This window comes from Bacillus sp. AF62 (assembly GCF_050312695.1).
Lineage (GTDB): Bacteria > Bacillota > Bacilli > Bacillales > Bacillaceae_G > Bacillus_A > Bacillus_A cereus.
Map to the genome: position 1 here is coordinate 230,686 of NZ_JBNPJZ010000047.1, position 85,831 is coordinate 316,516.

Genomic DNA, 85,831 nt, shown 5'->3' on the forward strand with positions numbered 1-85,831 from the left:
ATTCAATTATCGTTTATTATATGAAATTTCGATAGCTTTAATATAAAGAGGAGGACCAGTATGCAGCATGCGAAACAAATCGCAGAACATGCAACATTACAAAGCTTTTTAAACTGTTATTTAAGAGAAACGGGGAGTGGAGAATGGATTACAGAGGATGAAAGAATGAAGAGTATCTTCAGTAATACGTTGAATAGAGATACAGTCCCCACATATTTATGTTGTCGGCTATCGGCACAGAACGTTACTTTGTATGGAGAAGTTATATATAAATCATCAACAGATCGTCATTTGTTTGGAGAACAATTGTATTATCAAATTGGAGATAGTAATTCTGTTATTAAAGCAGATTACGTTACAGTTATTACATTTTTAATAAAAGAGATGTCTATCAACTACGGAGAAGGAACGAATCCTGCGGAACTTATGCTTCGAGTTATCTGTAGTTGTCAAAATATTGAGGAATTTACAAAAGAGAGAATAGAAGATACATCCGCATTATACGGTTTCCATACAACTTTTATAGAAGCGGAGCAGTCTTTATTATTTGGGCATTTAACTCATCCTACACCAAAGAGTAGACAGGGGATATTAGATTGGAAAAGTGAAATGTATTCTCCAGAATTAAAAGGAGAATGTCAGCTTCATTATTTTCGGGCCCATAAAAGTATAGTAAATGAAAAATCATTATTATCAGATTCTACAACAACGATTATAAAAGAAGAATTAAGTAATGATGAGATGGTTAGTAAGGAATTTATAGCGAAGTACTGTAAGGAAGATCAATATGCATTAATTCCAATTCATCCGCTTCAGGCAGAATGGCTCTTGCATCAAGCTTACGTACAAGATTGGATAGTTCAAGAATTGCTTGAGTATATTGGACCTGTAGGTAAGTATTATATGGCAACATCATCACTAAGGACACTGTATCATCCCGATTCGAAGTATATGCTTAAGTTTTCATTTCCGGTGAAAGTAACAAATTCAATGCGTATTAATAAACTGAAAGAACTTGAGAGTGGTCTTGAAGGGAAGGAAATGTTAAATACGGCTATTGGTGAAGTACGAGAAAGATTTCCAGGCTTTGATTTTATTTGTGATCCAGCCTATATTACATTAAATTATGGAACACAAGAATCTGGATTTGAAGTGATTATTCGCGAGAACCCTTTTTATAGTGAACATGCAAACGACGCAACATTAATTGCTGGGCTAGTTCAAGACGCTATACCTGGGGAGCGTACGCGGTTATCGAATATTATTCATCGCCTAGCAGATTTAGAAAGTAAAAGCTGTGAAGAAGTAAGCTTAGAGTGGTTTAGACGATATATGAATATTTCTTTAAAGCCAATGGTATGGATGTATTTACAGTATGGTGTTGCATTAGAAGCTCATCAGCAAAATAGCGTTGTTCAGCTAAAAGATGGTTATCCGGTCAAATATTATTTCCGTGATAATCAAGGATTTTATTTCTGTAATTCAATGAAAGAGATGCTTAATAATGAATTAGTTGGTATTGGAGAACGTACTGGAAATTTATATGACGACTATATTGTGGATGAGAGATTTCGTTACTACTTAATTTTCAATCATATGTTTGGCCTCATTAATGGTTTTGGCACAGCAGGATTAATTAAGGAGGAAATTCTTCTCTCGGAATTAAGGTCTGTACTTGAATCATTCCTTCCGTATAACCGGGAACCTTCAACATTTTTAAGAGAATTATTGGACGAAGATAAGTTAGCGTGTAAAGCAAATTTACTAACGAGATTTTTCGATGTCGATGAGTTAAGTAATCCATTAGAGCAAGCAATTTATGTGCAAGTACATAATCCGCTCGTTAGAGAAGTGGCTGTTCGTTCATAAATAGCGTTAAAATTTCACGTAATACAAATAATGGTATTTTGTCATAAGGTGGAGGGTTTTATGAGAGTGGACATGTATCATACGAAAGTATTGAAGGCGCTCGAATCAGAAGATTACATTTCAGTACGAAGAAGAGTGCTACGTCAATTAGTAGAATCGTTAATTTATGAGGGGATTATTACACCGGTTCGCAGAGAAAAAGAAGAACAAATTCTTTTTATAATACAAGGACTTGATGAAGAAGAAAAAAGTGTCACGTACAAATGCTATGGCAGGGAACGGATGACATTTGGACGTATTTCTTTAGACTCATTAATAGTAAGAGTCCAAGATGAACAGCAAGAAATACAATCTGTCTCGCAATTTCTAGAAGAAGTTTTTCGGGTTGCTAGTGTAGAACAAGCTAAATTAGATTCTTTTATGCACGAATTAGAACAAACAATATTTAAAGACACGATTGCACAATATGAAAGAAATAATAAGAAAGAATATACTCAAAAATCTTACGATGAGTTTGAAAGCCATTTAATAGACGGCCATCCATATCACCCTAGTTATAAAGCACGTGTTGGATTTCAATATCGTGACAATTTTCAATATGGATATGAATTTATGCAGCCAATAAAACTCATTTGGATTGCAGCGCATAAGAATTATGCGACTGTAGGTTATGAGAATGAAGTGATGTATAACGACCTTTTAAAAGAGGAGATTGGCGATCATAAATTAGAAGAGTTTATGGAACGAATTCGTAATAGGGGATGTTATCCAAAACAGTACGTGTTTATACCTGTTCACCCATGGCAGTGGGTGAATTTCATCATTTCAAATTATGGGGATCATATACAGGGTAATTTTATTATTTATTTAGGAACATCAGAGGACGATTATTGCGCGCAACAGTCAATGAGAACGTTAAGAAATATTACGAGTCCAAAGAAACCGTACGTTAAATTATCGATGAATTTACTCAACACTTCAACACTCCGTACACTGAAACCATACTCTGTTGTGAGTGCACCAGCAATATCAAATTGGTTAAATGATGTTGTAAGTAATGACGCCTATTTAATGGATGAAGCACGTTTAATCTTGTTAAGCGAGTTTTCAAGTGTAACGTATGACACGAATAAGAAAGCTATATATGGTTCATTAGGATGTATTTGGCGCGAAAGCATTCATAAGTATTTAGATGCACAAGAGGATGCAATTCCTTTTAATGGTTTATACGCTAAAGAGAAAGATGGTACACCAATTATTGATGCGTGGTTGAACAAATATGGAATGAAGGATTGGCTACAATTACTTATTCAAAAAGCGATAATACCAGTTATACATCTTGTTGTAGAGCATGGTATCGCACTGGAATCACATGGACAAAATATGATTCTAGTCCATAAAGAAGGGGTGCCTGTTCGTATTGCGTTAAAGGATTTTCATGAAGGGCTTGAGTTTTATCGTCCATATTTGAAAGAAGTTGACAAATGTCCCGACTTTACTAAAATGCATAAAACATATGCGAATGGAAAAATGAATGATTTCTTTGAAATGGATCGCATCGAATGTTTGCAAGAGATGGTGTTAGATGCACTTTTCCTGTTTAATTTAGGAGAATTAGCATTCGTACTTGCGGATGAATATGGATTGAAAGAAGAACATTTTTGGATGATGGTTGTTGAAGAAATTGAAGATCATTTAAGAATATATCCACATTTGAAAGGTAGATTTGAAAATATTCAATTATATGCACCTACATTCTATGCTGAACAATTAACGAAACGTCGATTATATATGGATGTGGAATCGCTTGTTCATGAAGTTCCAAATCCATTGTATAGAGTAAGACAACTTATGAAACAAAAATCAGTTGTTACAGGGGGAAATTATGCTAATCGTTAATAAACAAGAGTATAGCAAAAGTGATTTTAATTTGAGATTACAAGTTTATGAGGAAATGGAACAATTTCAAGAAGCAGAAGGAAATAGATTTGCACTTTGTCTGAAAGATCCATTCGATATTATTACGCTTGTGTTTTTCTTAAAAGAAAAGAAATCATCAGTATTACTTATACATGAAGATACGCCAAAAGAAACGGCTATTGAAATGGCAAAGCGTGCAAATTGTGTAGGAGTTTTATATGGAGAATATGGCGATTTTACAAAATTAGAAGTAGGGAACTTTTTACTAGAAGAGCCTTCTTTATTGCAATATAGTTCGGGAACTACGGGAGAACCGAAACTGATTCGTAGAGCATGGATGGAAGTTGATACAGAAATTACTGCCTATAATGAAGCTTTAAACTGTGAAGTAGATGAAGTGCCAATCGTTATGGCTCCTGTTTCACATTCATACGGACTAATATGTGGTACGTTATCAGCAATTACGAGGGGGAGCAAGCCTGTAATCATTACGAACAAAAATCCTAAATTCGCATTAAATGTAGTTCGCAATACAGAAAAACATATTATATATGCAGTACCACTTATGTTACACATTATGGGGAGTTTTCCATTAGGAACGTTTCAGTTTCATAAAATTATGACATCAGGATCGCCTTTGCCAGAAGCACTATTTTATAAACTAAAAGAAATGACAACATATATGATGCAGCAATACGGTTGTTCTGAAGCAGGTTGTATTAGTATATGTCATGATATGAAGAGCCATTTAGATTTAGGAAACCCTCTACCTCATGCGAGTATAAGCATAGGTTCAGATGAAAATGCACCGGAAGAAATCGTCGTGAAAATGAATGATAAGGAAATTTTCACGAAAGATTTAGGGTATAAATCTGAGCGTGGCATTCATTTTATGGGGCGTATGGACGATGTAATTAATGTTTCAGGATTAAAAGTCTTTCCTATAGAGGTAGAAGAAACGATGCTTCGATTGGAAGGTGTGCAAGAGGCAATTGTATATCGAGGGAAACATCCTGTCATGGGCGAAATAGTTAAAGCGAAAGTGATATCTCATGTTGATCCAGTACAAATAAGAGAATGGTGTATTCAGCACTTACCTTCTTATAAAGTTCCGCATGAAATTGAAAGTGTAAATGAAATTCCTAAAAATAAAACTGGAAAAGTAAGTAGAAAGTTACTAGAGATGGGAGAGGTTACAACATGAGACGGGAAGCGTTAAAGAATGCCGTGTTAAAAATTATGATAGAAAAAATGGAACTGAAAAATGTAACGCATTTAGAAGAAACGATGCGCTTAAATCAAGATTTATATATAGATTCGGTAATGATGTTACAGCTTATTGTATACATAGAAATGGATGTAAAGCTATGCGTTCCAGAGGATGAGGTAGATCCAAAGGCATTTCTTACTGTAGGATCTTTGCTTGATTTTATGGAGGAGTTACAGCCGTTACAGGAAGTAAATGTGAATAACTAACCTTTAGGAAAGTGGATGAGAGTATGACTTCAATTAAAGTGCACTGTTTAGTGAGTTGTTTTTGTGAAATTATAAAAAGGCGTAGCGACATTGATTTTCGTCCATTTTATTTTGGACTATGGGATGGAGATTTTGATATAACAGAAGGCGGAATTATTTCATATCACTCTGAAAACATTAACCATGATCATTATTTACTTTGGTTTGAAAAATTGTACGGTATTAAAGTAAACGAATGGTATGATCATGCAAAAGATAAAGATAGCAATGTAGAAACGTTTTTAGAATTAGTAGAAAACAAGCCGGAAAATCGTTATGTCATTGTAATGGTTGATATGTCTCTATTACCAGAGAGGGAAAATAAATTTCATCAAAAACCGTTTCCACATTATTTAATGATATCAAAAACAGAGAAAGAAGAAGAGTGGTTCATGCTAGATCCTGATTTTCGTTGGGAAGGAAATATGGAAAGAGAAAAAGTACTTCACTCTATTCAAGATAACCCATTTGGTGGAGGGTATTTCATTGATATAGAAGGAATTGGGGAGCCAACGCAAGAAACAGTAGCTAGTTATTTCACAGAAACATTCAAAAAGAACGACAATGAACTGACTATGGAACTGAAAAATTTAATTGTAAAAATGGCAAATGAGGAAGAAGGATATGCGCTTTCTGGACTTGTAGCAGCAGTAAAACAAATACCAGTACTTGCAATTCGTAAATATAGTTATGAGCATGCCTTTGCATACTTCCGTGAAACGTTGCAATATTCGGAGCAAGAATTTGATTATTGGTGTGATCGGGTAGAGGATATTGTACAAGGATTTACAAATGTACAGTATCGTGCAATTAAAATGGCGATGACGAATAATAAAGGTATGCTAGTATCGATTATTGAAAAACTGGATGAAATGAATGCAATTGAACTGCAAATTAAGAAGGAATTAGAGAGACAGTTTCTATCATGGAAAGGTATGAAAACAAATCAATCTGTCGCAACTCTTTAATAAGCTAACTGAATTTAAGATAGGGGAGTTTAATGCTATGAAATATTCGCTATGTACCATTTCATTTCGTCATCAATTAATTTCATTTACTGATATTGTTCAATTTGCATATGAAAACGGTTTTGAAGGAATTGAATTATGGGGGACGCATGCACAAAATTTGTACATGCAAGAACGAGAAACGACAGAACGAGAATTGAATTTTCTAAAGGATAAAAACTTAGAAATTACGATGATAAGTGATTACTTAGATATATCATTATCAGCAGATTTTGAAAAAACGATAGAGAAAAGTGAACAACTTGTAGTACTAGCTAATTGGTTTAATACGAATAAAATTCGCACGTTTGCTGGGCAAAAAGGGAGCAAGGACTTCTCGGAACAAGAGAGAAAAGAGTATGTAAAGCGAATACGTAAGATTTGTGATGTATTTGCTCAGCACAATATGTATGTGCTGTTAGAAACACATCCCAATACACTAACGGACACATTGCCTTCTACTATAGAACTATTAGAAGAAGTAAATCATCCGAATTTAAAAATAAATCTTGATTTTCTTCATATATGGGAGTCTGGCGCAAATCCAATAGACAGTTTCCATCGATTAAAGCCGTGGACACTACATTACCATTTTAAGAATATATCTTCAGCGGATTATTTGCATGTATTTGAACCTAACAATGTATATGCAGCAGCAGGAAGTCGTATTGGTATGGTTCCGTTATTTGAAGGTATTGTAAATTATGATGAGATTATTCAGGAAGTGAGAGGTACGGATCTTTTTGCTTCCTTAGAATGGTTTGGACATAATTCAAAAGAGATATTAAAAGAAGAAATGAAAGTATTAATAAATAGAAAATTAGAAGTAGTAACTTCGTAATGTGAAATGATGTGAGAGTCTCGTTTAGAGGCTCTTTTTTTTATGGTAAAAAATAACCAAAAATTTCCATGTATTTTAATTTGAATTTAACACAATTTATATATAAATAAGGAGGTGATTGGTAATGGCTAGAAATCGTAATTCTAATCAATTAGCATCACATGGAGCACAAGCAGCTTTAGATCAAATGAAGTATGAAATTGCACAAGAGTTCGGTGTACAACTTGGAGCTGATACTTCTTCACGTGCAAACGGTTCTGTAGGCGGTGAAATCACAAAACGCCTAGTAGCGATGGCAGAACAACAGCTTGGTGGCGGATATACTCGCTAAATGTAGAAGGTTATAGGAGAAAGGAAGGATTCTTCCTTTCTTTTTTTTTCAATTAATTGGTATGAATATATTGCGAACAGAATTCAAAGAATAAAAGTAATACTATATTTTACCCAATTTCTTTTGTTGTGAATGGGAAGTATTAAAGATGTAATAGCCCTGGTGGAATGAAAATTATGTTCCAGCAGGGCTATTATATGGTAAGAAATATATGATGAAAGGTTCCGAAATCAACATGTTAAAAAAAGAAAACTGTTGTTTAATTGCGCTTGCATCAGTTCCACTTGTCATGACATTAGGGAATTCAATGCTCATTCCAATCTTGCCGACAATTGAAAAGAAATTACATATTTCATCGTTTCAAGTATCCATGATTATTACAATTTACTCTATCGTAGCCATTTTACTTATACCGATTGCTGGTTATTTATCAGATAGATGGGGACGAAAGATGGTAATGGTTCCGAGTTTGCTGATTGCGGCTATAGGAGGAGCGATAACTGGTTGGGTATCTTGGAAAGTTGATAATCCCTACACTTGGATATTAATCGGTAGAGCGATTCAAGGTATTGGTGCTGCTGGGGCAATGCCGGTTGTTATACCGTGTGTTGGTGATTTATACAAAGACGAAAAACAAGTTAGTACAGGCTTGGGAATTATTGAGACATCCAATACATTTGGAAAAGTGCTGAGCCCTATTTTAGGATCTGCTCTTGCTGCCATTGTATGGTTCTTACCATTTTGGGCGATTCCAGTTTTATGTGTCATATCAATTGTTTTGTTACTTGTTCTAGTAAAGGCAAAGAAACAAGAAGGAGAAGTACCACCACTTAAAGAGTTTATAAAATCTATTCTGTCTACGTTTCGAGAAAAAGGAAGATGGTTAATTGCCATTTTTGCATTAGGTGCAATTATTATGCTTATTTTATTCGGAATTCTCTTTTATTTGTCGACTATACTGGAATCAAAGTATGACATTCATGGTATATGGAAAGGGTGTGTGCTTGCTATCCCGTTACTTGTACTGTCACTTAGTTCCTATATGGCCGGTAAAAAAATTGGAGATAATCAAAATGTTATGAAGAAGTGTATTTATATTGGTTTTTTAATGGCAGCTGCATCAGTCATCATTCCTTTATTTATAAAAGGGATTTATTTACTACTTCTTTGTCTCGTTATTATGGGGATAGGGATTGGTATGGCACTCCCATGTTTAGATGCCCTCATTACACAAGGAATTGAAAAGGAGCAAAGGGGAACGGTTACGTCATTTTATAGTTCAATGCGATTTATCGGTGTAGCAGCTGGACCACCTTTATATTCTTTTTTCATGAAAGGGGCGGACCATGAAGTGTTTTATTTGACAAGTATTTTCGCTGCCATTGGTGCTGTCATAGCAATCATTTGGATTAAACCAGCAAAGGATGCAAAGACGGTAAAACAGAAACCGGAACCTACTTCATAATTTGTAAGAGAATTGCATGATGTTTTGAGTAACATGCAATTCTCTTTCGTTCATTAAGAATAAATAACTTGTTTTAGCATATAAAGCGCGACACCCCATATGATGAGACCAGAAAATTTATTTAATAATAAAATTGTCTTTCCGGTTGAGTCTAGTCTTTTTAGAAATTTCCCCGCTAACGCTAAGCTTATAAACCAAATCCAAGAAACGATAATAGTTGCAAGTGTGAAAGCCCATTTTTCACTTCCTATGTATTGAATAGAATTTGTTCCAATTACACCGATTGTGTCTAAAATAGCATGTGGATTTAATAACGAAACGGATGCTGTGAAAAGGATTTGCTTTTTTAAGGGCATACTTTTTTCTTGTTTTACATCGTTGGAAGGGTTACTTCTCCAAATAACAAAGCCCATGTATAGAAGAAAGAAAAATCCAATTATATATAACGAGTTAGTTAGCCAAGAAAAAGTAAGGAGTACAAGGGAGACACCTTGCACTGCAATCAATATGAGTAACGTATCACATATAGAGGCAGTTAATATTACGGGGGCTACCCTCCAAATGTTTGGTTGGCTCGCACCTTGGTTAAAGACAAAAACATTTTGTACACCTAATGGAATGATAAGTCCAAATGCAAGAATGATACCATGAATAATTGCTTCACTCATCATATTACCTCCTATTTTAATTCATTATGATAGTGTATATTGTATAGAAGAAATGAAAATTTGTATCCATCCATATGGTTGGGGAGGTTACCAACCAAAAAGAATATAAGGTGATATAATGGAAAGATTCGTTTGGAAACCGAATATGTCTCTAGCGACTCCTCTGTATAAACAAATAGAAACGTATATAAAAGAAAGGATCGTTAATGGAGAATGGACCGTTGGAACGAAATTACCTTCACAAAGAGATTTGGCACATACATTTGGTGTGGATCGAAGCACAATTGTAATGGCTTTCGATGAACTAGTTGCGAAGGGATACATTGAAGGGAATGGCAGGAAAGGAACAATTGTTGTAAATAATAATGAGAATGCTTCAACTTACGCACCCCCGCCTAATTGGCAGTCTTATGTAGAAACAGGACTTCATTATCCGAATCTCCCAGCTATTCAGGAGATTAATCAAGCTGAATTTTATCCACATGTAATTCGATTAGGAACAGGTGAGCTCGCGCCGAGTCTCTTACCTGAGAAAAAGATGAAAGAAATTATGAATAAGCTTTTAAAGTCAAATGTGACGCTTGGGTATGAAGAGCCGAAAGGAAATTTTTATTTAAGGGAAAAGATTTCCGAATACTTAAAGGGGCATGGTGTATATGTATCTCCTGACTCTATATTAATTGTTTCAGGAGCAATTCAAGCGCTGCAACTTATCTCTATGGGGCTTCTTCCAAAAGGGGCATCCATCTTATTAGAAAAACCATCCTATTTATATTCGCTTAATGTTTTTCAATCCGCAGGAATGCGTTTCATTGGAATACCAATGGATGAGAACGGTTTAAATACATCATATATTACAAAATATAAGAAGCAATTTAATGCATCTATTTTATATACAATCCCGTCTTTTCATAATCCAACGAACTTTAGTATGAATGCGAAGAAACGAATAGAAGTGATGGAAATATGTAATGAAATTGGATTACCTATTATAGAGGACGCAGTGTATCAAGACTTATGGGTTGATGCACCTTGTTCGAAACCTTTAAAAGCCTATGATAAAAATGGAATCGTACTACATATTGGAAGCATGTCCAAAGTAATTAGTCCAGGGTTAAGAATTGGATGGATTGTTGGACCTGAGCCAGTAATTCAAAGATTGTCAGACATAAAAATGCAAACAGATTATGGTTCAAGCACTATATCCCAGCAAATTGCAGCGGAGTGGTTTACAAATGGTCTATATGATGAGCATTTGCGCTTTGTAAGAAGTGAATTGAAAAAACGAAGAGATTTTATGTTACTAATGTTAGATAAATATCTTCGTGAAATAGCAACTTGGCATGAACCAACAGGGGGATTTTATATATGGATACATATAAAAGTACCCATTTCATATCGCAGTTTATTTGATAAAGCTCTGCAAGAAAAGGTTTTATTAAACCCAGGTACTTTATATGATAGAAGTGCAAATCAATTTTTGCGCCTATCGTATTCATACGCAACGTTAGAAGAAATTGAAATAGGTATAAAAAAACTTGCACAACTAATGAAAAAGTAAGAGGAGAAAGTAATGAAACAATATGTAATTTGCCAAATGATCAATGGAGAAAAATATTTAGCTGCTTATGCGGAGACGAAGCAAGAAGCGATTGAAAAAGCAGAACTGTTAGGATTAAGAACGGGAAATCGTTACATAGTTATTACTGCAGAGGAAGCCGAAGGGTTAACGTATCCTTAAACAATGTACGAGATTATATAATAATAAATAAGCCTAGTAATATAAGAAATTACTAGGCTTATTTATTATTAAGTTGTTAAACGTTCTCGTATTTATATGCAAAGTAATAATATTATGAGTCAAGTTGACGAAAAAATCGATTTGTCTTTCGGTCTTGATTTCCTTTTCTATATTCATCAATATATTGCCTAAAGTTCCAAGCTTGTAAAAATTTATTAGCAGAGTTATAACCAGAATTGTAAAGCCATTCTTTTTCTTCCTTCGTCAGTTCAAAATTAGTACTTGTAATCGTTCCTGTTGGAATTGTAATCGTTCTTGCTTTTGATTCCTTATCTAAATGACGTAAATCATGAGCTTGCATCATTGTTTTAAATAGTCCTTTGAACATAGAAATAGGCTCGTTATAGTGAGCAGGGTCAGCTTGAATCTCATCTTTTACAAAATGAAATCCGAAAGTCGGCCAGCGAGGAGTGGTAGGTGAATCGAAGATCCAAATTGGATAATTACTTAGAATTCCTCCATCAACCATATAACAAGGCTGCTTCCATTTTGGAGTTCTCCATTTTACGGGTTCAAAGAAGAAGGGGATTGTACTACTCATTCTTACCGCTTTAGCGATAGAGAAGCGATAATTTAAAAATCCGTAGTTTGGTAAGTCGTCAGGAAAGACAACCATTTTACCATTACTAATATCAGAAGCGATGATTTTGAGTTTGTTTAGATCCGGTAAATCAGTAAATAAATGAACACCTTTTTTTCGAAGTAATTCTTCAATCCATTCTTCTATAAATACATTAGAGTATATACCTAGAGTAGTCCATGCACTTAGTCCTTTTCCGATAAAGGGGATTTTGTCAATAAAGGTTTTCTTCGTAAATTTGTTATAATCGATATCAGTTATAATGGTTTTTAGCTCTGAACAAGAATATCCTGCAGCTAAAAGTGCCGCGATAATTGCACCAGCTGATGTTCCAGCTACACGTTCCCATTCATAACCTTTTTCGGCTAATGCGCAAATCGCTCCAACATGTGCAATACCGCGTACACCGCCTCCTTCAAAAACACCATCGATCTTCATTAAACATACTTCCTTTCAAATAAAAGATTTGGAAATGGCAAAAAAGCACGTAGTGTACGTGCTTTTTTACAATGGTTTTTAAGTTTACTAGCAGCCTACAAAGCCGCCCCAACAGCTAGCTCCGATGATGATTAGAAGGATAAATAAAACGATTAATAAAGCGAAACCTCCGTAACCACAACCACCACAGCTACCGCCGTAACCGTAACCGCCGCAACTATATCCGTAACCCATGTGGAATTCCTCCTTATATTAAAAATAAAAATGAACGAGGGGAAAATGTACTGGAAGAACTAAAGAACTATCGTGTTTGTAGGAACAATGTATAGTATGCTTTTTTAAACTTGTTCGCGTACGAAGGATAAGCCCGTTTTTTGGAGGCTTGTTGATTTTGTAAAGAATGAAGTATAATCTTTGTACTATGATATAAATAAGTATGTAAATGTAAGGAGAATTTATGAATAAAAAAATTGAAGTATTAATTGATAAATATGAACTAACACACTTGAAAGATGAACTTATTAATACTGTATTTCCTTGTATAAAAGTTGTGCCAAAGCAGCAGGAAACTGTTGCGATAGGTAGTTCGAAAATGGGAGGAGTTCCTGATTTACCAGCTTTATTTGAATATCCAAAGCATAAAGGAAATCCACTACAATTTATCGCGCAATTTAACTTAAGTGATTTACAAAACGTTGGTATGGATCACAATCTTCCTAAGACGGGGATGCTGTATTTCTTTTGCATTGAAAATTATTTTGAAGAAAATGTGAAGCTAACAGAGGCTGGGCGTGTACTTTATTATGATGTTCCTGTAGAGCAATTACGAAGAGGAAATGAAGTACAAGCGAAATATAACCAGTGTACAATTACTTTTGAACTGACATACAAATTACCAGAACTTTTCATTGAAGATGAGGCTGATTCAGATCGTTTCTTGCAATTACTTGAAGAGCTAATTCCGGATAACTACGATAACCATCAAATTTTTGGTGAGCCATTCTCTGTACAAGAGGAAGTGTTATATGAGACAGGAGAATATATGGGAGTAGACCCGCAACAAATGACTCTTTTATTCCAAATTGATTCAGATCATAAAAATTGTAATATGGTTTGGGGAGAACTAGGGATGCTATATTTCTGTATTAGTAATGAAGATTTGAAAAATCAACGTTTTGAAAATACATGCTGTGTATTACAAACATGCTAATGAAAAAAGGTTGTTCTTTTAAAAAGAACAACCTTTTTATGTGAATTAGTTAATATGCATAATCTCATATGACCTATACGAAAAAGTATTGTATACTCTGAAACTATACGATACTTTTTCGTATAGTTATAGAATATAAGGAGTGACAAGATGGGAAAGACAAGTAAGTATGTGACAGCTGCCGCACTTTGTTCAACTATAGTAATGGGAGGCTTGCAAGCGTCATCTGTATCTTATGCAGCTACAAATCCGACTACAGTGACAGCACAATCAGATGTAAAGTTATTAGATGATTTCAGAAAAGAATTAAAAAAACAGATTGATAATCGAGAAGAAAATATTACAATCACATATAAAACAAAAGATAGAAATGCTAGAAATATTATGGATCAATTGTATGGTGAGTTTAATAAAATTGTAGATGCTGATGAGTATGTAAAATATAATGTAGCGTCTACTAGATATTCTATTAAAGGAATGCCAGGGGACTATACGTTTACACTGCAAGTAAAATACCGTGAATCAAAAGAACAAACTCAATATGTAAAAGCTCAGGCGAAATCAATTGTTGGATCAATTGTAAAACCAGGGATGGATGAGCATGAGAAAGTAAAAGCTATTCACGATTACGTTGTTAAGCATGTGTCTTATGATACGTCTTATCAAGCGTATACAGCATATGAAGCATTAGCGAATCGTTCTGCCGTTTGCCAAGGATATACATTATTAACGTATGAGTTGTTAAAAGAGGCAGGTATTCAAAACCATATTGTAACAGGCACAGGAAACGGACAAGCTCACGCGTGGAATTTAGTGAACATTGAAAGTATCACCTAGATACTACATTTGATGATCCAGTACCAGATAAAGCAGGGCGTGTAACTTACTCATATTTTAACATGTCTGACGAACAGTTAAGTAAAGATCACGACTGGGATCGTAGTAAATATCCAGCAGCAACTACAAGTTATTTTGGTGAATTAACAAACAAAATAAAAGCTGGTAGCTCAAAAACGGTCGTATATGAGCAGATGTTAAAAGAAACAAATTTACAATACTTATCTGCAGAATACGGAGCAGAAAATTATAATGAATTTAAGCAAAAGTTGCAGCAACAGTTTGCAGCCAAACCAGAAAAAGTAGAAGTGCGATATAAGCAGTCCATGGATGGGACGATGCAAGATATAAAGAAAGTATTAAATGAAATAAATTGGCCAAAAGGTGCAAAGCGTGTGTCTTATCAAGTAGCGCCTTATAGTGCATTGGCTGGTTATTCATTGGCGACAATTACATTTACGTATTAAGCAATGAGAAAGAGCATCTGTAAAAGATGCTCTTTTTATATTTGTTGATCACTTTAAAATATTGGGAATTATGTGATAAAATAAAAAGGAGAGGATGTGAATGCTGAATGAACTTGTTCGAAAGTAATATTTTCACATTGATATATACTTGTTTAGTAATCGGACTTATCGTTTTGTTTTTCATATCATTTACTTTGTTTATTAGAAGAGTATTACAAAGCAGCGTTGCAAAGAAACACCACGTGATTAATATGAACCAGAAGCTAGATCGAATTATTGAATTGCTTGAAAAAGATAAGAAATAGCGATAGAAGAAGTATGAAAAGGGGAAGAGAATGGCGAATTATATAAAAGAATTACGTGAAAAAGTAGGGCATGATTATGTTTTCTTAAACTTTGCCGGTGGTTGTGTATTTAATAAAGAAGGGGAAGTATTACTGCAAAAAAGAGGAGACTTTAACGCTTGGGGCTTTCCAGGTGGCGCAATGGAGATAGGAGAATCGGCTGCGGAAACTGCAATCCGAGAAATAAAAGAAGAAACCGGGTATGATGTAGAAATAAATGAGCTTATTGGAGTGTATACAAAATATTTTCAATCATATCCAAATGGAGACAAGGCACAGTCAATTACGATGTTCTTTTCATTCTCAATAGTTGGAGGCGAAAAAAAAGTAGATGGTGATGAAACGTTGGATTTGAAGTTTTTCCCGTTAGACGACATGCCACCGTTATTTTGTAAACAGCATGAAGATTGCCTGCAAGATTTATTGGAGAAAAGAGTAGGGGTATATCGTTAACATATAAAAAAGAAGCTAAATGAGATTAGCTTCTTTTTTATGTTTTATTTATTTCCACCAATCATCAAACATTGACGCTGGTACTTGTCTTTTATGCTCACTCACTGTGTAACGTTTTTCAATTTTCTCTGCAACGTCAGCTGGAACTGCTTTACCTTCTAAATAATCATCTAATTGATCATAAGTAATACCTAACTCTGTTTCGTCAGCTTGACCTGGTTTTTCATCTAATAAATCAGCTGTTGGCATTTTTAAGTAAAGTCGCTCGTCTGCACCTAACTCTTGTAATAATGCACGTCCTTGGCGCTTCGTTAATCCCGTTAATGGTAATAAATCTGCACCACCATCTCCGAATTTTGTAAAGAACCCTGTTACAGCTTCTGCAGCGTGATCTGTTCCGATAACAAGTAGCCCTTTTTGTCCACCAATTGCATATTGAGTAACCATACGGATACGTGCTTTCACGTTACCTTTATTGAAATCTGTTAATGATTCACCCAATAAGTTTTCATATTGATTTGAAAAAGCATCAACAGTCGAAGCAATATCAAATGCAACAGATTGATCTGCTTGAATGAATTGTAATGCTAATTGTGCATCATCTTCATCTTTTTGTACTTTATAAGGAAGACGCACGGCGATAAACGTTGCATTACCACCTTCATTACGAATTTCTTCAACTGCAAGTTGTGCTAAGCGTCCTGCTAATGTAGAGTCTTGTCCGCCGCTAATACCAAGTACAAATCCTTTTGCACCTGTTTTTTTTACATAATCCTTTAAGAAATCAACTCGTTTACGAATTTCAATTTTTGGATCAATTACAGGCTGAACATGTAATGCTTTCATAATCTGTTCTTGTAATGTCATTATGTTTCCTCCTATTCATATTAAAGCGGTAAATAAGTTTATATGTATAATGGTACATACTTCTATCCTTTATTATTTCGCAAAATTAACGAATATACAATAGGATGTGTGTATGAATATGAATGTAGTCATTATAAATAAAGTACTACGTATAAGCAATTTTTTTAAACCTTTCAAAACTGTAAGGTTTTTGTCATTTGAATCGATGGAAGGTATTTCCGTACTTTACTAATATAAAAACATAGTTAGTAGAAAGAAGGGCGGAGAAGTAATATGAACATTAGAGAACTCGCATATCGGAATGTAACGCGAAATAGACGGACATACTCAGCCTATTTTTTGAGTAGTGCATTTGCTATTATGGCCTTTTTTGTGTATTCATTTTTTGCGTTTCATCCGGCATTAAGTGCAGGAGAATTGGGTCAGTACGTATTCGTAAGTATGTCTTTTGCACAGTCTATTATTTACTTATTTACATTCTTCTTTATTTTATATTCGATGGGAATGTTTTTAAAAACGAGAAAGCGTGAGCTAGGAATTTTAATGATGCTAGGTATGACGAAATATCAATTAAAGCGTCTTATCTTTTTTGAAAATATTATGATTGGAATAGGGGCAATTATTTTTGGTATTCTTTCAGGTATGTTATTTTCAGGGGTATTACTATTTGTCGCCCCGATGATATTAAAACTAGATATCTCCTTATCCTATTACATACCGATGAAAGCAATTGTTGTAACAAGTATTATGTTTTTCATATTATTTATGATCATATCATTGTTTAGTGCAGGAATGATTCGTAAAAATAAAATTATGAAGTTGTTTAGAGGGTCAGCAGAGGCAAAACCGGAACCGAAAGCATCAATCATTTCTTCAATATTAGCAGTAGTATTGCTTAGCGCTGGCTATGTAGGAGCTCTTCTATCGCATGGCGCAATGGTATTTATTATGATGATTCCTGTTACAACGGTAGTTATTATTGGGACGTATTTGTTGTACAAGCAGCTGAGTGTCTTTATTATTCGATTATGTAAAAAAAGTAAACGTTTCTATTGGACACAGACTAATATTATTACGTTATCAGATTTAGCGTATCGCATGAGAGATAACGCAAGAATGTTCTTTATTGTAACCATTATTTCTACTGTAGCATTTTCCGCAATAGGGACATTAGTCGGCTTCGCATCCATGACGAAAGGGATAATGGAGAGACCAATTGCGTTTCATTACCATTCTAAGCAAGGGAATAGTAACGAATCACAACATATACAAATGATTGACAAAGGATTAAAGAAACATAATATAGCAGCTTCAAAAACTAATATTTCGACAAAGAAAACGGAGGAACAGTCGTTAAGAAGCGCCACTTTTATAAAAGAATCAGATTATAAGGAATATGCAAAGTTAACAGGAGAACCATTTAATACTGTAGCAAATAAAGAGGTTGTATTTTTGTCAGCTGATATACCAGGGCCAGCGATGAAAGAAAGAAAAGAAATTACTTTACCCAATATGAATGAAAGTTTAAAGGTGAAAAAAGTTACTTCATCTTCATTGGGGAAAATATTAAGAGGAAATGTTTATGTAATCTCTAATAATCAATATGATTCATTACAAGATGGATTTATAGAGACAAAAGATTATATGTATAAAACTGAAAGAACGAAAGATGAGATTGAAATTGGTAAAGAGCTTACTCATCAAATTAAACCGTATCAAGAACAGTCAACGTTTAGTGCGGAAGAGTACGAACAAAACCAAAGTTTACAAATTGCAGGACCGATTTTATTTGTAGGTTTCTTTATTGGTATAGTATTTTTCGTTTGCGCAGGAAGTTTCCTTTACTTCCGTTTATTCTCCGATTTGGAGGATGATGTTCGCTTGTTCGAAATGATTCGAAAAGTTGGATTGACGAGTGGGGAATTATCGAAGGTAGTTACAATTCGATTGGCGCTTTTATTCTTCGTTCCAATTGGTGTTGCAACATTACATGGGGCAGTAGCCTTAACTGCGTTAGGGCAAATGTTTGAGTACTCATTGTTTAAAGAAAATACAGTTGTATTAAGTATTTTCATAGGTATTCAAATTGTATACTTCTTACTTATAAGATCCCGTTATGTAAAACAATTGAAAGAGAGATTACGTATGCATTAAATGTGTTTTTTTAACTCGAGTACAAAATTTTCTAAAAAGAGGCAAGTATTGCCAAAAAGTGATAAAATGGAAAAAGCGAGGTGAAAAAATTAATATAGAGTAAGGGGGGGAGAAATATGAAAGCAACAGGAGTTATTCGAAAAGTAGACGAATTAGGACGAATTGTTATCCCTAAAGAATTACGCGATGTATTGGGAATACAAATCAAATCACCGCTTGAAATTTTTGTAGAAGCAGATAAAATCATTTTACAAAAATATCAACCTTACAATGCTTGCCAAATCACAGGTGATGTTTCAGAACAGAACATATCATTAGCAAATGGAAATATTACTGTTGGGATAGAGGGAGCGGAATATTTAGTAAAAGAAATAGAAAAGTTTTTAAACAAGAGTGAGGTTTAGTCTTAATTTATATTATTTTTCAAATTACATATCATTCTTTTAAAAGACTGTAAGAGGACCATTAATTGGTTCTCTTATTTTGGTTAGTAGTTGAACGACATGGGGTGTTACTTCCTACAAATCATAGGGAAAATAAAAAAGTAGTATAGAGTTAGTAAATGATGTTGAGAAATATTTGAAAAGAAGGAAAACAAAAAGAATAAAACGAATGTTACATTTACAAGTATTCAAAAGTGGTCTGAAATGAAAATAATACATTTTCAGGAGGGATTACGATGAGTAGTACAGTGAATAAACAAAAAGGTATACAATTGATTCCGTTTACCGTAAATAAGGTGGTAGAACAAGTAAATGAAATTCCACCAGGTGTACAAATGATTCACGCTCCGCAAGTATGGGAAAAGAGTGTGAAGGGGCAAGATGTAGTCGTTGCCGTATTAGATACAGGGTGTGATACTAATCATATAGATTTAAAAGATCGTATTATCGATGGAAGAAATTTCACAAAAGATTATGAAGCTGATCCAAATGTGTATCTTGATAATAACGGACATGGTACTCATGTAGCGGGGACGATTGCCGCGACTGAAAATGGTGTCGGTGTATTAGGAGTTGCACCACTTGCTAAAATGTTAGTATTAAAAGTTTTAGCGGGAGATGGTTCTGGAAGTTATGAGCAAATTATTGAGGCAATTCATTATGCTGTAAATTGGAGAGGGCCGAATCAAGAGAAAGTGAGAATTATTTCAATGTCACTTGGTGGTCCGCAAGATGTTCCAGAATTACATGAAGCAATTCAAAATGCGGTAAAGCAGGATGTTCTCGTTGTATGTGCTGCTGGAAATAATGGAGATTGCGATGATGAAACAGAAGAATTAGATTTCCCAGGTGCTTATTCTGAGGTAATTGAAGTTGGTGCTGTGAATTTAGAGCGGAAGATTGCATGTTTTAGTAATTCAAATCAAGAAATTGATCTAGTAGCGCCAGGTGATGAAATATTATCTACGTATCCAGATGGGAAATATGCTGTGTTAAGTGGAACTTCCATGGCGACGCCGCATGTTGCTGGGGCGCTCGCCTTGCTCATTAAACAGTGTGAGAAAGAATACGGTCGAAAGTTATCAGAGCCGGAAATATATGCACAACTCATTAAAAGAACTGTACCTTTAGGGTACGAACGTACATCTGAAGGGAATGGATTAATAGATTTATTAAAAGAATAGCCATATTAAAAAACATCTCATATGAATATGAGATGTTTTTAATATGGCTCTGTCGCATGTAATACAACTTGTAACAAACCTGGGAATCTAGCATTTAAATCTTCTTGACGAATTGAAATGAAACGTTGTGTTCCTTCAAGGCGTGTGTACATAACACCTGACTCACGTAAAACTTTGAAATGGTGAGATAAAGTTGATTTCGCAATAGGAATGTTTAAAGCACCACAAGATTGTTCATTTTTCTTTAGTAACATATTTACAATTTGTAAACGGATTTGATCGCTAAGTGCATATAAGACAGAAGAAAATTGAATTTCTTCTCGATTTGGATGATAGAGTGTACGCATATTTCACCTACTTGTATAAGTTAAGATATTTGCACTATAACATATAAAGTGATATATTTCTATTGTTCGAATATATTCGAACAATAGAAATATAGGGGGAGAAAAAATGAAGTATACAAAATTGCAAAAGGCAGGACTAAATATTTCAAAGTTGGGTTTAGGTACAAATGCAGTAGGGGGACATAATTTATATGCTGATGTGAATGAAGAAGAGGGAAAGCAATTAGTAGAAGAAGCTATTCAGCAAGGGATTACATTTTTTGATACAGCAGATTCATATGGTTTCGGTAGATCAGAGGAATTAGTAGGAGAAGTATTAAAGGGAACACGTCATGAGTTTATACTTGCTACAAAAGGTGGAATTCAACCGTTGTTAAATGGAGAAACTTATATTAACAATGAACCAAGTTATTTAAGAAATGCTGTGGAGAATAGCTTAAGAAGATTACAGACTGATTATATTGATTTATATTATTTACATTTTACAAATCCTGAAACAAGTTACATAGATTCAATCGGAGAGCTTACTCGTTTAAAAGAAGAAGGGAAAATTCGTTCAATTGGAATATCGAACGTAAACATAGAACAATTAAAAGAAGCGAACCAACATGGTCATATAGATGTTGTACAATCTCCGTACAATATGTTAGAACGTACGGCTGAGGAAGAACTGTTGCCGTATTGTATAGAAGCGGGTATTTCATTTATTCCATATGGGCCTCTTGCTTTTGGAATATTAGGTGAAAAATATACAGAAGATTTTAAATTGAACGAAGTCGATTGGCGCCAAAATGTAAATCAATTTGAAGAAAATACATATAAGAGTAATTTTAAGAAAGTGGAAAAGTTAAAAGGGCAAGCTAAAGAAAATGATATTGAAGTGTCTCATTTAGCGTTAGCATGGTTATTAAATAAAGAAGGAATTGATACAGTTATACCTGGTGGAAAGCGGGCAGAGCAAATAAGAGAAAGTGTGAAAGCGGTAGACGTTTCATTGAATGAAAGAGTCATGAAAGAAATCCAATCTATTTTAGAAGATTAGTGAAACAGAGGGATAGTACCCTCTGTTTATATAAGGAGAAGGTCTAAATGAATAGAGTACTAGCTGTATTTTTCACGATAATGTTTATGATCGGTACAGATACTTTCTTAATTTCACCACTGTTGCCGACATTACAACAGGTGTATCATGTTTCAACCGAGTTGTCAGGATGGATGGTGAGTTCGTATGCTTTAGGGTATGCTGGATTTGCGCTTATTGCTGGTCCTATATCAGATGGATTAAACAGAAAAAAAGTGATGGTACTAGGTATGAGTTTTTTTGCAATAAGTACGTTTTTGTGTGGAATTGCACCGAGTTTTTTATGGATGCTAACATTTAGATTTTTAGCAGGTGTAAGTGCAGCTTTTGTATCTCCACAAGTGTGGGCATCCATTCCGCTCCTTATAGAGAAAAAGCAAATTGTGAAAGCAATTGGGGTTGCAACAGCAGGGTTATCAATCTCTCAAATTTTAGGGCTGCCACTGGGAGCTTATTTAGCAACGATACATTATACAATCCCATTCTATTTCATTGGTATATTATCAGCACTACTTGTTATTCTTATTTATGTTGTATTACCAGAAATACAGTCGGTTCATATAGGTGGAAATAAAAAAGTGATTTTACAGCGTTATAAACAATTACTTACAGATTCAAAGGTTTCACTTTCTTATTTTGCATACTTTGTTTTTCAAACCGGAAATTTTGCTGCATTTTCATTTTTTGGTGTATGGCTTTCCATTCAATTTGGCTTACAAGTTCATGAAGTAGGTACAGCTATGCTCGTAGTAGGATTAGGAAATTTAACTGGTAATATTTTTGGTCCTAGAATCGTAAATAAAATTGGTTATAACCTTTCTTTCTACGGTGGAATTATATTTACAGCAGTGCTATATGTATTACTTCCACATGTAAAGAACATTGTATTGGTGGAGTTATTGTTCTTTGCTTTGTTTTTTGTGACAGGAATTTTGTTTGTATTAATGATGAGGCACTTACAAAACATGTCTAGTGTAGCAAGAGGAACAGGTGCTGCCCTTGCTAACGCCTCGATGTACATTGGCCAAATGATTGGTGCGGTAATAGCAGGAATGTTATTTGCAACATCTCACAATTTTATACTAGTAGGTAGCTTTACAGCGTTATTATATGTTGTAGCTTTATTTCTGTTTAGAAAAGGTGAAAACATTAGTAAAGATAATGAAAAAGGAATTGCATCATAAAGTTTTAGTAAATCAAAAAACAATTTTTTAGGATAAGTTAAAAAGGTGCTTTTTGATTGCATAGTTGCTGTATTTTTAATAATTCGTCGTTGAGCTGTATGATTGAAAAGGATTTGTAATAAAATTATGGGAAAATAAAAAACCCCTATATAGATAGGGGTTTATATATCGGCATATAGCTCCTCGGAAAAGGATATACTTAGTTTAACATATAGGAGTACTTATAATTGTGAAATAGATGTGAAAGTAATGTGAAAAATGTTGTAATAAAAAGCACTGTTTTAGCTAATGTAGCTAAAACAGTGCTTTTCTCTTTGATTGAACAGTTGCAGCATTTTCATCATGTATACCTGCATCTTTAATAATTCGTTGTTTTGCTTTATTTAATAGATGGTTTACTGCTTCACCAAAATAGTTAGCTTCGCTTTTTGTGCGGGCTTCTCGTAAACATTTATAGTTTTCTAGCAGTTCCTCTTTTTCGGAGTTTGTTAAGAAATCTTCTATTTTCTTTTTTGTCATACGAAACACCCTTTCTCCTGACAAACGACGCAATAGAAAATATTTATTTCTCATTATAACAATAATTTTAAAAGAAAGTATACACTAACGTCGCAATAATTTGTCAATTTCTTGAATCTTCTCATCAGCTTTCCCAATTTGCGTATTTTTAGCCTGTTCGCCACCAAGAGCTTGATGTAGTAAGAAAGTTTGACCGGAAATAGCAGTTACAATGGATACTTTTATAATTTCTTTTATTGCGGTGACATCGAATAAAACGAGTCCAAGAAGTGCAGCTAGGCTACCGGTAAAAACATCAGTTAAAAATCCAAAGTGAAAAAAAGTTTTCAAACGGCGTGGAAGCAATAACTTACCTTGGTTATTGATTAGATGGGAAACGAAGCCAGTAATGCCACCAACGAGAACAGCGGTTAGCCATTGATACATTTCCATCGAATCCACTCCTTTTAGTGAATAAGATTCGATTATTTTATATTGATTCCTTTTAATATTTCATATAAGCATATTGAGAAAGTTTGTTTGGGTATATTTTGTATTCAATTTAATTATAACAGAAAATTTCGATAGATTTCAGTCTATTATATGAATCATTTTTACAATAATATGAATGCAGAAAGGGGTGCGTCATATGAATATAGATTATCGAATAAGAAGTGTAGATGGTTATACAAAAAAAATAGGGGAATTAGTAAGCATGCTTGAGCATACGAGAGCTGTAACATTAGGCGAAGTAAAAAATTTATCAGTTGAGCAATTAGATTTAATTATGCAGAGCAGCGGAAATTCAATTGGCGCCTTATTAAAGCATATAGCAGCTATTGAAAAAGTTCATCAGCTTATTTCATTTCAAGATCGTGACTTTACAAAAGAAGAATTAGAAATATGGGAAGATGCATTGTATTTAGGGGAAGCAGGTAGAGCGATCTGTGGTCATGAAATACAGTATTATGTACAACTTCTACAAAGTGTTCGAGAAGAATCTCTGAAGTATTTAAGTGAACAAGGTAATGAGTGGCTCATGTCAGAAAGAAAGTGGCCTAACGTGTAGTATATAACCAGCACTATCTTTGGTTTCATGTGCTAGAAGATGAAATTAGTCACCGAGGACAAATTAGAATGCTCAAAAACAAGTTATTTGAAAATTACGTTAAATGATGTAGCTTTTTATAGGAGAATTCCATATAATGAGAGTAATTAAAATAAGAACGGGGTGATGTATTATGGCGAAAATAACTTATATGAATAATAAACCAAATACAAAGGTGGATGGAAAGGGCGAAACGATATAAGTGAGCGCACTATCCTTCCACTTAGCTTAAACTAGGGAGGATATCAATTTGAATCAAAATATTTTAGAATCGTATGGCTGGGATTCTTTTTTTGAGGAACAAGCTGTAGAGAACTTTGAAGTAGGGCGTATTTTACTTGAGCATAAGCATATATATCGAATTATTTGTAATGATGGTGAATATATGGCAGAACTGTCTGGAAAGTTTCGGCATGAAGCAGTAACGAAGGGAGATTATCCAACTGTTGGTGATTGGGTGTATATAAAGAAAATAGAGAATGAAAAGAAAGCTATTATTCATCGTGTTTTTCCGAGAAGAAGCTCTTTTTCTAGACAAGAAGCTGGTACTCGAACGGAAGAACAAGTAATAGCAGCAAATGTAGATTATTTATTTTTAGTGAATGCACTTAATCATGATTTTAATGTTAGAAGGATGGAACGTTATTTATTATTAGCGTATGAAAGTGGCGCTATGCCAGTTATTGTTTTAACAAAGAGTAGTATATGTAATGATGTAGAACAGAAAATTGTAGAAACGGAAGCTATAGCAATTGGTGTTCCTATTTTCGTTGTTGATAGTTTAGAGCATACAGGTATTGATTTGTTGAAACAATTCGTTTCTTCAGGGAAAACAATTGCTTTAGTTGGGTCATCAGGGGTAGGAAAGTCAACTTTGTTAAATGCGCTAATAGGAATTGAGGTAGCAAAAACGGGAGATATACGTGAAGAGGATAGTAGGGGGAGGCATACGACAACGCATCGAGAGTTATTTCAATTGCCAAGTGGCGCTCTCGTAATTGATACTCCCGGCATGAGAGAATTGCAACTTTGGGAAGGAAGCGAAGCGATTCAAACAACATTCTCTGATATTGAAAAACTTGCGACAACATGCCGTTTTCGTGATTGTAAGCATGAGGATGAACCAGGATGCGCGGTGCATAGTGCAATTGATAACGGACTTATTACGATAGATCGTTTGAAAAGCTATAAAAAATTACAAAGAGAACTGGCGTATTTTATGAGAAAACAAGATGTAATCCTTGCCAGAGCAGAGCGTGATAAGTGGAAAAAGCGTTCTAAACAACATAAAAAAATGTAAAAACCAAAGGGTGCCCCTTTGGTTTTTTCTATTTGTAAATTTTATAATAATATTATTCATATATATAGACAAAGGGAACTTAATTGTTTAAACTTTACAAAGTATTCATCATAATAGGTTATGAAAATCATAATTAGGGATTGGGAAATATTCATAATTAACTCAATTTAACTTTTAAATTTGAAAATTAGGAGGTTCATAATGGATAAACTATTAAATTTGTTTCGTGATATGAAAGTAGCAAAAAAGCTATTAATTTCATTCTTTGTAATTTTAATTGCGGCTGTGTCTATTATCGGAGGCATGTCTTATCAAACAGCCAAAAAGAATTTTGAATCGCAAATTAAGAGCAGTGCCAACGACAATATAAAAATACTGGATAATTTAATCAATCAAATGATTGATGCAAAATTTAATGATGTGAATAATTTTGCACGGGTGATTCAGGGGAATATGTATCAAGGAGATAATCAGGATGAATTAAGAAAAATGTTATCTCAATATATAAATTTAAATAAAGATGTTGAACAAGTATATGTTGCCGGAAATGATAAAAAATTTGTACAAGAACCAAATATACAAATGGCAGCAGACTATGATCCAACAGAGCGTTCTTGGTATAAAGATGCAGTTGCAAAACAAGGTGGTATTGTTGTTACTGAGCCATATAAGGCAAAAGGAAATGGACATATTGTCGTAACAATCGCAAAACAAACAGAAGATAAAAATGGGGTTGTTGCGCTAGATTTAAGTTTAGATAATTTATTAAAAACATCAAAGTTAATTAATATTGGTAAAAAAGGATATGCCTTCATTTTAGATGGAAAGCAAAAAATAATTGCTCATCCACAAGAAAAATCAGGGGAAAAAGCGGCTGATTCTTGGGCAAAGAAAATTTATGAAGATAATCACGGTGCTTTTTCATATTCTTATGGCGGTAGTGAAAAGAATATGGTATTTGCTACAAATGTAAAAACAGGTTGGAAAATTGGTGGGACTATGTACTCAAGTGAAGTAATTGAAGCTGCTCAACCTGTATTTTATAATATGTTAATTGTTATGCTTATCTCATTAGTAATAGGTGGAGCACTTATTTATTTTGTAACACTTTCAATTACGAAGCCTTTAAAGAGATTAGTTGTTACCTCTAAAGAAATAAGTGAAGGGGATTTAACGCAAACAATTGAAATTCATTCTAATGATGAAATCGGCCAACTTGCTAAAGGATTTAATGAGATGACGAATTCGTTACGGACGTTAATCGGAAGAATTAACGATTCAGCTGGGCATGTTGCAGCGGCATCAGAAGAGCTAACTGCAAGTGTAAGGCAAGCAAGTGAAGCGACTGAGCAAATCACAATCGCAATGGATGAAATATCAAGTGGGGCAACGACGCAAACAACAAGCGTAGAAAATGGCGCTATGTTACTGTTTGATGTAACGGAAGGAATTCAGCATGTAGCAAATAGTTCATCATCTATTAATACGGCTTCTGCACATACTCGTGAAAAAGCAGAAGATGGTGGGAAACTAGTAGGAAGAACAGTAAACCAGATGCAGTCTATTGCAGAATCTGTGTCACAATCAGATGCAGTTATACAATTACTAAATAATAAATCAAAACAAATTGGTGATATTTTAGAAGTAATTCAAAATATTGCAGATCAAACAAACCTTCTAGCTTTAAATGCGGCGATTGAAGCCGCAAGAGCCGGTGAGCATGGAAGAGGTTTCGCAATTGTTGCAGATGAAGTACGTAAATTGGCAGAGCAGTCTAGCGTATCTTCTAGTGAAATTAGTAAATTAATATGTGAAATACAAGATGATATGGGTAAGACAGTCAAATCTATGAATCATGTAAATGAGGAAGTTCAATCTGGACTTGTTATCGCAAATGAAACGAAGCAAAACTTTGCTGAAATTTTACAATCTACAAATGAAATAGCTAATCAAATTAAGACGATGGTTGAAACGGCTAATGGAATGTCAAAAGGGGCAAATGAAGTATCTATTTCGGTAGGACAAATTGCAATGACAGCGCAAAATAATGCGACAAGCACACAAAACGTTGCGGCTTCAGCTGAAGAACAGCTAGCTTCGATGGAGGAAATTGGATCCGCAGCGGGCACGTTATCTCAAATGGCTGAAGAGTTACAAGGACTAATTGACAGATTTAAAGTTTAATAGAGAACAGACTATCCCCTAGTAGCATTATGCCACTAGAGGGTAGTCTGTTTTATTGTGTAAAATCAAATAGGGATGTAGACTTCCTTTATGACGTTTAAAATGGCATTTTGCATAATGTTTGTCGAAAAATAGAGGTATTTGTTAGCTTTGTGTATAATTATTAACGTATAGAATACAAATAAAAGGAGAGTATTATGGGAGTGTATTGGGGGACAAAAAGACATTCTTGGCTTAGTTACGTCTCATTTTGGCTAAGTATTTCATTTTTTATTGTTTTTCTAATTGAAGTGTTTATATTAAAAACACTTTCGAATAGCTCGGTACAAATTGTTAAATATTTTTATTTTATACTTGTACCAGTAAATATTTTTCTTAGTTTAAAGTTACTATTTAAGAAGAATGAAAAGAAAGCGTTACCTATTTTTAGTTTCATTGTCTCATTATTATTTGCAATTTTAATAATCGTATTAGTTTTAGCAGCTATAGGGAAGTTCTTTTAAGGGGAGTGGTATAAGTCACTCTCCTTTTTTATTTGTGGTAGTCTTACTATATGTAAAAATGTGAATGTTGTGAGCTAATAAAAGCGGAGAGTAGACAATATTTGTATGGATTAAAGTCTTACGTTATTTGAACTTGTAAGAGTGTATGGAGTAATGAGGTAATATACATAATAATGGAGATAGAATTAGTTATTTTATAAGTATGTATAAAGCAAATGAATACGGTAAGAACGGTGATATATGGTACAATAGCTATGGATAGTGATAGAGATAAAGGGTATATAAAATACTCATCGTTTTTTAGTAAGAGAGGGGTTATCTTATGCTATACGAGGATTTGGAGACATTATTTCAAACAGCTCCGAAAGAAGATAGAGGCGGATGGAAATATATAATCCAAGAACAAAATAATACATTTAAAATTGTTGATGAAATACTGAAAAATCAAATGAGTGTCGAATTGTATTTTAATGAATACGATGAGGTGAAAATCACTTTATATAAAGATGGAATTCCCATTACGACTATGCAAAGAATTGCGATTTCAAAAGTTGAATTAGACGAAGATGAAGAAGGTATCCAATTTGTTTTAGAGCGCATGCCTAGTCGAATGATTCGGTTGCAGTTAAAGCCATATTTAGCATTAGAAATGGGGCCGTACTGGGAAGTATGTGATGATTGTGAATGAGCATAAAAAAGCATCCAATAACATGGATGCTTTTTTATGTTTTTTGAAGTTGTTTAAACGCAATGATTGGAAGTATAACAATACTTACCCATCCGATGATAGGATATAGAATGTGAAGTAAGTCACTGTAACCGATGTAACTAAAGCAATAACTAATTAGTAAAATGAAGAAAATAATATTGTGATTTTTCCACCCAGTAATAGATTGCATCTGTTTTGTCATACCGAACACATTACCAACTAAAGTTGTGAAAACTTCACCGAAAATAATGAGAACGAAGAAGAAGTGAAAAGTTGCATTAAATCTTCTTATGACTTCAGCCATTGGGATGTTATATTGATAAAATTGATCGACTGATAAGATTGCTAAATGGCTGCATAATAAAATTAAAGAAAGTCCAGCACCACCTAAAATCCCACCCCAAAAAATGGCTTTTCGATCCTTTACTTCACTGGCTAATGGGACGAGAACACTTTGGGCGAGAGAAAGATTTAAGGCGACATATGTAATAGGGCTAGTAATCCATTTCATATTCCAACTCTCTGCAGGAATAGTGTTATTAATGGAAGGTGTGCTGTGAAAAAAGGTTGTAATAGCAAGTCCGATAATAAAAATCATCATAATAGGTACGACAAGTGTATTTACTTCAAAAACACCTTGTAATCCGCGGCTACTTATAATGAGACAAGCGATAACTGTAATGAGAATACCGAGTTGTCTTGGTAAGCGAAGTTGCTCTTCAAATACTGCACCAGCTCCTGATAACATAACGCTCGTTACGCCGAATAAAACGAGTAATAATAATGTGTTTACAACATTCCCAAATACATCCCCAAATAAATATTTGTTAAATTCTTGCGCTGAAAATGCCCCAATTTGTGATGAAAGTAACATCATCTTTGTGCCGAGCCAAATAAAAAAAAATCCACTTACACATATGCCAATGGTCCCGTATAATCCATTCACTGTGAAAAATTCAACAATTTCTCGTCCAGTAGCAAATCCAGCTCCAACGACAGTTCCGATATAAGTAGCAGCTACTTTCTTTGCTACTTGCCATTGTTGATTGTCCATGTTATCCCTCTTTCTACTATGATGAGCTTGATGTACTATTATGCATATGTATGAGCTTGGACAATTAGACGTATGAAGTGTTTGAAAAAATACATGAATTAAATGATATTAGGGAAGTATTAAAGGTGTTAAAACTTTGTTACATATAAGCCGATTGTTCGAAAGGAAAGGGAATGTATGGTAAAATGTAATTAGGTTATTAAAAGATAAACATTACAAAATGATAAGAGGAGTGGATTGTATGGGTACGAAAACAAATGTTGTTGAAGTATTAAACAAGCAGGTAGCAAACTGGAATGTGTTATATGTGAAACTACATAATTATCATTGGTATGTGACAGGGCCACACTTCTTTACATTACATGAGAAATTTGAAGAGTTTTATAATGAAGCTGGAACGTATATTGATGAGTTAGCAGAACGTATTTTAGCTTTAGAAGGTAAACCATTAGCGACAATGAAAGAATATCTCGCAACATCTAGTGTCAGCGAAGGGACAAGCAAAGAATCTGCAGAAGAAATGGTGCAAACATTAGTGAATGATTATTCTGCACTTATTCAAGAATTAAAAGAAGGTATGGAAGTTGCGGGCGAAGCTGGCGATGAAACATCAGCTGACATGCTGTTAGCAATTCATACAACATTAGAACAACATGTATGGATGCTAAGTGCATTCTTAAAATAACGATAAAAAATATAAAGAAACCCATTGAAAAATTATTTCAATGGGTTTTTTTATGATTTTTCAGTTTTCTTTTATGCTATAATATAGTAAAAAGGAGGCGATGCGATGTTTCGCTTTTTCAGAACTGGAAAAGAAGAGCGGGAAATTACGAAAGATGAATTAGAACAAGCGATGGCTCAGTTTTTAGAAACGAATGCTAATATCGTTTATACAGTATTAGTAAATGAAGATTATACAGTAAATTATGATTTGTTAAAACCGTATTTACCTGCATTTCCAACAAATGATTTTCTCATAACGAAGGAAACGCTTGAGGTATTTGAACATACAGCAGAAAATTTAAACCTAGTGAAAGAAATTGATGTCGTACAAAAGGCAGTAGATCAATACGTAACAGAAAAAGAAATGTTCCCAATTGTTGAAGGTAGCGAAGATCGCCTCATATGCGGAATGAAACTAGGACCTTACTTAAATCGTAGCTTAAAAAGAGACTTATATATTTCAGAAAAACATTATTTAGTTTCAAGTAAACCAGATAGAAAAAAACAAAAGAGCGGGTAAACGTAATGAAAACAACAATACATATATTGTTGTCTTTTTTTGTTTGTTAAAATATTGACTTTTCAGTTTATTAATATTTATATTAAATGTATTGGACAGGGAAGGATAACTATTAAGTATCATTCGGAGAATAAGATATTGCTAGGGCGAGTTATATAAAATCTTCACAAAGTGGTATAAAGATTCGCAAAATAAATATTATAAAAAGTTTCGGGGGAATTGGTACATGAAAAATAGTATGACTTACATTCAATTATTAAATGAAACGTTACGTTGTTATGCAAATAAAGGAAGTTTTGAAGCGTACAATTATATAATGGAAAACGCTACAGGTGTAATAGGGAATGAGGCGCAAATATATAATTTTAAGTATGCGCTCGCAAGTGCATCAGGACTTGAAAAAGAAGCATTACATTTAATGAGGGAGGCCATTATAGAAAAGGGATTCTGGTATGGAAATGAATATTTAATTTCCGACGAAGATTTAAAATCACTACATAAATTTGAAGAATTTCATACAATGGTGCAATTATGTAAAGAAAGAGAAGAATTAGCACATAAAAAGGAAAGACCAGATGTGAAATATATATACAGCAAGAAAGAGGGGAATCTACTACTTACATTACATGGTGACCAAGAAAATATTCAAATAGTAGAGCCATATTGGAAATCAGTTTTGACACAAGATTACACGTTAGCTTTACCACAGTCTTCACAAATTCAGTTTTCAGATGGATTTGTTTGGGATGATATAGAGAGAGGGAAAGAAGAATTAAAAGAGCATTACAATAAGTTTATAGAAAATCATACAGTAGAAAATGTAATAATTGGTGGTTTTTCTGCAGGGGCAAGAGTAGCTTTATATACGATTTTGCAAAAAGATATAGATGTGGATGGTTTTGTTTTTATAGCACCGTGGCTTCCCGAGATTGAAGAATGGGATGAGTTGCTAAGAGTGCTGCAGGATAAACATATAAAAGGATATATAGTATGCGGGGATCAAGATGGAGATTGTTTCGAATCCACGCAGCAATTTGTACGATTATTAAGAGATAAGAATATAGAACATAAGTATAAAGTTGTGCCTAACTTAAATCATGATTATCCTATTAACTTTGATGAGCTATTAAAAGAAGCTATTGAATATATAGGAAATAAAAACAATAAGTAGTAAGAAAAAGAGATGCATCATATGTGATGCATCTCTTTTTAGAGTTATAAATTAAAAGCATTTGCTAGTAAGCGATAAGACTTTAATTTATGTTCAAATTGATGGGTAATCGTGACAATCATAAATTCGTCAGTATTGTATGCTTTGCTTAAGTTTATTATTTTTTCTTTTACAGAAGACGGATCACCAACAATCATACGTTGACGATTTTCTTTTATACGGAATAAATCATAAGCACTGTATGAATAATTTTGAGCAGTTTCAATAGAAGGTGTACCAGTAGTTCGTTTTCCTTGCTCTAATAATAAGATTGATAAATCTAAACTAGAAGCAATTTTTTCCGCTTCTTCATTTGTTTCTCCGCATATAACAAAGATGGCAACGATTGAATTAGGCTTATCTCCTAAAAATGAAGGCTGATATTGTTCTTGGTAAGCCCTCATAACTTCAGGGCCTCCGAAGCCATTAATAAATTGTGCAAATGCGAAAGAAGCTCCATTGTTTGCAGCAATTTTAGCGCTCTCTCCGCTAGAACCGAGCATCCACATTTCAGGAGATGTTGGGATAACTGGAGTGGCTTTTAAGTTTGCATAGTGATGGTTTTCTGGTATTTGATCATGTAAGTACATTGCAACGTCTGCAATTTGTTCTGGATATTGATCAAGTGAGACCATTTTCCCTTCTTGAAGTGCGCGAGTTGCTATTGGCATACCACCAGGAGCTCTACCAACACCGAGATCGATGCGGTTCGGATACAGTGCTTCTAGAACACGGAAATTCTCAGCAACTTTATATGGGCTATAATGTGGTAACATAACACCACCTGAACCGACTCTAATACGATCCGTTTTTGCGGCAATATGAGAAATAAGTATTTCTGGACTTGAACCAGCTAAGCTTACGGAATTATGATGTTCGGATACCCAAAAACGTGTGAATCCGAGTTTTTCAACTTCTTGTGCAAGCGTAACTGTATGTGAAAAAGCTTGGGCTGCTGTGCTACCATCTGAAATAGGTGATTGGTCTAATACACTTAACTTGATCATAGAATATACCTCTCAATCTTAATGTACATCCTATTATATATTTACTTATGAAAAATGCGTAGTGAAATGCTCAAAATGAAAAGTGGATAATCCTATTTCCGCTTTTAATGAGAAAATCCGCGTTCATAATGATTCATTTCAACCAGATTTAAAATATATTCATAGTTGTCAACTTCACATTTTAGCTGTTCACGTTCTTTTTCAGATAGTGTCATATTGCTAAGTTTTTTACATAAGTTTTGTTTCTTTAATTCTAAATGCTTTTTTGTAGCGTGGTAATCATAAGTATGTTTCATTTTTTAGTCACTCCTTCGTTGCGATTGCTATATTATACGAAGCATAAAGAAATATGAAATCTGTCTCTTATGTACTTTTAGTGAATATTCAAATTGCAATGGTGTTATGTTTATGGAGATTTATGAATAAAATGCACTAAACCACTAACGTCTATTTGATGAAGTAAGGGGTGGAATTGTGCAGAAAGATATAATGTATAACACTGAAATGGATGAAGCGTTAAAAGTTATAGATAAAGGATTGAAGAAGACGATAAATCCAAAACAAATTATTGTAGTGGGAGCTGGTATGGCTGGATTAGTTTCAGCATCTTTATTAAAGGCTGCAGGACATGATGTGAAAATTTTTGAAGCAAACAACCGGGTAGGTGGCCGTATAGAAACGGTTAGAATGGAAGATACCGGATTATATTTAGATGTCGGAGCAATGAGAATTCCGTATTCGCATACATTAACGATGGCGTATATAAGAAAATTTGGGCTACAGGTGGGTCCTTTTATTAATAGAAATGAGACGGATATTATATACGTAAATGGACGGAAAACGACGTTGAAACAATATGAAAAGGATCCAAATATTTTAAGGTATCCTGTGAAAATGAATGAAGTGGGAAAAACGTCTGAAGAACTATTGTTATTAGCAGTACAGCCGATAATAAATTTTATTAAAAGAAATCCAGAGAAAAATTGGGATGTTGTAGTGAAGGATTTTGGGAGATATTCCACAGGACAATTTTTGAAGTATCACCCTTATCAGTATAATACTTACTTTTCGCCAGTAACAATTGAGATGATTGGTGTTCTATTAGATTTAGAAGGTTTTTTGGAACGATCGTTTGTAGAGACTTTACGCTTTCTATACATTATGCAAGAGGAGAGCGGATTTTGTGAAATTGTGGGCGGGAACGATAGATTGCCAAAGTCATTTTTACCGCAATTAGAAGAGAATATTATATATAATCAAAAATTAATGAAGCTACATCAACACGATAATGGTGTGACAGCTTTCTATCGGAACGAGGAAACTTTTGAATATAGCAGTATTACAGGAGATTTAGTTATTGTTACCATTCCGTTTTCGACAATGCGTTTTGTAGAAGTAGATCCGTTTGATTCTATATCTCATGAAAAATGGAAAGCAATTCGTGAATTACATTATATGCCTGCGACGAAAATAGGAATTCAATTTAAAAGCCGATTTTGGGAAGAACAAGGACAATTAGGTGGCAGAATTATAACAGATTTGCCAATTCGTTATGCCTATTATCCAAGTTATGGAATTGGTGAGAAAGGACCGGCTATGATGTTAGGTAGCTATACATGGTCTTATGACGCATTGTTATGGGATGGTTTATCAAAAGGTGATCGTATTTATTACGCATTACACAACTTAGCAACAATATTAGGTGGTCAAGTGTATGATGAGTTCATATCTGGAATATCAAAAAGCTGGACATTGGATCCGTATGCGCTTGGAGGATTTGCACTTTTTCAAGCAGGTCAAGAATCTGAGCTGCAACCAGCGATTGTCAAACCAGAGGGGAGAATATTCTTCGCTGGAGATCATACAACGCTATATCACGGATGGATTCAAGGTGCGATTGAATCTGGAATTCGTGTAGCGGCGGAAGTGAATGAGTAAAAGGTTTTCAATTCAGAAAATTCTTTACTATATAACTTGAGATGGATATTATTATATATAAAAGAATTATGGGGAGTGTTTACAGTGAATCCGTTATTATTCGATTTTCCTTCTGAATTTTATACTGACAGGCTTTTTATTCGAATGCCGAAACCAGGAGATGGTAAAGTTGTATATGATGCAATTCAGGCTTCAATACAAGAACTAAAACCTTGGATGGTGTTTGCACAAAAAGAGCAAACAGAGCAAGAAATAGAAGAAAGTATTAGAAAATCACATATTCAATTTTTGCAACGTGAGGATTTAAGATTACTAGTATTTTCGAAAGAAACAGGTGAATTTATTGCTTCAGCCGGATTACATCGTATTAATTGGGATATACCTCAATTTGAAATCGGATATTGGATTGATACAAGGTTTAGCGGAAAAGGCTATATGGTAGAGGCTGCGAAAGGTATAACGGATTACGCTTTTTCTGAATTGAAAGCAAACCGTGTAGAAATTCGTTGTGATTCTTTAAATAAGAAGAGTAGAGCGATACCTGAGAAATTAGGCTTTAAGTTAGAAGGTACGTTAGAAAGTGCGAGTGTTGCGGTAGATGGAAACGGATTAAGGGATATGTGTGTATTTGCCATGACTAGAAATACATATGAAAAAGAAGAGCTGTAAGAAAACAGCTCTTCTTTTTATGCATTATGGTACAGGATGCCCATTAGAGCTTTCGAAAATTGTAAACCATTGTTGACGGTCTAAGTTAACGTTTGTAGCAAGAGCAGCCGTTTTTACGCGATCTAATTTACCAGAGCCAACGATTGGCATCATATTAGCTGGATGAGCAAGTAACCAAGCATACATAACCGTATCGATACTAGAAACACCTAGCTCAGTAGCAACTTTTTGCATAGTTTCACGTACACGTACGGCGCGTTCTGATTGACCAGTAAAGATTTCCCCACCAGCAAGAGGTGACCAAATCATTGGATTGATTCGTTTTTCTTGGCATAAATCAATTGTCCCTTTTTCAAAATGCTCAAGCTGCAATGCAGAAACTTCAATCTGGTTCGTAATAAGCGGGAAATCTAAGTACGAACTTAACATATTAAATTGTGAAGGTAAGAAGTTAGATACACCGAAGTGACGAACTTTTCCTTCTTGTTTTAATTGTGAAAATGCTTTTGCCACTTCATTTGGATCCATAAAAGGATCGGGACGATGAATAAGTAATACGTCAATATAATTTGTATGTAAATTTTTAAGTGATGCTTCTACACTTTGCATAATATGCTCTGCACTAGTATTGTAGTGAGCAACATATCGCTCTGGAAATTTCGGTGATGGGGGAGCGATTCCACACTTTGTAATAATTTGCATGTTTTCTCGTAAGGAAGGCTTTAATTGTAAAGCTTCGCCAAATAAACCTTCACACGTATATCCGCCGTAAATATCAGCGTGATCAAAAGTAGTAATTCCCATATCCATACAATCTTCAATGAAAGAAAGTAATTCTTGTTTCGTCATATTCCATTCTGCTAAACGCCAAAATCCTTGAATAATACGAGAAAATTCTAGCGTTTCAGCCATTTGAACTCGCTCCATTATAAGTACCCCCTTGATGAATAATAATGTTTTGAAAAGGCTTTCTTACTACATGTTATTATATAGTTAATTAGGTGTACAGACAATAAATATGTTTTGCTACAAAAATGATTTTCTCTATATGCTATAATGTAGAAACATATAGCTATAAGGAGAGGTACGAAATGATTCCAGTAACAATATTAACTGGTTTTCTTGGATCAGGGAAAACGACTTTATTAAATCGTATTTTATCAGAAAATCACGGTAAGAAATTAGCGGTGATTGTAAATGAAATAGGGCAAATTGGCATTGATAATCAGTTGATTATGAATGTAGAAGAAGAAATTATGGAAATGACAAATGGCTGTTTATGCTGTACTGTACGTGAAGATTTACTTGTTGCTTTAAAACAGTTACTGGACGTAAAAGCAGAAGGGAAAATGGATTTTGATGGTTTAGTAATTGAAACGACTGGACTTGCAAATCCAGGGCCGATTATTCAAACATTCTTTTTAGATCCAGTCATTCAATCTGCATACCAAATTAACGGTGTTGTAACGGTGGTAGATAGTTATCATATACATAAACATTTTGAAAAAGGATTAGAGGCAAAAGAGCAAATTGCGTTTGCGGATGTCGTTTTAGTAAATAAATTAGATTTAATTGAAGAGAGTGAGAAAGAAAATCTCTTGCATGAAATTCAAGGAATTAACCCGACTGCAAAGTTAATTGAGGCGACTAACTGTGAGGTAGATATACCATCTTTATTACAAATCCAAACGTTTAAAACGAAAGATACGTTGCAAATTTACCCTCATAAAGAACATAATCACTTAGAAGGTGTGAAATCATTTGTATTACGTGAAGAACGTCCGCTGGATTTACAAAAGCTTAATGAGTGGATGTCAGCTGTCGTTCAAGAGCTAGGGGAATATTTATATCGTTACAAAGGAATTTTATCGATAGACGGAGTAGATAAACGTATCGTTTTCCAAGGTGTACATACGTTATTTGCCGCTTCGTACGATAGAGAGTGGCAAGAGGGCGAAGAGCGAGTAAGTGAAGTAGTTTTCATCGGAAGAGATATTAATAAAGAGTGGTTCCAAGAACATTTTGAAGAGTGTGTGAAATAAGTCTGCGTAAATTGCAGGCTTATTTTTATGAGCATTCTATTAGATTACAAAACAGAATTAAATAAGGGAAAGAAATTAAAAATTGATACATGTATAATAAAAAGCCTGTTTTCACAGGCTTGTATTTTCGTCTATTAGTAACTCCATTACAACACCTACAACTGGACCTTCATCATCAATATCACCATTTAAGCGGAAACCAAATGATTCATACAGTCCCATTGCAAGTTTGTTGTCTGGATGTAAACTTAAGTAAATTATTTTGCATTCAAATTTTTCTTGTAAGAATTGAATGAGTAAGCGAATGAAACGTTTTGCGTATCCTTTTCCTTGATATTGTTGGTCAATCATAAAGCGATCGAGCCATACACTTTTATGTTTTACTGAATACCATCCATACATTGCATAACCTACAAGTGTTTCTCCATCATATAAACCTACTGACGTTCCGTTTCCTTCATATAATGATTCTGCTAAAGAAAACGCGTTACTTTCAATAAATTGTTGCTGATCTTTTGCGACGTCTAAAGCAACTACTGAACGCCAATTTTTTGCTGTTACTTCACAAATGTGAAGATTCATAATTCCAACTCACCTTCTAAATTAATATAGCTTTAAAGCTAATATGGATAATTTTACTTGTTATTTTGGTCAAGTCAAGGATAAATACATAAAAAGGCAGCTGAATACTAGATTCAGCTGCCTAGAAAATATAATGGATTAGTTTGTTGCTTCTTTCAATGTGTTTACGTTTTCTTCCATTAAAGTGAAGTAATCTTTATTATTTTTTGCATCATCTTCAGAAACAGTAGCTAAGTGATTTAAGCGTAAAACTTTTGTACCAGTTTCTTTTTGAATAACAGATGCTACTTTTGGAGTAGAGAACGTTTCGAATAAAATATATTTTAGATTATGTTCTTTTACTGTTTTTGTAATGTCAGCAAGCTGTTTTTGAGATGGTTCATCAGAAGCTGAAATTCCAGCGATAGGAATTTGTTTTAGGCCGTATCGTTGTTCCCAGTAACCATAGGCAGCATGAGAAACTAAAATTTCTTTCGTTTTTGCGTTCGCTACAGCTGCCTTAAATTGATCGTCTAAATCAGTAAATTTAGTTTGAAGTGCTGCAAAGTTTTTTTCGAATTCTTTTTTATGTTCAGGTTGTAATTCTACAAGTGCATTTTTAATTTTTTCTGCCTGTTTCATTGCTAGAGTAGGATCTAACCAAACATGTGGGTCTTTATCGTGATGATGTTCATCTTCATTATGGCCATCTCCATGATCATGATGCTCTTCTTCAGTAGAAGCACGAAGCTCAATACCTTTAGATGCATTTACAATTTTAACATTTTCTTTTTGTAATGTTTTTTCCATTTTTTCAGCAAATGGTTCTAATTCAGCGCCGTTATAAACGAATAAATTGGCTTTTGCAACTTGTACTGTTTGTTTTTGACTTGGTTCAAATGTATGTGAATCTGCACCAGGTGGGTAAATTGCTTCAACATTTACATAGTCGCCACCGATTTTCTTTGCGAAATCAGCAAGTGGGAAAATCGTTGTATAAACTGTTAGCTTTCCATCTTTCTTGGCATTACTTTCTTTTTTATTTGAGCAGCCAGCGAAAATTAAGGTAAAAATAAGTAAGAATGAAAATATAGTCAATCTTTTAGGCATGAAGTTCTCCTCTTTTCTTTTTTACGGATATATTTTCCCCAATTATAGAAGAAAAATATCATTTTAATACAAAACGGAATAATTACGTTTTAGTTTGCGAACTTAGTATAATACATCTTTAATAAAGTTGCAATAAATAATAATCATTCCGATTTGTTTTTGTTATAAAGTTGTCAAATATAGGTGTATTATTTTTGCAAATGCATGCATATGTGACAACGCTGTTTTCATATATTGAAAAGGAGGTAACGAGGGGGATGAGCGCTTGGGTTACTTAATGGAAGCTATTTTATTAATATTAGCGGTAGTATTGCCATTATCTTTCGTATTAATTTTTTTAAGAAGATTAATAAGTAATTTAGGGGACGCTACAACAATAACGAAATTACAAGAGAGAGATGAGAAAAAAGAGTGAGTAAAGCACTATGCGTACGCATAGTGTTTTACTTGTGGTAAAATAAGAGCAGGAAACTCCTAAAGGTTGTATTTTACTGAAGGAGAGAAAAGTAAAATAAGAGGTATATGCATATATGAATAAGCGAACAGCGTTAATACTTGGTGCAAGTGGTTTAGTTGGACAAGAGATAACGCGTCTATTACTTGAATCAGATTACTACGATTCGGTTACTATTTTTGTAAGAGAGCCAATGCAATTTCAACATGAGAAGTTACAGCAGAAACAAGTTGATTTTTCGGTATTAGAGGAATATAAAGAGTTCTTTGCTGTGGATGATGTTTTTAGTTGCTTAGGAACAACAATAAAAAAAGCAAAAACAAAAGCAAATTTTAAAAAAGTAGATTATGAATATACGTTACGAGCTGCTTGTTTAGCTGAAAAACAAGGGGTGCAAAATTTCCTTGTTGTGTCTTCTATGGGAGCGAATCCTAAATCATTTTTCTTTTATTCACAAGTGAAAGGAAAAATGGAAGAAGAATTGCAAAAGTTAGTAATCGGTGGTATTCACATTTTTAGACCATCATTATTAGTAGGAAACCGACAAGAATTTCGTTTCGGCGAACGAATGGCTGAAAAGTTATCTCGTATTATTCCTTTTATTTTTAAAGGGGCTTTCAAAAAGTATAAACCAATTTCAGCTAAAGATGTGGCGAAAGGTATGTATATAACCGCGCTGCGAGAAGAATCGGGTATCCATACTTATAATTCAAATGAAATTACAACGATAGAATAAATAAAACCGAGAAGAATGACTTCTCGGTTTTATTTATTCGTATGAATTTTTCCTGGTGCTCGCTTATATTGGTGAGGTTCTTGCAATTCAAAGCCAAGTTCATTGGCCGCTATTCTTGGGAAGTACGGATTGCGAAGTAATTCACGTCCGATGAAAATTAAATCTGCTTCGTTATTATTTAAAATTTGCTCTGCTTGTGACCCAGTCGTAATCAATCCCACTGCACCAGTTGCAATGTTAGCATGCTCTTTAATATGTTTAGCATATTGTACTTGATACCCAGGATAAACATCGATGCGTGCAGGGACAACAGCTCCAGAGCTACAATCGATTAAATCTACTCCTTGTTCTTTCATCCATTTTGTATACTGAACATAATCTCGAACTGTTAACCCTTCAGGATGATAATCATTTGCTGAAATACGGACAAATAACGGTCCGTTCCAAACTTCATTTATCGAGTCAATGATTTCGCGTAAGAAACGATAGCGGTTTTCAGGTGAACCACCATATTCATCAGTCCGCTTATTGGAAAGCGGAGAAAGAAATTCATTAATAAGATAACCGTGAGCACCGTGTATTTCAATAACATCAAATCCAGCTTGTTTTGATCGTACTGCAGCTTGCTGAAAAGCTAATACAGTATTTTTAATTTGGTGTTTGCTCATTTCTATTGGCATTTTCATTGTTTCATTAAATGGAATGGCTGAAGGAGCTAACGCATCTGTTTCTAATTCTGCTTTTCTTCCGGCGTGAGCGAGTTGAATGGCAGCTTTTGCGCCGTTATCATGTATAAAAGTAGTCGTTTTATGTAAGCCTTCAATTAGGTTGTCATCCCAAATACCTAAATCTTTGTTAGAAATTCGTCCTTCAGCTAACACCGCAGTTGCTTCAACCATAACTAAACCTACTTGGCCAGCAGCGCGAGTTCCATAATGAATGAGATGAAAATTCGTAACGCTGCCATCCTCATTCCCCGATGAATACATACACATAGGCGACATAACGATACGATTTTTTAGTGTAACGTTCTTAATTGTATAAGGTGAAAAAAGCTTGGAATTCATCAAATAGCCTCCTTGATTGAATTTTCTTATATTTTACCATTCTCTTTTTTGTTTCTCTAATAAAACGCTTATACGAAAAATTTTGTATATTCGTGTTACAATGACTAATATGAACTGAATTGGAGGATGGCATATGTACCAGGCTTATTATGAAAGCGAAGTAGGTTTGCTTGAAATTACAGCGAATCAAGAAGGAATTACGTCTGTTATATTTGTTGATGAACGACAAGAAGAAAATAAAAATGAAATGATAGAACAATGTATAAATGAGTTAGATGAATATTTTAAAGGGAAAAGAAAAGAGTTTACGGTCCCGCTGTCTGCGGAGGGAACAGCATTTCAAAAAAATGTATGGGATGCACTTTATACTATTCCATACGGCGTAAGTGCTTCATATTTAGATATTGCAGAGAAAGTTGGAAATATAAAAGCTGTACGGGCAATAGGAGGGGCAAATAGTCGAAATCCAATTTCAATAATTGTTCCATGTCACCGTGTAATAGGAAAGAGTGGAAAGCTTGTTGGATATGCTGGTGGTTTATGGAGGAAAGAGTGGTTATTAAAACACGAAGGTATTTTGAAATGACGTATGGATGGGAAGAGGGATTGTTTTGAAATGTATAAATTGTGGGCAACCTTGCGAGGAGGAACAGTTAAATTGTGCAAGTTGTCAGCGAAACTTGGATAATGAACAAGAGGAAGGTAGCTCGTTAATAGATAAAGAACTAGAAGTATATGTAGGGAGACAATATCCGTATTACAAAAGGAAATGGGAACTTGAGAATAAGCGGATTGCTAGGTGGAGTTGGAATGGTTGGGCTGCAATTTTCAATATAGGCTGGCTAGGATATCGTAAATATTATATACCAGCTGCTTTATTTATGCTGTTATTAGTAGCTTGTGATGCATTTTCGTACTATATGGGATTTAATGTAGCGTTGCCAATCATTAATATGGTGCCTTTGACGTTTTTATTACTCATTTTTATTCTGTTTGGAATGGGGATTTTTGCAAATGGATTATACTATCAATTTGCGGAAAGACGTATATACCGAATAAAAGCAAGAGAAATAAAAGATAAATCAGTTGAAAACTATCTAATCAATGATAGCGGCGGAACGAGCAAAATGGGAGCGACAATTGTTACTATTTTAGCAGTTGCTAGCATATTTTTTAGTCATTTCTTTTTTCCGACTGATCGAGACGTTATTCAAAAGGTTCGTACAAGCTCGCTTTATGAATATCCTTTCTTTTCAATAGGTGAATCTTTCGAAAATTATTTTCAAAATTCAGGTTGGATATATTATCGTGGAACGGAAGGGTTAGAATTAGTAGAATTCCAAGGATATAACACCGGAACGCCAAGACAAAAGGTGAAGATTCAATTTGTTGTCGATTATAAATTAGGTGAAGTGGAACCATACTCACTTATGGTTAATGGTGAATCTAAAACTGAAGAAGAGTTTTTGAAGCTGATGGAAGAAATATTTAAAGTTCAAAATCCATTTGATATAGAGGATGGATTACAAGTAAATGCTATTCAAGAAAGCGGCTGGAAAGAAATTTCCGATCGCTTTTTTCTATGTTTGTTAAAATAAATATTTAAAATAATCAGAATCTTTTGTATAATGAAATATATTATATAGGATTTAACTTATACATATAGATTGGGGGAAGGAAGAATGAAGAGAAAGACAACAACAATTGCTGCACTTGCGTTAACGACGAGTGTATTGGTTGCAGGATGTGGGAATGGTGAGAAGGCTTCGACAACGAAGAAAGAATCGAATAAGGGAATGGCTGATAAACAAGTTTTAAATTTGCTAGAAACAGCTGAAATTCCTTCAATGGATACATCTAAATCAACGGATTCTGTATCTTTCCGTGTATTTGTAAATGCAATGGAAGGTTTATATCGTCTAGATAAAGATAATAAACCAACACCAGGTATGGCAAAAGATGTGAAGATTAGTGAAGATAAAAAGACATATACATTTGAATTACGTGATGCGAAATGGTCAAATGGTGATCCAGTTCGAGCACAAGATTTTGTATATGCATGGCAACGTACATTAGATAAAGCAATAGCGGCAGAATATGCATTCATTTTATTTGATGTGAAAAATGCACAGAAAGTAAATAAAGGTGAATTACCAGCAGATCAATTGGGTGTTAAAGCGAAGGATGATAAAACGTTGGTAGTAGAATTAGAGCAACCAGCACCTTATTTTCTTGAGCTTACGTCGTTCCCTACATTTTTCCCATTAAATGAAAAATATGTGAAAGAGCAAGGAGATAAATACGGATTAGAAGCAGATAAATTAGTATATAATGGACCATTTACAATGAGTCAATGGAAACATGAACAAAATTATCAGTTAAAGAAAAATCCTAATTATTGGGATAAAGATACTGTAAAGTTAGACGAAATTAATGTAAGTATTGTGAAGGAAACAAGCACGGGAGTAAATTTATATGATAGTGATCAAGCAGATCGAGTTATTTTAACTTCTGAATTTGTTGATAAATATAAAAAGAATAAGCCAGATGAATTTAAAACGAAGTTAGATCCACGCATATATTTCTTACGTTTTAACCAAAAAAATGCAACATTTAAAAACCAAAAAGTACGTGAAGCGATTGATTTAGCATACGATAAAAAAGGAATTGCTGATGTCATTTTAAATGACGGTTCATTGCCAGCATATTTCTTAGTACCTGAAAAATTCACGACAGGTCCGGATGGAAAAGATTTCCGCTCTGTAAATAAAAACTTCCGTGATAGTAAAGATAACGCAGAGAAAGCCAAAAAATTATGGGAAGAAGCGAAGAAAGAGCTTGGGCAAGATACAATTACGGTTGAATTACTAAACGATGATAACGGTAGCCGTAAAAAAGTAGGCGACTTTATTAAGGAAGAACTAGAGAAAAACTTGCCTGGTATTAAAGTGAATTTGAAACAGCAACCATACAAGCAGAAGCTAGATTTAGAAAAGAAATTCCAATATGAATTCTCATTATCTGCATGGAGTCCTGATTATCCGGATCCAATGACTTATATTGATATGTTTGTTACTGGAAGCTCATTTAATGAAATGGATTATTCTAATCCGAAGTATGATGATTTAGTAGCGAAATCAAAAGGAGAGCTATTAAAAGATGATAAAGCACGCTGGAATGCACTTGCGGAAGCTGAAAAAATCTTAATTGGTCAAGACGCAGCAATTTCTCCTACGTACCAACAAAGTACAGCTTATTTAGAGAAGCCGTTTGTAAAAGGCATTGCTAACCATACGTTTGGCGGGGACTTCAGTTATAAATGGGCATATATTACAAAAAAATAGTATAATAAAAGATGAGTGAATTTTCGCTCATCTTTTATTTGTATAAGGAGGAATTATAGTTGTTAAGGGGAATCAATCATATTTGTTTTTCGGTATCTAATTTAGAAAACTCTATTATGTTTTATGAAAAAGTATTAGAAGGAGAATTATTAGTTAAAGGAAGAAAATTGGCTTATTTTAACATATGTGGAGTATGGATAGCGCTTAATGAAGAGACGCATATTCCGAGAAATGAGATTCATCAATCTTATACGCACATTGCATTTTCTGTTGAACAAGAAGACTTTAAATGTCTAATACAGCGATTAGAAGAAAATGATGTTCATATTTTACAAGGAAGAGAACGTGATGTAAGAGATTGCGAATCTATATACTTTGTTGATCCTGACGGTCATAAATTTGAGTTTCACTCAGGGACACTGCAAGACCGTTTAAATTATTATAGAGATGAGAAACCTCATATGACATTTTATTAGGGAGGGATAGCATTTGCATGCACTTGTAATTGGTGGAACAGGAATGCTAAAGAAAGTTTCTATGTGGCTTTGTGAAAAAGGATTTTATGTTTCTATTATCGGGCGAGATGAAGTGAATTTAGAAAATGTTAAGCGAATGAGTTCTGCACCAGAAAATATTACATGCCTTTCGTTAGATTATCATAATGATGAAGATGTAAAGCTAGCTATTAAAAGTACAATTAAGAAAAATGGCCCGATCACATTAGTTGTTGCATGGGTACACACAAGTGCAAAGCATGCACTATCAAATATTTGTAAAGAACTAGATTTGTCGTCTAAAACATATAGTTTATTTCATATTTTAGGTAGTAAAGCATCACGTATGCCTGCACAAAAAATAGGGAGTACGCGATGTATTTATTATAGAATTATTTTAGGTTTTATTTTAGAAGATACATATGGAAGATGGCTTACTCATGAAGAGATAGCTGATGGAGTTATAAAAGGGATTGAAAGTAAACGAGCGGAGTGGATTGTAGGGAGAGTTGAACCGTGGGAATTACGACCAACATGGTGAGGGGGAGTAAGAAATGAAAACAACTATATATGTAACAAGGCATGGTGAAACAGAGTGGAATGTAGCGAAGCGAATGCAGGGACGAAAAAATTCTGCTTTAACTGAAAATGGTATAGTTCAGGCGAAACAATTAGGGAATCGAATGAAAGATTTACCAATCCATGCGATCTATAGTAGTCCGAGCGAAAGAACACTTCATACGGCAGAGTTAATAAAAGGGGAACGTGATATACCCATTATAGCGGATGAGCATTTCTATGAAATCAACATGGGTATATGGGAAGGACAAACAATCGCGGATATAGAAAAGCAATTTCCAGAAGAAGTACATCTATTTTGGAATGAGCCACATCTTTTTCAGTCAACATCAGGCGAAAATTTCGAGGCCGTTTATGAAAGAGTAATTGAAGGGATGCAGCTTCTTTTAGAGAGGCATAAAGGACAAAACATATTGATTGTTTCTCATGCGGCAGCAGCAAAATTACTTATAGGGCATTTCGCGGGAATGGAAATAGAAAATGTGTGGGATGATCCATTTATGCATAGTGCCAGTTTGAGCATAATAGAATTTGAAGAGGGTATTGGTAAAGTGAAACAATTTGCAGATATAAGTCACTTTCAATAAATGTAAAAAAGGCCGCAAAACGGCCTTTTTTGGGTGGTATAAAAACTAGCAGTTACGTTTTTTATACCAGAAGTGATCGAATTTCTTATTTTTGCAAGATGGGAATTTATGTCCGCCTTTGCAATCATTCCATTTGTGTCCGCTATCGTGACAGTCTTTACCATGATCACATGAATCATCGCAAGAGTGACCGTGTCTGTTAGGGAAGAATTCGCATTTTTTACAGAAACTTCGTTTTGTCCAGAAAAATTTCTTTTCAAAGCGTATGCATTTTGTAATGAATGTACAATGTTTTCTGCGAGTCCGCTTTGTAACTAATACGCATTCTTTTCTACGCGTTACTTTCGTAACGAACGTCCATTTTTGAACACGTACACGTGTACATTTCGTAACAAATGTCCATTTTTTTACATGCGTACATTTTGTAACGAACGTACAATGTTTCACGCGAGTACATCTTGTTCTTGGACATTTACCCCCAGTTGTACATTTACATCCAGTTGTACAATGATGATGAGTGAATTTATCATCATCGCATTCAAAAGTACTTGGATCTTGGTGTAAGAAATCCTCCATCCCAGCACTTTTGATTTCTTCGACAGCTTTTCTAATATCACGTTTCATAGAAATCCTCCTTATCATGTATTAAAGTGAAAAGGTATTCTTTTTCCTTAACATGATATGTATGTAGGCATCTTTCTGAACAGGACAAGAGTGTAATTTTATATAAATAGATGATTGCGGATGTATGGACAAGACAAGGCGCATACATTGAATGAAGAGAACTGAGAAGGGATGAGAAAACATGCTGCCTTCATATGATTTTTTTGTTCATCCAATGTACTTAGTGGAATTGAAAAAGGACATTTGGTCAGATAGTCCAGTGCCAGCAAAATTAACTTATGGAAAAAAGAAGTATGACATTGATATCGTATACCGTGGGGCTCATATTCGCGAATTTGAGAAAAAGTCTTATCATGTTATGTTTTATAAGCCTAAAAAATTTCAAGGTGCGAAAGAGTTTCATTTAAATTCGGAGTTTATGGATCCGTCTCTCATACGAAATAAATTATCTTTAGATTTTTTTCATGATATTGGTGTACTTTCGCCAAAATCACAACATGTATTAATAAAAATTAATGGTCAAATTCAAGGTGTGTATTTACAGTTAGAATCGGTTGATGAAAATTTTTTGAAAAATAGAGGATTACCGAGTGGTTCTATTTATTATGCGATAGATGATGATGCGAATTTTTCATTAATGAGTGAACGAGATAAAGATGTTAAGACAGAGCTCTTTGCGGGTTATGAATTTAAATATTCGAATAAAAATAGTGAAGAACAACTGAGTGAATTTGTATTTCAAGCGAATACTTTGACGAGGGAAGCCTATGAAAAAGAAATTGGGAAGTTTCTACATGTAGATAAATATTTACGATGGTTAGCAGGAGTTATTTTTACGCAAAACTTTGATGGTTTCGTTCATAACTATGCACTATATCATAACGATGAAACAAATTTATTTGAAGTTATACCGTGGGATTATGATGCGACTTGGGGGCGAGATGTACAAGGGAGACCACTTAATCATGAATATATTCGCATTCAAGGGTATAATACGTTAAGTGCAAGATTGCTAGACATACCTGTATTTAGAAAGCAGTATCGAAGTATTTTGGAAGAAATATTAGAAAATCAATTCACAGTTTCGTTTATGAGGCCGAAAGTAGAAGGGTTGTGTGAATTGATTCGCCCATATTTACTACAAGATCCATACATGAAAGAAAAATTAGAAACATTTGATCAAGAGGCTGATATGATTTATGAATATATAAATAAAAGAAGAAAGTATATACAAGACCACTTACATGAATTGGATTAATTTTGAAAGAGATTGAAACGTTATCAATCTCTTTTTTTTGTATAATAAAGATGTATCAATAAAAATGAAGTAATATATTTGATAGAGAATGGGGATGCGGATATATGACGATTAAATGGATTGATTGGGTAAAACAAATACAATCTATAGCTCAAGCGGGTTTAACGTATTCTAAGGATGGGTATGATATTGAGCGTTTCCAGCAATTACGAGATATTTCTATTTCAATGATGTCACATTACACGAAAACAGATTGGGAAGTCGTAGAGAAATTATTTGCAAGTGAGACAGGCTATCAAACACCTAAAGTTGATATAAGAGCGGTTGTTTTTCAAAATGAAAAGTTATTATTTGTGAAAGAAAAAAGCGATGGGAAATGGGCATTGCCAGGTGGATGGGCTGATGTCGGTTATACGCCAACCGAAGTTGCAGCAAAAGAGGTTTTCGAAGAGGCAGGTTATGAGGTAGATCATTTTAAGTTACTAGCTATATTTGATAAAGAAAAAAATCAACCATCTCCATCGGCAACGCATGTATATAAGATTTTCATTGGATGCGAGATTATTGGTGGAGAAAAGAAAACTAGTATTGAAACAGAAGAGGTGGAGTTTTTTGGTGAAAATGAATTGCCTAATTTATCAATTGCTAGAAATACAGAAGACCAAATTAAAGAGATGTTTGCCTACATGAAAGACCCGCAGAAAGAGAAATTAATAGATTAATCCTGCTTGAATTGTACATATTGTTAAAATGAAGATATTGGCAGATTGCAGCCTTTATGTAATAATGGGATGGTATGTGAAGAAAAAAGGAGATAAAAAAGAACATGTTAGCAAACATAATAGATCAGTTATTGCAATTTTTTGCAAGCTTAGGTTACTTTGGAGTAGCTCTTGCTTTAATGATTGAAGTAATCCCGAGTGAAATTGTACTTTCGTATGCTGGCTTTTTAGTAGCGAATGGTAAAATTAGTTTTGTGGGTGCAGTTATCGCCGGAACGATTGGTGGTACTTTAGCGCAAATCTTTTTATACTGGCTTGGATACTACGGAGGGCGTCCGGTTGTAGAGAAATATGGGAAATATCTACTTATTAATAAACATCATTTAGACATAGCGGAAGGTTGGTTTAAGCGTTATGGAGCAGGCGTAATATTTTCTGCGCGCTTTATCCCAGTAGTACGTCATGCGATCTCTATTCCAGCAGGACTAGCTAAGATGCCATTAAAACTATTTACACTTTATACGGTTGTAGCGATCATTCCATGGTCAATTCTATTTATATACTTAGGTGAAAAACTTGGTGGGAATTGGCGACAAATTAAAGAGTATGCATCTGATTACACACATTACATAATTATAGGAGCTGTTCTTTTTATTGCTCTATATTTTGGTTTAAAGTATTTCAAAAAGAAAAAAGCAGCGCGTTAAAGTCAATGATTTTTCATTGGCTTTTTTTGTTTGTTTCGGTTCTAAAGAAAAGGAGTTGTCCATAATGTGTAATAATAAAGCGTAGCGGAGGAATGTGATGAAAGGGTCACCGTTTATACGTGGAACGATATTTTTAACGATGGCAACGATGATATCAAAAATGTTAGGGTTTATATATGTTATACCATTTACAGCAATGGTCGGTACGAGTGGTTACGTTCTATACACATATGCATATCGTCCTTATACCATCATGCTCAGTATAGCAACAATGGGATTACCGCTAGCTGTTTCAAAGATGGTATCAAAATATGATCAACTGAATGATTATCATACGGTTAAGAGAGTGTTGAAAAGTGGAATCGTGTTTATGTTTATAATGGGAGTCATTTCGTGTTTTACGTTATATATGCTAGCTCCGCATTTAGCTAAACTTGTCATCGATGGGAATGATCAAACGGGGAATAGTGTAGGAGCGGTTACTACTAATATTCGAATTGTAAGTTTTGCGTTAATACTTGTGCCAGTAATGAGTTTATTAAGGGGCTTTTTTCAAGGATTCCAATCGATGGGGCCTTCTGCATTAAGTGTAGTTGTAGAGCAATTTTTTCGGGTTTTAACCATTTTAATAGGAAGCTTTGCCGTTTTATATGTTTTAAAAGCTTCTGTTTCGCTAGCGGTTGGTATTTCAACGTTCGGTGCATTTATGGGAGCTGTAGGTGGATTAACTGTTTTAAGTGCGTATTATATAAGAAGGAGAAGGCACTTAAAGAAAAAAGAGATGGAAAGTATACCACAAACAACGAAATCTTTTTTCTCATTGTATAAGGAGCTCTTTACATATTCTATTCCTTTTGTTGTGGTGGGCTTAGCAATTCCGTTGTATCAGACGATTGATACATTTACAATTAATAAACTACTTATACAAATAGGGTATATGCAAGGAGAAGCGGAAAAAATTAATGCGATAATTGGTCTTGTTCAAATGGTTGTGCTTATCCCGGTATCCGTTGCGACAGCTTTTAGTATGTCTCTCGTACCAGAGATGACGAAAGCTTACACAGCAGGAAATACGAAGCTATTGTACAAACATTTTACGAGAACAAATGTATTAGTAGTAGCGATTACGGTACCAGCGGCAATTGGAATGATGGTGTTAGCCAAGCCTGTATATACTCTTTTATTCGGTGCTGGAAATGATCCAGAGATGGGGAGAATCATTTTACAGTATTATGCTCCTGCTTGCATATTATTTTCTCTTTTTACAGTAACGGCTGCTATGCTACAAGGAATCAATCAACAGCAGAAGACGGTGCTAGGACTAGTGATTGGAATTATTGTGAAGATAGTTTTAAATATTGTATTGCTTCCGTATTTCGATTATGTAAGTTTTATCATTTCAACATACGCTGGCTATACGATTTCAGTCGGGTTTAACTTGTGGATGCTTTCTAAATATGTTATAAAGGCAACATAAGCTTTTAAGGCAGAGAGCACTCTGTCTTTTTCTATGTTTATCCCGCTTTAACGGGCAGTGAGACCCTCACCTCAAAATTCAGTGAAAGAAAAGAAGTTTGGTTGGGGGCGGGTAGCCCGTAAAAGCCCGATTTGTGAGGGCTAATAATCAGTGGGGGATGAAGCCACCCACTGATTAAAGTTTCACTTTATAATATTTTTCCTATAAAAACGTTTTCAAAATAATTTTTCTATTGAAATTTAAACGTATGTTTCATATGCTGAGAATGGCGGTTTAAAAACTGTGATTTAAGAGAGGTAGATTCCTACATGTAAAAAGAATCGGGGTGATAGTATGTTAAATATATATTTAACAGACCGAAACGGAAAACTACAAGAGATTGAGGAAATGCAAAAGGGGTGCTGGATTAATGTACTTCATCCAACAGAAGAAGAAATTCAATATCTAGTACAAACTTTAAATGTAGACTTAGATTTCATTAAAGACCCTTTGGATGATGAAGAACGCTCTCGTATTGAAAAGGAAGACAATAATACTTTAATTATCGTGGATATTCCGACAGTTAGACATGACGAAGAAGGAAATTCGATTTATGACACGATTCCAATAGGTATGATTGTGATGCCGGATTGTTTTGTTACAATCTGCTTAGAAGAGAATCCAATTTTTGAACGTTTTATTAATCAACGTATTAAAGAATTTTATACGTTTAAAAAGACGCGCTTTGCACTTCAGCTCTTATATACGATTTCTACTTATTATTTAAGATACTTAAAGCAAATAAATCGAAAAACAATTGATTTAGAGCATCAATTAAATCAGTCAATGAAAAATAAAGAGATCTTCACATTATTAGGCCTTGAGAAAAGTTTAGTATACTTTACAACGTCATTAAAGGCTAATAAAATTGTAATTCAAAAGTTAATGCGTAATAGTACATTTTTAAAAATGTATGAAGACGATCAAGATTTATTAGAAGATGTATTAATTGAAAATAAGCAGGCTATTGAAATGGCGGAAATATATAGTCACATTTTAAGTGGAATGATGAATACTTTTAGCTCCGTTATATCAAATAATTTAAATAGTGTTATGAAACTGTTAACGTCAATTACAATCATTTTATCTTTACCGACGATGGTTTCTAGTTTCTTTGGAATGAACGTAAAGGTTCCGTTTGAAGGGGAAGCCCACGGTTTTGTAATTGTACTCATCATATGTGTAACACTATCTTTCACGTTAGCTTTTGTTTTTTGGAAGAAACGTTACTTTTAACGATAAAAAAGCTGCTCTAGCATAGTTATATAACTACGCTAGAGCAGCTTTTTTGCTATGAAATCTCAAATTTTGAATAGAATATAACTTGTACAATGTAATGTATATAAAGGCTATGTATGCCATATAATCCTTGTCCAATTAATGAAATGGGGTTAAAATTACATATTGTTAATGAAAAGTTGGAGGAAATACATCATGGAATTGTTTCAATTACCGAAAGCATTCCTGCAAATGAATACAATTTTTATCTCCATATTGATCGAAGCACTTCCGTTTGTGCTAATTGGTGTATTTATTTCAGGATTCATTCAAATGTTCGTGACAGAAGATATGGTGGCTAAATGGATGCCGAAGAACCGATTTCTGTCTGTTTTATTAGCTACTTTTTTAGGCATGTTGTTTCCAGGTTGTGAATGTGGAATTGTTCCGATTGTAAGACGATTAATCGGAAAAGGCGTTCCACCATACGCAGGGATTGCATTTATGTTAACTGGTCCAATTATTAATCCAGTTGTTTTATTTGCAACATACGTTGCCTTTGGGAGTAGTATGCACATGGTATGGTATCGTTCTATTGTAGCGATTATCGTAGCCATTATCGTTGGAATTATATTATCCTTTATGTTTAAAGAACATCAATTAAGAGATGATCACTTCCCAGAAGTGAATAATAAGCGTCCACTGCGTAAAAAAATGTGGGATGTATGTACACACGCTGTTGAGGAATTCTTCTCAATGGGAAAATATTTAGTACTAGGTGCGTTAATTGCAGCAGCGGTACAAACGTTTGTACAAACTTCAACACTTCTTGCTATTGGACAAGGTCCGTTTTCTTCATCAGCTGTTATGATGGGACTTGCTTATATATTATCACTTTGTTCAGAGGCAGATGCATTTATCGCTTCTTCGTTCCAAAGTACGTTTTCAACAGCTTCACTTGTCGCGTTCCTCGTTTACGGACCGATGGTGGATATTAAAAATATGTTTATGATGCTTGCGACATTTAAAACTAAATTTGTAATTGTTGTTATAGTTACAGTTACTCTTGTTGTTTATGCAAGCTCACTACTCATTTATGCGATGGGGTGGTAGGTTATGTTTCGAGCATATATATTATTAGGTTTTACAATATTAATTGCGCAGCTTCATATTTCCGGTAACATTACGAAGTATATCAATATGAAGTATGCCTATTTATCAACAACAGCAGCAATTATTTTAGGTTTCTTAACGATTGTACAAATTATCGTCGTTTTCCAAAAAGAGCACCAAAAGGAAAAAGAGAAAAATGATTGCAGTTGTGACCATAGCCATTGCGGACATGATCATTCAAAAGATGAGAATACATGGTGGAAAAAAGCATTTTCGTACTCCTTGTTTTGTTTTCCAATTATCTCAGGCTTATTTTTCCCGATTGCAACGTTAGATTCAGATATTGTTAAGGCGAAAGGATTTCATTTTCCTGTTGCACAAGCAGAAAGTAAGGATCCATTTATGACAAGACAATTTCTAAGACCTGATACGAGCATTTATTACGGGAAAGAAGGATACCGCGGTGTAATGGAAAAAGGGAAGAAAGAGTTTGTTACGAAAGACAATATTAATTTGAAAGATGAAGACTTCCTAAAGGGTATGGAAACAATTTATAATTATCCTGGCGAGTTTACTGGGAAAAAATTATCTTTTAAAGGGTTTGTTTTTAGAGATGATTCTTCTAAAAAAGAACAATATTTCTTATTCCGTTTCGGTATTATACACTGTGTAGCGGATTCTGGTGTATATGGTATGTTAGTGAAAAAACCAGAAGGCGTAGAGTGGAATAATGATGACTGGATTCAAGTAGAAGGAGAGATAACTACTGAGTTTTTTCAGCCGTTTCATGCGAATATTCCTGTATTAGAAGTAACAAAATGGAATAAAGTTGAACAGCCGAAAGAACAATATGTATTTAGAGGAGCCGATTGATAAAATCGGTTCTTTTTTGTGGACTAAAGGTTCTGAATGTTGCTAATATTAAACGTGTAGTTCATTTAGTATAGGGATTATTGAAATATTAGGGATAGATCATTAAAGGGGTGATAACAATGACAGAAGTAAAGGGGAAAACAGCCAATGAGTCAAGGGTGTTCAAAACGAGCCGGGTATTCCCAACAGATTTAAATGATCATAACACGCTATTTGGTGGGAAGATATTAGCGGAGATGGATATGGTTGCTTCTATTTCAGCATCCAGACATTCGAGAAAGGAATGTGTCACAGCATCTATGGACTGGGTTGATTTCTTACATCCTGTTCGTTCTTCAGATTGTGTTAGTTATGAATCTTTCGTAATTTGGACGGGAAGAACTTCGATGGAAGTGTTTGTGAAGGTAGTGGCTGAAGATTTAATTTCAGGTGAGAAGCGTATAGCGGCAACGTCATTCGTTACTTTTGTTGCACTTAGTAAGGAAAATAATCCAGTTCCGGTACCGCGTGTTATCCCTGAAACAGAAGAAGAGAAAGAATTACATCGTATTGCAGTGTTACGTGCAGAGCAGCGTCATATACGTAAGGCAGAGAGTAAGAAAGTAGCCACATTGTTAACCTTTTGAGATAAATGTTTAGCCATTTAAGTTACAATAGCAGGCGGAAATGGTTTTAAAATGAAAAGCGGACACCTAAAAATAGGTGTCCGCTTTTATAGTTTTTTCATCCACATATCATATGACAGTAGCTACTTAGCAGAAGCAAGCAGCACCGACGATGATTAAGAGGATAAATAATACGACTAATAGCGCAAATCCATTACCATGTGCGAAGCCCATTGTTATTTCCTCCTTTTATTTTAAGATACAACATACAATATGCAAATGAGCTATTGTTTGATATGGACATATATCATGCAATGACATATTTTCTTGAATGATAATGTAATAAAAAAGGGAAGATATAGAAATAACAGTAAGTGGAGAAAGGAATTTATCCATGAAGCACTTTTTCGCTATAATCCTTTGTTTAATAGGTGTATTCATTTGGATGAACATCGATGTGGAAATGGGGAAGGAAATGGCTAGTGAATATGAATTAGGACAAGTTCGATTAGGTGAATGTCAACTATATACGAACGGTGAAGAGTTATATAGAAAATTATTTGAGGATATAAACGAAGCAGAAAAGTATATATATATCCATTTTTATATTGTAGGAAAAGATGAAATAAGCGAAGAGTTTTTACAGTTATTAGAGAAAAAAGCATCTAGTGGAGTAGAAGTGAAATTGTCAGTCGATCGGATAGGTGGATATAAGCTGAAGAAAAAGGTAATTAGCCGATTAAAGGAAAACGGTGTGAAGTTTACATTTAGTAAAAAACCGAAACTGAAAAATGTTTTCTATTCTTTGCATCAACGAAATCATAGACGTATTGTTACGATAGATGGAAAGGTATCATACGTCGGTGGTTTTAATATCGGAAAGGAGTACCTTGGACAAGATCCGAAGTTTGGGCCATGGCGTGATTATCACGTGCGCATCCATGGTGAGGGTGCAGCGGATATGGAAAGAAAGTTCGCCGAAGATTGGAAAGAAGATACAGGAGAAAAAATGCCTATACATGAAAGTATACCGACATTAGGGAATGTAAAATATCAATATTTATTTTCAAATGGAAAAGGCTTATGGGAAAAGTATGGGGCACTTTTAAAAAAGGCTAAAAAGTCTTTAATTATCGCTACACCATATTTTGTACCAAGTAAAGAAATGGTGAAAGAGTTAAAAGCTGCATTAAATCGTGGTGTTAATGTGAAAATTCTCGTGCCATTTAAAAGTGATGCCATATTGTTAAAACAAGCTGCCTATCCATATTTGAAAGATATGTTACATGCTGGAGCGGAGATTTATCAATATCGAAATGGATTTTTTCATGGGAAAGTAACAATCATTGATGGAGAAATTGTTGATATTGGGACAGCGAATTTTGATAATAGAAGTTTTTATTTAAATTGTGAGTCTAACTGTATCATATATGATAAAACAGTTGTTGATGAAGTATGGAGTCGATTAAAGGTAGACTTTCATAAATCAAAACGATTTTCTGAAGAAGATTTTGAGAAAATTAGTAGATGGGATTGGTTTTTAGCAAGAATAGCGAATGTTTTAGCATCATATTTATAACATATAGACCCTAGAGAAGGGAGGCACTTTCATGGATTGTATGAAAGAATTAATGAGATATAGTTATATGCTAATATACAAGGTTGGAGAGTATGCTGGAAAGGTCAGAGACGAAGAATTAAAAAATCTATTACAGCACCATTTACCATATATGTTACAAGCATATAATGAACAAGTAAATTTTCAAGAAGGAGAGAATGTGCAGCATATAACCTGTGAAACAACGGAGTTTGGTTTGCATGAAATGGAAAAGGAAACAGTTAGTAAATATACAGGGGATATTCATATTGCAACATGTTATATTGCGCACTTAAAACGATTAGCTCTAAAGTTTGCTCAAGTTGCAGTGGAAGTTGCTAATCCGGAGTTCCGCTCATTTTTGGAGAATTGTTTCCTGAAAATGAACCGTTACGCTTATAGTGTGTGGCAATATGTTATGAAGAAGGAATATAAGATTACACATCTATATGAAAATGAAAAGTTTGCATGAGAAACTAAGGCGGAATGGTATGCGCCTTAGTTTTTTTATGTCCATTTAGAGAAAAAAATTAGTTTTATTGTGTATCGATTGGAAATGAAATATGTAAAGTTAAATTAGGTTTTGTTATCAGAAAATTTACAAAAATTTACCGTATATTTACTGTTTTTCAATCTCTCCTTTAAAAATAGAGAGTAATATGAGGTTGTACATATTCTATCACAGGGAGGAAACGCAAATGAACAAATGGGTTAAATCATTAACTGCTATGGCACTTGCAAGTTCTTTATTAATGGTAGGTTGTAGTAAAGGTGAGGACAAGAAGAAAGAAGACGACACAACAACACAACAAGAGGATAAAAAGGATAAAGAAACAAGCGGCACTGAGAAATCTACTGATTCTAAAGAAAAGAAATAAAGTAATAATAAAGCTTCCTCTTATATATGAGGAAGCTTTTTGATTGTAAATTAACTGAGATTATTGAAAAATAGAGAGAGAATGAAAGAGGAGGAAAACAAATGAAAGTATGTATATTAGGAGCAACAGGTCGAGTAGGTTTGAACATAATAAAATTAGCATTAAAGGATTCAGCTGAAGTGACTGCATTAGCGCGTGATTTAAATAGAATAGAAATACAACATGAAAGGTTACGAGTGATAGAAGGTAATGTATTGAACGAAAATGATATAAAAAAAGCGATAGAAGGAAGCGATATAGTAATTAGTGCACTTGGAACGGATCAAAATGGAACATTAGCGAAGAATATGCCACAAATTATTAAGCAAATGGAAGAAGAAGGGGTTCATAAGATCATAACAATAGGAACAGCTGGTATTTTACAAGCAAGAATGGATCTAAATTTATATCGTTTTCAATCAACGGAATCAAAAAGGAAAACGACAACAGCAGCAGAAGATCATTTGGCTGCATATAAGGTACTAAGTAATAGTAATAATTTATGTTGGACAGTTGTTTGTCCGACACATTTAATAGACGGTGAGGCGACAGAGGTATATCGAACTGAAAAAGATATATTGCCAGAAGGTGGATCAAAAATTACAGTGGGTGATACAGCACACTTTGCATGGGATCTATGTAAGAAAAACATATATGAAAATAGTCGAGTAGGTATTGCATATTAAAAAACCATCCCGAAGTCGGGATGGTTAAAATATGATATAACACAAGAAGATGATAATCATAATGATTTGGAGAATTGCTTTCGCTACTGTACTGCTTAAAAAACCAACTACAGTAGCGACTCCAACTAGAAAGGCATCTTTTGGCGCTTTTTTATGCACTAGTTCTGTTATAAATACTGATAAAAACGGTACGATAATAAGTCCAAATGGTGGGAAGAAGAACGATCCGACAATGATAGAAATCATTCCGACACGTTCGCCCCATTTAGAACTACCGTATTTTTTTAAGAAATATCCATTTGCAATAAAATCAGCAACGAAAATGAAAAGAGTGAAAATGACTTGAATAATCCAAAAAAAAGTTGTTAATTCTCCTCCATTTATACCGAAATGGTAAATTAAATATCCAGCCCAGACAGCAAGTATGCCAGGGATAATGGGATAAATAAAGGCGAGAAATGAAACAAGGAAACAGGCAATGATACAAATTGTTAATAAAACAGTCACTTTATAGCTCCTTTTTAATATCTAGTTTATGTACAGCAACTTTTTTGACTTGATGTCCATCAAGTTCTAATACTTTAAATTGAAAACCAGCATATTCAATGGAATAACCAGCTTCAATATTTAAGTCAACTGCTTGAGAGAGAAGCCATCCTCCAATTGTATCTAAATCACTATCATCAATATGTAGGCCAAACATATCATTTACTTCAGAAATGAGCACCTTTCCATCTAAAACAGTAAGCTTAGGTGTACGCTTTTCAATCATAGGTGATTCATCCGCATCGAATTCATCTTGAATTTCTCCAATGATTTCTTCAAGAATATCTTCCATCGTTAAAAGTCCGGCAGTGCCACCATATTCATCCATAACGATTGCCATCTGAACGCGATTTTTTTGAAGATGGACTAACGTTTTACGAATTGGAACTGTTTCAAATACTGTTAAAACAGGATGTATATAAGATTCAAGTGGTTTATAAATACCTTTCGTTTGATCATGGAATACTTCTTTCGTATTAATCATCCCGATGATATCATCTTTATCTTTTTCAATGATTGGATAGCGTGTATATTTTTCAGTTGCGACGATATCCATATTTTCTTCTAACGTATTTTCAGTAGATAAGCAAATCATTTCGGTACGAGGAACCATTATTTCTTTCGCAACTCGATCATCAAATTCAAAAATGTTATTTACATATTTATATTCGGTTTGGTTTATTTCACCGCTTTTAAAACTTTCACCTAAAATGAGTCGCAATTCCTCTTCAGAATGAGCAAGTTCATTTTCTTTGGCAGGTTCTAATCCGAGTAGTTTTGTGAAAAATATAGCTGTACTATTGAGTAACCAAATAAATGGATACATAATTTTATCAAATAAAATAAGAGGTCTTGCAAATTTGAGTGTGATTGCTTCTGCTTTTTGAATTGCGAAAGACTTTGGAACTAACTCACCTAATACAACGTGGAAAAATGTAATAACACTAAAAGCAATAACAAAAGATAAAGTGTTAGCCATTGTTCCAGTAATATTAATTTTTTCAAAGAGCGGTCGTAGTATATGTTCCACAGTCGGTTCACCAAGCCAACCAAGCCCTAAAGAAGTGATCGTAATCCCGAGCTGACAAGCTGATAAATAAACATCTAAATTAGATAGGACGCTTCTTGCAGCTAAAGCTTGTTTATTACCTTCATTTGCAAGTTGGTCAATTCGACTTTTTCGTACTTTTACAACAGCGAATTCTGATGCAACGAAAAAGCCAGAAATAAGAATAAGTACAAAGATGAGAAAAATATTTAATATGTCCAAGTGTGTTCTCCATTCCAAGGTTTGGAATAAAGATGTCACCTCCTGCAATTATGTTATACTTTTATAATAAATCTAAATGAAAAGAATAGTCAAAGGAAAAGGGCAAATATTGGTATGTTTCTGTAATAGTTTTTGAATTTGCTGTTATTTTGTCCGCTATACAAAAGGAATAACCCCCTACTTTTAGATTATAGAGGGTTATTTCAATTAAGGTTTTGGAACGCTTCTCGTTAAAGTGTATGACTGTTGCTTGGAGTAGTTTGTGGTCCATAGTGTTTGAAGGAAAGAAAGTATGCTATATGGGATATAGAGTAGTAATAAGCCGATTGTAACAATTATGGGTGAATTTCCGCCAAATTGAACGATAAATTGTAACAGTCCACTTGCATGAAAAACGCATTCCATAAAAACAAATGAAAGAATGATGGAACCTAAAATTGATTTATGGTTCGAAGTAAGCGCCAAAAACAATGTATCCACAAGAAAAGAATCATGTTTTATTTCATATTCATTTGTGTTTTTCAAGAAAGGAATCCATTTTTTTACTGCTTGCATAACGATAATCATGGAAGTACTACATACGATGATAAAAGATGAGTAGTAAGGAAGGTTTATAAATTGTGCGACGTATAGAAGTAGTAATAAGACTGAACATTGTAATACTACAGTGCAAAAAGAGTAAGGTATCCAATTCAATACAGTAGTAAACTTTTTAAACGAGTTAGGTACTTTGAAAAATAAATGGCCGATACCCAAACTTATGAAAAATCCGATCGCAAGGGTAAAAGTAAAACGAACAATCGATATAAAATATATTTCCCATATGTAAGGGAATAATGGTGTTGAATGATTAGAAGTATGTATCATTTGATTTGCTGAGAAAAAGATAGATTCATGCATCCAATCAACCTTTGGAATTGATATAGAAGAAAGCTGTGCGAAGTTTTGAAAAATGCTAATAAATCCATTTTGATAAGAGTAATTGTGTGTAATAAAAAGAGCTGGAATAGGACTTATGGCAAAAATAACAATAACACCAATTATAAATTTACATATATGTGAGCGTAATAAGGACATATAAACCACCTACTCTTGGAATATTCAGAAAATTCTTATTCTTATTTTAGCCGTTTTTGGAGCAAGTTACAATATATTTTTCTTCATGTATGGGCATATGGATAATTTTAAATTGTATTTAGAAATCTATTTTTTGTGTGGAATGAAGAGAATGTAGGGAAATGTCGAAAGGATTAAATAGATTTTTAAAATTGGAAAGTGATACCATAAAATTAAACGATGTTTAAATCGTTGTTTAACTGATACATTCTAGAGGGGGAGATAGATTGGGAGGGAATGAAAACGTATCAACGAAAGAAAAGATTTTAAATACAACATTGGAATTAATTAAAAAAGAAGGTTTTGAAAAGGTAACGATAAGGAAAATTGCAAAATTGTTAGATATAAATATAGCGCTAGTAAATTACCATTTTGGTTCAAAAGAAAAGTTAATTAGTGAGGCGATTAGAGTTTTATTAATTAGCTTTCAAGGCACTTTTTCTATTTTAGATAATATTACAGTGCCAGCAAAAGAAAGATTAAAAATATTTTTATTGGATTATGTACTAGTAATTCGGCAATATCCGGAGTTAGTTAGGAAGATTATTGCAATGGGAACTACGGTATTTACATCTCAATACGAATATGGGGATTTTTTGAAGAGGCTAGGTTTCAGTAAAGTGAAGAATATTTTGAGCGAGATAACAAATGAAACGGATCAGGAAATTTTAATGATGATGACGGTGCAAATATTTGGATCCATTTTTCTTCCCACATTAATGATGCCAATTCTCGAATCAGGGGCAGATATAAAAGTACCATCTGTAGAAAAACAGATTGATTTCCTATTTGAACGCTATTTTTATAAAAATTGAGATAGTGGGTGATAGAGGTGGCTAGTTTCTTTAGAAAGCATTGGTGTGATATAGGGTTAGTTGTCGCTATTGTTGTCGTTGTTTCTTTAGTCGCGAATTTGGGAGAAATGAGTGAAATAAAAGTACTGTTAGGGTTAAGTTTTGTGGCCATTTTAGTGCATCAATTTGAAGAGTATCGTTGGCCAGGTTATTTTGCTGGTCTGTTTAATGTAGTTATATTTAAAAGTGATATACCAGACCGCTATCCATTAAATACGCAATCTGCTATGGTAATAAATATTTTGATTGCGTATGTTTTTTATTTACTCCCGGTTTTTTTTCAAAATATAATATGGCTTGGGTTGGCACCTATTTTAATGGGATTTTTTCAATTCATATGGCATGGTATTTTTGCGAATATAAAAGCTAAAACAATATATAATCCGGGATTAGGTGCGGTTGTATTACTACATGTTCCAATTGGTTATGTATATATGAGGTATATTCTTTTACACAATCTGGCTACAAATTTGGATTGGTTATTTGGGATGATCTACTTTCTAATAGCTACCTATTTTTTAATTATAAAAGGAAATATGTTAATGAAAAGTAAGGAGACAAATTATTACTTTTCTAAAAAACAATTAGGTCCGTACAATGATACATTGAAGTGATTCAGAATTCAGAGGGAGGGTTTTGGATGCGGAAGAAAGTGCAAGTGAAGGATTCATGAATAAATTATGACAAGAAAATGAATAATTTTCAGAAAAATAAAATAAATTATTTATTTTTTTCTGAAAATATAATATAGTTATGGCACAGAAAGTATTTTAACATAAGGAGGCTTTTTATGAGGATTAAAGGGAATTACGTGCCAAAAAGGGAAGTTTTACTGTGCTCAAGTTCGATTACGATAGGGGAAGCGTTAGAGCATTTAAATAAAACGGGGTATCGTTGTGTACCAGTTTTAGATGAAAAAAAAGAGAAATTTTTAGGGAATATATATAAAGTAGATATTTTAGAATATAAAGGATCACTTGACGAGAGTGTAATGCAATTATTAAACGATAAAGAGGGATTTGTGAGAGAAGATTCATCTTTCTTTAAAGTATTTTTTACAATAAAAAAATTGCCTTATTTATCAGTAGTTGACGAAAAAGGGGTTTTCCTTGGAATTTTAACGCATAAAAAAGTTTTTGAGTTATTAGAGGATGCATGGGGCGTTCACTCTAGTAAATACTCTGTCATGATTGGAACGCAAGACTATAATGGAGCAATCCAAAAGTTATCGACAGTTTTAAAGAAATACACTGGTATTCAAAGTTTGATGACTTTTGATAATGATGCCTTATTAGTTCGTAGAATTATGTTTACATTAGGAGAAGAGTTTAACGACGGTGAATTAGAGACATTATTGAAAGATTTAGAAGATCACGGATTTAGAGTTGTATATGTGGAAGAGATGAAAAATCCACGTGAAGTTGAAACGATAGAGTAACATACAAAAGCCATCTAATTATCTTGGATGGCTTTTGTTATGTTACGCGTGTAAAGTTATTTTAAAATAACGACAAGATAATAGGTGAGATTATAACAATATTTGTGTAAGAGAATAAAAAATGTAGATAATTTCGATTTTCAAAAAAATCAATTTGAAAATATGTTTTTATTTTGCAACTAAATATGTTACTATATGTGTGATAAAAACAAAGAGGTCTGACAACTATACTCCACGTAATAACACTCTAATGATTTAAAAATTCAAAAAACTCAAAATTCAAAAATAACAATTGTATTAATGATTAGAGTAAAAATAAGGGGAATGGAGAAATTATGGAGAAAGACACTGCTTTGTAAGGGGCATATTTTATCATCTTGAGCAGAGAGGAGGATGCATAGCATATTGTAAAATATAGAGATAAACAATGAAAAAGTGCTATGCAAATGAAGAGCATGAAGGGACGTTTAAGGCCAGGTGATACGGTAGCAATTGGTTTGATGCTATTTGCATTATTTTTAGGAGCAGGAAATTTAATTTTCCCGCCAGTTTTAGGTCAACAAGCAGGAGAGAATGTTTGGATTGCTACAATAGGATTCCTTGTAACGGGAGTCGGATTACCCCTACTAGCTGTAACAGCTGTCGCGTTTGTAGAGGGGGACTTGAAAGCGCTATCTTCTAGAGTCCACCCTATATTTGCGTTTATTTTCCCATTGATTAGTTATTTAGCAATTGGACCATTTTTCGCGATTCCTCGTACTGGAGCTGTTTCGTTTGAAATGGGTATGAAGCCATTTTTATCAGAGGCAATGGTTTCAGAGTGGTACATGCTATTTCTTTTCACGATAGTTTTCTTCGGAATAACGTGGTATTTATCATTAAATCCATCTAAATTAGTGGATTGGTTTGGAAAGTTTCTTACACCATTATTAGTATTAATTGTCGCTGTTATTGTCGGAAAGGCAATTATTGATCCAATTGGAGAGCCAGCTGCACCGTTAGCTGCTTACAAAGAAAATGCTTTCTTTGGTGGATTTATTCAAGGATATTTAACGATGGATGCAATTAGTGCTCTCGTATTTGGAATTGTCGTTGTACAAGTTATCCGCTCTAAAGGGATAAAAGAGAGTAGTCAAATTGCAAAAATAACAGTTGTATCAGGTATTATTGCTGTACTTGGTTTAACGTTAATTTATTTATCACTTGCTTATCTTGGTTCAACAAGTACATCACTTGGTATTTCAGAAAACGGTGGTCTTATTTTAACGAATGTTGTAAATGAGCTATATGGGACGAGTGGTAAAGTTTTATTAGGACTTGTTATTATACTCGCTTGTTTAACAACTTCTGTTGGGTTAACATCTGCGTGTGCGGGTTTCTTTACAAACTTATTCCCAAAACTTTCGCATAAAACGATTGTAACAATGGTATGTGTATTTAGTTTAATTGTATCTAACCTAGGTTTAACACAATTAATCGCAGTAACATTACCTGTGTTAATGATCATTTATCCAGTTGCAATTGTATTAATCGTACTTTCGTATTTCCATAAGTGGATTGGGAAGCGTAATACAATTTATATTGGAGCTATTTTAGGTGCATTGTTAATTAGTTTCTTTAACGGTTTAGAAAGTGCGAAAATTAAAATTGACGCGATTTCTAATGTACTACAAATGTTACCGTTATATAACGAAGGAATCGGATGGTTAATTCCATCATGTATTGGCGGGATTCTCGGTTTCTTCTTCTATAAATCAAATGAATCAAGTGAATTACAAAAGAAAGGTGCTTAGGCACCTTTCTTTTTTTGAAGGGGATTTTTGTATTTTGTCTAAGTAATAATTGGGGGGAATGATAAATGGCTAATTTTGAAGATTTTTTAAATTTGGATTTGAGAATTGGAACTGTAATACATGCAGAGGAATTTAAAGAAGCGAGAGTACCAGCGATTAAACTAGCAATAGATTTTGGAGAAATCGGGATAAAGCAGTCAAGTGCCCAAATTACGAAAAGGTACAGTCCAGAAGATTTAGTCGGTCAACAAATCGTTGCGGTTGTAAACTTTCCACCGAAGCGTGTAGCTGGATTCAAATCAGAAGTGCTTGTGCTTGGCGGCGTTCCTGAAGCTGATGATGTTGTGTTGCTTCAGCCTAATATGGAATTGCCAAATGGAACGAAAATTAGCTAGGGTGAAGGTAGGGGCTAATATGGATATCGGACGAGAATATTTACAATGTGCGATTTCGAACTTTAAAGCAACAAAGAAGCAAGGGGAACGGGCACTTTCTCAATTATCATATGAACAAATACAATGGTATTCTCATGAAGAAACAAATAGTATAGCGATTATTATAAAGCATCTGCACGGTAATATGCGTTCTAGATGGACGGATTTTTTAACGTCTGATGGTGAAAAAACCGATCGTAATCGAGATGGTGAATTTGAGGGATGCTATCATTCAAAAGAAGAAGCCCTTATAGCTTGGCAAGAAGGATGGAAATATGTTTTTAATACGATGAATACTTTAGCGCCGGAGCACTTATTGAAGACGGTATACATTCGCGGTGAAGCACATACTGTCATGCAAGCAATTGAAAGGCAAATTTCTCATTATGCATTGCATATTGGTCAGATTATTTATATTGGGAAGATGTTAAAAGAAAATGAGTGGGAATGTTTAAGTATTCCGAGAGGTCAGTCTGCACGTTATGTAGAGAAAAAACGTTCCACATAATAATAAGAAAGAAACCGATAAAAAATGGGAAATAAGAAAATCAGCCAAATAATAGATGGTTCTGTAATCATAAGAATGCTGCCAAAAATAAGTCCATACATAATAAGAAAGAAATTGAAAAGTGTATTCACTGGGATAAATCGTGAGAGGAACACTTGCTGTCGTTTAAAACAATCACTGTGAAATAAATAAAAGCGGAAGTACCATGTGGCGGTAATAAGATCTTTCTTCCTCACAATTCTTTTTTTGCATGTATGACAGATAAATGTTGGTTGCATTTCATTACGCTCCATTTTTTATTTTTATAATAATGTGAGACATAAGTAGGTACAACGTGTATGTTCCTATATACGCTCCTGCAATAAGGAAAAATGGATTCAGTAAAATCCCATGAATGCTCGTCATGAAAACTAAATCTTGTATTAAAACATCGTATATATTAATGGAAATAATTGTACCGAGTACATACAGTGCCAAGTACGCAGAAATATGTAGTACAATAGAGACTTTTGGATGCTTAGCGGACAAATAAAAAATGAATGATAGAGCGATTGGTAATATTCCTATTAATAGCTTCAATTCATTTCACCTCATTAACAATATAGCCGAAATTTTAACGGTCTATTCTCTAGGGCTTGTACATAACTTGAAATAGAGAGGTGATAGTATGAATCGGGGCTTTTTTTTTATGAAGTTTACAAGTATGCGTAAGTTAGTTTTATTTGTTATTACTACAGTGCTAGCGACTTTTTTTCTTATTAGTATGATGGTAACCTCTATGAAAGAGACGAAGTCAACGTATTTATATAATTGGTTAAATGAGTTATCGATGAATGGTTACATGTATGTACTTGGAAAAGAGAATCATTATTTTACACAGGAGTATCGAAATTTGAATCAAGATTTTTCAATTTCTTCTTTTCTCTTTTCTATGGCTACAAATATTCGCTTTAATGATGTACGCAGTTTTGTCGGGAAAGAGCTACCCGGGTTTGGTAAGTACGATACAGAAATTGTTATTGCGGGTGAGGGCACAAACTATTCTAACTTACCGATAGAGTCGAGTGTACCTCTTGAAGAAGTAGTGAAAGAACGGACTAGTGGAACTGGACAAGCACCTAAACAAGATACGAATAAAGAGAAGAAACAGCCGTCCCAAACGACCGGGAAAAGACAAGTTGCGTTTATTTATCATACACATAGCTGGGAATCTTATTTACCTTTACTTAACTTAACGAATGATCCGAATCCGAATAAAGCAACGAGTTCTGTATCGAATATTTCTATATTAGGAGATCGTTTCCGTGAACAACTAGAAGGTGAAGGGATTGGAGCTACTAACGATAAGAGTGATGTTGGTCAAAAGTTAATAAGTAAGGGTTTAAACAGTAATAGTTCGTATAAAATGTCACGAGAAATTGTGCAGCAAGCTATGGCTGGAAATAAAGATCTTCAATACTTTTTTGATTTGCATCGTGATAGTGCTCGAAAGAATGTAACGACAAAAACAATTGGAGATAAATCATATGCGAAGCTTGCATTTGTAGTAGGGAAAGGAAATAAAAATTATGAAAAAAACTTACAATTAGCGACAGCTTTACATGAGGCGATTAATAAGAAATATCCAGGAGTGAGTCGTGGGGTCATTCAAAAAGGTTTCCAAACAGGAAATGGAATCTATAATCAAGATTTATCAGGACAAGCGATATTAATAGAAGTTGGCGGTGTAGATAATACGGAGGAAGAATTGAATCGATCAATTGATGCACTTGCTAAAGCATTTGGTGAATATTTTTGGCAGGCAGAAAAAGTGAATGGATAAAGTGAAACTTGAATTAGCCAGGGTATCTATCGATAATTATTAGCTCACTTCAATCTTGGAAAAGCGTAAGTGTAATACTTACGTTTTTTGTGTTGGTTTGAAATGTGGATAGCAAGATGTCACAAAATGGACATGATTAATAATTATTATAGCGATATCGAAATTTGTCTAATTATAATAGGAGAATTAGAAAGGGATTTTTGAAATGGCAGAGAAAATCTTTTTACAAGGAAAATTTTTATATTATGAAATTGATAGGGTGATTTAGGTGATTAGGGAGATCAAAGTAGAAGATGCAGCATCATTTTTGCAATTAAGTAAGCAATTAGATGAAGAAACGAAGTTTATGTTATATGAACCAGGAGAAAGGAAAACTACAGCTGAGCAACAAGAAAAAATGATCCAGCGATTTATAGAAAATGAATATGCAACAATATTTGTAGCAGTTGAAGATGAGAGAATAATAGGTTTTATATTAGTGAATGGAAATAACATTCAAAGAAAGAGGCATGTGGCAAGCATTGTAATTGGTATTTTGCAAGAGTATAACGGGCGAGGTATTGGGACGGGATTGTTTAAAGAGGTTGAGAAGTGGGCAAAATTACATGATGTATGGCGTTTAGAATTAACAGTAATGGCCCACAATACAAGAGCTCAGGCACTATATAAAAAAGCTGGATTTGAGAAAGAAGGTGTCAAAAAAGCTGCTCTTATTATCGATGGAAAGGACATCGATGAGTATGAAATGGCCAAATTATTAAAATAAGAGGTCGTTATATGAAAAAAAGATGGGCACTACTCGGTATCGTAGCTGCAATAATTATTGTTGGAGTAGCAGGAATCAATTATAAAATGTATAAGGATAAGCAGGCGCGGGAAGTAAGTGTAAATAGTATATTTCCGAAAGCGAAAGAAACAATTGCTAATATGGATGGGGATATTGCGGTAATTAATAATCCGAATTCAATGCTTGTACTTGTGAATAAAAGTAGGCGTTTACCAGATGGTTATAGACCGCCAGATTTAGTTATTCCGAAAGTGCGCTACTCTAGTGAAGGTGATCAAGAAAAGAAAAAGATGAGAAAAGAGGCAGCGAGGGCGCTTGAGGAAATGTTCCAGCAAGCTAACAACGAGCGTATTTTCCTTTTTGCAGTTTCTGGATTTAGATCCTTTGATCGACAAAAAGCATTAAATACGATGTATAAAAAACAAGATGGGGAAGCAAAAACAGCAATGTCTAGCGCGGTTCCTGGCACAAGTGAGCATCAAACTGGATTAGCTATGGATATTACGTCTCAATCTGCTAAATTTCAGTTAGAGACGGTTTTTGGGGAAACGAAAGAAGGTCAGTGGCTTTCTGAAAATGCCCATAAATTTGGTTTTGTGATTCGATACACAAAAGCGAAAGAAACGATTACGGGCTATCGGTATGAACCATGGCACGTAAGGTATGTGGGAAATCCACAAGCTACATATTTGTATGATAATCAACTGACGCTTGAAGAAGTAACAGAGTAAATGATTGAGGGGAGAGACGTATAATGACGATGTTATATAAGAAAAAAGTACATGCATATATTACAAGAGAAAAAGAGGGGGTTATGCAATTACTGGTTTTTAAACATCGTGATATACATGAAGCTGGTATTCAAGTGCCAGGGGGAACGGTTGATGAAGGTGAAACGTTAGAAGCGGCTATATTGCGTGAAGTACAGGAAGAATCCGGATTGCGTCATTTATGTATAGAGCGTTTTTTAGCAGATTACATTATACATGTGAAGGAAAAACAGGAATATGAAAAACGTCACTTTTTTCATGTAACTTTACTAACTGATGTAAAAGATACATGGGAACATATAGTAAGTGCTGGTAAGAAAGATCAAGGTTTAGCGTTTAGCTACGAATGGGTTAATATTGCAAAATGCCCTGAATTAGCAGGGAAACAAGGAGAGTTTTTACACTTATTAGATGAGATATATGTAAAGTAATAAAAGAGTCTGAAGCGAAAGTTCATTCGTTTCAGACTCTTTTTATTTTTCGGGAAATTAAAGGCTTTTTGAATAGATAAATTGAATTTCTTTAAAGGAATATTAGTTTGGAATAGTTGGGGTGAAAAGATGAAAAAGTAAGAGTTATACGCAAAAAAGTTGCTATAAGGGAGAATATAAATGGAGATTCAGTTTAATCCAGTATTAAAAAAAGAATTAACAATTCATGATATACAAACCGAAATGGAATCTGGGCAGTTAACTTCAAAGGAATTAGTGATGTATTATCTTCATAGAATCGCAAAGTATAACCAAGACGGACCGGAAATTAATTCTATTTTAGAAATCAATCCAGATGCTATTTTTATCGCAGAAGCGTTAGATTATGAAAGAAAGACAAAAGGTATAAGGGGTCCATTACATGGTATACCTGTTTTGCTTAAAGACAATATTGAAACGAATGACTCCATGCATACAAGTGCAGGTACGATTGCTCTAGAACAAAATATAAGCAGTGAAGATGCATTTCTCGTTACAAAATTACGAGAAGCCGGAGCAGTAATAATAGGAAAAACAAATATGACAGAATTAGCAAATGCAATGTCTTTTGAAATGTGGGCTGGATATAGTGCAAGAGGTGGTCAAACAATCAATCCATACGGAACGGGCAAGGACCATATGTTTGTTGGCGGATCTAGTACAGGATCTGCGATAGCAGTTGCTGCTAACTTTACAGTAGTATCTATTGGGACAGAAACCGATGCTTCTATTTTGAGCCCTGCTGTTCAAAATTCTGTAGTAGGTATTAAACCGACTGTCGGTTTAATTAGTCGTAGAGGAATTATTCCATTTACTTATTCGCAAGATACAGCTGGACCATTTGCAAGAACGGTAACAGATGCTGCTATTTTGCTAGGGAGTTTAATTGGAGTAGATGAGAAAGATGTTGCTACTCATAGAAGTGAAGGTAGGGCAGAGCAAGATTATACAAAATATCTTAATGTTAATGGCTTAAATGGAGCGAAGATTGGTGTGTTTAACGATGCACCAAAAGATTATTACGAAAATGGTGAGTATGATGAAATCTTGTTTAAGGAAACGATCCAAGTATTACGTAATGAAGGAGCGACAGTAGTAGAAAATATTAATATTCCTTCTTTTCATAGAGAATGGAGTTGGGGAGTGCCGCTTTATGAACTGAAGCATAGTTTAGATAACTATCTTTCTAAATTACCTTCTACTATTCCGGTACATTCTATTTCGGAGTTAATGGAGTTTAATAAAAACATAGCAGAAAGAGCTTTAAAATATGGACAAACTAAGTTAGAGGGAAGAAAAGATTTTCCTAATACGTTACGAAATCCAGAATATTTAAATGCAAGATTAGAAGATATATATTTTTCACAAGAACAAGGCATTGATTTTGCATTGGAAAAATATAATCTTGATGCGATACTGTTTCCTTCCTATATAGCTTCTACCATATGTGCGAAAGCGGGTTATCCGTCTATAGCAATACCTGCAGGGTATATGGAAAGCGGGAGACCTTTTGGAATTACGATTGCAAGTACTGCCTTTAGTGAAGGGATATTAATTAAGCTAGCTTACGCTTTTGAACAGGCGACAAAACATAGAAAAATCCCAAACTTGTCATGAATAGAATAAATAAAAAGGACAGGGAATGCCTGTCCTTTTTGTTTTAGTGATTAAAGTGAAATATCGTTCTGCTCTGTTTTATGATATTTTAATAAACTAAAAGATAAACAAGCGGAACATAAAATAAGAATAGATGCGATGATATAAATTGTACGAACACCGAACATATCAGTAATAATGCCAACGCTAAGCATAGAAAGACCAGAAGCTGTTGAAAGAAGCGCGCCATGTGCTGTATACATTTTTGATAATAAAGAAGGGGTGACACTTGATTGTAAAACAGTCGTTTGAGAAATATCTCTAATTTGATAACATGGTCCCATTAGAACACATAGAAAAAGCGCAATAAATCCGCTGCTTGTCATACCATATAAAAATGTAAGAATGCTAAACATAAGAGAGCCTATCGACATGGAGCGTATTAAATTGTTTTGAATATAGGAATTGATTTTCCATGCCAATAGACCACCGATTAACGTGCCAACATAATAACTTGTATTAATATATCCCCACCATTCCTCGCCTTTATGAAGGATAGTCGTAACATATGCCATCGTAATAGCACCGATCCATATTGTTCCGGCGAAAGTTTCAATTAAGTCCATATATGTAACGGTACGGAGAGAAGGATTTTGAAATAAGAGTTTCCAACCTTCCGATAAAGCAGTACTTTTTGAAGAAGGAGGATCTGCTATTCGTTCAGTATGTATGGTACGTAATGAAAAGTGTAATGCAATACATCCAAAAATCATTAACATGTTATTAATCATGAGTGTAGATGTAGCGCCAATGAGAAGAACGATAACACTCGTAAATGAATAAGCGGCGACTTGCGCAATTTGTGTTGAAAAGGAAAAGATACTATTTACTTTTACTAATTTTTCTTTCGGTGTAAGGCGCGGAAGAATGCTGTATAGTAATGGAGCGCTCCATCCACTACATAATGAAATGAAAAAAATAAAAGTTAATAGAGCTATAATGTTTGTGGATAAGACTGGAAACAAAATCATTAATAATAGTAAAAAGACTGTTTTTAGCCATTGTAGCGTATATAACAACGTATAAGATGGAAAACGATTTATTATTAGTGGTGCAGAGATGTTAGCAATTAGATTTGTGATAACTTGTAATAATGGAAAAAGAGCAGTAATAGTAGCTGATTTAGTTGCTATATAAATATGGGTTGTAATAATCATTACATATACGATGTCAGCGAGAGTAATGCATGTTTTGGAACCTAAGTAGTAGGTTAGTGACAGGTTTCTCAATAAGAATAACACCTCTATAAAAATAGTATTTAGTAATTAGAATAATTGTAATTTAAAAAATGAAATTTTTAAAGAATTTAATTTTTTGTCACTTTTTGAAAGGAATTTTCATGTATAATGAAGAATATATTGATATAGTATTATATTAATAATCATTGTAACAGTGAGTATGTACAATAGCTTGTAGCAAACGCCCAAGTGTAAGAAAGGGCGGATAAACCATTCTTTTCTTCATATACATATAGAAAATGAGAAAGAAAGTGAGGGTTGCATATGGCTGCTTGGGTAATTTGGTTTATAATAGCTGGTATTTTATTTATTGCAGAAATGTTGTCGATTACATTTTACATGCTTTGGCTTGGAATTGGAGCTGTTGTCGGAGGTCTTATTGCTTTGTTTGCTCCTGATGCACTACTGTTACAAGTTACTGTTGGCGCAATTATAAGTTTAACTTTGACATTCTTTACGAAAAGAATTTCAAAAAACTTTCGAGAAGCAAAAGGTTTTACGGATACAGTAGATATGCTTGTTGGTAAAAAAGGGATTGTTATGCAAGCGATTACAAATGAAGCGAATGGTATTGTGAAGGTGGATGGAGATACTTGGACAGCTATTGCAGATTCTTCAATTGATGCTGGAGAAAAAGTCGTTGTTATAAAGAGGCATAGTACTATATTACAAGTAAAAAAGGAGAGTGAATAAATATGGTAGCATTAACGTTAACGATTATATTCGCACTAATTGTAGTTACATTTATCGCATTAACAATTAAAATTATTCCTCAGCAAAAAGTTGGGGTTGTTGAAAGATTTGGTAAGTTTCAACGTATAATGCACCCAGGATTAAATATTTTAATCCCAATTGTAGATCGTGTTCGTGTATATCACGACTTACGTATTCAACAAACAAATGTACCACCGCAAAAGGTAATTACGAAAGATAATGTTCAAGTAGAAATAGATACAATTATTTTCTATCAAATTGTTGAACCAGAGCTTGCGACATATGGTATTTCAAACTATGAATATGGTGTTCGTAATATTACTTCAGCAACGATGCGTCAAATCATCGGTAAAATGGAACTGGATGAAACGTTATCTGGTCGTGAAAAAATTTCAACAGAAATCCGCTTAGCGCTTGATGAAGCAACAGAAAAATGGGGCGTACGTATTGAACGTGTCGAAGTTGTTGATATTAACCCGCCAAAAGATGTGCAAGCATCAATGGAAAAACAAATGAAGGCTGAGCGTAATAAACGTGCGATTATTTTAGAAGCTGAAGCAGCAAAACAAGATAAAGTTCTTCGCGCTGAAGGGGAAAAGCAAAGTAAAATCTTGATGGCTGAAGGGGATAAAGAAGCGCGTATTCGCGAAGCTGAAGGTTTAAAAGAAGCAAAAGAATTAGAAGCACAAGGGGAAGCACGAGCAATTGAAGAAATCGCAAAAGCAGAACAAAATCGTATTGAATTGCTTCGTGAAGCGAATTTGGATGAGCGTATCCTTGCTTACAAATCATTCGAATCATTAGCTGAAGTTGCAAAAGGACCAGCAAATAAAGTCTTTATTCCTTCTAATGCAATTGAAACACTTGGTACTCTTGGGGCAATTGGAGAAATATTTAAAGAAAAACAAGCGAAGAAACTACCTTCAAATGATACAGGAAAAGAACAATAAAAGTGAGGAAGAGAAATGGGATACCATTTCTCTTTTTTTGTGCGTATATTCCGAAAAGCTTGTACATATCCATGTATAAAGAAGGTGATGCAGTGAAAAAGTATGCAACTCGAATACATGGGAAGAAACTGATTTCGTTACTCCTTTTATATGCGCTAATAGTAATTATAATAGCGTCGATTTTGACGTCACTTTTACATACAATGAAATCGAATTATGCAAATCAATGGTTTGGAAAAGTATCGATGCAAGGTTTTGTTCAAATGATAGAAAGTGAGAATCACTATTACGGATTTGATTATTTTAAGCAGAATAAAAGAGAGTCAGTTGGGAATTTAATGTTCTCTATTGCGACAGATTTGAAAATTAAAGATTTAAGAACATTCGTCGGTAAAGAAGTACCTGGTATGTCAAAGTATTATTCTAATATTATCGTAGCTGGGGAAGGGACAAACTTGACGAATATCCCAAATGAATCTAGTGTACCGATTGAAGAAGTAACGAAAGAACGGGAAGTAGCAAAAGATAAAGTTACAGAAGCGGAAAAGAATAATCCGGTTCAGAAAAAGAACGGAGCGAAAAAAGGTGAAAGTGCAGTATATATTTATCATACACATAGCTGGGAATCCTTCTTTCCATTATTACCAGGGGCAACTGATCCATCTAGCCCAGATGTAAATGTGTCCTTACTAGGAAAACGTATGAAGGAACAACTTGAGGGGCAAGGAATTCCAGTAATTCACGATAAAACGAATATGGGTGATTTATTAGCGAGTAAAAAGTGGGTATGGTATCAGTCATATAAAGCATCTCATGAATATGTAAAAGGAGCATTAGCACAAAATAATAAAATTGCGTTTCCGATTGATATACATCGTGATGATCAGCGTAAGAAAGTAACAACAAAAGTAATTAATGGAAAATCGTATGCAAGATTATATTTTATTATTGGGATGGAAAATGAAGGCCGTGCTGAAAATGAAAAAATTGCAAGAGCGATCAATAGTTATTTAGATGAAAACTATTACGGATTAAGTAGAGGGATTTTTCCGAAGTATAAAAAAGATGGAAATGGCGTTTATAACCAAGATCTATCGAAAAATGCGATGCTAATTGAAGTTGGTGGTGTTGATAATACGTTAGATGAATTATATAACACAATTGATGTGTTAACAGAAGCGTTTAGTAAATATTATTGGAATGATGCGGAAAAAGTGAATGGATGAGGGACGGAAGACCGTTCCTTTTTATTTTGAAATCTTAAAATATGATATAATAGAATTTTGTGAATGTTAAATAAGGGGGGAGAGAGAAACATGCAAATACTACTAATACGCCACGGAGAATCAGAAGCTGATATTTTACATGTGCATGAAGGACGAGCTGATTTTGAGTTGACTGACAAAGGGAGACGACAAGTACAAAGACTTGTACAGAAAGTGAAAAAAGATTTTGCACCAGATTTCATTTGGGCAAGCACATTAAAACGCGCTCGCGAAACGGGTGAAACATTAGCAGAAGCAATTGGTTGTCCAATTCAATTAGAAGAGGAATTAATGGAGTTTAATAATGGAATACAAGCTGGTTTATCATTTGAAGAAGCAAAGAAATATCCAGAGCCAAAGTTTCTTCATGACCGTTTTGAAAACGGAGAGTCATTTATTGAGTTTCGAATGAGAATAGAAGGAATCTTTTCTAAAATTATGACAGAGAATACATATGATCGAATTGCAATTGTTGCCCATGGAGGCGTAATTAATAGTCTATTACGTGCATTTTTCAAAATGCCAATTTCAATGGACTACTATTTCAAAATGGGAGATACGGGAATAAGTTTAATTGAAATTGAGGGTGAACAAAAAACGGTGCATTTCATTAATGATACGAATCATTTGGACGGGATGTAAAAACTTATGTACAAAGTTGTATTTTTCGATGTTGACGGTACGTTATTAAGTGAGATTGATAGAAGTATGCACGAAAGTACAAAAGAAGCGATACGAAGGTTAATAGATAATGGAGTTCATGTAGTTGTTACAACAGGGAGACCATATAGTTTATGCTCACAATTTAAGGGACTAGGCATAAAAACGTATATTTCTGCAAATGGTGCACATATAAAATGTGGGGAAAAAGTTATACATAAATCAGTACTTTCAAGCGAAATCGTTCATGATATTTCAAATTTTGCTGAATTACATGGTCACAGTGTTTCCTAATGCTATTATAACAGGGTTTTTAACCCCTGTGGCAACATTTTGGTACCTTTTTTACTATATCTTCTTCTATAAATGCAATTACTTCTGCTTGTTTTGAAGGGTATAGGTGGCTATACGTATTTAGGGTTGTAGCCACATCTGAATGACCAAGACGTTGCGCTACTATAAGTGGACTTACACCCTTGTTAATTAGATATGATGCATGGGAATGCCTAAATTCATGTAACAAGATTCTTTTAACACCAGCGTTAAGTACATAGTTTGTATACTTTCTATCGAGAGTGCTTGCTGATATGCTAGTATAAAATTCGCCAAACACAACGTAATTAATTTTGATAGATGATTTTACTGTAGCATGCTCTTTTAAATTTTTCAATAAATCGACTACAAGAGATGGTAACATAATAATTCTATTTGAGGATTTTGTTTTTGGTTTTGTAATTTTTCTGTTAAACTCTGTTTTATTTATATTTATTGTTTTTTCCTCAAAATTGATATCTTCCCAAGTTAAAGCTAGTAGCTCACCTTTTCTAGCACCGCTATAATAAAGTGTTGAGAAAAAAGTTTTATATAATAGATCGTCTACACTATTAATAAATTGATGAAATTCATCAAACTCCCAAAAATTCATTCGTTTATTCGATTCCTTTTCGAAATTTCCAGCAATGCGTGCAGGATTGTTTGTTAATCCATGAAATTTAATTGCGAAGTTAAATATGGAAGAGAGTACAGTATGAATTTTTTTTAAATGGTCTGCGGAATAGTTGTTAATAATTTTATTTTGATAATGCATAATGTGTTTGGCCGTAATCTGGTCAATTTTGATTTTGTTAAATTCTTGTATTAAATGATTGTATATTATATTTCTTATAACGTTTATTGATGTGTGCTTTCGTCTTTGACAATACCAATCAAAATAACTATCCGCAACTTGAGCAAACGTCAAGCTAGAGTGCGTCTCTTTTTCAACCAACATTTTTGCTTCGGCTTCACGTGCTTCTTTTTTCGTTTTAAATCCACGACGCTTTACTTGTTTTTGTGTACCGTCAAACTGACGTACTCTGACAACGAAGAAATAGGTTCCGCGTTCTTTATCTTTGTAGACCACCATAGGAATCCCTCCTGTATATATAAAGATTGATAATTCAATTTATTGAGTAGATTATAACTTGTTTGTTACCAAAAGAAAAGGCTCCCAAAATAAATTGAGAGCCTTTTCTTTGACTTGAACCACTATAATTTTAATAACATATAACTTAAAAATTCCCCACTCATAATAGTGGGGAAGATTGGTAAGGATACAATCATATTACCATAATGATTGTGAGGCGTATATTGAGAAAATCCGACATTTGTTTTTTATAATATTGTAATACGCTTTTTAATTGGTTGGGTGCAATTATTGAAAATTGGCTGGTTTCTACCTTGATTTGAGTAGAATATAATAAAAAATGAACTTCTATTCATTATTTGTGTGAAATATTTGAAACGGAAGTCGAATAATTTCAATATTTTTCTTAGAAGCTATATTGAGAAATGTATTTCAGGATGGAATAGAATATGTGTTTGTGCTAAAATTGGCTTTGGATACAGTATATGGGCTTCTGTCAAACCAATAGACAGAATAGTCTTAAAAAATAAAATAATTTAAAGCATAAAACTCGCAGAGCGTGTGTAAGAGGTCCACCCATAAAGCCTCTCACACCGTTCATCCTAAACCTACCTTAGGACAAACATTTGCATCATACGAGTTCCTCCTTAGTTTAACAGATATTTATCATTCGTAGTGCAGTTTAGAGGTTGAGAAAATAGGATGGTGGATTTTTATGTTTTAAGGGTAAGGGGGAACAACATGAAAAAAGTTATGGACGAATTGTTGGAGAAAATTGAATCTTCTGGGTTCACACGTCGGCAATTTGCTATAAGGATTGGTGCAAGTCGTGAAACATTCCGAAGGGGTATAAATGCAGAAAGCGAAATGGATGTAGAATTGTTTTTTACAGCTATAAATTTTCTGTATGAAAATCCTGAGGATAAACGAAAAATTACAGCTAAGTATTTTCTAGCATGTAATCATCCAGCACATTTAGAAGTAGGGTTAATTTATTGTCAGGTACAAGGTGAATATAGTTTAATGAATGCGCTTATTGAACAAAATAAAGAAAATTCTAGTTTATCAATATTTTTTACAATATACATATTGTTTAATAAACGTAATAAAAATGAATTAAGAGGGCAACTACTTTACGAAAAAATTAGGGAGACTCGTTTTTCTTCGAATCCGCATGTTCAAGTTATGGCTAACATTTTATATATGTTAGCGTTGGCGCATAAACCTAATAATAATGCAATTATTCAATATGTAGATGAGGTTGAGGCAAATCTTAAACTAATTAAGAAAGGGAGAATAAAAGATTACCTTCGTATGTTTGCAGATGAACGCATTGCATTTATGCATTTATGGAGGATAGAGTTGAATGAGTGTAGAAAAATTGCTTATAGGATTATTGATTCACCTATTGATATTCCGATGATTAAAATGACAGGCGTTTCGTGTTTGGCGGAAAGTTTTCAGGCTGAGAATCCTATAAAGGCTGAAGCCCTTTTGGTACAAGCGGGGGATATGTTAAAGGAAATTAAAGTATCTCAGCAATCTCAAAAATATATAGCAGTCCAAACCACTTTAGCTCACGTCCGGATATATAATAATATAAACATTGATAAAATTGATGTATCGACACTTCATCCAACTGAGCGGGCGACATTTGAGTATCGTTTCGGGAATCGCGAACTTGCACTTTCTATTTTTGAAGAGTTAAAAGAAGCTGGGCATACTCCTTTTTCTCGAATTGCACATTCGATGTGTATTCAGGATATTGATGGTATTAAACAGGCATTACTGGAATTTGAATTAATGGGATTGAGTTTTTATGGACAAATGTATAAAATGATTCTTAACAAGGAAGGTGTTGTGTTGGCGTGAAAGTGAAGATAGTGACAGTATTAATGATTCTGGGGATTGTGAGTTTGTGGGGAGGAAGTTTAAGTGATTTTGAACAGAAAGAAGTTCAACAGAAACAAACAGAAATAAAATATATGTTTAACGATCCGGGAACTAGCTGAATAGAATTTAAAAAAAGTCACTACTTAGTAGTGACTTTTCGTGCTTTTAGGGGTGACCCATTCTAAAGGGGTATGTTTCAAAAATGGGTCACCTATAATTTTACAATTTATAAAAAGGAGAGACTTTGTATGGTTCTAAATACGTGTAGAATGGAATCAGGAGGATGCGAAATGAACAAAGAACAATTGGCGAAAGAGTTAATGGTAAAGTGGTTTTTAGAAAACAAGAGAACAGATGTTAAAGAGGTGTTACAAGTCATTACCTCAAGTGTATATGAAGAAATAGAAACCAAAAAAGCTAACAATTAAGTTAGCTTTCTTGGTAGAAAATTATCTCTTATTTTTGAGTTTTAGTAAATTGCACATACATCAAAGCTTGTTTCCACGCATTTTCTTGCTCATTTTCTGGTAGGTCGGATACCAATTCAGCAAAACGTGAAGCCATTTCAGCCGTTTTTTTATCTTCAGCTTCCGTTAAACGTGAATCTTGTGATCGTCCTAATAAATAATCTGTAGTCACACAATATAAATCAGCGATCGCTGTAAGTAAGGACATGCTTGGCTCAATTCTATTTGTCTCCAGATGAGAGTAAGTAGGTCTAGAAATGTTTAATTGGTTAGCTATTTCACCTTGAGTGCGCTTTCCTCTTAATTGTTTTAATTTGTTGCCCAAGGTCATTGGAATAATCCCCTTTCATACCCGAAATGTCTTAACCTCATTATAGTTAAAAAAATTATCAATTTAAACCCTTTTAAGAAAAAATGTTCAAAAATTTATAAAAAATATTGATGTTCAAAAACTTATCATTTATACTGAAGGTACGGAAAGAGTTAAAATGATAAGAAGGTGATTCAATGAGTAATGTAGTTAAAAACGAGAGACTCCATTGCAAAATGACAAGAAAACAATTAGCGGAAAAGTTAGGTATATCAGTAGCCTATATAAGGAAGATAGAAGATGGGTATATACCGAGACCTTATATAATCGCAAGATATCAAACAGTGTTTAATAGGAGCGCTAGAGAGCTTTTTCCTGATTATTTTGCGGTATTTGATGATAAATAATTTATCTTAAAGTAGCTAATTTGTGAGTTGAAATATTTAATTTTTTTCAAAAGGAGCGATACCCATGCACAAAAACCTATACATCGCTAGAAAAGAGCAACGCATGACACAAAAGAAAGCAGCAAATTTGATTCATATTGCACCAAGAACATATTTTGCTAAAGAACACGGTAAAAGTGATTTCACTCTAAAAGAGGCTCAAAAACTAGCAAAATACTTCAATACAACAGTGGACGAGCTGTTTGAGAAATAGAGGAGAGAAAACAAGTGAAAAATGGTAAATGACCAACGAAGCGAGAGAAGATACATATCAATTCATACAACTTAAATCCTGATAATTGGTTGATCTATAAGAAGGCAGATGGACGACTACATTTGGTTGATCGTCATACGAACTCAAGACGAGTCATTCCAAGTGCGTAGGGATAAAATTCTCACTCGCCAATTTGGGAGAGGTAATTATTCATACAAGGAGAGAAAAAATCATGACCAAATCAGTTCTAACAAAGGACTTAGAAAAGAAACAAATACTCGATGAATTCTTACAGCATTGTGAAAAGAAGCAAGTTGAAGCGCTGCAAAAGAATGATCCCTATCAGTTTTGCATCTGGATTAAAGAAGCTCGATTGGCCCGAAGGGAATTGATGGCACTCTATCGTGCGAAAGAAAAGCATGATGAGGAACGTAAACGTATAAAAGGAATTGTTCACCGCTTGAAAAGTATCGGTGTGAATGCGGATGTTGTGGAGAGGGTGCATTTAAATCACAAGATTGTATAAAAAATGTATAAAATTTTTAATATATGTATAATATGTGTCTTTTCGCCCTATCATAATACTAAAGTCGTAAAATGACGAATAAAAGGGAAATAAGGGGGAACCGATTTGTTCATGTTATCGATCCAAGCTATGCGGAAAAATCTAGGGATACTATTGTAATATAGAAAATTAGTACACTAGTACACTTTAAAACAGAAAGGAGTCCTAAAAAATGCTACTGGCTATCAATCAAATTAAAGTTGCTGAACGCATCCGTAAAGAGTTCGGTAATATAGAAGAACTTGCGAACGACATCAAAGAAAACGGGCTCATTAATCCACCTGTTGTGACACCCGAGCATGAGTTAATCGCTGGTGAACGAAGGTTACGTGCTTGTAAATATCTGAATTATCAACAAATTGAAGTGCGCGTCATGTCTGTTCGAGACTATGAACATAAATTGAAAATTGAAATAGGTGAGAATGAGCATCGCAAGGAATTTACTTTCTCAGAAAGAATGGTTTGGGCTAGAGAATTGGAACGAATTGAATCTGCTAAAGCAAGGAGAAGAATGAGTGAAGGTGGTAAAGGTAGGGAAAATTTGCCCACCCTTAAAAGCGAACGTGCCCGTGACATTGTAGCTGAAAAAATCGGCATAGGCAGTGGGAAACAATATGAAAAAGCAAAATTCATCGCTGAACACGCTGACTCTTCCACAATTGCAAAATTAGACAACGAAGAAACTAGCATACATAAGGCATATACAGAGTTGAAGACGAAACTTAAAGAAAAAAACAAGCTCCTTCAACAAGCACAGAAAGAAGCCGATCAAGCTCGTAAATCGGAACAATTAACTCGGAAACAATTAGAAGAATTAGAACAACAAGCACCTACGATTGTCGAAAAAGAAGTGGTGAAAGAGGTAGAAATCGTACCGAATAATCTATTGAACGAAATAGATAAGTTAAAGGATGAGGCGAGTTTTTACAAACAAAAGGCAGATGCTTTATCAAGAGGTGTGGATGACATACAACTTGAGGAATCTTCCATGAATTACATAGCAAATAAAAACGTTCACAATTTGATTGCCTATATGGATGAATTTCTAAAAGATGCAGTGGTATCGTCTCTCATGCGTGGTTCGATTGCGACCGCAAGTGATGCGACAAAGATATTACTAGATTCACGTATTGAAGCGTTTCAGGAATTCTTACATGATCTCAAGATAGCGAAGACCGGTCGAAAAATGAACTAATGGGAGGATTACACATGGAACACGTTACGCAATTACCAATCACACTGAATGAAGCTGGGGATTTAGTCATCAAACGTATAGATAATCAAACGCTTGAAAAACTCATCGCATTGATGCAAACGCAATTTGCGAATCAAAATAACAAATTAACAAAGGTGGATAAAACGTTAGGGAAGCTTGGCGAATCCGTGGGTTGCTTCGACAATCGTCTCACACAGGTGCAATTAGATAACGTGGCATCTAAACTCATTCGAAATCAGTTGCAGCAAGAAAGACATGCGAAGGCAGAAGGATTCGTGGGCAATAAAGTACAGCTGACATTTGAAGCAATGGAAGGGACAAAATCCGACTTGGAGCGTCATGTGCAAGTGTTAATTAGGAAAGAAGTCACACGTATTATGCGCCAGATTACATCGTATATCAAAGAGAAATTGGGTTTACAATCCATAGAAGATATCCCAATTTGTTTCGTCGAGAAACATAAGCAACTGTTGAAAGAATTAACGTGGAAGAAGCTAGATAATTTTGTGAAAGGCGGTCTTTAGAATGGGAGAAGAAAGTACATTTTCCTTATGTATGGTAAGCCTGTTCTTTGCAGGTTTGGCTGGATTTATATATGTGATGGATTGGATAGATAAAAGATGGATGAAGGATGCAGAGAAATAACAGCATTTATGTGAACCGTCTTGAAATAGGAGAAAGCCCTAGCGGAATGCCAGAGCTTACAAGGTTGGTACGAAATAATTGCTAATACTGAATGATTATAACACAAGGTTTTAATAACTGATATAAAAAGATAAACAGAAATATGACATTGAGGAGTGAGATAGTATGGACATCAAGCAATATGGTAAACGTGAAAAACGCTTAGTCGAACAAGTAGGAATGGCGAGAATGTGGGGTTTTAACCAATTGGTGATTGCAATTATTGATAAGCATGGTATTGAAGCTGCGGAGGGAATTCTAGAGGATTTACAACGGCATGCCACAGATACAGCAACTCTTTATATACAATCTGTGGAAAGCAAAAAAGCCCCATAGCATAGGACTTTTAGCAGAAAAACTACTTGATATGCACAAAAGTAAGACTCGAATTCACCTTTGTAATTTGCCTTCAACTCACTATAACAGAAATTTGTTTCATGTCAAACAAGAAAAACTACCATAGAAAGACAAAAAGACCTGCTATGAGGTCCCTTGTCGTGCCCAGTTCAATATACGGAGAGTGACATTTCAATGTCATAACAAAAGAGTAATAACGAAATGATATATCTACAGTATATCAGGGTATAAACTAGAATACTAGCTTCTTTTAAAAGAATATTCAGTTATTTATACTCAACCCAATCGACCCATTTCCGTGAGTCATGGGTCCAAGCTTTTCATTGAGTTTCACAATTAGGATACCACACAGTCTTTTTTACCACAATTAGGAGGGAAGTTTTTAAATGATAGAAAACCCAATGGTTTTACATAATGGATATGACATTCGAGATCCGCAAGAATATGAGCCCATTCCTTTCAAAGATATCTGCGGAAGTGATGTATTCCCAGATGATGATGTATTGATTTCTCCAGACGGGGAAGTTCTTCTGAGAGAGAACGCAGTGCCATACTTAGTCACGTTACTGGGATTTCAAGAACGACGAGGTGAATTGTAAATTGTGCATGGAACAGGTGCAAAGCAAGATTGAAAATGAGATTGCTATTTTAAAGCGTTTCATTGCTCGGTATGAGCGTGCAAATGACTCCGAATCAATTTGTATGGTAATTGCCTACAGGTATGCCTTGCAGGCGTTTATA

97 protein-coding genes and 4 pseudogenes are annotated in these 85,831 nt (G+C 34.3%); 77 read left to right on the forward strand and 24 right to left on the reverse strand.

Annotated elements, in window-relative coordinates; all coding sequences use genetic code 11:
- Nucleotides 1-60 precede the first annotated feature (60 nt).
- The 8 genes from ACQRBL_RS09415 to ACQRBL_RS09450 all read left to right on the forward strand — a co-directional run bounded on the left by ACQRBL_RS09415 (nt 61) and on the right by ACQRBL_RS09450 (nt 8,948).
- Nucleotides 61-1,869 carry an IucA/IucC family protein gene (locus ACQRBL_RS09415; RefSeq protein WP_001163357.1) on the forward strand — a complete coding sequence of 603 codons (1,809 nt, stop codon included), beginning with the start codon at nt 61-63 and terminating at the stop codon, nt 1,867-1,869.
- 60 nt (nt 1,870-1,929) lie between these two features.
- Nucleotides 1,930-3,768 (forward strand): IucA/IucC family protein, encoded by a 1,839-nt coding sequence (locus ACQRBL_RS09420; protein WP_411995677.1) that lies wholly within the window; start codon nt 1,930-1,932, stop codon nt 3,766-3,768.
- Nucleotides 3,755-4,993, forward strand: a complete 1,239-nt coding sequence (locus ACQRBL_RS09425) for an AMP-binding protein (RefSeq protein ID WP_023521730.1) — start codon at nt 3,755-3,757, stop codon at nt 4,991-4,993. Before ACQRBL_RS09420 ends, ACQRBL_RS09425 begins: the two co-directional genes overlap by 14 nt.
- Nucleotides 4,990-5,265: a petrobactin biosynthesis protein AsbD gene (gene asbD / locus ACQRBL_RS09430; protein ID WP_001250562.1), complete on the forward strand. Its 276-nt coding sequence runs from the start codon at nt 4,990-4,992 to the stop codon at nt 5,263-5,265. The genes ACQRBL_RS09425 and asbD overlap by 4 nt, the downstream gene beginning before the upstream one ends.
- Nucleotides 5,266-5,288: 23 nt before the next feature.
- Nucleotides 5,289-6,272: a DUF6005 family protein gene (locus ACQRBL_RS09435; protein WP_000200705.1), complete on the forward strand. Its 984-nt coding sequence runs from the start codon at nt 5,289-5,291 to the stop codon at nt 6,270-6,272.
- Between the two features lie 37 nt (nt 6,273-6,309).
- Nucleotides 6,310-7,152: a sugar phosphate isomerase/epimerase family protein gene (locus ACQRBL_RS09440; RefSeq protein WP_000877684.1), complete on the forward strand. Its 843-nt coding sequence runs from the start codon at nt 6,310-6,312 to the stop codon at nt 7,150-7,152.
- A 124-nt stretch (nt 7,153-7,276) separates the two neighbouring features.
- The gene (locus ACQRBL_RS09445) at nt 7,277-7,483 is read left to right on the forward strand and encodes an alpha/beta-type small acid-soluble spore protein (RefSeq protein ID WP_000113545.1); all 207 of its coding nucleotides are present in this window, start codon (nt 7,277-7,279) and stop codon (nt 7,481-7,483) included.
- Nucleotides 7,484-7,718: 235 nt separating this feature from the next.
- Entirely contained in the window at nt 7,719-8,948 is a 1,230-nt protein-coding gene (locus ACQRBL_RS09450) for an MFS transporter (protein WP_003270289.1), read from the forward strand.
- Nucleotides 8,949-9,001: 53 nt separating this feature from the next.
- Here ACQRBL_RS09450 and ACQRBL_RS09455 read toward each other — a convergent pair whose 3' ends face one another.
- Nucleotides 9,002-9,616: a LysE/ArgO family amino acid transporter gene (locus tag ACQRBL_RS09455; RefSeq protein ID WP_411995676.1), complete on the reverse strand. Its 615-nt coding sequence runs from the start codon at nt 9,614-9,616 to the stop codon at nt 9,002-9,004.
- A 118-nt stretch (nt 9,617-9,734) separates the two neighbouring features.
- On the opposite strand from ACQRBL_RS09455, the gene ACQRBL_RS09460 reads away from it, so the two are divergent.
- Nucleotides 9,735-11,177, forward strand: coding sequence for a PLP-dependent aminotransferase family protein (locus ACQRBL_RS09460; RefSeq protein WP_411995675.1), 1,443 nt, complete (start codon nt 9,735-9,737; stop codon nt 11,175-11,177).
- Nucleotides 11,178-11,189: 12 nt separating this feature from the next.
- A complete protein-coding gene (locus tag ACQRBL_RS09465; RefSeq protein ID WP_000816389.1) occupies nt 11,190-11,357 on the forward strand; it encodes a DUF3933 family protein in 168 nt (55 codons plus the stop codon).
- 112 nt (nt 11,358-11,469) lie between these two features.
- On the opposite strand, the gene ACQRBL_RS09470 is transcribed toward ACQRBL_RS09465, so the two are convergent.
- Together ACQRBL_RS09470 and ACQRBL_RS09475 are read right to left on the reverse strand one after the other, a co-directional pair.
- Nucleotides 11,470-12,435, reverse strand: a complete 966-nt coding sequence (locus ACQRBL_RS09470; protein WP_000686790.1) for a patatin-like phospholipase family protein — start codon at nt 12,433-12,435, stop codon at nt 11,470-11,472.
- An 87-nt stretch (nt 12,436-12,522) separates the two neighbouring features.
- Nucleotides 12,523-12,669 carry a YjcZ family sporulation protein gene (locus ACQRBL_RS09475; protein ID WP_000540425.1) on the reverse strand — a complete coding sequence of 49 codons (147 nt, stop codon included), beginning with the start codon at nt 12,667-12,669 and terminating at the stop codon, nt 12,523-12,525.
- A 223-nt stretch (nt 12,670-12,892) separates the two neighbouring features.
- On the opposite strand from ACQRBL_RS09475, the gene ACQRBL_RS09480 reads away from it, so the two are divergent.
- From ACQRBL_RS09480 to ACQRBL_RS09495, 4 genes and pseudogenes are all read left to right on the forward strand, one after another.
- On the forward strand, nt 12,893-13,645 hold the full coding sequence (locus ACQRBL_RS09480; protein WP_001034827.1) for a YwqG family protein: 753 nt from the start codon (nt 12,893-12,895) through the stop codon (nt 13,643-13,645).
- A gap of 150 nt (nt 13,646-13,795) precedes the next feature.
- Nucleotides 13,796-14,949 (forward strand): annotated as a pseudogene (locus ACQRBL_RS09485) (transglutaminase domain-containing protein).
- A 107-nt stretch (nt 14,950-15,056) separates the two neighbouring features.
- Nucleotides 15,057-15,254 (forward strand): DUF4083 domain-containing protein, encoded by a 198-nt coding sequence (locus ACQRBL_RS09490; RefSeq protein WP_001048104.1) that lies wholly within the window; start codon nt 15,057-15,059, stop codon nt 15,252-15,254.
- A gap of 30 nt (nt 15,255-15,284) precedes the next feature.
- Complete coding sequence (locus ACQRBL_RS09495; protein ID WP_023521733.1) at nt 15,285-15,746, forward strand: NUDIX hydrolase; 462 nt, start codon at nt 15,285-15,287, stop codon at nt 15,744-15,746.
- Nucleotides 15,747-15,794: 48 nt separating this feature from the next.
- Here the strand turns inward: ACQRBL_RS09495 and nadE are convergent, their stop codons facing one another.
- Entirely contained in the window at nt 15,795-16,613 is an 819-nt protein-coding gene (gene nadE / locus ACQRBL_RS09500) for an ammonia-dependent NAD(+) synthetase (protein WP_000174891.1), read from the reverse strand.
- Between the two features lie 273 nt (nt 16,614-16,886).
- Between nadE and ACQRBL_RS09505 the strand changes: the two genes are divergently transcribed.
- The 3 genes from ACQRBL_RS09505 (at nt 16,887) to ACQRBL_RS09515 (ending at nt 20,394) form a co-directional block, all read left to right on the forward strand.
- On the forward strand, nt 16,887-18,767 hold the full coding sequence (locus ACQRBL_RS09505; RefSeq protein WP_001025996.1) for an FtsX-like permease family protein: 1,881 nt from the start codon (nt 16,887-16,889) through the stop codon (nt 18,765-18,767).
- Between the two features lie 116 nt (nt 18,768-18,883).
- A complete protein-coding gene (locus ACQRBL_RS09510; RefSeq protein WP_000648324.1) occupies nt 18,884-19,171 on the forward strand; it encodes an AbrB/MazE/SpoVT family DNA-binding domain-containing protein in 288 nt (95 codons plus the stop codon).
- 275 nt (nt 19,172-19,446) lie between these two features.
- Nucleotides 19,447-20,394: a serine protease gene (locus ACQRBL_RS09515; protein WP_063547095.1), complete on the forward strand. Its 948-nt coding sequence runs from the start codon at nt 19,447-19,449 to the stop codon at nt 20,392-20,394.
- Between the two features lie 38 nt (nt 20,395-20,432).
- On the opposite strand, the gene ACQRBL_RS09520 is transcribed toward ACQRBL_RS09515, so the two are convergent.
- Nucleotides 20,433-20,741, reverse strand: a complete 309-nt coding sequence (locus tag ACQRBL_RS09520) for an ArsR/SmtB family transcription factor (RefSeq protein WP_001259912.1) — start codon at nt 20,739-20,741, stop codon at nt 20,433-20,435.
- A 106-nt stretch (nt 20,742-20,847) separates the two neighbouring features.
- On the opposite strand from ACQRBL_RS09520, the gene ACQRBL_RS09525 reads away from it, so the two are divergent.
- Both ACQRBL_RS09525 and ACQRBL_RS09530 read left to right on the forward strand, forming a co-directional pair.
- Nucleotides 20,848-21,783: an aldo/keto reductase gene (locus ACQRBL_RS09525; RefSeq protein WP_411995674.1), complete on the forward strand. Its 936-nt coding sequence runs from the start codon at nt 20,848-20,850 to the stop codon at nt 21,781-21,783.
- 47 nt (nt 21,784-21,830) lie between these two features.
- On the forward strand, nt 21,831-23,006 hold the full coding sequence (locus ACQRBL_RS09530) for an MFS transporter (protein WP_001082498.1): 1,176 nt from the start codon (nt 21,831-21,833) through the stop codon (nt 23,004-23,006).
- A 294-nt stretch (nt 23,007-23,300) separates the two neighbouring features.
- Here the strand turns inward: ACQRBL_RS09530 and ACQRBL_RS09535 are convergent, their stop codons facing one another.
- Together ACQRBL_RS09535 and ACQRBL_RS09540 are read right to left on the reverse strand one after the other, a co-directional pair.
- Complete coding sequence (locus ACQRBL_RS09535; RefSeq protein WP_000162602.1) at nt 23,301-23,525, reverse strand: hypothetical protein; 225 nt, start codon at nt 23,523-23,525, stop codon at nt 23,301-23,303.
- 84 nt (nt 23,526-23,609) lie between these two features.
- Nucleotides 23,610-23,957, reverse strand: coding sequence for a DUF4257 domain-containing protein (locus ACQRBL_RS09540; protein ID WP_000426321.1), 348 nt, complete (start codon nt 23,955-23,957; stop codon nt 23,610-23,612).
- Nucleotides 23,958-24,153: 196 nt separating this feature from the next.
- On the opposite strand from ACQRBL_RS09540, the pseudogene ACQRBL_RS09545 reads away from it, so the two are divergent.
- The 5 genes and pseudogenes from ACQRBL_RS09545 (at nt 24,154) to ACQRBL_RS09565 (ending at nt 29,287) form a co-directional block, all read left to right on the forward strand.
- A pseudogene (locus ACQRBL_RS09545) lies at nt 24,154-24,680 on the forward strand (DinB family protein).
- A 182-nt stretch (nt 24,681-24,862) separates the two neighbouring features.
- A complete protein-coding gene (rsgA, locus tag ACQRBL_RS09550) occupies nt 24,863-25,912 on the forward strand; it encodes a ribosome small subunit-dependent GTPase A (protein ID WP_411995673.1) in 1,050 nt (349 codons plus the stop codon).
- Between the two features lie 201 nt (nt 25,913-26,113).
- Nucleotides 26,114-28,096 (forward strand): HAMP domain-containing methyl-accepting chemotaxis protein, encoded by a 1,983-nt coding sequence (locus ACQRBL_RS09555; protein ID WP_023521739.1) that lies wholly within the window; start codon nt 26,114-26,116, stop codon nt 28,094-28,096.
- Nucleotides 28,097-28,293: 197 nt separating this feature from the next.
- Nucleotides 28,294-28,599 (forward strand): hypothetical protein, encoded by a 306-nt coding sequence (locus tag ACQRBL_RS09560; protein WP_000539571.1) that lies wholly within the window; start codon nt 28,294-28,296, stop codon nt 28,597-28,599.
- Between the two features lie 322 nt (nt 28,600-28,921).
- A complete protein-coding gene (locus tag ACQRBL_RS09565) occupies nt 28,922-29,287 on the forward strand; it encodes a DUF3979 family protein (protein ID WP_000965068.1) in 366 nt (121 codons plus the stop codon).
- Nucleotides 29,288-29,321: 34 nt separating this feature from the next.
- Here ACQRBL_RS09565 and ACQRBL_RS09570 read toward each other — a convergent pair whose 3' ends face one another.
- A complete protein-coding gene (locus ACQRBL_RS09570; RefSeq protein WP_000370211.1) occupies nt 29,322-30,362 on the reverse strand; it encodes a YkvI family membrane protein in 1,041 nt (346 codons plus the stop codon).
- Between the two features lie 241 nt (nt 30,363-30,603).
- Between ACQRBL_RS09570 and ACQRBL_RS09575 the strand changes: the two genes are divergently transcribed.
- From ACQRBL_RS09575 to ACQRBL_RS09585, 3 genes are all read left to right on the forward strand, one after another.
- Nucleotides 30,604-31,047, forward strand: coding sequence for a Dps family protein (locus ACQRBL_RS09575; RefSeq protein WP_000536897.1), 444 nt, complete (start codon nt 30,604-30,606; stop codon nt 31,045-31,047).
- Nucleotides 31,048-31,152: 105 nt separating this feature from the next.
- The gene (locus ACQRBL_RS09580) at nt 31,153-31,608 is read left to right on the forward strand and encodes a DUF3939 domain-containing protein (protein WP_000488209.1); all 456 of its coding nucleotides are present in this window, start codon (nt 31,153-31,155) and stop codon (nt 31,606-31,608) included.
- A 226-nt stretch (nt 31,609-31,834) separates the two neighbouring features.
- On the forward strand, nt 31,835-32,779 hold the full coding sequence (locus ACQRBL_RS09585) for an alpha/beta hydrolase (protein ID WP_000798316.1): 945 nt from the start codon (nt 31,835-31,837) through the stop codon (nt 32,777-32,779).
- A 44-nt stretch (nt 32,780-32,823) separates the two neighbouring features.
- Here ACQRBL_RS09585 and ACQRBL_RS09590 read toward each other — a convergent pair whose 3' ends face one another.
- Together ACQRBL_RS09590 and ACQRBL_RS09595 are read right to left on the reverse strand one after the other, a co-directional pair.
- Complete coding sequence (locus ACQRBL_RS09590) at nt 32,824-33,825, reverse strand: LLM class flavin-dependent oxidoreductase (protein WP_000594040.1); 1,002 nt, start codon at nt 33,823-33,825, stop codon at nt 32,824-32,826.
- A gap of 104 nt (nt 33,826-33,929) precedes the next feature.
- Nucleotides 33,930-34,121: a DUF3896 family protein gene (locus tag ACQRBL_RS09595; protein ID WP_000683367.1), complete on the reverse strand. Its 192-nt coding sequence runs from the start codon at nt 34,119-34,121 to the stop codon at nt 33,930-33,932.
- Nucleotides 34,122-34,299: 178 nt separating this feature from the next.
- Here ACQRBL_RS09595 and ACQRBL_RS09600 point away from each other — a divergent pair, with 178 nt between their 5' ends.
- Nucleotides 34,300-35,763 (forward strand): flavin monoamine oxidase family protein, encoded by a 1,464-nt coding sequence (locus tag ACQRBL_RS09600; RefSeq protein WP_411995672.1) that lies wholly within the window; start codon nt 34,300-34,302, stop codon nt 35,761-35,763.
- An 84-nt stretch (nt 35,764-35,847) separates the two neighbouring features.
- Nucleotides 35,848-36,432, forward strand: a complete 585-nt coding sequence (locus ACQRBL_RS09605) for a GNAT family N-acetyltransferase (protein WP_016124471.1) — start codon at nt 35,848-35,850, stop codon at nt 36,430-36,432.
- Nucleotides 36,433-36,456: 24 nt separating this feature from the next.
- On the opposite strand, the gene ACQRBL_RS09610 is transcribed toward ACQRBL_RS09605, so the two are convergent.
- Complete coding sequence (locus ACQRBL_RS09610) at nt 36,457-37,359, reverse strand: aldo/keto reductase (RefSeq protein WP_000442793.1); 903 nt, start codon at nt 37,357-37,359, stop codon at nt 36,457-36,459.
- Nucleotides 37,360-37,523: 164 nt separating this feature from the next.
- Between ACQRBL_RS09610 and ACQRBL_RS09615 the strand changes: the two genes are divergently transcribed.
- Nucleotides 37,524-38,474, forward strand: coding sequence for a CobW family GTP-binding protein (locus tag ACQRBL_RS09615; protein ID WP_000613426.1), 951 nt, complete (start codon nt 37,524-37,526; stop codon nt 38,472-38,474).
- 111 nt (nt 38,475-38,585) lie between these two features.
- Here the strand turns inward: ACQRBL_RS09615 and ACQRBL_RS09620 are convergent, their stop codons facing one another.
- Nucleotides 38,586-39,056 carry a GNAT family N-acetyltransferase gene (locus ACQRBL_RS09620; RefSeq protein WP_411995671.1) on the reverse strand — a complete coding sequence of 157 codons (471 nt, stop codon included), beginning with the start codon at nt 39,054-39,056 and terminating at the stop codon, nt 38,586-38,588.
- A 138-nt stretch (nt 39,057-39,194) separates the two neighbouring features.
- Nucleotides 39,195-40,145 carry a metal ABC transporter substrate-binding protein gene (locus ACQRBL_RS09625; RefSeq protein ID WP_411995670.1) on the reverse strand — a complete coding sequence of 317 codons (951 nt, stop codon included), beginning with the start codon at nt 40,143-40,145 and terminating at the stop codon, nt 39,195-39,197.
- Nucleotides 40,146-40,410: 265 nt separating this feature from the next.
- Here ACQRBL_RS09625 and ACQRBL_RS09630 point away from each other — a divergent pair, with 265 nt between their 5' ends.
- Together ACQRBL_RS09630 and ACQRBL_RS09635 are read left to right on the forward strand one after the other, a co-directional pair.
- Nucleotides 40,411-40,560 carry a hypothetical protein gene (locus ACQRBL_RS09630; protein WP_000540932.1) on the forward strand — a complete coding sequence of 50 codons (150 nt, stop codon included), beginning with the start codon at nt 40,411-40,413 and terminating at the stop codon, nt 40,558-40,560.
- Nucleotides 40,561-40,675: 115 nt separating this feature from the next.
- On the forward strand, nt 40,676-41,335 hold the full coding sequence (locus ACQRBL_RS09635; RefSeq protein ID WP_001042732.1) for an oxidoreductase: 660 nt from the start codon (nt 40,676-40,678) through the stop codon (nt 41,333-41,335).
- A gap of 29 nt (nt 41,336-41,364) precedes the next feature.
- On the opposite strand, the gene namA is transcribed toward ACQRBL_RS09635, so the two are convergent.
- A complete protein-coding gene (namA, locus tag ACQRBL_RS09640) occupies nt 41,365-42,402 on the reverse strand; it encodes an NADPH dehydrogenase NamA (protein ID WP_411995669.1) in 1,038 nt (345 codons plus the stop codon).
- A 133-nt stretch (nt 42,403-42,535) separates the two neighbouring features.
- On the opposite strand from namA, the gene ACQRBL_RS09645 reads away from it, so the two are divergent.
- The 6 genes from ACQRBL_RS09645 (at nt 42,536) to ACQRBL_RS09670 (ending at nt 47,406) form a co-directional block, all read left to right on the forward strand.
- The gene (locus ACQRBL_RS09645) at nt 42,536-42,988 is read left to right on the forward strand and encodes a methylated-DNA--[protein]-cysteine S-methyltransferase (protein ID WP_000283912.1); all 453 of its coding nucleotides are present in this window, start codon (nt 42,536-42,538) and stop codon (nt 42,986-42,988) included.
- 7 nt (nt 42,989-42,995) lie between these two features.
- Nucleotides 42,996-44,000 carry a DUF2628 domain-containing protein gene (locus ACQRBL_RS09650; protein ID WP_003274183.1) on the forward strand — a complete coding sequence of 335 codons (1,005 nt, stop codon included), beginning with the start codon at nt 42,996-42,998 and terminating at the stop codon, nt 43,998-44,000.
- A gap of 84 nt (nt 44,001-44,084) precedes the next feature.
- Entirely contained in the window at nt 44,085-45,746 is a 1,662-nt protein-coding gene (locus tag ACQRBL_RS09655; RefSeq protein WP_000824273.1) for a peptide ABC transporter substrate-binding protein, read from the forward strand.
- A gap of 59 nt (nt 45,747-45,805) precedes the next feature.
- On the forward strand, nt 45,806-46,222 hold the full coding sequence (fosB, locus tag ACQRBL_RS09660) for a FosBx1 family fosfomycin resistance bacillithiol transferase (protein WP_000943769.1): 417 nt from the start codon (nt 45,806-45,808) through the stop codon (nt 46,220-46,222).
- A 13-nt stretch (nt 46,223-46,235) separates the two neighbouring features.
- Nucleotides 46,236-46,781 (forward strand): short-chain dehydrogenase, encoded by a 546-nt coding sequence (locus ACQRBL_RS09665; RefSeq protein ID WP_000543127.1) that lies wholly within the window; start codon nt 46,236-46,238, stop codon nt 46,779-46,781.
- A 13-nt stretch (nt 46,782-46,794) separates the two neighbouring features.
- Complete coding sequence (locus tag ACQRBL_RS09670) at nt 46,795-47,406, forward strand: phosphoserine phosphatase 1 (RefSeq protein ID WP_000858830.1); 612 nt, start codon at nt 46,795-46,797, stop codon at nt 47,404-47,406.
- A 45-nt stretch (nt 47,407-47,451) separates the two neighbouring features.
- On the opposite strand, the gene exsB is transcribed toward ACQRBL_RS09670, so the two are convergent.
- Nucleotides 47,452-48,030 (reverse strand): exosporium protein ExsB, encoded by a 579-nt coding sequence (exsB, locus tag ACQRBL_RS09675; protein WP_000817498.1) that lies wholly within the window; start codon nt 48,028-48,030, stop codon nt 47,452-47,454.
- A 181-nt stretch (nt 48,031-48,211) separates the two neighbouring features.
- Between exsB and cotH the strand changes: the two genes are divergently transcribed.
- The 8 genes from cotH to ACQRBL_RS09715 all read left to right on the forward strand — a co-directional run bounded on the left by cotH (nt 48,212) and on the right by ACQRBL_RS09715 (nt 56,063).
- A complete protein-coding gene (cotH, locus tag ACQRBL_RS09680; RefSeq protein ID WP_000938004.1) occupies nt 48,212-49,288 on the forward strand; it encodes a spore coat protein CotH in 1,077 nt (358 codons plus the stop codon).
- Nucleotides 49,289-49,392: 104 nt separating this feature from the next.
- Nucleotides 49,393-50,010, forward strand: a complete 618-nt coding sequence (locus tag ACQRBL_RS09685) for an NUDIX hydrolase N-terminal domain-containing protein (RefSeq protein ID WP_000153575.1) — start codon at nt 49,393-49,395, stop codon at nt 50,008-50,010.
- Between the two features lie 104 nt (nt 50,011-50,114).
- Nucleotides 50,115-50,717 carry a DedA family protein gene (locus ACQRBL_RS09690; RefSeq protein WP_000880691.1) on the forward strand — a complete coding sequence of 201 codons (603 nt, stop codon included), beginning with the start codon at nt 50,115-50,117 and terminating at the stop codon, nt 50,715-50,717.
- Between the two features lie 97 nt (nt 50,718-50,814).
- On the forward strand, nt 50,815-52,194 hold the full coding sequence (locus ACQRBL_RS09695) for a putative polysaccharide biosynthesis protein (RefSeq protein WP_000678841.1): 1,380 nt from the start codon (nt 50,815-50,817) through the stop codon (nt 52,192-52,194).
- 333 nt (nt 52,195-52,527) lie between these two features.
- On the forward strand, nt 52,528-53,469 hold the full coding sequence (locus tag ACQRBL_RS09700; RefSeq protein ID WP_000932389.1) for a magnesium transporter CorA family protein: 942 nt from the start codon (nt 52,528-52,530) through the stop codon (nt 53,467-53,469).
- Nucleotides 53,470-53,667: 198 nt separating this feature from the next.
- Nucleotides 53,668-54,564 (forward strand): permease, encoded by an 897-nt coding sequence (locus tag ACQRBL_RS09705; protein ID WP_000418716.1) that lies wholly within the window; start codon nt 53,668-53,670, stop codon nt 54,562-54,564.
- Between the two features lie 3 nt (nt 54,565-54,567).
- Entirely contained in the window at nt 54,568-55,437 is an 870-nt protein-coding gene (locus ACQRBL_RS09710) for a TIGR03943 family putative permease subunit (protein ID WP_411995668.1), read from the forward strand.
- Nucleotides 55,438-55,556: 119 nt separating this feature from the next.
- The gene (locus ACQRBL_RS09715) at nt 55,557-56,063 is read left to right on the forward strand and encodes an acyl-CoA thioesterase (RefSeq protein ID WP_000141164.1); all 507 of its coding nucleotides are present in this window, start codon (nt 55,557-55,559) and stop codon (nt 56,061-56,063) included.
- Between the two features lie 126 nt (nt 56,064-56,189).
- On the opposite strand, the gene ACQRBL_RS09720 is transcribed toward ACQRBL_RS09715, so the two are convergent.
- Nucleotides 56,190-56,276: a YjcZ family sporulation protein gene (locus tag ACQRBL_RS09720; protein ID WP_000505094.1), complete on the reverse strand. Its 87-nt coding sequence runs from the start codon at nt 56,274-56,276 to the stop codon at nt 56,190-56,192.
- A gap of 160 nt (nt 56,277-56,436) precedes the next feature.
- Here ACQRBL_RS09720 and cls point away from each other — a divergent pair, with 160 nt between their 5' ends.
- From cls to ACQRBL_RS09740, 4 genes are all read left to right on the forward strand, one after another.
- Entirely contained in the window at nt 56,437-57,621 is a 1,185-nt protein-coding gene (gene cls, locus ACQRBL_RS09725) for a cardiolipin synthase (protein ID WP_043924648.1), read from the forward strand.
- A gap of 31 nt (nt 57,622-57,652) precedes the next feature.
- Entirely contained in the window at nt 57,653-58,111 is a 459-nt protein-coding gene (locus ACQRBL_RS09730; RefSeq protein WP_000340543.1) for a spore coat protein, read from the forward strand.
- A 226-nt stretch (nt 58,112-58,337) separates the two neighbouring features.
- Entirely contained in the window at nt 58,338-58,517 is a 180-nt protein-coding gene (locus ACQRBL_RS09735; RefSeq protein ID WP_001045960.1) for a hypothetical protein, read from the forward strand.
- Between the two features lie 101 nt (nt 58,518-58,618).
- On the forward strand, nt 58,619-59,242 hold the full coding sequence (locus ACQRBL_RS09740) for an NAD(P)-dependent oxidoreductase (protein WP_411995667.1): 624 nt from the start codon (nt 58,619-58,621) through the stop codon (nt 59,240-59,242).
- A gap of 24 nt (nt 59,243-59,266) precedes the next feature.
- Here the strand turns inward: ACQRBL_RS09740 and ACQRBL_RS09745 are convergent, their stop codons facing one another.
- The 3 genes from ACQRBL_RS09745 to ACQRBL_RS09755 all read right to left on the reverse strand — a co-directional run bounded on the left by ACQRBL_RS09745 (nt 59,267) and on the right by ACQRBL_RS09755 (nt 62,135).
- The gene (locus ACQRBL_RS09745; RefSeq protein WP_023521749.1) at nt 59,267-59,749 is read right to left on the reverse strand and encodes a DUF456 domain-containing protein; all 483 of its coding nucleotides are present in this window, start codon (nt 59,747-59,749) and stop codon (nt 59,267-59,269) included.
- Nucleotide 59,750: 1 nt separating this feature from the next.
- Complete coding sequence (locus ACQRBL_RS09750) at nt 59,751-61,058, reverse strand: hemolysin family protein (RefSeq protein WP_023521750.1); 1,308 nt, start codon at nt 61,056-61,058, stop codon at nt 59,751-59,753.
- Nucleotides 61,059-61,265: 207 nt separating this feature from the next.
- Nucleotides 61,266-62,135 carry a hypothetical protein gene (locus tag ACQRBL_RS09755; protein WP_000055272.1) on the reverse strand — a complete coding sequence of 290 codons (870 nt, stop codon included), beginning with the start codon at nt 62,133-62,135 and terminating at the stop codon, nt 61,266-61,268.
- Between the two features lie 266 nt (nt 62,136-62,401).
- On the opposite strand from ACQRBL_RS09755, the gene ACQRBL_RS09760 reads away from it, so the two are divergent.
- The 6 genes from ACQRBL_RS09760 (at nt 62,402) to ACQRBL_RS09785 (ending at nt 67,201) form a co-directional block, all read left to right on the forward strand.
- Complete coding sequence (locus ACQRBL_RS09760; protein ID WP_023521751.1) at nt 62,402-62,989, forward strand: TetR/AcrR family transcriptional regulator; 588 nt, start codon at nt 62,402-62,404, stop codon at nt 62,987-62,989.
- An 8-nt stretch (nt 62,990-62,997) separates the two neighbouring features.
- Nucleotides 62,998-63,642, forward strand: a complete 645-nt coding sequence (locus ACQRBL_RS09765; protein WP_411995666.1) for an HXXEE domain-containing protein — start codon at nt 62,998-63,000, stop codon at nt 63,640-63,642.
- Between the two features lie 176 nt (nt 63,643-63,818).
- Nucleotides 63,819-64,466: a cyclic di-AMP binding protein CbpA gene (cbpA, locus tag ACQRBL_RS09770; protein WP_001220528.1), complete on the forward strand. Its 648-nt coding sequence runs from the start codon at nt 63,819-63,821 to the stop codon at nt 64,464-64,466.
- Between the two features lie 455 nt (nt 64,467-64,921).
- Entirely contained in the window at nt 64,922-66,259 is a 1,338-nt protein-coding gene (gene brnQ4 / locus ACQRBL_RS09775) for a branched-chain amino acid transport system II carrier protein BrnQ4 (protein WP_411995725.1), read from the forward strand.
- Between the two features lie 65 nt (nt 66,260-66,324).
- Entirely contained in the window at nt 66,325-66,654 is a 330-nt protein-coding gene (csaA, locus tag ACQRBL_RS09780) for a chaperone CsaA (protein WP_001263018.1), read from the forward strand.
- Nucleotides 66,635-67,201, forward strand: coding sequence for a DUF1572 domain-containing protein (locus tag ACQRBL_RS09785; protein WP_065483331.1), 567 nt, complete (start codon nt 66,635-66,637; stop codon nt 67,199-67,201). Before csaA ends, ACQRBL_RS09785 begins: the two co-directional genes overlap by 20 nt.
- Here the strand turns inward: ACQRBL_RS09785 and ACQRBL_RS09790 are convergent.
- Nucleotides 67,174-67,479, reverse strand: a complete 306-nt coding sequence (locus ACQRBL_RS09790) for a permease (RefSeq protein ID WP_071730037.1) — start codon at nt 67,477-67,479, stop codon at nt 67,174-67,176. The genes ACQRBL_RS09785 and ACQRBL_RS09790 overlap by 28 nt on opposite strands.
- Before the next feature lie 4 nt (nt 67,480-67,483).
- Nucleotides 67,484-67,780, reverse strand: a complete 297-nt coding sequence (locus ACQRBL_RS09795) for a hypothetical protein (RefSeq protein ID WP_000770732.1) — start codon at nt 67,778-67,780, stop codon at nt 67,484-67,486.
- Nucleotides 67,781-67,868: 88 nt separating this feature from the next.
- On the opposite strand from ACQRBL_RS09795, the gene spoIIP (ACQRBL_RS09800) reads away from it, so the two are divergent.
- From spoIIP (ACQRBL_RS09800) to ACQRBL_RS09820, 5 genes are all read left to right on the forward strand, one after another.
- Nucleotides 67,869-69,023, forward strand: coding sequence for a stage II sporulation protein P (spoIIP, locus tag ACQRBL_RS09800; RefSeq protein ID WP_001079283.1), 1,155 nt, complete (start codon nt 67,869-67,871; stop codon nt 69,021-69,023).
- A 268-nt stretch (nt 69,024-69,291) separates the two neighbouring features.
- Nucleotides 69,292-69,789 carry a GNAT family N-acetyltransferase gene (locus ACQRBL_RS09805; RefSeq protein ID WP_327897293.1) on the forward strand — a complete coding sequence of 166 codons (498 nt, stop codon included), beginning with the start codon at nt 69,292-69,294 and terminating at the stop codon, nt 69,787-69,789.
- An 11-nt stretch (nt 69,790-69,800) separates the two neighbouring features.
- On the forward strand, nt 69,801-70,541 hold the full coding sequence (locus ACQRBL_RS09810) for a M15 family metallopeptidase (protein WP_000747650.1): 741 nt from the start codon (nt 69,801-69,803) through the stop codon (nt 70,539-70,541).
- 23 nt (nt 70,542-70,564) lie between these two features.
- Entirely contained in the window at nt 70,565-71,011 is a 447-nt protein-coding gene (locus ACQRBL_RS09815) for an NUDIX hydrolase (protein ID WP_023521754.1), read from the forward strand.
- 180 nt (nt 71,012-71,191) lie between these two features.
- Nucleotides 71,192-72,667, forward strand: coding sequence for an amidase family protein (locus ACQRBL_RS09820; protein ID WP_411995665.1), 1,476 nt, complete (start codon nt 71,192-71,194; stop codon nt 72,665-72,667).
- A gap of 50 nt (nt 72,668-72,717) precedes the next feature.
- Here ACQRBL_RS09820 and ACQRBL_RS09825 read toward each other — a convergent pair whose 3' ends face one another.
- Nucleotides 72,718-73,935, reverse strand: a complete 1,218-nt coding sequence (locus ACQRBL_RS09825; protein ID WP_411995664.1) for an MFS transporter — start codon at nt 73,933-73,935, stop codon at nt 72,718-72,720.
- A gap of 273 nt (nt 73,936-74,208) precedes the next feature.
- Between ACQRBL_RS09825 and ACQRBL_RS09830 the strand changes: the two genes are divergently transcribed.
- From ACQRBL_RS09830 to ACQRBL_RS09850, 5 genes and pseudogenes are all read left to right on the forward strand, one after another.
- Nucleotides 74,209-74,637 carry an NfeD family protein gene (locus ACQRBL_RS09830; protein WP_000741971.1) on the forward strand — a complete coding sequence of 143 codons (429 nt, stop codon included), beginning with the start codon at nt 74,209-74,211 and terminating at the stop codon, nt 74,635-74,637.
- Nucleotides 74,638-74,639: 2 nt separating this feature from the next.
- Nucleotides 74,640-75,608: an SPFH domain-containing protein gene (locus tag ACQRBL_RS09835; protein WP_000226257.1), complete on the forward strand. Its 969-nt coding sequence runs from the start codon at nt 74,640-74,642 to the stop codon at nt 75,606-75,608.
- A gap of 20 nt (nt 75,609-75,628) precedes the next feature.
- Nucleotides 75,629-76,834 carry a stage II sporulation protein P gene (gene spoIIP / locus ACQRBL_RS09840; protein WP_307838012.1) on the forward strand — a complete coding sequence of 402 codons (1,206 nt, stop codon included), beginning with the start codon at nt 75,629-75,631 and terminating at the stop codon, nt 76,832-76,834.
- Nucleotides 76,835-76,924: 90 nt separating this feature from the next.
- A complete protein-coding gene (locus ACQRBL_RS09845) occupies nt 76,925-77,515 on the forward strand; it encodes a histidine phosphatase family protein (RefSeq protein WP_001166441.1) in 591 nt (196 codons plus the stop codon).
- Between the two features lie 6 nt (nt 77,516-77,521).
- Nucleotides 77,522-77,824, forward strand: a pseudogene (locus tag ACQRBL_RS09850) (HAD hydrolase family protein); the annotation flags it as partial.
- Between the two features lie 22 nt (nt 77,825-77,846).
- Here the strand turns inward: ACQRBL_RS09850 and ACQRBL_RS09855 are convergent.
- Nucleotides 77,847-78,938, reverse strand: a complete 1,092-nt coding sequence (locus ACQRBL_RS09855; protein WP_197230924.1) for a tyrosine-type recombinase/integrase — start codon at nt 78,936-78,938, stop codon at nt 77,847-77,849.
- A gap of 741 nt (nt 78,939-79,679) precedes the next feature.
- Here ACQRBL_RS09855 and ACQRBL_RS09860 point away from each other — a divergent pair.
- The 3 genes from ACQRBL_RS09860 (at nt 79,680) to ACQRBL_RS09870 (ending at nt 81,259) form a co-directional block, all read left to right on the forward strand.
- The gene (locus ACQRBL_RS09860) at nt 79,680-80,810 is read left to right on the forward strand and encodes an AimR family lysis-lysogeny pheromone receptor (protein ID WP_411995663.1); all 1,131 of its coding nucleotides are present in this window, start codon (nt 79,680-79,682) and stop codon (nt 80,808-80,810) included.
- Nucleotides 80,807-80,950: a hypothetical protein gene (locus ACQRBL_RS09865; RefSeq protein WP_179860832.1), complete on the forward strand. Its 144-nt coding sequence runs from the start codon at nt 80,807-80,809 to the stop codon at nt 80,948-80,950. Before ACQRBL_RS09860 ends, ACQRBL_RS09865 begins: the two co-directional genes overlap by 4 nt.
- A gap of 171 nt (nt 80,951-81,121) precedes the next feature.
- Nucleotides 81,122-81,259, forward strand: coding sequence for a hypothetical protein (locus ACQRBL_RS09870; protein WP_179860833.1), 138 nt, complete (start codon nt 81,122-81,124; stop codon nt 81,257-81,259).
- Nucleotides 81,260-81,287: 28 nt separating this feature from the next.
- Here the strand turns inward: ACQRBL_RS09870 and ACQRBL_RS09875 are convergent, their stop codons facing one another.
- The gene (locus ACQRBL_RS09875; protein WP_000172213.1) at nt 81,288-81,629 is read right to left on the reverse strand and encodes a helix-turn-helix domain-containing protein; all 342 of its coding nucleotides are present in this window, start codon (nt 81,627-81,629) and stop codon (nt 81,288-81,290) included.
- Nucleotides 81,630-81,805: 176 nt separating this feature from the next.
- Here ACQRBL_RS09875 and ACQRBL_RS09880 point away from each other — a divergent pair, with 176 nt between their 5' ends.
- The 8 genes and pseudogenes from ACQRBL_RS09880 to ACQRBL_RS09915 all read left to right on the forward strand — a co-directional run bounded on the left by ACQRBL_RS09880 (nt 81,806) and on the right by ACQRBL_RS09915 (nt 85,689).
- A complete protein-coding gene (locus tag ACQRBL_RS09880; RefSeq protein WP_000073374.1) occupies nt 81,806-82,015 on the forward strand; it encodes a helix-turn-helix transcriptional regulator in 210 nt (69 codons plus the stop codon).
- Nucleotides 82,016-82,079: 64 nt separating this feature from the next.
- Nucleotides 82,080-82,268: a helix-turn-helix transcriptional regulator gene (locus tag ACQRBL_RS09885; protein WP_097984402.1), complete on the forward strand. Its 189-nt coding sequence runs from the start codon at nt 82,080-82,082 to the stop codon at nt 82,266-82,268.
- 14 nt (nt 82,269-82,282) lie between these two features.
- Nucleotides 82,283-82,438: pseudogene (locus ACQRBL_RS09890) on the forward strand (DUF6906 family protein).
- 62 nt (nt 82,439-82,500) lie between these two features.
- Complete coding sequence (locus tag ACQRBL_RS09895) at nt 82,501-82,794, forward strand: hypothetical protein (protein WP_097984404.1); 294 nt, start codon at nt 82,501-82,503, stop codon at nt 82,792-82,794.
- A gap of 211 nt (nt 82,795-83,005) precedes the next feature.
- Nucleotides 83,006-84,028 (forward strand): ParB N-terminal domain-containing protein, encoded by a 1,023-nt coding sequence (locus ACQRBL_RS09900; protein ID WP_098282392.1) that lies wholly within the window; start codon nt 83,006-83,008, stop codon nt 84,026-84,028.
- Nucleotides 84,029-84,042: 14 nt separating this feature from the next.
- Complete coding sequence (locus ACQRBL_RS09905; RefSeq protein WP_197230936.1) at nt 84,043-84,573, forward strand: hypothetical protein; 531 nt, start codon at nt 84,043-84,045, stop codon at nt 84,571-84,573.
- A gap of 286 nt (nt 84,574-84,859) precedes the next feature.
- Entirely contained in the window at nt 84,860-85,069 is a 210-nt protein-coding gene (locus ACQRBL_RS09910; RefSeq protein WP_199795925.1) for a hypothetical protein, read from the forward strand.
- A 407-nt stretch (nt 85,070-85,476) separates the two neighbouring features.
- Entirely contained in the window at nt 85,477-85,689 is a 213-nt protein-coding gene (locus ACQRBL_RS09915) for a YqaI family protein (RefSeq protein WP_023523053.1), read from the forward strand.
- Nucleotides 85,690-85,831 lie beyond the last annotated feature (142 nt).

Bases quoted from the DNA above. Each gene is read 5' to 3' on its own strand.
- ACQRBL_RS09595 (WP_000683367.1), bottom strand. From the start codon at position 34,121: ATGAAACATACTTATGATTACCACGCTACAAAAAAGCATTTAGAATTA.
- ACQRBL_RS09575 (WP_000536897.1), top strand. From the start codon at position 30,604: ATGGGTACGAAAACAAATGTTGTTGAAGTATTAAACAAGCAGGTAGCA.
- ACQRBL_RS09885 (WP_097984402.1), top strand. From the start codon at position 82,080: ATGCACAAAAACCTATACATCGCTAGAAAAGAGCAACGCATGACACAA.
- ACQRBL_RS09710 (WP_411995668.1), top strand. From the start codon at position 54,568: ATGTTTCGAGCATATATATTATTAGGTTTTACAATATTAATTGCGCAG.
- ACQRBL_RS09450 (WP_003270289.1), top strand. From the start codon at position 7,719: ATGTTAAAAAAAGAAAACTGTTGTTTAATTGCGCTTGCATCAGTTCCA.
- ACQRBL_RS09835 (WP_000226257.1), top strand. From the start codon at position 74,640: ATGGTAGCATTAACGTTAACGATTATATTCGCACTAATTGTAGTTACA.
- ACQRBL_RS09855 (WP_197230924.1), bottom strand. From the start codon at position 78,938: ATGGTGGTCTACAAAGATAAAGAACGCGGAACCTATTTCTTCGTTGTC.
- ACQRBL_RS09525 (WP_411995674.1), top strand. From the start codon at position 20,848: ATGAAGTATACAAAATTGCAAAAGGCAGGACTAAATATTTCAAAGTTG.
- ACQRBL_RS09715 (WP_000141164.1), top strand. From the start codon at position 55,557: ATGACAGAAGTAAAGGGGAAAACAGCCAATGAGTCAAGGGTGTTCAAA.
- ACQRBL_RS09915 (WP_023523053.1), top strand. From the start codon at position 85,477: ATGATAGAAAACCCAATGGTTTTACATAATGGATATGACATTCGAGAT.
- ACQRBL_RS09580 (WP_000488209.1), top strand. From the start codon at position 31,153: ATGTTTCGCTTTTTCAGAACTGGAAAAGAAGAGCGGGAAATTACGAAA.
- cotH (WP_000938004.1), top strand. From the start codon at position 48,212: ATGCTGCCTTCATATGATTTTTTTGTTCATCCAATGTACTTAGTGGAA.
- ACQRBL_RS09910 (WP_199795925.1), top strand. From the start codon at position 84,860: ATGGACATCAAGCAATATGGTAAACGTGAAAAACGCTTAGTCGAACAA.
- ACQRBL_RS09895 (WP_097984404.1), top strand. From the start codon at position 82,501: ATGACCAAATCAGTTCTAACAAAGGACTTAGAAAAGAAACAAATACTC.
- exsB (WP_000817498.1), bottom strand. From the start codon at position 48,030: ATGAAACGTGATATTAGAAAAGCTGTCGAAGAAATCAAAAGTGCTGGG.
- ACQRBL_RS09790 (WP_071730037.1), bottom strand. From the start codon at position 67,479: ATGCAACCAACATTTATCTGTCATACATGCAAAAAAAGAATTGTGAGG.
- ACQRBL_RS09565 (WP_000965068.1), top strand. From the start codon at position 28,922: ATGCTATACGAGGATTTGGAGACATTATTTCAAACAGCTCCGAAAGAA.
- ACQRBL_RS09460 (WP_411995675.1), top strand. From the start codon at position 9,735: ATGGAAAGATTCGTTTGGAAACCGAATATGTCTCTAGCGACTCCTCTG.
- ACQRBL_RS09735 (WP_001045960.1), top strand. From the start codon at position 58,338: ATGAACAAATGGGTTAAATCATTAACTGCTATGGCACTTGCAAGTTCT.
- ACQRBL_RS09875 (WP_000172213.1), bottom strand. From the start codon at position 81,629: ATGACCTTGGGCAACAAATTAAAACAATTAAGAGGAAAGCGCACTCAA.
- ACQRBL_RS09505 (WP_001025996.1), top strand. From the start codon at position 16,887: ATGAACATTAGAGAACTCGCATATCGGAATGTAACGCGAAATAGACGG.
- ACQRBL_RS09830 (WP_000741971.1), top strand. From the start codon at position 74,209: ATGGCTGCTTGGGTAATTTGGTTTATAATAGCTGGTATTTTATTTATT.
- ACQRBL_RS09695 (WP_000678841.1), top strand. From the start codon at position 50,815: ATGAAAGGGTCACCGTTTATACGTGGAACGATATTTTTAACGATGGCA.
- ACQRBL_RS09740 (WP_411995667.1), top strand. From the start codon at position 58,619: ATGAAAGTATGTATATTAGGAGCAACAGGTCGAGTAGGTTTGAACATA.
- nadE (WP_000174891.1), bottom strand. From the start codon at position 16,613: ATGACATTACAAGAACAGATTATGAAAGCATTACATGTTCAGCCTGTA.
- ACQRBL_RS09635 (WP_001042732.1), top strand. From the start codon at position 40,676: ATGAATAAGCGAACAGCGTTAATACTTGGTGCAAGTGGTTTAGTTGGA.
- ACQRBL_RS09615 (WP_000613426.1), top strand. From the start codon at position 37,524: ATGATTCCAGTAACAATATTAACTGGTTTTCTTGGATCAGGGAAAACG.
- ACQRBL_RS09620 (WP_411995671.1), bottom strand. From the start codon at position 39,056: ATGAATCTTCACATTTGTGAAGTAACAGCAAAAAATTGGCGTTCAGTA.
- ACQRBL_RS09515 (WP_063547095.1), top strand. From the start codon at position 19,447: ATGAGTAGTACAGTGAATAAACAAAAAGGTATACAATTGATTCCGTTT.
- ACQRBL_RS09655 (WP_000824273.1), top strand. From the start codon at position 44,085: ATGAAGAGAAAGACAACAACAATTGCTGCACTTGCGTTAACGACGAGT.
- ACQRBL_RS09445 (WP_000113545.1), top strand. From the start codon at position 7,277: ATGGCTAGAAATCGTAATTCTAATCAATTAGCATCACATGGAGCACAA.
- ACQRBL_RS09815 (WP_023521754.1), top strand. From the start codon at position 70,565: ATGACGATGTTATATAAGAAAAAAGTACATGCATATATTACAAGAGAA.
- ACQRBL_RS09555 (WP_023521739.1), top strand. From the start codon at position 26,114: ATGGATAAACTATTAAATTTGTTTCGTGATATGAAAGTAGCAAAAAAG.
- ACQRBL_RS09755 (WP_000055272.1), bottom strand. From the start codon at position 62,135: ATGTCCTTATTACGCTCACATATATGTAAATTTATAATTGGTGTTATT.
- ACQRBL_RS09510 (WP_000648324.1), top strand. From the start codon at position 18,884: ATGAAAGCAACAGGAGTTATTCGAAAAGTAGACGAATTAGGACGAATT.
- ACQRBL_RS09685 (WP_000153575.1), top strand. From the start codon at position 49,393: ATGACGATTAAATGGATTGATTGGGTAAAACAAATACAATCTATAGCT.
- ACQRBL_RS09530 (WP_001082498.1), top strand. From the start codon at position 21,831: ATGAATAGAGTACTAGCTGTATTTTTCACGATAATGTTTATGATCGGT.
- ACQRBL_RS09650 (WP_003274183.1), top strand. From the start codon at position 42,996: ATGGGAAGAGGGATTGTTTTGAAATGTATAAATTGTGGGCAACCTTGC.
- ACQRBL_RS09495 (WP_023521733.1), top strand. From the start codon at position 15,285: ATGGCGAATTATATAAAAGAATTACGTGAAAAAGTAGGGCATGATTAT.
- ACQRBL_RS09785 (WP_065483331.1), top strand. From the start codon at position 66,635: ATGGAACGAAAATTAGCTAGGGTGAAGGTAGGGGCTAATATGGATATC.
- ACQRBL_RS09415 (WP_001163357.1), top strand. From the start codon at position 61: ATGCAGCATGCGAAACAAATCGCAGAACATGCAACATTACAAAGCTTT.
- brnQ4 (WP_411995725.1), top strand. From the start codon at position 64,922: ATGAAGGGACGTTTAAGGCCAGGTGATACGGTAGCAATTGGTTTGATG.
- ACQRBL_RS09560 (WP_000539571.1), top strand. From the start codon at position 28,294: ATGGGAGTGTATTGGGGGACAAAAAGACATTCTTGGCTTAGTTACGTC.
- ACQRBL_RS09520 (WP_001259912.1), bottom strand. From the start codon at position 20,741: ATGCGTACACTCTATCATCCAAATCGAGAAGAAATTCAATTTTCTTCT.
- ACQRBL_RS09705 (WP_000418716.1), top strand. From the start codon at position 53,668: ATGGAATTGTTTCAATTACCGAAAGCATTCCTGCAAATGAATACAATT.
- ACQRBL_RS09670 (WP_000858830.1), top strand. From the start codon at position 46,795: ATGAAAACAACTATATATGTAACAAGGCATGGTGAAACAGAGTGGAAT.
- cls (WP_043924648.1), top strand. From the start codon at position 56,437: ATGAAGCACTTTTTCGCTATAATCCTTTGTTTAATAGGTGTATTCATT.
- ACQRBL_RS09470 (WP_000686790.1), bottom strand. From the start codon at position 12,435: ATGAAGATCGATGGTGTTTTTGAAGGAGGCGGTGTACGCGGTATTGCA.
- ACQRBL_RS09465 (WP_000816389.1), top strand. From the start codon at position 11,190: ATGAAACAATATGTAATTTGCCAAATGATCAATGGAGAAAAATATTTA.
- ACQRBL_RS09475 (WP_000540425.1), bottom strand. From the start codon at position 12,669: ATGGGTTACGGATATAGTTGCGGCGGTTACGGTTACGGCGGTAGCTGT.
- ACQRBL_RS09455 (WP_411995676.1), bottom strand. From the start codon at position 9,616: ATGAGTGAAGCAATTATTCATGGTATCATTCTTGCATTTGGACTTATC.
- spoIIP (WP_001079283.1), top strand. From the start codon at position 67,869: ATGAATCGGGGCTTTTTTTTTATGAAGTTTACAAGTATGCGTAAGTTA.
- ACQRBL_RS09845 (WP_001166441.1), top strand. From the start codon at position 76,925: ATGCAAATACTACTAATACGCCACGGAGAATCAGAAGCTGATATTTTA.
- ACQRBL_RS09720 (WP_000505094.1), bottom strand. From the start codon at position 56,276: ATGGGCTTCGCACATGGTAATGGATTTGCGCTATTAGTCGTATTATTT.
- ACQRBL_RS09645 (WP_000283912.1), top strand. From the start codon at position 42,536: ATGTACCAGGCTTATTATGAAAGCGAAGTAGGTTTGCTTGAAATTACA.
- ACQRBL_RS09540 (WP_000426321.1), bottom strand. From the start codon at position 23,957: ATGGAAATGTATCAATGGCTAACCGCTGTTCTCGTTGGTGGCATTACT.
- ACQRBL_RS09700 (WP_000932389.1), top strand. From the start codon at position 52,528: ATGTTAAATATATATTTAACAGACCGAAACGGAAAACTACAAGAGATT.
- cbpA (WP_001220528.1), top strand. From the start codon at position 63,819: ATGAGGATTAAAGGGAATTACGTGCCAAAAAGGGAAGTTTTACTGTGC.
- ACQRBL_RS09900 (WP_098282392.1), top strand. From the start codon at position 83,006: ATGCTACTGGCTATCAATCAAATTAAAGTTGCTGAACGCATCCGTAAA.
- ACQRBL_RS09810 (WP_000747650.1), top strand. From the start codon at position 69,801: ATGAAAAAAAGATGGGCACTACTCGGTATCGTAGCTGCAATAATTATT.
- ACQRBL_RS09730 (WP_000340543.1), top strand. From the start codon at position 57,653: ATGGATTGTATGAAAGAATTAATGAGATATAGTTATATGCTAATATAC.
- ACQRBL_RS09570 (WP_000370211.1), bottom strand. From the start codon at position 30,362: ATGGACAATCAACAATGGCAAGTAGCAAAGAAAGTAGCTGCTACTTAT.
- ACQRBL_RS09420 (WP_411995677.1), top strand. From the start codon at position 1,930: ATGAGAGTGGACATGTATCATACGAAAGTATTGAAGGCGCTCGAATCA.
- ACQRBL_RS09880 (WP_000073374.1), top strand. From the start codon at position 81,806: ATGAGTAATGTAGTTAAAAACGAGAGACTCCATTGCAAAATGACAAGA.
- ACQRBL_RS09690 (WP_000880691.1), top strand. From the start codon at position 50,115: ATGTTAGCAAACATAATAGATCAGTTATTGCAATTTTTTGCAAGCTTA.
- ACQRBL_RS09590 (WP_000594040.1), bottom strand. From the start codon at position 33,825: ATGATCAAGTTAAGTGTATTAGACCAATCACCTATTTCAGATGGTAGC.
- ACQRBL_RS09870 (WP_179860833.1), top strand. From the start codon at position 81,122: ATGAACAAAGAACAATTGGCGAAAGAGTTAATGGTAAAGTGGTTTTTA.
- ACQRBL_RS09490 (WP_001048104.1), top strand. From the start codon at position 15,057: ATGAACTTGTTCGAAAGTAATATTTTCACATTGATATATACTTGTTTA.
- ACQRBL_RS09820 (WP_411995665.1), top strand. From the start codon at position 71,192: ATGGAGATTCAGTTTAATCCAGTATTAAAAAAAGAATTAACAATTCAT.
- asbD (WP_001250562.1), top strand. From the start codon at position 4,990: ATGAGACGGGAAGCGTTAAAGAATGCCGTGTTAAAAATTATGATAGAA.
- namA (WP_411995669.1), bottom strand. From the start codon at position 42,402: ATGAATTCCAAGCTTTTTTCACCTTATACAATTAAGAACGTTACACTA.
- ACQRBL_RS09425 (WP_023521730.1), top strand. From the start codon at position 3,755: ATGCTAATCGTTAATAAACAAGAGTATAGCAAAAGTGATTTTAATTTG.
- ACQRBL_RS09625 (WP_411995670.1), bottom strand. From the start codon at position 40,145: ATGCCTAAAAGATTGACTATATTTTCATTCTTACTTATTTTTACCTTA.
- ACQRBL_RS09905 (WP_197230936.1), top strand. From the start codon at position 84,043: ATGGAACACGTTACGCAATTACCAATCACACTGAATGAAGCTGGGGAT.
- ACQRBL_RS09480 (WP_001034827.1), top strand. From the start codon at position 12,893: ATGAATAAAAAAATTGAAGTATTAATTGATAAATATGAACTAACACAC.
- ACQRBL_RS09585 (WP_000798316.1), top strand. From the start codon at position 31,835: ATGAAAAATAGTATGACTTACATTCAATTATTAAATGAAACGTTACGT.
- ACQRBL_RS09610 (WP_000442793.1), bottom strand. From the start codon at position 37,359: ATGGAGCGAGTTCAAATGGCTGAAACGCTAGAATTTTCTCGTATTATT.
- ACQRBL_RS09860 (WP_411995663.1), top strand. From the start codon at position 79,680: ATGAAAAAAGTTATGGACGAATTGTTGGAGAAAATTGAATCTTCTGGG.
- csaA (WP_001263018.1), top strand. From the start codon at position 66,325: ATGGCTAATTTTGAAGATTTTTTAAATTTGGATTTGAGAATTGGAACT.
- ACQRBL_RS09535 (WP_000162602.1), bottom strand. From the start codon at position 23,525: ATGACAAAAAAGAAAATAGAAGATTTCTTAACAAACTCCGAAAAAGAG.
- ACQRBL_RS09435 (WP_000200705.1), top strand. From the start codon at position 5,289: ATGACTTCAATTAAAGTGCACTGTTTAGTGAGTTGTTTTTGTGAAATT.
- ACQRBL_RS09440 (WP_000877684.1), top strand. From the start codon at position 6,310: ATGAAATATTCGCTATGTACCATTTCATTTCGTCATCAATTAATTTCA.